Below are 115343 nucleotides of genomic sequence, written 5' to 3' on the forward strand. Positions count from 1 at the left end.
AAAGCCCACACGCATAGCCCGCCTGCAAGGTTGGGGCTTGCCCTAGACCCCAAGCGGTCCGCGTTGCGCCAGCCCTAATGTATGCGGGCAGAATACACGTTGATTGCTGCATTGCCACAGGAATATTGCACTGCAGCATTTGAATCGACTGCCCGCGGATGGCTGGGCCTGGAACTGGCTCAGGGGCGTTATGCGACTGCAGTCGCCCGGCAGCGTAGGGCGCCAGGTAAATCGATTCCAACGCACAGCGTCTTAGGCAGCCCGCTCCAGGCCGACACGCCGAGCGCTGTCGAGAACGTCCATGAACGTAGCGAACTGACGGTCCGGGTTCATTTGCGGTCGCTCTGAAAACTGAGTCGCCGCCGCCGATAGACGCTTGTACTCGGCCTCGTCGCTCCACAGCCGTCTGACGGCCGAGACCCAGTCGGCAAGCGGTGCGTCGTAGTCCAGCACCACGCCGCCGGAGCCGATCGCTTCCGGCAGACCGCCGCGACGTGAGCCGACCACGGGAATGCCGCTGCAATGCGCTTCCGAGGCTACCCTGCCCCAGGCCTCTTCCCATTTGCTGGGTGCAAGCAGGATCTTCGTGCGGCCGTAGACCGTCTTCATGTCACTGGTGCGGCCTTCCAGCTTGACGTTTTGCAATGGAGAAATCGTCGCTTCGATCCGGGCCCGATGATCGTCATCGAGCTTCCAGCTTTCGACGAACAGGAATGGGATCTCAGGACAGGCGGCGGCAATGCGGACTGCAAGGTCGAAGCCTTTTTCCTCATAGGGATTGATGAGCGTGACAAATTCACCGGTCGTCGGTGTGCAGTAGAACGCGGGATTGATGGTCGGCGGAATGACCGTCGAATCGATATCGAATTTTGCCTTGTAGGTGCGCGCCGTGAACTCGGAATTGGCGATATAGAGCGCCGAATGCAGGTCGCGCAGGTCGCCGGCCAGTTCGCGGAATTCGACATTCCTCAGATAGACGACGACGGGCACGCCTTCGGCCTGCAGTGCCCTGCCGATCGGAACCGAGTTGTGGCATTGCACCACGGCAACATCCGGCCTCAGCTTTTCGACCGCAAAGCCGACCGCTTCCCAGGGAAACCATGCCCGCACCACCGGATAGCCCGGGAAAGTGTCGATGACGGCGCGCTGACGAAGGAGCTTCATCTTGGCGCGCGCCCTGAAGCCGAACATGCCATCGCCGAACAGCGCCGCCAGAACGGAAGCATCATGACCGTTCTCGCGCAATTGTTCCACCAGATGGTGGGTGCTCGACTGCACGCCGCCGCTGAATTGCGGCGTGTAGCCGCTGCCGCCTGCAAACAGAACTTTCATGGACCTGGCTCCTTGTTGTGCCGCCCTCCCGTCACGCCGCCATTCTGCCGATCGAGTGATATTCGATGCCATGGCGGGCGATGACCTTGGGGTCATAGAGGTTGCGGCCGTCGAAGATGATCGGTGTGGTCAGTGCATCTCGCAGCGCGTCGAAGGACGGCGCGCGGAAACTCTTCCATTCGGTGGCGATCAGCAGCGCATCGGCGCCGCGCAGTGCCGCCTCCTTGGTGCCGCACAGAAGCAGGTCGTCGCGCAGCCCGTAGATGGCCTGGCATTCCTGCATCGCCTCGGGATCATAGGCTTGCACATTGGCGCCGGCCTTCCACAGCGCTTCCATCAGCGTGCGCGCCGGAGCCTCGCGCATGTCGTCGGTGTCGGGCTTGAAGGCGAGACCCCACAGCGCAAAGGTCCTGCCCTTGAGGTTGCCCTTGAAATAGCGGTCCACCTTGTCGAAGAGAACCGATTTCTGTGCGTTGTTGCGCTCCTCGACCGCGCGCAGCAGCTTGGCATCGAACTGGACGCCTTCGGCGGTCTTGATCAGCGCGCGCACGTCCTTTGGGAAGCAGGAGCCGCCATAACCAAGACCCGGATAGATGAAATGGTAGCCGATGCGCGGATCGCTGCCGATGCCCTTGCGGACCTCCTCGATGTCGGCGCCGAGCTGCTCGGCCAAATTGGCCATCTCGTTCATGAAGCTGATCTTGGTCGCCAGCATGCAATTGGCGGCATATTTGGTGAATTCGGCGCTGCGCACGTCCATCACGATCATCTTCTCGTGGTTGCGGTTGAACGGCGCATAGAGTTCGCGCATCACCGCCTCGGTGTCCTCGCTGCCGGTGCCGACGATGATCCGATCCGGCTTCATGCAGTCGGCGACCGCGGACCCTTCCTTGAGGAATTCCGGGTTGGAAGCGACATCGAAGGTCAGATCCTCGCGGCCTCGCTTCTTCAGCGTTTCGGCGATCCTGGCCTTGACCTTTTCGCAGGTGCCGACCGGCACCGTCGACTTGCCGACGACGATCTTGGATTTGTCCATCTCGCGGCCGATGGTCTCGGCGACGGCCAGCACATATTTGAGGTCGGCCGAGCCGTCCTCGCCGGGCGGCGTGCCGACCGCGATCATCTGAATCTCGCCATGCCTGACGGCAGCGGCGGCATCGGTGGTGAACTTGATTCGGCCGGCGGCGTGGTTCTCCCTGACGAGGCTTTCCAGTCCAGGTTCGAAGATGGGAACCAGGCCCTGATTGAGCCGCTCGACCTTGGCGGCGTCTATGTCGACGCACACCACCTGGTGCCCGACTTCGGCAAGTACCGCCGCCTGTACGAGGCCAACATAGCCAATTCCAAACACCGTCAAATTCATTCGGTTTCGTTCCCATGCAAGGCAGCGGGCCGTTTTCGGCCCGGCCAGTTCAACACGACTTTCCCAACTACTTTACACTGCATGCCAGCGATTCCGGAAATTGACAGGGGTCACCCTGGGCCGTGAATGCGACGCGGTCGATTTGCAGCGAAAGTTTGCGGCCCGGATCCGTGAAAGCGCCCATCCAGCCGGTCATCGTATCGCTGCCCCAGAAGCTGAAGAATATCTTCTGCGCATGGGTCGGCAATTTCGCCGGATCGGTGATGGTGTTGACCAGTTGACCATTCACGTACCAGCGCAAACTGTCCTTGTGCCAGACGAAGGCGTAATCGTTAAAAGCACTCTCGGTGCCACCCGGCACGTCGACCAGCTTCTCGTTCTTGCCCTTGCCCGCAATATAGGCGTTGACCTGCACCTTGGAAGTGTTCTTGGTCAGGACCTCGAAATCGATCTCATCCCAAGGCTGCTTGTCGGATGGACCGATATAGGAGAAGAACGCCGCATTGAGGCCGGAGCCGGTATCAGTCTTCATCCGCGCCTCGTAGGTGCCGTAGCCGAAACGCTGCTTGGTCTGGACCTCGCCGCAGGCAAACTCACGGTTTTTCAGTTGCTGCTTCTCGAAGCCCAGCGACAGCACCCCGTCCGAAAGGCTGACCTGTCGCTTCGACCAGGTGCAATTCTGATGGCTGCCATTGCTCCAGCCGTCGGAAACATACCAGCGAGCACGATCGAAGCTTTTGAAATCGTCGACAAAGGACGGCGATGTCGGAATGTCCTGCGCATAGGAGGGGGTTACCAGGAAACTTCCAAGAGCAGCCAGCAGCAAGGCACTGAGCGAACGCAATCGCCGCCGGCTGGCTTGCGCGGTCCGCTGTGCGAGCGGCGGTGCGCCAAATGCTGTCGTGGACGTAGGTTTCGGATCCGAATTCATATCAAACTCACCTTTGCGCTGCGCGTCCCCAACCCAAAGTCGACGTTCGAACCGCTCCTGAAACGGGCAACCTTGACCTGCTTTTGTGACCCTCCCGAATTGCTTTTCCTGCCTTGCATCAAATCCGTTGAACAGTTCCGAGCCGTCACCATCAACCTCTGCTGGCGCCTGCGGGCCTGGCGACTTTGGCCGCAATTTCCGAGCCGGCATTGTCATCGAAGACCATATGCAGCGAATGACGGAGGTCTTTCATCATGCCGTCCTGGCGCGACAGCGCCGCGATGCGGCGTTCGCAATTCAGGATCGACTGCGTCAGCGCGCTGACTTCCGAAGACCGCTTGTCGGAGGCGGAGCCATTTTCCATCGCTTCGATCAGGAAGGCGGCATTGGTCGCCTTGGTCCGGTAGCGATTCTCAAGCCCGGCTTTCTCGGACTCGATCTCGGCCGCGATCTGCTCGAACAGCTTTGCCAGGCGATCAAGGCGCGAAACGTCGGTCTGCCGGTCGCGGGCCGGATCCCTTGATCTGAAACCGAATATCGAGGCCATGAACTCAGATTCCCGTTATCGCCGGCTTTTGGGCCGGGCTTCTGGCCGATCCCCGCAGCCGGGGCTCAGAAAACTCGTGTCGCATTGTCCTGCTCCAATCAAGGAGACATCAGACCAATCCGATCGGGGGCCAGTTCGGCTGGTCATCCAATTTGCTGCACCGCACCATAGACTGCCATCGTCGGAGCCGACAGGCAACCACCCAATTCGTAAACTCATAAATCCGGCCGAAATGGTTTGCGTGATGAACGTGCCCTCGGTGAATAGATCGCGCCTGATCGGCGCCGCTGTCAACGTTGCTCGCCCATGCTGGTTCCGGCCATCAGAAAACGCAGCGGCGGCACGTGCTTCTGCCTGGACACGAGGCCAACACGGCGAAACAGCGCCTCAAGCTTGTCGGAAGCGACGCCCTGCACGATAGGAACGAGGTTGGATTGGCTTGATAAGGCGTAGGCAGCGGCCGATGCCAGCCCCCGCTCGGCCTTGACGTCGAGGAAATTGCGCAGCCGGTACTTGTCGCGCACGTGCCGCTCATGCCGCCGCAGCACCGCTTTCGAGCCTTCCGGCAGGGTGTCGATCGCCAGCAGCGCCAGGTCCGCATCGGCCAGACGCTTCAGATCCTGCGTCTTGTGGCGGCCGCTCAGCGAATCGGCGCGGACGATGGCGCCGTAGCCGCAGGAGCGAATGACCTTGAACCGCGCCCCACGGGCGACCGCGCGGGCGTAGAGTTCATAGTCCTCGCCCAGCCGCAGGCCCTCGTCGTAGCGCAAGCCATGGCGGTCGAGGAAGGCGCGGCTGATCACCGGCTTCAAAAAGCCCAGTTCACCCCTTTGCACGCGGCGTCTGGAGATGTTGCCTTCGACGAAGCGCTCGAAATCGAGGAATTCCGGATCGGCGGCAAACTGCGGCGCGACGATTTTCGTCGCATCGCCTGTCGCGTCATCCCTGATCAGCATGATGTTGTCTGCCGCGAAATCCCAATCGGCGCCGGCGAACAGGTTGCGAAATCGGCCTTCAAGGAAAAAATCGTCGGCATCAAGAATGCTGATGAACGGCGATTTCGAGCCGGCGATGGCTGCGTTGCGGGCAAAGGAGGGGCCGCGATTGATATCGAGGCGCATCACCTTGAGCCGCCCGCTACCATCGTCTGCGGATCGCGCGACATCAGCGGTGTCGTCGGTGGATGCGTCATCGACGACGACGACCTCCGCCACTTCCGCCTCACGCAACGCGGACGCGATAGCGACAGCGATCGTCGCTGCCGCGTTTCTTGCCGCGATGATCACGCAGACCTCGGATTTCGTCATCGACATGGATTTGCCTCTCGTACAGGTGATATCGCTTTGCCCTCGCCCCGTACTTGCCGTCGCCGCGAGTCATATGCTGTTCGCCGAGGAAGCGGACCAAGGCGTAGGCACGTCGCCGGAGTCGGCGTCCGGCCCGGCGAAAGCAGGCCTGCACACAGGCCACCTCGTCGTCACAGTCGGCGGCGCGCAATCCTTCGTATGAACCATCCGGCAAGGCCACTTTGGCGCACAGTCTCCCAAAGAAAGCGGTTGCGCGACGCGTATGCTGCAGTTGCGAAGCAAGCATCACCAAAAACCTCGATGCCGTAAAGCCCTTCCTTTTGCAGTGCGGAATTCTGCAGCCAGAGCGTTACCGAGATCGCCTGCCCTACGCACAAGGAATCGGCTCAAAAGATCTCGGGGTTTGGGCGTGGCTCACATGGGGTGACGCCGACAAACCTGCAATTGATCGACAGATGATAAACAGCCTTGACCCATAAAAGGCTACCATGCGGCCGTATCGCCGAAGCCAATATCAGCGGCTGAAGAAAAACCGGCAGCCGGTCGTCGAGGATGCCGTCGGGGGGAACAGCCGGAGAGCGAACCCGCCAACGTGGCGTAAGGCTGATAAGCCGCGACTAGTGCAGGCCGCGCCTTGCGCTCAGCTTCTCGCCTTCGGCAACTTCGGGCGCATTCAGTTTTCGCTCAGCGTCACGAGCCATGTCGGCCGGCGTCGGCGGGCTCCTGGCGATCATGGCATAGACGAGCACGAAGTAACCCGCCTGGATGACAACCGCGCAGATGATGACGCGCACCAGTATTGTGCCTATCGATGCGCCGCCCAGCCAGGACCAGCCGGCCACGATAGCCAGAGCGAAAATCATCCCGAGGATGAATTTTGGAAGTGCCATACCCAACAGCCCATAAACCGGCTCGGGTACATATAACGTTTTGCCCCACCCGAGCGCCGTCCCTTGTCATGTGGGCTTGTTAAGGTCGCCCTTAATTTGCAATTCTATTAAGACGAGCAGTAGGCGGCAAGGGCAACTCCGGATATTTTTCATCGGGCTTTTGCGATCGACTCCGCCATGCTGCAACGCACGCAACGAGATTCAAGCCGATCTCCCGCCATCAGCATTTTTCAGTAGAATAGCCAATATTGAGTAGTATTTTAGATGGTTTTGTCCAAGCACCGCCTAGCGCTAAAGCACTAACATGCGCCGCACCTTGGTCGGCAGGTAGGCTTGCCTAAAAACCGCCCTACAAATGTCGGTATTTTTCCGACTATGCCCATTTCTTGTCACAAATGGGCTAAGTACGCCGAAATTTGTGCATGACTAGCTTATTATTTGGTCAATTCATGACGCGACTATTTCAATGCGGTTGGAAATTGTGTGTTGCGCTGCAACATTTTTTTGGTATCTTGCCGCGAACCATTCGTTCAACGCATGGAGTTTATGGCATGAGGGATGTTGCCAAGTCGGCCACAGCGGGCTTTTCGCAGGCTGACATCGATTTTCCGCCGCCGATCGGCGGCCTGCTCAAACGCAGTTTCGACATTACCGGTTCACTGATTGGCTTGATCGCTCTCAGCCCACTGTTCGTCATGATAGCGCTGCTCGTCAAGTTTTCCGACGGCGGCTCGATCTTCTACGGCCACAGGCGAATCGGGCGCGGCGGGCGGATTTTTTCGTGCCTGAAGTTCCGCACCATGGTTCCGGACGGCGACAAGGTGCTGGCGGCCTATCTCGCCACCAACCCGGACGCCAACGCCGAGTGGATCGCGACCCGCAAGCTGAAGAACGACCCGCGCGTCACCCGTGTCGGAGCCGTACTGAGGAAACTCAGCCTGGATGAACTGCCGCAGATCATCAACATCCTGCAGGGCGACATGAGCCTAGTCGGCCCTCGTCCGGTCGTGCGCGACGAGCTGGAAATCTATGGCACGTCAGCGGTCTACTACCTGAAATCTCGCCCGGGCCTGACCGGCCTGTGGCAGGTCAGCGGGCGCAACGATGTGTCCTATGACAGCCGCGTCGCCTTCGACCGCCACTATGTCGAGAACTGGTCGCTGTTCGAGGACGTTCGCATCATCATCAAGACCGTCCCGGCCGTCTGGATGTCGCGCGGCTCTTACTGACCGGCCGGTGGCCAACGCCAGATATTGGCGCCGGCCATTCGACGCAAGCTCATCGGGCGATGGGGCTAAAGCGGATCGGAATGTTCAGTTGAAAAAAGATATGTTCGAAGCCCTTCGCAGCAGCCCGGTTTCCGGCCGCCTGCGGCGGGCGCGTTTGCTGGCCACATGCCTCGCCATGTCGCTCGTCGTCCCCCACATCGCCGTCGCAGGCGACTACCGCCTCGGCTCGCAGGACAAACTCACCATTCGAGTTGCCGAATGGCAGACCGTGGAAGGCACGTTTCGTGACTGGTCGGCGGTGAATGGCGAGTACACGGTCGGTCCATCGGGCACGCTGTCGGTGCCGTTCGTCGGCGAAGTGCCGGCAGCAGGCAAGACCACGTCCGAAATCGCAACGACGATCGGTGAGGCGCTGCAACGCAAGCTCGCTCTGTCGGATAGGCCGGAAGCCTCGGTCGAAATGGCGCAGTTCCGGCCATTCTACATTTCGGGCGAAGTACAGAACCCCGGCAAATTTCCTTATGTGCCCGACCTGACAGTGTTGCAGGCGATCAGCGTCGCCGGTGGCATCAGGCGAAACCCCGACTATGGTCCTCAGCTAGGCAAGGATCTGGTCACAGCCAAGGGTAACTTCGATATCTCTGACGACTTGCGCATTCGGCTAATCGTCAAGCGCGCCCGCATCGACGCGGACATGACCGGCAAGACAAGTTTCGACGTACCGAAGGAGGTCGAGGGCGATCCGAGACTGCCAGCCATCGTCGCCGACGAGATGACGATCCTGACGGCCGACCAAAAAGCGCTAAAGCTGAAACTCGAGGCGCTCGACGAGCTGAAGAGGGTTCTACAGTCCGAGATCGAATCCCTGCAGAAGAAGATCGTCAACCAGCAGCAGCAGGTCGATCTGGCGCAGCAGCAACTCACCAGCATCGGCCCGCTGGCGCAGAAAGGCCTGATCGCCAACGCCCGACTGCTGGATTCGCGCCAAAACGTTGCCGATCTGCAGGGCAAGATCCTGGACTACGAAACGGCCATCCTCACCGCCAAACAGGCGATCAGCAAGGCTACGCAGGATGCCATCGATGCCCAGAATACCTTGAGTTCAAGGCTCGCCACCGACCGGCAGCAGACCGAAGCCGAGCTGAACGAGGCGGCGCTGAAGGCGAATATGCAGAAAGGCCTGATCGCCCAGGCAACCGATCCTGCCACGACGGCGGCCGCCAGTGCTACCAACGAAGAGCCTACCCTGCTCTACACACTGGTGAGAATCGTCGACGGCAAGACCAGCGAAATTGCCGCGAAGGAAGATACGCCGGTGCTGCCTGGCGATGTGATCAAGGTCAAGCTGGCGCCGCTGGCCAGCCAATAGACGCGCCGGCACCGCATACCATCCAGTGTTTCGACCCATTTCAATGGGTTGGGACGTGTCTCAATTCTGAAAATTTGAAATCAGCGTTGGGCGGCTTGATGTTGGCCGAGCCGTGGCAATGCGCATGACCTGGACGGCACTGCCGATTTTACGAGCGCCTGCTTCAACCTGCGAGCCGGTGGGTCATGACGGATCGGCGGCCGCCGGACGGCCGGCATGCCGGGGCCAATCGGCCTCTCCCCTGGCCTCTGCCTGCTGCTGCAGGGCCTGCGCCCGTCGCGTGCGGGTAACGGGCACTCGCGCCAGCTTGAAGAAGCTGAAATACATCAGGAAAGAGCCCATGATGTAGGGATTGAGTATCTCGACCTCGACGAAGGAGCGGATCAGCAGCAGCACCATCACGCCGGCGAGGATCACCGAATCCGCCTGCCATGTCCTGAAGATCACAGCGGCAATGTGGCCGTAGAGCGTGCGCAGCATGATCAGCGATACCAGCGTCGCCCCGACGAAGCCAAGTTCGACGAGGGCTTCGATATAGGTGTTGTGGAAGTGGAACCCGGTGCGTGTGGTGATGTAGAATTCGTTCCACAGCCGCTCGGCTTCGGCGAAACCCTGCACCCAATAGGCGGCATAGCCAACACCGAGAATTGGCGATTTCTGCACGGCATTCCAGCCCTGTTCCCACAGATAGGTCCGCCCGGTCAACGTTGAATCCTTGCCGAAGATGCCGAGGACGAAGTCCATCAGCCCGAGATTCAAGGCGACAAAGGCAACCACGACCAGCAGCCCGGCGCCGATCAGGAAGATCACGCGGCGATAGCGCCGTGACAAAAGTTTGCTCATCGCAAGAAGCGCCACCAGCGCCAGAACCGCCGGGATCGAGGCCATCGAGGTGGCGGAATGCGAGACGATGAGCACATAGGCCGACAGCAGCACGACGGGCGCCGTCAGGATGAGGCTCAGCCGGCCGCGCCTGTAAAAGGCGAGGAAGACGGCGCAGAAATAGATGCCGAGCGAACCGACAAAGCCTATCTGGTTCTTGGAAGCGAAGGCGCCGACAAAGTTGACAGTGCCATCCAGAACGTCCTCGGAATAATTCGCGACCTTCAGCGAATAGATGAGGACGACGAATATCCCGACCAGAGCACCTATGGTCAGCGTGCGCACGCTGACGGTGCGCGCAGCGACATAGGCGCAGGCTATATGGGAAAAATACTGGACGGCCGTTCTCGCCGTGACGCCGGGCGCCTGCGACCAGACGACGGAGGAGCAGACATAGGCCGCAAACAGCAACGGCAGCCAGGCGCTGGACAGTTGGCGCATAAACCGCCGGTAATCGACCAGGATGAGCGGAAGCCAGACCGCATAATAGGCGAGAATCAGCACCTGGCCGAAAATGACGGAGTAGGAAAATGCCCAGATCGACACGGCCACGGCAAAGGCGCCATAGACCGAGTTTTTCTCGGGATCGATCAGCAACGACTTTGGAATCTTCATCTCAGAGTCCCGCCGGCACGACCCACGGCCGGCAAGCCATGAGCCGGCCGGAATTTTCGTAAACATGGGCGTGCAATAAACGGCGTCTCCATTGTGCAGCGCAATATAACCTATCGTGCCCGGCGCTCAATGGCAAATCCGGTCACCTTGTCTTACAGCGAGGCATTTGCGGAGAGGCGCCCGGCAGCACATCGACTTCATACTGCCAAAGATACAGATGGCCCGCGTTGGCGAGATCGACGAGTGCCACTACCTCTGCGGATCGCCTCGGAGGAGTGCTCGTTCACGACGGCCGCCATGTTCGACTTTTCCAGCGGCCGCGCCACCTACTAAGCAGGACGCATCTCAATTCCGCGTGACGGTGCAACGAACGGGTGCGCAGCGGCGTATAATCCCAGACTTCGAATCGACGGAGACGCAACAAAGCTATGCGGGGAAAGCCATGACACGGCGTGACAGTTCGGCAATGACCTGCCGGTGCTATGCCACCGCTTGGCAACTGACGGATGCCGCAGCAATCGGGCGGGAGCTTGCTTCTTTTGCTTAAGGTCGAACCTGCCGTGCTGTCCGACGACGAGCTTCTGGAGCGCTATCAGCGCGCCGCCTTCGATTATTTCATCGAGAACGTGAACCCGGAAAACGGACTGGTCGCCGATACGTCGCGGCCGAATTCGCCGGCCAGCATCGCTGTCGTCGGTTTCGCGCTGTCCTGCTACCCAATCGGCGTCGAGCGCGGCTGGATGGCGCGCGATGTGGCCGTGAAGCTGACGCTTGCGGCGTTGCGCTTCTTCTCGACGAGCCGGCAAGGCAATGGCGACGAGGTCACCGGCCACAAGGGTTTTTACTACCATTTCCTCGACATGCGAACCGGCCTGCGCGTCTGGCGCTGCGAACTGTCGATGGTGGATACGGCATTGCTGATATCAGGCATGCTCGTGGCAGGCGCCTATTTCTCCGACGACGACGGCGACGAAGCCGAAATCCGCCAACTGGCCGAGGCGCTCTACCGGCGCGTCGACTGGCGGTGGGCGCAAGGCTCGAGCCCGACGCTCCGGCAGGGCTGGAAGCCGAAGAGCGGCTTTCTCCACTATGGCTGGGAAGGCTACAACGAAGCGACGATCCTCTACGTGCTGTCGATGGCCTCGCCCGACAACCCGACCTCGGACGACAGCTACGAGGGTTGGACGGCGACCTATCAGTGGGAAAACATCTACGGCTACGACGTGCTCTATGGCGGTCCCCTGTTCATGCACCAGTTCTCGCATGCCTGGATCGACTTCGCCGGCATCCGCGACGCATTCATGCGTGAGAAGAACTCGGACTATTTCGAAAACAGCCGCCGTTCGACGTACCTGCACCGCGACTATGCGCGCCACAATCCCTACGGCTACGGCGGCTACGACGCGAACCTGTGGGGACTTTCGGCGGGCGACGGACCTGGCAGCTTTCGTGCCAGCGTACAGCGACAGCGTCGCCGGTTTTCCGGCTATGCCGCGCGCGGCGCGCCTTTCGGGCCGGACGATGGAACGATCGCCCCATGGTCCTGTCTGGCGTCGCTGCCCTTCGCGCCGGATATCTGCCTGGCGGCCTTGCGCCATCTCAGGGACCGCTACCCCGAGGTGATTGACAATTTCCGGCTGCCGAGCGGCTTCAATCCGACACTGGCCAACCGGCGAAAATTCGGCCGCAACGGCTGGGTGTCGGAAGGCCATTTCGGGTTGGATCAGGGCATCGTGGTGATGATGATCGAGAACCATCGGTCGCGCCTGATCTGGGAACTGATGCGGTCCAACCCGCACATCCGCCGCGGCCTGGGCAGAGCCGGATTCAGCGGGGGTTGGCTATCTAAGCCGGCAAGCCCGGCGTCAGGTGGTGGCGATGTCGCGTGACCGGACCATGGCCACCGCCTTCCCTGTCGATCGCAATGACATCGAGCTGATCAGGGGTGCCCATCCACCGCTGTGGAAGAACCCTGAGCCCAATGGCCCATACAATCTCCTCGTCATCGGCGCCGGGCCGGCCGGCTTGACCGCTGCCAGCGAGGCGGCAAACCTCGGTGCGAAAGTCGCGCTGATCGAGCGCGGGCTGATCGGCGGCACCTGCATCAATGTCGGCTGCATCCCGTCAAAAGCGATCATCCGCACGGCCAGGCTCTATGCCGATATGCGCGATGCCGAAAATCTTGGCGGCGACACGCCGGACCGTCTTCGCATCGACTTTCAGCGGGCAATGACGCGGATGCGGCAGATCCGGCAGCGGATCAGCCGCGCCGATTCGGCTGCGAGCGTGGTTTCCGCAGGCATCGACCTCTACTTCGGCGAAGCACGTTTTTCCGGGCCGGACGAGGTCACGGTTGCCGGGAAGACTCTGCGTTTCAAGAAGGCGCTGGTTGCGACGGGCGCGCGTCCGGCCCTGCCGACGATTCCGGGCCTCACCGAGGCCGGCTATCTCAGCAACGAAACGATGTTCGATCTCACTGAGTGCCCGAAACGGCTTCTGGTCATTGGCGGCGGACCGCTCGGGTGCGAGGCGGCGCAGGCCTTCTGCCTGCTCGGTGCTAGCGTCATCCTGGTGCAGCGGGAGCCGATGTTTCTGCCCGGCGAGGAACGCGACGCCGCCCAGATCCTTTCCGACGCGCTGGCGCGCGAAGGGGTCGAGGTTCGCCTGAATACCGAGGCGGTGGCGGTGCGTTCAGAAGGCGGCAAGAAGCTCGCCGACCTTGTGTGCGACGGCGACACGATGACGGTTTCCGTCGACGAGATCATCACCGGCATCGGCCGTTCGCCCAATGTCGACGGGCTCGACCTGGAGAACGCCGGGGTGGCGTACGACGCCACCGGCATCAAAGTGGACGATTACCTGAGAACCACCAATCCGCGCATCTATGCGGCGGGCGACGTCTGCCTCGCATACAAATTCACCCATACAGCCGAAGCGACGGCGCGGATTGTTGTGGGCAATGCCCTGTTTCTCGGACGCAGGAAACTAAGCGAACTGATTATTCCGTGGTGCACCTACACCGATCCGGAGATCGCCCATGTCGGCCTCTATCCAACGGAGGCGCGCCAGAACGGCATCCCGGTCAAGACCTATACGGTGCTGATGCACGACGTCGCCCGCGCAGTCATGGACGGCGAGGAGGAGGGTTTCGCCAAAATCCACGTCAGGGAGGGGTCCGACCGCATCCTGGGTGCCACGATCGTCGCCAGTCATGCGGGCGAGATGATCAATGCGGTGTCGCTGGCGATCAAGTCGGGCATGGGATTGCACGCGCTGGCCGACGTCATCCACCCTTTCCCGACGCAGGCACAAGGCATAAAAATGGCCGGCGACGCCTATCGGCGGACAAAGCTCACCTCATCCTGGAAACATCTGGCGGGCCGCTGGCTGGCGTGGTCCAGGCGGTGACCACACCGTGCTCCGGCGCAAAGTCCGCAGCGCCCGCTGCTCAATCATCGTGCTGTGCGGGACCTGCTTCGCATACACGCGTCCAGGCACGTCCATGGTGAGGGCCCGAAGCTCTCTTCGATCATTCGTGCAGTTCGCGCGAAATCGGCGGACCGACGGAAAAATCGGAGAATGTGACCTCGAAACCCTCGCGCTGCGGCGAGCAGCACATCATACCAACATCGACCGTCTTCGAGATCGGAAAATAGGCAAGCCGCACCGGCTTCCAGTAGCTGTCGGAAGCATCGAGGTACTGGACGCGGATCGTCTCGGCGTGACGGGTCACTCGGATCCTGACACCGTCGGGACTGGCCGGAATTGTGGCCAGCGACCAGTCGGAGGCATCGTTGGTGACGACGACGGAAAAGTACATCACGCCGTCGCTGTATTCGATACCGGCCTTGATCCAATGCGTTTCACTCAGCCGGACCATCAGTCCGGCCTGATCATAAAGCACCTTGTAGTCGCCTTTGACGGTGACCTCGGCGGTGAAATCGCCCTCGACCTGCCGGTAAAGAAAGTGACCGTTGTCGCGCCAGAAATCGTAGAACGTCTCGCGCCAGAAATCGGTCTCCTTACCGGTTCGCACACGAACGGCATCGCCGTCGATGGAATGGTGCGGCGGCGGATTGAGCCAGGTCAGGTTCTGCACCGTCATCGCTTCGCACCACTCCAATCTCGATGTGCCCAGTCTTGACCGTACGTAGGGGTTGCGGGCCCGATCAGCCTGGCATGATCGGCCAACGGCCGATCAGCCTGGGAACGTATAGGCGGTTTTCACCGTGGTGTAGAATTCCGCCGCGTAGCGGCCTTGTTCGCGCGGGCCGTAGCTCGAGCCCTTGCGGCCGCCGAAGGGAACATGGAAGTCGACACCCGCTGTCGGCAGGTTGACCATCACCATGCCAGCCTCCGAATTTCGCTTGAAGTGGGTGGCATGCTTGAGGCTCGAGGTGCAGATGCCCGATGTCAGCCCGAACGGCGTGTCGTTGGCGACGGAAAGCGCCTCGTCATAGTCCTTGACGCGAATGACGCTGGCGACGGGTCCGAATATCTCCTCGCGCGAACTGCGCATGGCGTTGGTGGCCTGCGTCAGCAGGGCCGGCTGCAGGTAGAAGCCCGGCGTCTTGCGGTCGAGCCGCTCACCGCCGAAGGCAAGCGTGGCGCCCTCCCTGACGCCGATGGCGATGTAGTCCTCGTCCTGCTTCAACTGTGTGGCGTCGACGACCGGACCGATCTGGGTCTGCGCGTCGAGCGCGTCGCCGATAACCAGCTTGCTCATGCGATCCTTGAGGGCGTCGACGAAACGGTCGTGAATGGCATCCGTCACGATCAGCCTGGACGAGGCGGTGCAGCGCTGGCCCGTCGAGAAGAAGGCGCCGTTGAGCGCGCAATCGACGGCAACCGCCAGATCCGCATCGTCGAGCACGACCAGCGGGTTCTTGCCGCCCATTTCGAGCTGGAACTTGCGCATATGCTCGATGCTTGCCGCGGCGACCCGCTTGCCGGTGCCGACCGAGCCGGTGAACGTGATGGCGTTGATATCGGGGCTGTCGAGCATCGCCTGACCGACCACCGAGCCTTTGCCCATGACGAGATTGAGCACGCCCTTCGGCAGGCCGGCGCGGTGCAGGATATCGACGATGGTCCAGGCGCTCTCCGGAACCAGCTCGGCCGGCTTGAAGACGACAGTGTTGCCGTGGCAGAGCGCCGGTGCGATCTTCCAGGCCGGAATGGCGATCGGGAAATTCCATGGCGTGATGATGCCGACCACGCCGACCGCCTCGCGCGTGATCTCGACGCCGACGCCCGGCCGCACGCTCGGCACGACCTCTCCTGAGAGGCGCAATGTCTCGCCGGCAAAGAAATCGAAAATCTGGGCGGCGCGAATGGTCTCGCCGATGCCCTCGGCCAGCGTCTTGCCTTCCTCACGCGCCAGGTTGCGGCCGATCTCGTCCTTGCGTGCCATGATCTCGTCCGCGGCCTTTTTCAGAACCGCGTGGCGCGCCAGCGGACCGGAACGGGACCATGCCGGAAACGCCGCCTTGGCTGCAGCGATCGCCTGCTTGGCCTGCTCGACTCCCGCCGAGGCATAATCGCCGACGACATCGCCGGTATCCGAGGGGTTGATGTTACGGGAACCGGCTTCGCCGACCCATTCGCCATCGATGAGGTTCTGTCGAAACAGCGTCATATCCTGTCTTCCCTGCTGGTTGGCCGCGCGGCGGCATCTGTCTGAATTGGTATTTGCCAGACAATTGCCTTGCGGGAAAGCAAACACTGCGTCACTTGCCGCGACAAAAATCCCCCTCGCTTGCGACGTGGGCGGCGAGAAAGCCCATCGAGCTCAGCTCGGCTGGCGCCGACGAGGAACGCGTCAACGCCATCCACGACATGGAAGAGAGTCAAGGATATCGAGGATTTTGTCGCGCTGTTTCGTGGAGATGAATTCGCGCAAACGTCAACGGCCATCCACTGCACGCAAGGACTGGAGCCGGCTGGTCAGAGGGTGAACGACCACAACAGGCAGGCCAACGTCGCGGCGGCAAAGACGGCGAAAAACAGGCTGCGCAAGAGCACATTGCGGCGCAACTCGTTCATGATGAAGTGACACCCGACGATCGCCGCCGCAAACAGGAACCGCCAGTTCAACAGCGCCCACACGGCGCTGCCCTGGCCGAAGGCCCATCTGGCGGCCAGACAGCCGACGATGGCCGCAAAAAGTGTAATCACGGTCCAGAAGACCGCGTCGGCGGCATGGGTCAGGACGACGCCAGCCGCCCTGATCGGCAGGATCATCATCAGCATTGCGCTGAAGAAATAGACAGCGGCAATCGGGATGAACACGCCGGCATCGGCAATGCCGTCAAGGCGCCTGACGCCGATCGCGCCATAGGGATAGCCGTGCCTGGCTACAGCCAGGCTCAAGGCCATGAGCAAGGCGGTCAGAACGGCGACCAGTGCGAAGGATGTAAGCGCTTTGCTCATGATGTTCCTGTCCCAGACGAATCAGACAGGAACAGGATGTAACGTGCGGTCGTAAACTGCGCGTAAGCGAGGGCGCTGTCCTCGCTTATTTTGATCGTGGCGAAATCTGGTGGCTCCAGACTATTCGGCGGCGATCCTGCCGGCCGAGCGGTTGGCCAGCACGAAGCCTACCTCGTCGACCGCCTGCGCCGCACGCTTCAGGATGGCCTCGGAGTGCAGCACACCGTCGGTGAAATCCTTGTCGGTGGCATAGACGGCGGTAGGCAGGGCAAAGGCCTCGAAGAAGCCGAACAGCGGCCGCAGCTGGTGTTCGACGATCAGGGCATGGCGCTCGCCGCCGCCGGTCGCCGTCAATACGATGGGTTTTCCCCGGAGCGCTGCCGGATCGATCAGGTCGAAGAAGTGCTTGAACAGGCCGGTATAGCTGCCCTTGTAGGTCGGCGACCCGACGACGAGGACGTCGGCTGCGAGGATTTGCTCCAGAATCGCGCGTGCCTGGCCATCGAGATCGCGGGCCCATTTCGCGGGTCCCAGCGACTGACCGAGATCCTCGATATCGTAGGTGCTCGCGGACAGGCCATGGCTGGCGGCGATGTCCCTGGTGACCAGATCGACGAAGGCACGTGTCTTTGACGGCCGGGTGATGTTGCCGGAAAAGCCGACGACTGTTGGATTTGACATGGCAGTGGGCCTCTCTTGGATGGACGTAGTTCTGACGCGACGAGCCGCCCCGCCGCTGGGTAAATCAGCTCCAGGCGTGCAGCGGCGGATTCTCGCCGTTGAGGAAATATTTGCCGAGGATCGAGTACTTCCAGCGCACCGGATCGTGCAGCGTGTGCGTGCGGGCGTTGCGCCAATGCCGGTCGAGATTGTGTTCGGCAAGGGTAGAGCGGGTTCCCGCCAGTTCGAACAGCTTGTTGGTTGCGGCGATGGCGATCTCGGTCGACAGTATCTTGGCTTCAGCAGTGACGATCTGGGCGTGCGCCACCGTCTCGGCGGTCGGTTCGTTCACCGCCCGGTCGATCGCGTGGCCAGCCTTTTCCAGCAGCGCCTGCGCCGCGTGCAGGCGCAGCGTCAGGTCACCGACGGCCTGGATGGTGTAGGGATCGTCCCAGGCATTGTCGACGCCGCTGTCGATCCAGGCGCGGCTTTTGGTCCTGACGAAGTGAACCGTCTCGTCGATCGCCGCCTGGGCGATGCCGGTATCGACCGCCACCTGGATGATCTGGAAGATGGCGCCGTCGGCGGTCGGTCTGTCGTAGCCCTTGTAGCCGGGCACCAGATGCGTCTTCGGCACCTTGACGTTGTCGATGATGACGGTGCCGGAGAGTGTCGTGCGTTGGCCGAAGCTCGACCAGTCGTCGATGACCGTCAGGCCGGACGCACCGCGGTCGGCGATCGCATACCAGGCGCGGCCCTCGTCGTCGAGCGCGACGATCGGCACCAGATGGGCGAGCAGCGCACCGGACGAATAGAATTTCCGGCCGTTGACGACCACATGATCGCCGGCATCGGTGAAGCGGGTCTCGAAATCGGCGGCACGCTTGGAGCCGAACTCGGAAAAGGCGTTGCCGAACCGGGTGCCCTTCAGCGCTTCGGCGAACAGCAGCTTCTGCTGATCCTTGTCGGACACGGTGCGGATGGCGGCGACGACACCGAGATGGTTCTGCGCCACCTGGCCGATCGAGGAGTCCGCCGCCGAGATGATCTCGATCACCTTCGCCAGCGTCGCATAGGATACCTCCGGCCCACCGAATGCCTTGGGCACGTTGATCGACCACAGGCCGCTTTGCGAAAACGCATCGAGTTCGGCAACCGGCCAGATCCGCTCGCGGTCTCGTTTGGAGGAGTCCTTGACGAATTCAGCGGCGAGCGCGCGCGCGACGGCGATCGCCTCAGAGTCGTCCTTGATGATGTGCGCCGGCGCTGTTGGCCGTGCGACTGGCGGCACGGCGGCGGAAGCGTGGTCGGTCTTGACGGTCGAAACGGTCATTTCAATGCTCCTTCGGATTTCGTTTCAGGCAACGGCATGGAGATGGGCTGGCTTGGCGGCAGGCGATGCCTGTTGCCCGGGGGTCGATTGACCGAGATAGAAGGCCCGCACGTCCTCGCGCTGGCGAAGGTCGGCAGCCGTGCCAGAGAGAACGGAGACGCCGTTTTCGAGGACAGTGGCATGGTCGGCATATCTGAGCGCGACCGCCGAGTTCTGCTCGGCGACCAGGATCGACAGGCCGGTCTCGCGATTGAGTTTTCTAAGCGTCTGGAAGATGTCCAGGACGATGAGCGGGGCGAGCCCCATCGACGGTTCATCGAGAACCAGCAGGCGCGGCCGCGACATCAACGCCCGGCCGACGGCGGTCATCTGCTGTTCGCCGCCCGAGGTCAGGCCGGACAATATCCGGCGCTTTTCCCGAAGCCTCGGGAAATAGTCGTAGATCCGCTCGAGGTCTTGATTGATCTCGGCGCGGCGGCCGCTGCGGCCGATGCCGCCTGCAACCAGATTTTCCTCGACGGTGAGGCTCTTGAAGCAGTGGCGACCCTCCAGCACCTGGACCAGGCCGCCACGCACAAGATCGCCCGGCTTGCGGCGCGAGACATCGCTGCCTTCATAGCGGATGGTGCCGGCATTGACCTGGCCGCGCTCGGCAGGCAAAAGGTTGGAAACAGCCTTCAATGTCGTGGTCTTGCCCGCGCCATTGGCGCCAAGCAATGCCAGGATCTGACCGCGCCGCAACTCGAAGCTGACGCCGTGCAGCGCCGTGATGGCGTGATTGTAGGTGGCATGGACCGCGTCCACGGCAAGAATGACGTCATTGTCCGGCATGGGCTCTTATTCCCGTGGTTCGATGAACCGAAATAGGCCGGGGGCTGCGTGTGGAAAGTCGTTCGCAGCGCCCGGCCTTGGCTGATCAGTTGGTGGTCACCGCGTCGGCATCATCGGCGGTACGCAGCTTGATGCCCTTCTCGGCGGCATAGGCCTCGGCAGACTTCTCGATGATCGGCCGCAGCAGCGCCCAGTCCGGCGCGATCCAGTCGGAGACGACGTTCCACTTCTTGCCGTCCCACTGCTGGAAGGTCACGTAGCCTTCGCCTTCATGATTGTCCCAGCTGACGTTGATCGAGTGGAACAAATCCTTGGCGCCGAGCGCCTCGACCTTGGCCGGATCGAGCTTGAGGTGCTCGAAACCCCAGCGGACCTCGTCGCCGGTCAGTGTGCGATGGCCGAACTTCTCCTGCGCGACGCGGATCGCCTCGACATTGAGGATACCGTTGACGATGCCGAGGTTGTGGTAGACCGAGCCGATGCGCGACTTGTCTTCCAGATTGCCCTTGCCGGCGCCGTAGACCGTCTTCACGATCTCCTGCACCACCGGATAGGAGTTGCCGGAAGCCTGGGTGGTGATAGCGGTGTAGCCCTTGGCGGCGTCCCCTGCCGGGATCACGTCCTCTTCCGAATTCGACCACACATTGCCGACGATATGGTCGACGGGATAGCCGACCTTGACCGCCGTCTTCAGCGCCACCGGGTTCATCACGCCCCAGCCGCGCAGGACGACGAAGTCCGGCTTGGCGCGGCGGATGGTCAGCCACTGTGACTGCTGCTCGTTGCCGGGATGCGGCACCTCGATCTGCTGAACGGTGAAGCCGTATTTCTGCGCCAGCAATTCATAGATCGGGATGGTTTCCTTGCCGTAGGGCGAGCCGTGATAGAGCACGACGATCTTCTTGCCCTTCAGCTTGTCGATGCCACCTTCCTTGGAGGCGATGTAGTTCACGATGCCGGATGTTTCGCTGTAAGGATTGAGCAGCAGCGGGAATACATAGGGGAAGACACGCCCGTCGGTGGAGTCGGTGCGGCCATGGTTGACGGTGATCAGCGGCACCTTGTCGCCGGTGATGCGGTCGATCATGGCGTAGGCGATGCCGACCGAAAGCGGATTCCACGCGGCGGCACCAGCATGGCTCTTCTGCCGCTCGTAACATTCGACGCCGCGCTCGACCTCGTACTGGGTCTCGCATTCGTCCCAGGTCAGCTTGACGCCGTTGACGCCGCCATCGCGGATGTTGATGAGATTGAGATAGTCGATGAAGCCGCCGAAGAAGCCGGTGCCGCCGGCCGCATAGGGCCCGACACGATAGCTCTGCAGCGGGAAATATTGCTCGTCGGCGTGCGCGGCGGGCAAGGCCACCGACACGATCATCGCCGCGGACAGCGCCGCCGCCTTGATTGCGCTGAGGAAAGTCATTGTCGAGGTACTCCGGTATGGGCCGCCTTGGGTTCGGCCCCTGGTTCATTTTCGGATGCGTCAGCTCAAGTCGATTGCCAGGCGAACAGGAGCCGTCTTCGGAGCCTGTCCCAAAGGGCCACCAGCCCGTCGGGTTCGAGGATCAGAAACAGGATGATGAGCGCGCCCAGCACGATGCGCTGGCTCATGTCGAGCACGCCCGAATCGAAGAGATCGCCGAGCAAGAAGCCGCCGAGGCGAGACAGAGCGAGTGGAAAGACGACGATGAGGGCGGCGCCGAAGAAGGCGCCACGGATCGAAGCAAGGCCGCCGATGATGATGATGAACAGGATCTGGAACGAGCGGTCGAGATCGAAGCCGTCCGGCTCGACGGTCCGCAGATACGCAAAGGCCCAGATAACGCCGGCGACGCCGATGATGAAGGACGAGATGGCGAACGCCAACAACTTGGTCTTCAGGACCGGGATGCCGATGATGCGGGCGGCTGTTTCATTGTCGCGGATGGCGATGAAATTGCGCCCGGTCTGCGATGAGACCAGCCGATAGGCAAGGAAGGTAAGGATGGCGACAATGGTCAGCGCGAAGAAATAGCGGCCGACGGCGCCGTCGAGCGCAAAGCCTGAAATCGACAGCCTGGGCGCATCAATGACGCCAGATGCCGAATTGTTGGAGAACCAGCTGAACTTGGTCAGTGCCCACTGCACGAAGAACTGCGCGGCAAGGGTCGAAACCGCGAGATAGAAACCCTTTAGCCGCAAGCTCGGCAGACCAAAGACGATGCCGATCGCGGCCGCGACGATGCCGGACAGGAAGATGCTGCCGATCAAAGGCAGGCCTTCGACGCGCAGGTTGAGATTGTAGGCGGCAAAGGCGCCGGCCGCCATGAAAGCAGCACTCCCAAGGGAAACCTGGCCGGCATAGCCGGTGAGGATGTTCAAGCCCACGCCGGCGAGGCTGAGCGCCAGGAACGGCAGCAGGATGGCCTCGAACAGATAGCTCGAGCCGACCAGCGGCACGACGACATAGGCGAAGGCGAGCAACAGCACGGGCACGACCCATTTCGGCAGCACCGGCGCCGACGAGAAATCGCTTGATATCGCGGTCATGGCTCAGATCCTCTCGACAAGCTTCTGACCGAACAGGCCGGAAGGGAGGATCAGCAGGAAGACCAGCGCGACGACATAGGCAAACCAGCTCTCGATGCCGCCGCCGAAATAGTCGCCGATATAGACCTCGGCGAGCTTCTCGCTGGCGCCGATCAAGAGCCCGCCGACGATGGCGCCGAGGATGGAATCGAAGCCGCCGAGCACCAGCACGGGCAGCGCCTTGAGCACCACCAGCGACAGCGAGAACTGCACGCCGAGGCGTGCGCCCCAGAGCAGTCCCGCCACCAGCGCGACGAGGCCGGCGGCGGCCCAGACTGTCGCCCAGATCAAGGGCAGCCTGAGGCCGACCGCGAGTGCGGCGAACTGGTCGTCGGCGACAGCGCGGAAGGAGAGGCCGATGCGGGTGTAGCGGAAGAACAGCGACAGCAGGGCGACCATGCCGGCGGCGACCACGGCGGCGAAGATGTCGAACTGGCTGATCAGCACGCCGCCGATTTCCAGCGGCACGTCCTCGATGCCGAGATCGAGGCCGTGGACCTGCGTGCCCCAGATCAGCTGGGCGGCGCCCTCGATGATGTAGGACAGGCCGAGCGTCGCCATGAACAGGGTGATCGGCGGCTTGTTGGTGAGCGGCCGCAGCACCGTGCGCTCGATGGCGATGCCGATCGCCACCATGATGGCGAAGGTGATCACCAGCGCCAGCGCGAACGGAATGCCGCGCTCGACGAGGCTGACGAAGGTGAGTGCGGCGAACAAGAGCATCGCGCCTTGCGCGAAATTGAGCACGCCCGAGGTCTTGTAGATCAGCACGAAGCCGATCGCGACCAGCGAGTACATGACGCCGGAAAGCAGGCCGCCGAGGAGCACTTCGATGAAGAACTGGTAGTCGAAATCGGCGATCATATGCCCGCCCCGTCCTCATTGTCCGAGGCGACGCCGAGATAGGCATCGATGACGCGCTGGTCGTTTCTGACTTCCTCGGGTGTGGCGTCGGCGATCTTGCGGCCATAGTCGAGAACGGCGATGCGGTCGGACAGTCCCATGACGACGCCGACATCATGCTCGATCAGCACCACGGTGGTGGCGAAGCGGTCGCGCGCGGCGCGGACGAAGGCCGCCATCTCGCTCTTTTCGCTTGCAGTCATGCCGGCCATCGGCTCGTCGAGCAAAAGCAGGCGCGGCTCAGCGACCAGAGCGCGGGCGAGTTCGACCCGCTTCTGCAGCCCGTAAGGCAGCGTACCGGCAAGGCGATCACGAACGGCAGCAAGATCGAGGAATTCGAGGATCTGTTCGGCGCGGCTGAGCGAGTGGCGCTGCTCGGCACGCGAGCGGCCGATGCCCAGCACCTGGCCGGCAAAGTTGGAGCGGACCTTGTAAGCGAGGCCTGAAGCGACATTGTCGAGGACGCTGAGACCCTTGAACAGCGCAAGGTTCTGGAAAGTCCTGGCGACGCCCAGATGCGCCAGCCGCTGCGTCGGGACCTGAGCATAGAAGATGCCGTCGAGCTGAACATGGCCGCGATCCGGCCGGTAGACACCGCTGATGACGTTGATCAGCGAGCTCTTGCCGGCGCCGTTCGGCCCGATGATGGCGCGGATTTCGCCGGGGCGGACCGACAGGTCGATATCGGCCAATGCCACGACGCCGCCAAACGACAGGCCGATGCCCTGCAGTGAGAGCAGCGGCGAGGCTCCGCCGGCAACGGTTCCCGTCGGCTCGGCGCTGTCTTCGGACGGCTGCTGCCACGAGCTTGAGGGTAGGCCGCGCGCAAAGACTTCCGGTGCATAGGCCGAAGCCTCCATCACTCCTAAGGCGTAACTGGGCAGAGGCATTCCAACAGTCCTCGATGTCTTCAGCAGGCGCGCAAGTCTCCGTGGCCGCTCGACGGATCGAGCGTGCCGGGCAACCTTCATTCGTTTGCTGGCTGGAACCAGTCCGGCCAGGCTGTGGGGGCTACTCTGCCGCCAGCGACGCTGCCGCCTCGGCGTTTTCCAGCTCGCGAACGAGCGGGATGACATGCTTGCCGAAATACTCGACCTCTTCCTGGAAGTGCAGGAAGCCGAGCAGGATGAGATCGGCGCCGGCGCGCTTCAGGTCGACGATGCGCTCGGCGACCTGCCTCGGCGTGCCGATCAGGTTCGAACGGAAGCCGTCATTGTACTGGACCAGATCGTCGAAGGAGGATTTCGCCCAATTGCCCTCGCCCTCCGGAGACGCCTTGCCGGCATTCTTGACCTCATGGCCAAAGGCGTTGACCGCCTCGGGATTGGCCTTGGCGATGATCTCGGCAAGCACCGCCTTGGCTTCGTCCTCGGTCTCGCGAACGACGGCAAAGGCGTTGACGCCGACCTTGACGGAATGGTTGTTGGCTCTCGCCTTGGACTGGATATCGTCGACCTGCTTCGCGATCTCGGCCGGCGTGTTGCCGTTGGTGAAGTACCAATCCGAGACGCGCGATGCCATATCGCGCGCGGCACGTGACGATCCGCCCTGGAAGATTTCGGGCAGCGGATGCGGCGGTTTCGGCTTCAGCGAATATTCGTTGAAACGATAGAAATCGCCGCGGAAGGTGAAGCTGTCTTCGGTCCATATTCCGCGCAGCGCACGGATGAATTCCTCCGAGCGGCGATAGCGCTCGTCATGGTCGAGCCAATGCTCGCCGATGGCGTGAAACTCGCCGCGGAACCACCCGGAGACGAGGTTGATCGCCACGCGGCCGTTGGTCAAATAGCTGATGGTGGCGATCTGCTTGGCCGCCAGCGCCGGGTTCCACGGTCCGGGCAGGATCGCTGCGATGACCTTGAGCGTGGTGGTCGCCGCCAGCAGATCATGGCTGAAGGCCACTGATTCATGCTGTTCGTCGGCGCCGTAGCCGGCGGTGAAACGGATCTGGCTGAGCGCGTAGTCGAAGCCGGACTTCTCGGCGATCTGCGCCAGCTTTCGGTTGTACTCGGCCGAATGATTGGTGCGCTGCTCGATCTTGGAAATCACCAGGCCGCCCGAAACATTGGGCACCCAGTAGGCGAATTTGATCGGGTCGGCTCCTGCGTGTGCCATAAACTGTCTCCCATTCAGGCCGTGTCGTTGATCGGTCCGGACCGATGCCGGTCTTCGCCATTATTTATTATGTTTATAGAATATATATACAAAGAAGGATTTTCCGTTTTTGGGGCCCTCATGGGACGGAAATACCAATTTCTGCTCAGCAGGTTGCCGATGTCAGCCCGCGAGCAGCATTGGCACTGACGGCCGGCGGCAGCGCTTCGACCAGCTTTGCAATTTCGGCCGCGACGTTCTGGGCATGGCGGGCGACCTCGGGCAGGCCCATAAGTTCGCCGAAAGTCCCTCGTGCCAGCGGGCCGGCGACGAAGAGTGTCGTGACCGACCTGCCATCCCGGTCGACGGCGCGGCTGTCGAGACCCGTCTCGATGCCAAGCCCGTATCGGTCAGCCTTGATCAGCCCGCCTTCAGTCAGCGAGCGCAATGCCGGGTTCAGTTGTAGCGCCTGCTGATGCGCCGGGCCGGTGGTGTTGATGATGGCATCGAAGCGCGTCGTCTCGATCCGCGTCTGCCCGCGCCGTTGAAAGCTGACAGCCAGGCTGCCGTCCTCATCGTTCGATGCGACAAGCCTGGCAGCGATGGTTTCGAATGTGCCGGCCGCATGGCGGCGGTCGAGCACGGAAGCGACCTGCGGGGCGATCCTGAAGCGATGCACGTCCCAGAACACCCGCAGCTGGCGGACCAGCCTTGCCCGCTCCGGTGGGGCAAGTGCGGCCCACAGCACCGGGCCCTGCAGGCGCAGCTGGTCGAAGACGGACTGCCAGTTGACATTGGCCACATGTGCCGCTGCCAGCGTCGCGCGAATGTTCTTGAGCAGGCCAAGCGCCGTCGTGGCCGGTGCGGACGCAAAGTCGCCGAAGGGTTCGCCCCTGATGTCCGGGTGGCCGCGCGAGCGCAGCCCGCGGCGCGACAGCGCCAGGATGCGGCCGCGATGGCCACGGCGGTCGAGCTCGGCGACCATGTCGGCCGAAGTCAGTCCGGAGCCGACGATCAGCACCTGTGCGTCCGGCGCGATCCCGGCAAGCGCGGCTGGCGCGTACGGATCGGCGATGAAACCCGATGCTTCAGACAGCGAGGCCAGTGCGGTGGGAATTCCAGGCTGCGGATGCGTCGCTGCCAGGACGACGATGTCGGCGGCAACCGATCCGCTGGGCGTGTACACAGTCCAGCCCGTCCCATCCGTCTCACGCGTCACGCGTGTCGCGAGACCCTCGACATGACGGATAACGCCGGAACTGAGATGGGGCGCCAGATGCTCGGCAACATAGCGGCCGAACACGCGCCGGCGCGGATAGGCATCGCCGTTCTTCCAGATGGCGTCCGGGTCGAGTTGCAATTCTCCGCTGCCAGTCAACCAGCGCGCAAAATGCTGCGGATCGTCGGGAGCCATGCTCATTCTGGCGGCCGGAACATTAACCCGATGCGACGGCTCCTCGGTGGAATAGGCAAGACCGCCGCCGAGCACCGGCCGCGGCTCGATCACGGAAGTCGACAGGCGCTCCGGCCAATAGCTTCGCGCCAGCTGCCAAGCTACCGCCGAGCCAGAAAAGCCGCCGCCGATTATGGCGACGTGCAATCGCGGGACCGAAGGCAGCGCGTTCACGAGGCGCTTGCGAGCGACTTCGGCCGGTGATCGCCGGCGATGGTCTCGCCGAACGGGCCGGTGTTGACGGACGAGGCGGCAAGTTTGACCGGATGATCGGTCGGCAATTTCGGCAGCACCAGTTCACCGAAGCGATAGGCTTCTTCGAGATGCGGGTAGCCGGACAGGATGAACGTGTCGATGCCGAGGCGTCGGTATTCGTCGATGCGCTCAGCGATCGTGTCGGGATCGCCGACAAGCGCTGTTCCCGCGCCGCCGCGCACCAGGCCGACACCGGCCCAGAGGTTGGGCGCGATCTCGAGCTTGGCGCGGTTGCCGCCATGCAGCGCGCTCATCCGCGCCTGGCCGACCGAATCCATGCGGGCAAAGACCTTCTGCGCCGAAGCGATCGTCGTGTCGTCGAGCCGGCTGATCAGCCTGTCGGCGGCGGCCCACGCCTCTTCGGTGGTTTCGCGGACGATGACATGCAGGCGAATGCCGAAGGAGAGCTTGCGGCCGGCCTTCTGCGCCAGTTCGCGCACGCCATCCAGCTTGCGCTCGACATCGGCGGGCGGCTCTCCCCATGTCAAATACTTGTCGATTTCCTGCGCCGCCACCGCGGATCCGGCGTCGGACGAGCCACCGAAATAGAGCGGCGGATAGGGCGTCTGCACCGGTGGAAACAGCAGCCTTCCGTCCTCGATGCGGAAATGCTTGCCCTCGTGCTCGACCGTCTCGCCGCTCAGCACCCGCTTGTAGATCTGCAGGAACTCCTGCGTCACCTCATAGCGCTCGGCATGCGACAGGAAGATGCCGTCGCCCTTATTCTCGAGCGGATCGCCGCCGGTGACGACGTTGATCAGCAGGCGCCCGTTGGAAATGCGATCCAGCGTCGCGGTCATGCGCGCGGCGAGCGTCGGCGACTGCAGGCCGGGCCGTACTGCGACAAGGAAACGCAATCGCTCTGTCAGTGGCACCAGCGCCGATGCGATCACCCACGAATCCTCGCATGCCCGGCCGGTCGGCAGCAGCACGCCGTAGTAGCCCAGCGTGTCGGCGGCCTTCGCCACTTGCGTCAGATAGGGCAGATCGACGGCCCTGCCGCCTTCCGTCGTGCCGAGATAACGGCTGTCGCCATGCGTCGGCAGAAACCAGAGCACCTTGATGCGTTCGGGAATATCTTTGGTCATGGCCTGCCTCCCGTGCGCCGACTGGCCTGGTCGGATATGGCTGGCTTGGTAAAGGGGGAGCGCAAAAGAGTGGGCATGGCGTGTCCTGTCCGGAGAAAACCAGATCGCCAGTGCAGATTGCTTATTCTATAAACTCTGTAGAGTTAGTTTATTCCAATTCCGCCGCCGTTAGTGGAATTTCTCTCCATCGCTCGAACCCAAACTATTGGTGCTACGCTTTGATGGACCGTGGGCCGCAGCCTCGCCATTCCGAAACCCGGCTACGGCGGACAGGCGATCGAGCAGCATGAAGCCATTCCCGAGCTGGCAAGCCTTTGAAGAGGCGCGATTATCCCGCAAGGAAACAGCCAGGTTTGCAGAGGGACTGTTTGGTGGAGCCAATCGGGATCGAACCGACGACCTCTTGAATGCCATTCAAGCGCTCTCCCAACTGAGCTATGGCCCCACTTCCGGCAGTCAACCGGCGCCGTTTCCGGCGAAGAGATCCGGCGCGGGTTGGAGACCGCGCCGTTAGTGCAGGCGGCTTCTAACCCCGCCTTTCGTCAATATCAAGCCTTCGAGAGCCGCTTTTTCGCCGCAGGCCACGAAAGCCTGCAAACGCCCACTTTCAAGGCCGATCAGACCTCGTCGTCGTCGTCGTCGCCGACGCCGATCATGTCGGCAACGTCGTCGTCTTCTTCCTCTTCGTCGGCGAGGAAAGTATCGTCTTCGTCTTCGCCGAGATCGACATCATCCTCGTCGTCGCCAAGATCCGGCAGGTCGTCGCCCTTGACGTCCTCGTCGGCCTCTTCGAGCGAGACGACCTCGACGCCCTCTTCTTCCTCGGCATCCACTTCCTTCTCGGCCACTTCCTCTTCCTCCTCGAGGGCGGCAATCTTGCCTTCCTCGAAATAGGAACGCGGATAGGTCTTGCCGGTGTACGGCGAGACGATCGGGTCCTTGTTCAGGTCGTAGAATTTTCGGCCCGTCTCCGGGTCGATACGTTTTGTGCCAAGTTCAGTTTTTGCCACGGCAAGCCTCGTCAATAAAAGAGTGGTCCCCTTAACCACAGTTTGCAGCGCTGTCAAAGCGAAAAGCCGGCGTCACAAAACCATGCATTGGAAGGCCTCGCGTCAGTGACGACCACGGGGGATGACCATTTCGGCCCGCCGTGATACGAGACCGCCGCAACAAATGAAAAGCGCCGGCCCGCCGGCATTCCGTCCAGGGAAATTCCATGTCTCACGCCGCCGCCCCAAAGCCGGCCACCGCCCGCAAATCATCCGCCCTTTCCGGCACGGCTCGCGTGCCGGGCGACAAGTCGATCTCGCACCGCTCCTTCATGTTCGGCGGCCTTGCCTCTGGCGAGACCCGCATCACCGGCCTGCTCGAAGGCGAGGACGTGATGCGCACGGGTGCCGCCATGAAGGCGATGGGCGCGCATATAGAAAAACGCGGCGCGGAGTGGGTGATCCGTGGCACCGGCAACGGCGCGCTGCTGCAGCCGGAAGGCCCGCTCGATTTCGGCAATGCCGGCACCGGCTCGCGGCTGACCATGGGCCTTGTCGGCACCTATGACATGGAAACCACCTTCATCGGCGACGCCTCGCTGTCCGGCCGACCGATGGGCCGGGTGCTCGAACCCTTGCGCCAGATGGGCGTGCAGGTGCTGAAGGCGACGCCCGGCGACCGCATGCCGATCACGCTGCATGGGCCCAAGCACGCCGCACCGATCACTTATCGTGTGCCGATGGCCTCGGCGCAGGTGAAATCGGCGGTGCTGCTCGCCGGGCTGAACACGCCGGGCATCACCACCGTCATCGAACCGGTCATGACGCGCGACCACACTGAAAAGATGCTGAAGGGATTTGGCGCCAATTTGTCGGTCGAGACCGACGAGCGCGGCGTGCGCCACATCTTCATCGAAGGACAGGGCAAGCTGACCGGCCAGACCATCGCCGTGCCGGGCGATCCGTCCTCGGCCGGCTTCCCGCTGGTGGCTGCACTGATCGTGCCGGGATCGGACATAACAATCGAAAACGTGCTGATGAACCCGACCCGCACCGGGCTGCTGCTGACGTTGCAAGAAATGGGCGGCAAGATCGACATCCTGAACCCGCGCAACGCCGGCGGCGAGGATGTGGCCGACCTGCGCGTGCGTTATTCCGAGCTCAAGGGCGTCACCGTGCCGCCCGAGCGGGCGCCGTCGATGATCGACGAGTATCCGGTACTCGCGGTAGCCGCCAGCTTCGCCGAGGGCGAAACGCTGATGCAGGGGCTGGAAGAGCTGCGGGTGAAAGAGTCGGACCGACTGTCGGCCGTCGCCAAAGGACTGATGCTCAACGGCGTCGACTGCACCGAGGGCGAAGCTTCGCTTGCCGTGCGCGGCAAACCGGGCGGCAAGGGCCTCGGCGGACACCCCAACGGCCACGACACGACCGTGCAGACCCATCTCGACCACCGCATCGCCATGAGCTTCCTGGTGATGGGGCTGGCCACGGAAAAGCCGGTTACCATCGACGATCAGGCAATGATCGCGACGAGTTTCCCGGAATTCATGGGGCTGATGAAGGGGTTGGGCGCGGAGATTGGGTGACCATTGATGGGTTGGAGCCAAAGTGGAATGCTGGCGGGACAGCACCCCCCTCTGTCGCGCCTTTCGATCGCAGCGGCCAGCCAATGAGCATCCCCTTCACCATCGCCATTGACGGCCCTGCCGGCGCCGGCAAGGGTACCCTCGCCCGGCGGCTGGCCGACCATTACCGGCTGAACCTGCTCGACACCGGTCTCACCTATCGCGCCGTGGCCTACGCGCTGATCCAGCACGCGCTGCCGCTCGACAATGTCTCGGCGGCTGAAACCGCGGCCCGCCAGGTCGACCTGGCAAAGCTCGATGGGGCGGTGCTGTCGGCGCATGCGGTCGGCGAGGCGGCCTCGAAGGTCGCCGTTTTCCCGACCGTGCGACGTATCCTCGTCGAAAAGCAGCGCGCCTTTGCCAAGACGCCGCCGGGCGCGGTGCTCGATGGGCGCGACATCGGCACCGTCGTCTGCCCCGACGCCGACATCAAACTCTATGTGACGGCGAGCGCCGAGGTGCGCGCGAAGCGCCGGCTGGCCGAGATCGAGAGCATCGGCGGCACCGCCGATTTCGCCGAAATCCTTGCCGATATCGTGCGCCGCGACGAGCGCGACATGGGCCGCGCCGACTCGCCATTGAAGCCGGCGACCGACGCGCACTTGCTTGATACCAGCGAAATGGCTATAGAAGCCGCGTTTCTCGCAGCCAAGGCGATCATCGACGACGTGTTGGCCAAGAGAGACAACGCCTGATCCGGGTTTTTCCCTCGCGTTTCCGTTGTCGGAGGCGAAGAAGACACCCATATCGGGCACGAACCAGCCTGCCAGCATTCTTCATGCGCCGGAATTGCCGCTTAAAGAGCGGCCCAGGGCTTTTGTAGCCCGGAACGCCGGCAGGCTAACGCAACGCTAACCCACGGCGCCCGTCCCGCTTGAGATGCGGGACATTCCAGGAGAAACAATGTCAGCTGCAAATCCCACTCGCGATGATTTCGCGAGCCTGCTCGAAGAATCATTTACCACAGGCCATTCCGGCGAAGGCCAGGTCGTCAAGGGCACGATCACCGCGATCGAAAAGGACATGGCCATCATCGACGTCGGCCTCAAGGTCGAAGGCCGCGTGCCGCTGAAGGAATTCGGCGTCAAGGGCAAGGACACCACCCTCAAGGTCGGTGACACCGTCGAAGTCTATGTCGAGCGCATCGAGAACGCGCTTGGCGAAGCGATGCTTTCGCGTGAGAAGGCCCGCCGCGAAGAGAGCTGGGTCCGTCTCGAAGAGAAGTTCACCAAGGGTGAGCGCGTCGAAGGCGTCATCTTCAACCAGGTCAAGGGCGGCTTCACCGTCGACCTCGACGGCGCCGTGGCCTTCCTGCCGCGCAGCCAGGTCGATATCCGCCCGATCCGCGACGTCTCCCCGCTGATGCACAACCCGCAGCCCTTCGAGATCCTCAAGATGGATCGCCGCCGCGGCAACATCGTGGTGTCGCGCCGTACCGTGCTCGAGGAGAGCCGCGCCGAACAGCGTTCGGAAATCGTGCAGAACCTCGAAGAAGGCCAGGTTGTCGAAGGCGTCGTCAAGAACATCACCGATTACGGTGCGTTCGTCGACCTCGGCGGCATCGACGGCTTGCTGCATGTCACCGACATGGCATGGCGCCGCGTCAACCATCCGACCGAAATCCTCAACATCGGTCAGACGGTCAAGGTGCAGATCATCCGCATCAACCAGGAAACCCACCGTATCTCGCTCGGCATGAAGCAGCTCGAGAGCGATCCGTGGTCCGAGATCGGAACCAAGTTCCCGATCGGCAAGAAGATCAAGGGTACCGTCACCAACATCACCGACTACGGCGCGTTCGTCGAGCTGGAGCCGGGCATCGAGGGTCTCATCCACGTTTCGGAAATGTCGTGGACGAAGAAGAACGTGCATCCCGGCAAGATCCTGTCGACGACGCAGGAAGTCGACGTGGTGGTGCTCGAGGTCGATCCGGCCAAGCGCCGCATCTCGCTCGGCCTCAAGCAGACGCTCGAGAATCCGTGGCAGGCTTTCGCCTCGAGCCATCCGGTCGGCAGCCAGGTCGAGGGCGAGGTCAAGAACAAGACCGAGTTCGGCCTGTTCATCGGCCTCGAAGGCGACGTGGACGGCATGGTGCACCTTTCCGACCTCGACTGGACCCGTCCGGGCGAACAGGTCATCGAAGAGTACAATCGCGGCGATATGGTCAAGGCGCAGGTGCTCGACGTCGATATCGACAAGGAGCGCATCTCGCTCGGCATCAAGCAGCTGGCCAAGGATACGGTCGGCGAGGCGGCGACTTCAGGCGAACTGCGCAAGAACGCGGTCGTCACCTGCGAAGTCATCGGCGTCAAGGATGGCGGTCTGGAAGTGCGGCTGGTCGACAGCGGCATCGAGACCTTCATCAAGCGCTCAGATCTGAGCCGTGATCGCGACGAGCAGCGCCCCGAGCGCTTCACCGTCGGCCAGAAGGTCGACGCCCGCGTCATCGCCTTCGACAAGAAGACCCGCAAGCTGCAGGTCTCGATCAAGGCGCTGGAAATCGCAGAAGAGAAGGAAGCCGTCGCTCAGTACGGCTCGACCGACTCCGGCGCTTCGCTGGGCGACATCCTGGGTGCCGCGCTGAAGAAGCAGGGCAGCTAAGCCTCTTCGCATAGGCTCGAAAACAAAACCCCGCCGGAGCGATCCGGCGGGGTTTTTCTTTGACCAATGTAAAAGGTTGGAAGGTTACGCCCTGCCGTAAAGCGGTACCAGCGCGCCGCTCATCGCCTGATTGGCCGGCGAGGCTAGATAAGCGATGGCTTCGGCGGCGGCTTCGAGGCTGACCCATCTGGTGACATCGGCATCCGGCATATCGGCGCGGTTTGCCGGCGTGTCGAGCGTCGACGGCGCCACGGCGTTGACCAGGATGCCGTTGTGCTTCAGCTCCTCGGCCATCGCCACCGTCATCGCTGCCACCGCCGCCTTGCTGGCGGCGTAAGCGACCGAGCCGGCGCCCTTGCGCGGTTCCAGTGCCGCCCGTGCAGCGATGTTGACGATGCGGCCTGCCGTGCCTGACGCCAGCATCGAGCGCACCGCCGCACGACAGCACAGGAAGGCGGTGCGCGCATTGGTATCCATCATCTCGGCAAAGGAAGCCGACTCGATCTTTTCCACCGGCGCCCCGGTAAAGCCGCCGGCCAGGTGGATCGACCCCCACAGGTCCGGAACCTGGCTGTAGAACGCCTCGACCTTGGCGGAGTCCGAGAGATCGACATTGTGCACCAGCTTGACACGATCATGCGCGGTGAAGGGGAAATGCGATGGCGCGGCGGCATGGGCATTGGGCACATGGCAGATCGCGCCGTCACTCAGCAGTTTGCCGACAACCGCACCGCCGAGCGCGCCGGTTCCACCTGTCACGACGATATGCTTGCCTTCAAGGGTTTCCGTCATCTTGGACCGCTCCTGTCATTTTTTTATCGTTAGGTCGTTTCTTGCGCCGCCGACGCGAAGCGTCGCGCCTTTCGCGCCATCACTCAATTGAAATCTCGACATGGCAGTCGTTGCGTCTTTGCATGCGTCCAGCCACGGGCCAGCTATGGGTCATGCAGCCGCGACGGGAAGCCCGCGCCACCGGTGTTCAGTCAACCGTGATTTCGATGACGCGCGGCAGTCCGGTGGCCCGCGCGCGCTTCAGCGCATCTGCCAGAGCGTCGATATCGGCAAGCCGTTCGGCGCCGATGCCATAGGCCTCAGCCAGCTTGCAGAAATCCGGCGGTGCCGGCGACACGCCCACCGGCTCGACGCCGACATCGAGCATCGAGGTTTCGATCTCGCGATAGCCGCGATTGTTCCACACGATGAAGATCACGGGCGCCCGGGCATCGAGCGCGGCGCCCAGTTCCGGCAGCGTGAACTGGAAGCCGCCGTCACCGGTGAGGCAGACGACCGGCGCCTCGGGCACCGCAAGAGCTGCGCCGATCGCCGCCGGCGGGCCATAGCCGAGTGCGCCGAAACCTGTCGCGGCATTGAACCAGCCGCCTGGCCGATCATGGTCATAATAGAGGTTGGCAGCATAGATCGGCTGCGTCGAATCGCCGACGATGAGTGCGCCAGGCAGCGCGTTGCGGATCGTCTCGACGGCGCGCACCTGCGCCTGCAGCGTCGGATTGAGCTCTGCGAAGGCCGCTTTCCGTGCCGCGGCGGCGCGCAAAGGGCCGCTCTCGCTTGCCGGAACATGGCTGATTTGCGGAAGCAGCGCCTCGATCGCCTCGGCACAATCGGCCTGGATCGAAACCGTCGCTGGGCGGCGGGCAAGCTGGTCCGCGCCGATATCGATGCGGATCAGGTTGACGGGCAGGACGAAGCCGCCATCGCTGTAGCCATCGTAGTCGGTCGGGCCGAATTCGGTTCCGGCGGCAATCACCAGATCGGCTTCGGCCATCAGCGCCCGCACTGCCTTCAGGCTGGGGCTGGCCGGCACGCAAAGCGGATGACCATGCAGCAGGCCGCGCGCGTTGGCGGTCTGGACGACCGGCGCTCCCAGCCGTTCGGCCAGACGCCGCAATGGCGCCTCGGCGCGCTTGGCGCCGCCCCCGGCCAGGATCAGCGGGCGGCGCGCGGCGGTGACGAGTTTGGCAGCGCTGGCAATTGCGGCGGCTTCGGGCGCGGGCGGCGGCGCATTGCTCAGCACGGCGGAGATGCCGTCCGCCGGCTTGACCATGACGTCGGTCGGAATCTCGATGTGCACCGGCCCGGGCCGGGCCGATGAGAACAGCGCGAAGGCCTGCGCCAGCGCACCTGGCAATTCGCTGGCCTGGGTGACGCGATGCGAAAACAGCGCAACCTTTTCCATCATGCCGCGCTGGTCTGGCAGTTCATGCAGGAAGCCGAGGCCCTTGCCCAGGGTCGGCGTGGCGTTAACCCCGGAGATGACCAGCATCGGCACCGAATCGGCACGCGCCTGACCCATGGCGGTGATGGTGTTGGTCAGCCCCGGTCCGGTGATGACGAAGGCAACGCCCGGCCTGCCGCTGGCGCGCGCATAGCCGTCGGCCATGAAGCCGGCGCCCTGTTCATGACGCGGCGTGACATGGCGGATGTTGGAGCGCGCCAGCCCCCGGTAGAGCTCGACTGTGTGCACGCCGGGAATGCCGAAGACCGTGTCGACACCATGGGCTTCGAGCAGCGAAATGAGCGCCTCGCCGACGGTCGGGCCAATGTTGGTCATTGGCGTAGCACCGGCCGCGTCAGGCAGGTCGGGCCGCCTTCGCAGGCGATGCACAGCGCATCCGCCTCGAAGGTGGAGACCACGCAGCCGGCGGCCTGCATGGCAGCCGCTGTCCTGGGAAAACCGGCAACGGCGATGACCTGGCGCGGCGCGGTCGGCAACACGTTGAGGCTGAGCCCGTTGGAGGCGAAGAACTCGCCGGCATCGCCCTCGACCAGCTTGACGCCGCGCGCCCGCAGCATCTGGTAGAAGGCGGCCGGGAGCAAGGGCGCGTAGACCAGCGCCAGATCGTCGGCGAGCGGACTGATCACCGACATCAGATGCAGGCAGGCCTCCTCGCCATGCCAGAGCGGCAGATCGAAGCCGAAGACCGAAATCCCCTTGGGCGAGAGCAGATTAGCGAGTTGCTGGATACCGTCCTGGTTGGTGCGCACGCCACGACCGACGGCCAGCGTGGTCGCATCGACCCAGACGCAGTCGCCGCCTTCCACCTGGCCAGGGCTTTCGAGGCGCCCAAGGATGGGAATGCCCATGCGCTCGTACGCTGCCTCATGCAGGCCGGGCTCGGCCTGGCGCAATGCCTTGCCCATCGAGAGAATAATCGCGCCATGATCGGTCATCAGCGACGGATCGTGGGTGAAGACGGAATCGGCCAGCGCGTCATCGGCATCCGTCAGCCATTCGATCTCGGCGCCGGAAGCCGCGACCATGCCGGACAGCTGCTCATGCTGGGCTGCGGCCTTTTGCGGATCGAAGCCTGGACCATAGTGCCATTCCTGTGCCCTGGCATGACGCATGGCGCTGGCGGCGGACCGCATCAGTACGCGTTTCAGGGGTCCGGCCATGGACTGCGACCCGTATGATTTGCCCACTCAATTCTCCCGAAACGTTCGTTGCCGCCACTAACCACTACGGCAAGCTCCGATCAATAGTCCAAAAACCATGGTTGACGGAGGCAAGCGGAACGGTCCATCCTGAGAATGGGAACTCTGTCAGTGACGGGTAATGGGTAAAAGATACCAGCAGCGACCGATTCTACCGCGCCGCGGAGCGTCGAAGGGATGACGGTTACAAGCGCCGCATCCGCACTGAAATACACGGCGCAGGACGGCGCCGCCGAAGCCATCCATGTCGAGAACCTGCACAAGAGGTTCGGTGAGCTGCATGTGCTGAAGGGCGTGTCGCTGTCGGCGCGTGACGGCGAGGTGATCGCCATTATCGGTGGCTCGGGCTCGGGCAAGTCGACGCTGCTGCGCTGTATCAACTGCCTGGAAAATCCGACCAGCGGTATCATCCGCGTCAATGGCGAAGAGATCAAGCTCAAGGCCGACAGCCACGGCCACACGGTTCCGGCCGATCGCAAGCAGATCGAGCGCATCCGTTCCAAGCTCGGCATGGTGTTCCAGAACTTCAACCTGTGGAGCCACATGACGCTGATCGAGAACGTCATCGAGGTTCCGGTGCACGTGCTTGGCGTCAAGCGCGATGTGGCGATCGCAGAGGCCGAAAAGCTGCTCGCCCGCGTCGGCCTTGCCGAAAAGCGCGACGTCTATCCGGCCTATCTGTCGGGCGGCCAGCAGCAGCGGGCCGCTATCGCCCGGGCGCTGGCCATCAATCCGCGCGTCATGCTTTTCGATGAGCCGACCTCGGCGCTGGACCCTGAGCTGGTCGGCGAAGTTCTGAAGGTGATCGGCGACCTGGCACGCGAGGGCCGCACCATGGTGCTGGTCACCCATGAGATGAAGTTTGCCCGTGAGGTCGCGACGCATGTCGTCTACCTCTACAACGGGCTGGTCGAGGAAGAGGGGCCGCCGGAGCAGATCTTCGGCGCACCGAAATCCGAAAGGCTGAAGCAGTTCATCCGCAACATCGGCTAGGAACAGGCCGGGGCGGGAGAAACCGGGAACCAACAACAAACTGGGAGTCGTGAAATGAAGACCGTTCTGAAGACATTCGCCGCAGCGCTGCTGCTCGGCGTCGCTGCGATGGGGGTGGCCAAGGCCGATCCAGTCAAGATCGGCGTCGCCGCCGAACCCTATCCACCCTTCACCTCGCCCGATGCATCGGGCAAGTGGGTCGGCTGGGAGATCGAGTTCATCGACGCCGTCTGCGCCGAAGAGAAGCTTGACTGCGTCATTACCCCGGTTGCCTGGGACGGCATCATTCCGGCGCTGACGACGAAGAAGATCGACCTCATCGTCAGCTCGATGTCGATCACCAACGAGCGCAAGAAGACGATCGACTTCTCGGACAAATATTATAACACGCCGACGGCGATCATCGGGCCAAAGGACCAGAAATTCGGCGCCACTCCGGACGACCTCAAGGGTAAGGTCATTGGCGTTCAGGTGTCGACCGTGCACGCCGTCTACGCCAAGAAGCACTTCACCGGAGCGGCGGAAATCAAGGAATACCAGACCCAGGACGAAGCCAACAACGATCTTGCGGCCGGCCGCCTCGACGCGGTGCAGGCCGATTCCATCGCGCTTGGCGAATTTCTCAAATCGGACCAGGGCAAGGCCTGCTGCGATCTGAAGGGCATGGTGGCACCGGATGACGAAGTGCTCGGACCGGGCGTCGGCGCCGGCGTGCGCAAGGAAGACACCGAGTTGAAGGACAAGATCAACGCCGGCATCAAGGCGATCCGCGCCAACGGCAAATACGACGAGATCTCGAAGAAGTACTTCGATTTTGACATTTACGGCGGCGGCGGCGCGCAGTCGAACTGACAATCCTCGCATGAGCCGAGGGGCATGGCGCCAGCGCCATGCCCCTCCTGCCCGATCTTTCCCAGGCATGTTTGCCGCCGACGCAGCCGTCGGCGGTTAGAGCCAGCAATCCGGGGGCGACGCTGATCGACGCATTTCTTTCGGCCTCGGCGGCCGGCATCATCGAACTTCTCTCGCCCAATGCGCCGGGCTGGGGCGGGACCCTTTTGGTTGGACTGCTGCATTCGATCGAGATCGCGCTGGGCGCCACATGTCTCGGTCTTTTGATCGGCACCTGCGGCGCCTACGGCAAGCTTTATGGCGGCCCGGTGGTGCGCGATTTGCTTGTGGTCTACACGACCATCGTGCGCGCCGTGCCCGAACTGGTGCTGATCCTGCTGCTCTATTACGCCGGAACCGACCTGATCAACCAGGCGCTGACGGCAATGGGTTATCAGCGCGTCGACATTAGTGGCCTTGCCGCCGGCATCGCCGTGCTCGGCTTTGTCCAGGGCGCCTATTCGACCGAGGTGATACGCGGCGCGATCCTGGCCATTCCGCAAGGGCAAATCGAAGCCGCCCGCGCCTATGGAATGTCTCCCGGCCTCCTCTTGCGGCGCATCACCTTGCCGGCAATGCTGCCCTTCGCCATACCGGGCCTCGCCAATCTCTGGCTGATCGCCACCAAGGACACTGCACTGCTGGCGGTCGTCGGCTTCTACGAGCTGGCGCTGGCAACGCGGCAGGCCGCCGGCGTCACCAAAGCCTATTTCACCTTCTTCTTCGCCGCGGGCGTGCTCTATCTGCTGTTGTCGTTGTTTTCCAACCTCCTCATCGGCCGGGTCGAGGCCTGGTCGCGGCGCGGCATGCCTTCGCTGAAGGAGGCGCGCTGATGGCCAACGAGGCGGCTATCATCAACGTCGTCGCGCGGACGTCGCTGTGGCTGCAGCCGCACCGTATCGTGCTGATCCTGATCGCACTCGGGCTGGTTCTGTCGGCGGCGTTTTTCATGCGCTGGGACTGGCTGCCGCAATATTATGAGATGGGATTGATCGGCATCTGGCGCTCGCTGTGGATCTTGGCCGTCACCTGCATTCTGGGCTTCCTGCTCGCCGTGCCGCTCGGGCTGGCGCAGGCCACCGGCTCCTTCTGGTTCGCCGCGCCCGCCAAGGTGTTCTGCACGGTGATCCGGGGCACGCCGCTGCTGATCCAGCTGTGGCTGCTCTATTACGGCCTGGGCTCGCTGTTTCCACAATATCCGTGGATCCGTGGATCCTGGATGTGGCCGTATCTGCGGCAAGCCTGGCCCTATGGCGTACTGGCGTTGACCTTGTCTTTTGCCGGCTATGAAGGTGAAGTGATGCGCGGTGCCTTTGCCGGCGTGCCCAAGGGGCAACTCGAGGCCGCCCGCGCCTTCGGCATGAGCCGCTGGAAGGCATTCCGGCGCATCTGGTTGCCGCAAGCCATCTACCGGGCGCTGCCGACGCTGACCGGCGAGACCGTGCTGCAATTGAAGTCGACGCCGCTGGTGGCGACGATCAGCGTGATCGACATCTTCGCTGTTTCGTCCAAGGTGCGGCAGGATACCTACCTCACCTACGAACCCTTGCTGCTGCTGGCGCTGATCTACATGACGATCACCGGTATTCTGGTCTTCGCCTTCGGCAGGATCGAAGCCAGGATCCCGAACAAGATCGGCTAGCGAGTTAGCGAATAGCGAATAGTAAGCACTCGATATTTCCGCTATTTCCGCTGCTCCCTACTTGCCATTCGCCCAGGAACTCATTGTGATGCAACTCAGTCTCGATCAGGCAAAAGGACTGTGCCGGATGGCGGCACTCGGCGCCGGCGCCAATGAGGAAGCGGCACAATCGCTAACCGCTTCGATCATATCAGCCGAGTCGGAAGGGGTTTCCTCCGTCGGGTTTTCGCATTTCATCGATTACCTCGAGGCGCTGGAAGCCGGCCGCATCGACGGCAACGCAGACCCGGTGATCACCCGGCCGGCGTTGGCGATCTACCTCTCCGACGCGCGCGGCGGGCTGGCGCATACCGGCTTCGACCGCACCATCGATGACCTCGCCAAGACGGCAAGACTGTTCGGCGTCGCCATCTTCTCGCAGAAGAACGCCTATACATGCGGCGCGCTCGGCTATTTTACTGGCCGGCTGGCAGCACAGGGGCTGGTGTCGTTCGCCGCCACCAACGGCCCGGCCGTGCTCGCCGGCTCCGGCTCGGTGAAGCCGGTCTACTGCACCAATCCGATGTCGTTTGCCGCACCCGCCGCCGACGGCGCGCCGCTGGTCATCGACCAGTCGTCGAGCGCCACCGCTTTCGTCAACATCCGCAAGGCGGCCGAGGACGGCAAGACAATCCCCGAAGGCTGGGCGCTGGACGCCAGCGGCAACCCGACCACCGATCCGGCCGCCGCCATGAAGGGTGCCATGCTTGCCTTCGGCGGCCAGCGCGGCGCCAACATCGCGCTGATGGTCGAAGTACTGGCGGCGGGCCTGTCGGGCGCCAACTGGTCGCTCGACGCGCCATGGTTCGGCGGCGGACCGGACAGTCCCGGCACCGGGCTGTTCGTCCTTGCCATCGAACCCAAGCTGCTCGATCCGGATTTCGAGCAGCGCATGAAGGACCAGCTCGACCGGCTGCGGCGGCGCTTCGGCGTGCACGTGCCCGGTCGTGCCCGCGCTGAGGCCACAGAGAAGGCGCAAGCGCGTGGCATCACCGCGTCCAAGGCCGTGGTGCAGCGCATTTCCGAATTCGCGGCGCGCTATTCTTCCTGAATAACTCATTGGATATCAGATAGTTATCTGGACTCTGCCCGCCAGAGACGCGGCGCGGTGCAATTTTCTTTGCGCCCCGCTGAACCTTTCTGCGCGCTGCCGCGACCCAGCTTTGTCCAGGGCAAGGCGAGCTTGCCAGATCCACACCGGGGGGAGCAGCAAACCGCCAACTGCAGCGCCGACTTAATCGCGGCCTGCAAGAAAGATCGGCGGCACCATGTCGGATGTTCAGGGCTGGGGTGGGCGTGCTTGCTTCACGCCCTCCTGATACCGTCTCAGGTCAGGCCGCTCCGTCGGCCCCTGACTTCGTATGGATGTCACCCGGAAAGCCCCACTTCGGCGGGGTTTTCTGCGTTTTCATCCACTTCTTTGGGCGGCGGCCCTGCTGTTTTCATCCTTCATGGCGGCAACCGCCATTTGGTCGTTGCCTGCATCGGCGAGGCGTTCCGATAAGGCTGGCAGCGACCACGCGTCACCCTTTGCCTTTGGCGCGAAACCGATTATGAAACGGCTTCAGCCAAGCTTGCGAGCGCCGGAGCCAGCCATGACCGAAATCCTGCAGACCCCAAAGCTCGTCGTCGTCTTTGGCGGGTCAGGCTTTGTCGGCCGCCATGTCGTGCGCGCGCTGGCAAAGCGCGGCTATCGCATCCGCGTCGCCTGCCGGCGACCCGATCTCGCCGGCCATCTGCAGCCGCTCGGCAATGTCGGCCAGATCCAGCCGGTGCAGGCCAATGTGCGCGTGCGCTGGTCGGTAGACCGTGCCGTGCAGGGTGCCGACCACGTCGTCAATCTGGTCGCCGTCCTGCATGAGAGCGGCCGGCAGAAATTCCCCGCCGTGCACGAGTTCGGCGCCCGCGCCGTGGCCGAGGCAGCGCGCGCCGTCGGCGCCGGCCTCACCCATATTTCCGCGCTTGGCGCCGACCTGAACTCCGGATCGGACTATGCGCGCACCAAGGCGCTCGGCGAAAAGGCCGTCCTGGAGACGATCAAGGACGCCGTCATTTTCCGGCCATCGATCAATTTCGGGCCTGAGGATGCCTTCTTCAACCGCTTCGCCAACATGGCGCGCTATTCGCCGGTGCTGCCGCTGATCGGAGGCGGCCAGACCAAATTCCAGCCTGTCTATGTCGGCGACGTCGCCGAAGCAGTGGCGCGCTCGGTCGACGGCAAGGTCGATGGCGGTCAGATCTATGAACTCGGCGGCCCCAAGGTACTCACATTCAAGGAATGCATGGAAGAGTTGCTCCAAGTGATCGAACGCAAGCGCATGCTGGTGCCGGTGCCGTGGTGGGTGGCCAACATCCTGGCCTCGATCCTCGGCCTCTTGCCCAATCCGCTGCTGACCAAGGACCAGGTGATACAGCTGCGCGAGCACAACATCGTGTCGGACGCGGCGGTCAAGGCCAACCGGACACTCGCCGGGCTTGGCATCCAGCCGCAATCGATCGCGACGATCGTGCCCAGCTACCTCTGGCGCTACCGCGCCGCCGGCCAGTTCCAGCGCAAGCCCGCGGCATAATTCATTCAGCTTGAAGGTGTGTTGAGATTCAGGTCAGGCCGAGCCGAGAGCGGTGGAATCCGAGAACCGGAACGGAGCGTACTTTTGGTACGTGAGTACCGGAAGCGCAGGAGGCCATCGTTCGCAGGCCGGCATTACCTGAATATCATCACACCTGGCGGGGCGTGACCTGCATCGGCAAGCCACCTTGCGGCTGGGTGGTGAGTTTCTGTACCGGCCACGGTTTCGTCTCCGCGGTGGTGTCGAAGCGGAAGCGTGACAGCATTATCGCCAGCGCGATGATCGCCTCCTGCATGGCGAAGCTGGCGCCGATGCAGACGCGCGGGCCCGCACCGAACGGCAGATACTGGAAGCGGTCGATCTTTTCGCGGTTTCCCGGATGGAAGCGTTCCGGCAGGAAGGCATCCGGCCTGTCCCAAAGCTTCCGGTGGCGGTGGACGACCCACGGCATCACCAGCACAGCGGCGTGCTTCGGGATATAGAGATCCTTCCACATTTCCGGTTCGATCGGCTCGCGGTTGATGGACGGCGCCGGCGGATAAAGCCGGAGCGCCTCGTCGAAGGCAGCGCGCGTCAGCGGCATGGCGTCGAGCCACTTCGTCGGATCGGGCTCGCTCGCCAGTACGCGGTCGATCTCCTGCTCGACCCGGTTGCGCTCCCACGGGGATTCCGCAAGGCAATAGAGCGTCCAGCCAAGCGCGCGCGCCGTAGTCTCGTGGCCGGCGCCGATGAAGGTGATGATGTTGTCCTCGACTTCGGCTCGCGTCAGCCCATCAGGGCCTTCGGCCTTGAGCAGCAGCGTCAGGAAATCCTGCGGCACGGCATCGGGATCGCGCTTGAATCTCTCCTCGCGCATCTTGACCGTATCGGTGACGATCTTGCGGAAATAGGCCATGGTCTTGCGGCCGCGGATGCGGGTCAGGCGTGGCAGCCAGTCGGGCGCGCGCAACAGGTCGAGCGGATCGACGCGGCCCATCGTCTCGAACAGGCGGTCGATCTCGTTGGCGAAACTGCCGGGCCCGCCCGCGATCTCACCGGAGAACAGCGTTTCGGCCAGGATGTCGTAAGTGAGCAGCGTCATGTCATGGGCGATGTCGGACATGCTGCCGCCTTCATATCGCGTGATGAACTCCCTCGTGCGCCGAAGCATCGGCTGGGCAAAGCCGAAGATATGGCGCGGCGTGAACACCGGCGCCATCGCCTTGCGCGACCGCCTCCACACCTCGCCCTCGGCGGTCAGCAAGCCGTCGCGCAGGATCGGCCGCAGGATTTTCTGGCGCACAGTCGCCATCTTGTAATTCTTGGCGTTGTCGACCAGCACGTGGCGGATCAGGCCGGGATCGTTGGCAACAATCAGATGTCCACCAACGCCACTCGCCGAAATCCAGGGCTCGTTGTAGGTATGCTCCCCCCACAGTTCGAGCGGGTTGCGGTAGACGATGCGGATCATCTCCAGCGTCGAGGGCGGCGTCGTGCGAGGCTTCGGCGCCGGGGGAACAAAGGGGGCGGGCTGGACGTCCATGGGCTGCTCCGCTGATACCACAATGTAGTGGCTGGCGACCCGGGCGTCCATGTGACCGGACGGCAGGCGCAAATTGTGCGGCCTGGGATGTGCGGCAGACAGTCCGTTCAGCCGATTGTGACCGCCCTCCTGGCGGTGTCGCCTTGTCCACAGCCATGCTCTGCCATAGGTCACGGTCACCAACAGATACCGCCAGCCTTGGGAGCCAGCCTTGAAGCACCAGTTGAACATCATCATCGGCAGCACGCGGCCAGGCCGCGCCGGACCGGTTTTCGCCGACTGGCTGGAGAGATTCGCGCGCGAACACGGGAAATTCGAGCCGGTGCTGACCGACATCGCGGTGTTCAATCTGCCGGTGCTGGACGAGCCGCACCATCCAAGGCTTGGCAAATACCAGAACGACCATACCAAGGCTTGGTCGAAAGCCATCGATGCCGCCGATGCCTTTGTCTTCGTCGCGCCGGAATACAATTATTTCGTGGCGCCGGCGATCGTCAACGCGATCGACTATCTGCTGCGCGAATGGACATACAAGCCCGCCGGCATTTTCAGCTATGGCGGCGTGTCCGGCGGCCTGCGCGCGGCGCAGGCGCTGAAGCCACTGCTGACCTCGGTGGGCGTCATGCCGATCCCGGAAGGTGTCGCGCTGCCGATGTATCAGAAACTGCTCGACGAAAAAGGCGCTTTCAACGCCAGCGAGCAGGTGCAGGGCGGCGCCAAGACCATGCTCGACGAGCTGCTGCGCTGGAGCGAGGCTTTGAAGCCGATGCGGGCTGCCTGACGCGCCGGCCTTGCGCCAAAAGCCCGGCTTGCTCATGCCATAAAGAGATGGAATGTTCGCGCAGATGAACGAGCCGGGGGGCAGTTCGCCTTGCGTTTGCTGTTTGCCTTGCTGCTGATGCTCACGACCACCGCCGCGGCAGTGGCGGAGCGGCGCGTGGCGCTGGTCATCGCCATCGATAACTACCGGCTGGTCCGGCCGCTCGCCAATCCGGTCCATGACGGCGAGGCAATGGAGGCGGCGCTGAAGAAGCTCGGCTTCGAGGTCGTTCTCGAAACCAATCGCGATCTGCGGCGCATGCGCCGCGCGCTCGACGATTTTCGCCAGGATGCCAGAGGCGCCGACGTTGCGCTGGCCTATTTCTCCGGCCACGGCGTCGAGATATCAGGCGACAACCGGTTGCTTCCGGTCGATGCCGACGTGTCCTCGCTCGATGCTCTGGAGAAGACCAGCCTACCACTGGAGGAGGTGCGCGACGCCGTGGCCGCCACAGCCAAGGTTGGCTTGATCATGCTCGACGCCTGCCGCAGCGATCCGTTTTCGGGCACGGTGAGCGAAGGTCGAGGCGTGACATCGCTGGCAAAGGACGTCGCGGAGAAAGTTAGGCCGGGGCTCGGCCGAATTGGCCGCGCCGAAAACATCCTGTTCGCCTTTTCGGCAGCGCCAGGTGAGACGGCGGCCGACGGGACCGGCGAGAACTCGCCGTTCACGACAGCGCTGACCAAATATCTCGGCACTGACGGGCTCGAGATCCGCTCGGTGCTGACGCTGGTGCAGCAGGAGGTCTATGACTTGTCGCGCGGCAAGCAGCTGCCCTATGTCGAGAGCGGCCTGCCGAAGCTGTTCTTTGCCGCAGCGGCCAAGGAACAACTGCCGGAGCGCGAGCGCCTGCTGCTCGCCATGGCCGACGTGACGCCTCAGATGCGCGGCGAGGTCGAGCAGATCGCCAGCGATGCCGACATGCCGCTGGCGCCGCTCTATGGCGCGCTGATCAGCTCCGACGCCAGCCACCTCTCGGCGGACAGCCTGAACGCCAGGCTGCATGAGGCGGCCGACGCCTTCGTCAAGGTGCGCAGCGAAATGAGGACGCTCGCCTCCGATGATCCGCAAGTGACGGAACTGCGCCGGCAGGCCGAGGAGCAGCTATCGCTCGGCGCTTTCGACGGCGCGCGCGCCATCCTCGCCAAGGCCGCCGATATCGACAATGTCTCGCGCAACGCCTTGAGGGCCAATTTCGTCGGCCGCACGCTGTCCGAGGCGGCGACGCGTTTCCTGTCCGGCGGTGCGGCACGAGCCGATCTCGACTATGCCACGGCCATCAAGGACTACGAATCAGTGCTGGCCCTTTACGGCGAGGCCGGGCAAACCTCGCTGGCGCTGGACGATGCCGACCGCCAGATCCGGACGCTGGACGACCTCGGCAAGCTCTATATGCTCGTTGGCAACACCGATGCCGCAGGCCGCGCCTTTACGGCGCTTGTATCCAATCTCGAGCTGCGTTCGGCCCATGAAAGCGATCCGAGCGTCAAGCGCGATTTTGCCGTCAGCCACATCAAGCTCGGCAACATCAGGCTGGTGCAGGGCGACCTGCCGGAAGCGCTTGAGAACTATCAGGCCGCCAGAACCATGCTCCGGGAATTGACCGCGGCCGAGCCCGATCGTCTGCCATGGTTCGGCGACTTCGCCACGGCCGACGACAAGATCGGCGATGTGCTGGTGACGCAAGGCGACCTGGCCGGGGCCGCGCAGATCTACCAGGAAAGCCTGTCGATCAAGAAGCAGCTTGCCGACAACGAACCGGAGCGCGCCGAGTTGCAGCGCGACCTGACCATCAGCTATGACGAGATCGGCGCGCTGGCGCGCACCGCCGGCCAGTTGGACAATGCGCAGGCGGCCTATGAGCAAAGCCTGGATATCCGGCTGGCGCTGGCCGACAAGAAGCCACAGGATCCAGAGCGGCAGCGCGATGTCTCTGTCAGCCATACGACGATCGGCGACCTCAAGCGCGAGCGCAGCGATGCGGTTGGCGCGCTCGCGGCCTATCGGGCCAGCCAGTCGATCGTCGAGCGGCTGGTGGACCGCGACCCGGACAACAGCGAGCTGAAGCGCGACCTCTCGGTCGGCTATGCCAAGATCGGCAATGCGCTGAGCGACCAGGAGAAATGGCCGGATGCGCTGTCGGCCTACAGGCAAGCTCTCGAACTGGCCCGCGTGCTGGCGGCCGGCGACCCAAACAACACGGATTGGCAGCGCGACCTCTCCGTCAGCCTCGAAAAGGTCGCAGGCATTCTGGCGATCCAAGGCGACCGGGCGGGTGCGCTCAAGGCCTACACCGACAGTTTCGTCATCGCCGACCGGCTGGCCAAGCTTGATCCGGCCAATGCCGACTGGCAGCGCGACCTGTCGATCACGCTGTCGGAGATCGGCATGCTCAAGGCCAAGCAACGCGACATCAAGGGTGCACGGCAAGCCTTCCAGGACAGTCTCGACATTCGCCAGCAGCTTGCCCAGTCCGACCCGAACAACGCCACCTGGCAGCGTGATCTGGTGGTTGCCTATGTCGACTACGCCCAGGTCGCGAAAAGCCCCAAGGCCGTGCTTGCGCGGGCGCTCGACATGACGCTGGAACTTGATCGGACCGGGCGGCTGGCGCCGCGCTACAAGTTCATGATCAAGTTTCTCAGGGACCGGCTGGCCAAAGCCAGATAAGGCCTGGCGAGAGCGCGTCATGGACAGCCGGCTCATTCCCGGGGAAATGCCTGCAAACCTTGGAAAAACCGCCTTTAGCGCCTATATCTAGTGCATATCAGAGGCGCGATTCGGGGCCAATTTTCCGCGCCGTGCGAGCGGCATCCAGACAACAGGTTTTCATGAGCGATCAGATCGACAACATCAGCGGCGCTGAAGCCGAATACGGCGCCGATTCCATCAAGGTTTTGAAGGGGTTGGATGCTGTCCGCAAACGCCCCGGCATGTATATCGGCGACACCGACGACGGTTCCGGCCTGCATCACATGGTCTATGAGGTGGTCGACAACGCGATCGATGAGGCGCTGGCCGGTCATGCCGACCTCGTCACCGTGACGCTGAACCCCGACGGTTCGGTCACCGTGATCGACAATGGGCGCGGCATTCCGACCGATATCCACACCGGAGAAGGCATTTCGGCGGCTGAAGTGATCATGACGCAGCTGCATGCCGGCGGCAAGTTCGACCAGAACTCCTACAAGGTCTCGGGCGGCCTGCATGGCGTCGGCGTCTCGGTGGTCAATGCGCTTTCGGCCTGGTTGAAACTGAAAATCCGCCGTAACGGCCAGATCTTCGAGATGAGCTTCACGCATGGCAATGCCGACGCGCCGCTGAAGGCGACGGGCAGCTATGAGCAGGACAAGCAGCCGGGCACCTATGAAGGGCGCAGCGGCAGCGAGATCACCTTCTTCCCGTCGACCGAGACCTTCACCATGGTCGAATTCGACTTCGGGACGCTGGAACACCGGCTGCGTGAGCTTGCTTTCCTCAATTCCGGCGTGCGCATCGTCCTGAGCGACGCCCGTCACGCCGACGTCGTGCGCCATGAACTGCACTATGATGGCGGACTGGAAGAATTCGTCAAATATCTCGACCGGGTCAAGAAGCCGCTGATCGACAAGCCGATCGCTATCAAGGCTGAGCGCGACGGGATAACCGTCGAAGTGGCGATGTGGTGGAACGACAGCTACCACGAGAACGTGCTGGCCTTCACCAACAACATCCCGCAGCGCGATGGCGGCACACATCTAGCCGGCTTTCGCGGCGCGCTGACGCGCCAGATCACCGGCTATGGCGACTCCTCGGGCCTAACGAAGAAGGAAAAGGTCTCGCTGATCGGTGACGATTGCCGCGAAGGCTTGACGGCGGTGCTGTCGGTCAAGGTTCCAGATCCGAAATTCTCCTCGCAAACCAAGGACAAGCTGGTCTCGTCGGAAGTCCGGCCCGTTGTCGAAGGACTGGTCAACGAAGCGCTTGGCACCTGGCTGGAGGAGCACCCGGCAGAGGGCAAGGTGGTCGTCGACAAGGTGATTCAGGCAGCGGCGGCGCGTGAAGCGGCACGCAAAGCGCGTGACATCACCCGCAAGAGTTCGCTCGGCGTTACCTCGCTTCCCGGCAAGCTGGCCGATTGCCAGGAACGCGACCCGGCAAAATCCGAAATCTTCATCGTCGAGGGCGATTCCGCCGGCGGCTCGGCCAAGGGTGGGCGTTCGCGCCAGAACCAGGCGATCCTGCCCTTGCGCGGCAAGATCCTCAATGTCGAGCGGGCGCGCTTCGACCGCATGCTCGGCTCCGACATGATCGGCACGCTGATCACCGCGCTCGGCACCTCGATCGGCAAGGATGAGTTCAACGCCGACAAACTGCGCTATCACAAGATCATCCTGATGACCGACGCCGACGTCGACGGCGCCCATATCCGCACCTTGCTGCTCACCTTCTTCTTCCGCCAGATGCCGGAATTGATCGAGCGCGGCCATCTCTACATCGCCCAGCCGCCGCTCTACAAAGTGACGCGCGGCAAGAGCTCTCAATACATCAAGGACGAAGGCGCCTTCGAGGAGTTCCTGATCGGTTCAGGACTGGAAGAAGCGTCGCTTACGCTCGGCTCCGGCGAAGTGCGCGCCGGGCAGGACCTGCGCGGCGCCATCGATGATGCGCTGGCCGTGCGCCAGCTGATCAACGGCCTGCATACACGCTATAACAGGGGCGTGGTCGAACAGGCGGCGATCGCCGGGGGGCTCAACCCGGACGTCTTCACCGATCTTGGCCGCGCCAATGCCATGGCGGAGCGGATTGCAAAACGCCTCGACATCATCGCCGAGGACACCGAGCGCGGCTGGACCGGCCGCATGTCGACCTCGAATGAAGGTGTCGGCGGCTATGTGTTCGAGCGCACGGTGCGCAGCGTCAAGGAATACGCGCATCTCGATCTGGCGCTGATCAACTCGGCCGATGCACGCCAGCTCGACCGCTACGCTCAGCGCCTCAGCGAGGTCTATGGGTCGCCGCCGGTGCTGCGCCGCAAGGATGTCTCCGAAACCATCTCGGGGCCGCTGGCGCTGCTCAATGCCGTCTTTGCGACCGGCCGCAAGGGCCTGACCATGCAACGCTACAAGGGTCTCGGCGAAATGAACGCCGAACAGCTCTGGGAGACCACGCTCGATCCGAACGTGCGCTCGCTGCTGCAGGTCAAGGTCAATGACGCGACCGATGCGGACAGCCTGTTCTCGCGGCTGATGGGCGATGAAGTCGAACCGAGGCGCGAATTCATCCAGGACAACGCGCTGTCGGTCGCCAACCTGGACATTTGAGCCAGACCCACCACCATTATTCTTACGCCGGCGGTGGCTTACTCGGCTCCAGTTTGCGGCCGAGGTCGACAGCATCGCGCAGCACGGCAAGGTGCGAGCGCGGCCGAGCGCCGGCCTCGACGCCGGTCGCCGTCAACGACCAGTACAGTGTGTGGGTGAAGATGCGGCCGAGGGAACCGCGCAGCTCGACCTGGATATTCTCCACGCCGGGGCCGAACTTTTCAGCCATCGGTCCCGAAATCGGGTCGCCCGTCAACCAGCCATTGCCCCCGTCGAAGATGTTGGTCCAGCGCGTCGCGGCAAACACCGCGCCGTGATGCACCGCTCGCCGCGGTTTGCCTGACGGGCTGCGTCCCTCCTGATAAAGCACGGTGCCACCGGCCGCTGGCCCTTCGGCAATCGGCGGGCATGCCGAGAACAGTCGCTCGGCCATGCCGCGCCTGAATTCGGCGAGATTGTTCGTCACCAGAAACTCGCTGTGGGTCAGCGGACTGCCGAGTGTGATGAAATCGCTGATCTTCCATGGCAGCGGATGGTCGGCATCCGCAGTTCGCAGTTGCCGGTAGAGCTCCCACTGATCACGTCGGAAGCCGGCGAGGTCGTCCAGCTTGCTGGGCCATGCGGAGCCATCGGCAACAAGGGTCGCCTTGTCGATGGCACGGATCGCTTTCAGTTTGGCCCTGTCGCGGATGGCCTCCAGTTCTCGGGGCCTGAAATCGGCCCACAATATCTGCAGGAGATCATAGGCGATCATCGATCCAAGGCTGTGCGAAACCAGCACGATCCGGTCGTAGGCATCGTCCATCATCAGACGTTTCAGCAGCCGCAGGCCGCGATCGCGGATCAGCGCTCGCTTCTCGACGGTCGCCGCTTCCGCACGCATATAGGCCGCAACATCGCCGAAATAGGGAATGCCGAACCGGTCCACCAACCAGATGATCAGCGAAGCCAGGATGGTGACGAGCAGGCCGGCGGCCAAGGAGATATGCTGCTGCCAAACCGACGTCGCGAGCGCGAGCGCCGCGCACAGGGCGACGATGACGGCAAGAAGCGTGACGATGTAGAGCTGGCGGGCGTCGGGAGGAATATCGGTCGGCCTGCGCCACAGCAGATTTGTCACCCAGGCGGCGAGCCGCCCCCGCGTCGTGCCCTGGGTGATGTCGGCCCAGTAAAGCTCGTAGAAATCGGTGCGACGGCCATCTACATCATAAGGCGTGGTGATGCGGCGAAGTTCGTATGAATTTGTCCGGCTGTCGGGTGTGATCCAGCTCTGGTTGATCTTCGCGCCGGCGGGGTCGGCCGGATCGGCGACTCGGGCATAAAACGGCGCGCGGGCGGGGTCATGGCTCCAGACAGCCTGGACAAAGCCGCGCAGCGTGTCCATCGGCCGCTGTTCGCCCATGCCATGCACGATCACCACCGCCTGGCCAAGCTTGCGCGGCGCTTTCCCAGTGGGCGGCGATGCTATTGGGTCGGGCACCAACGTCTCCGTTGACGACAATCCCGTCAGCGGGACAGGAATTCGTTATCGTAGCCCCGAACAGCCGACACGCCAAGAAAAAGCCCGGCAAGAGGCCGGGCGCTTCCTGGCGCGTCTCAGTGCCGATCGCTCATCAGTGATCCATCGCCTTGACGATTTCTTCGGTCATCTTCTTGGCGTCGCCAAGCAGCATCATGGTGCCGTCCTTGTAGAACAGCGTGTTGTCGATGCCGGCATAGCCGGAGCCGAGCGAGCGCTTGACGAACAGGCAGGTGCGGGCCTTGTCGACGTCGAGGATCGGCATGCCGTAGATCGGCGACGACTTGTCGTCGCGGGCGGACGGGTTGGTGACGTCGTTGGCGCCGATGACATAGGCGACATCGGCCTGCGCGAATTCGGAGTTGATGTCCTCCAGTTCGAACACTTCGTCGTAAGGCACGTTGGCTTCGGCGAGCAGCACGTTCATGTGGCCGGGCATGCGGCCCGCGACCGGATGGATGGCGTACTTCACGTCGACGCCGTTAGCCTTGAGCTTGTCGGCCATTTCGCGCAGCGCGTGCTGGGCCTGGGCGACCGCCATGCCGTAGCCGGGCACGATGATGACTTTCTGCGCGTTCATCATCAGGTAGGCGGCGTCGTCTGCCGAGCCCTGCTTGACGGTGCGCTCGATGCCGTCGTCGGCTTGAGCTGCCGTCTCACCGCCGAAGCCGCCGAGGATGACCGAGATAAAGCTTCGGTTCATGCCCTTGCACATGATGTAGGACAGGATCGCGCCGGACGAGCCGACCAGCGCGCCGGTGATGATCAGTGCCAGATTGCCGAGCGTGAAGCCGAGTGCGCCCGCCGCCCAACCCGAATACGAATTGAGCATCGACACGACGACCGGCATGTCGGCGCCGCCGATCGGGATGATGAGCAGGATGCCGAGCACCAGCGACGCCGCCACAATCAGCCAGAACACCAACTTGGACTCGCTCGCAACCAGCAGCACGATCAGCACGATCAGCGCGATGCCAAGGGCTGCGTTGATGAAGTGGCGGCCGCCGATCATGATCGGCTTGCCGGACATGCGGCCATCGAGCTTCAAGAACGCGATGACCGAGCCGGTGAAGGTGATGGCGCCGATGGCGACGCCGAGGCTCATCTCGATCAGCGCCTGGGCGTGGATGTCGGCGACCGTGCCGATGCCAAAACTTTCCGGCGCATAGATGGCCGCGGCCGCCACCATGACGGCGGCAAGGCCGACGAGCGAATGGAAGGCGGCGACCAGCTGCGGCATCGAGGTCATGGCGATGCGCCGCGCGGTGACGGCGCCGACGCCGCCGCCAATGGCAAGGCCAAGCACGATCAGGCCGAAGCGTCCGGCGGAGGGCAGCGCCAGCGCCAATGTGGTGCAAAGAGCGATGCCCATGCCGATCATGCCGTAGAGGTTGCCCTGGCGGCTGGTGGTCGGGTGCGACAGCCCGCGCAGCGCCATGATGAACAGGACACCTGAAACAAGGTAGAGGAAGGACGCGAAGTTGGCGTTCATGGCGCTCTACTTGTCCTTCTTCTTGTACATGGCCAGCATGCGCTGGGTGACGAGGAAGCCGCCGAAGATGTTGACCGAGACCAGCATCAAGGCGACGAAGCCGAAGCCCGCGGCGATGCCGGAGGCCGCGATGCCGACGGCCAACAATGCGCCAACGACGATGACCGAGGAGATGGCGTTGGTGACGGCCATCAGCGGCGTGTGCAAAGCGGGGGTGACCGACCAGACGACATAATAGCCGACGAAGATCGCCAGCACGAAGATGGCGAAACGGAAAACGAAGGGATCGATGGCACCGCCGGATAAAGCGTGCGCGGCACCACCCGCCGCCTCGGCGCCGCCGGGCGCGGCCGCCATATTCTGCACCGCCAGCCGAACGGCGGCGGAGGCCTGGTCGAGCTGGTCGAGGGCTTTCTGCAGGGTCTGATCCATCACGCAATGCCTTTCGACTTCGACGAGGGCGACCTGGCTGCGGCTGCCTTCTTGGGAGCGGCCTTCTTCGGCTTGGCCGAAGCATCGGCGACCATGGTCTTGGCCGGGATTGCAGCCGGCTCGACACGCGGCTGCCGGTCGGCCTTTATGAAAGCAGGATGCACGATCTTGCCGCCGTCGGTCAGCATCGTCGCCTTGACCAGGTCGTCATCGCGATTGATGGCAAGCGTCTTCGTCGTCTTGTCGACCAGCGTCTCGAGGAAGGCGAACAGGTTCCTGGCGTAAAGCAGCGATGCCGACGCCGCGACACGGCCAGGCACATTGAGATGGCCGACGATCTTGACGTTGTTGGCCGTGGTGACGACCTTGCCGGCTTCGGCCCCCTCGACGTTGCCGCCCCGCTCGACGGCCAGGTCGACGAGCACCGAACCCGGCTTCATCGAGGCGACCATGGCGGCGGACACCAGCTTCGGTGCCGGCCGGCCCGGGATCAGCGCCGTGGTGATGACGATATCCTGTTTGGCGATATGTTCGGCGGTCAATGCCGCCTGTTTGGCCTGGTATTCCCTGGACATTTCCTTGGCGTAGCCGCCTGCCGTCTCGGCGGCCTTGAACTCGTCGTCCTCGACCGCCAGGAATTTCGCGCCGAGCGAGGCGACCTGTTCCTTGGCGGCGGGGCGAACGTCGGTGGCAGTGACGACCGCACCAAGCCGGCGCGCGGTGGCGATCGCCTGCAGGCCGGCAACGCCGACGCCCATGATGAAGACCTTTGCCGCGGGCACCGTGCCTGCCGCAGTCATCATCATCGGCAATGCCCGGTCATATTCCGAAGCGCCGTCGATCACCGCCTGATAGCCGGCGAGGTTGGCCTGCGACGACAGAACGTCCATCGACTGCGCCCGGGTGATGCGCGGCATGAATTCCATCGAGAATGCGGTCACGCCGGCCTTGGCAAGGGCTGCCACGGCGGCATCGTTGCCATAGGGATCCATGATGGCGATGACCGCAGTGCCTAGCTTGTAGCTCTTCAGCTCGAGATCCGTCGGCCGGCGCACTTTCAGCACCACATCGGCCTTGGCGATATCGGAAGCCTTGCCGATAGCGGCACCGGCCTTGGCGAATTCCTCGTCGGGGATGCGCGATCTCGTGCCTGCACCGGTTTCGACGACGATTTCGAAGCCCAGCGCCGCCAGCCGCTTCACCGTATCGGGTGAAGCCGCGACGCGCGGCTCGTTCGCGTCGAGCTCACGAGGGATGAAAACAGTCTGTCCCACCGCATGATCCTTTCGGCCGGAAGCTCGTTCCCGCAAGACGCCGGCCGGCCTCGCGGCGGCGCCGTGGACAAAAAGTCGGAAATCTATCGGAGAATAAGGGCGCCGACGGCCATAATCAGCGCGAACAGGATGGTAGCAGAGAAGAAGCCGCCCGCGAAAAAGCCGAAAGCCATCGCCAAGAGCAGGGCTCCGCAGAAAAGCGATCCGTATTTGGCCAGCCTGAGGAAGCCCGCATAAGTGCGATCATGCTCGGCATAGTCCATCTTCGCGCCCAGTTCGACAGGACCGGTCGGCGAGTGATCAGCCATAGGAATACCCCTTCGAAGACATCTTTCAGGCACATAGCGAAAAGCCGGGCCGAGAGCAATGGCGCTATTGCCGCATCGCAGCCAACAACTGCCTCAAGGGAAAATTGAAGCCGGCTGCCGACGCGACGCCGCGCTCGACACTGGGTCCGGCCGCCTGATGTGGAAAGATACTTCGAAAGCGTCGAGGCGGGGCGCTTGCGCTGCCTCAACCGGCAAGATGCGGGAAAAGCCCGAGCAGTCCGACGACGATCAGATAGAGCGCGACAATATAGTTCAACAGCCTTGGCATGACGAGGATCAGCACGCCGGCGATCAGCGAGATGAGCGGGGTGAGCGCTAGCGTGGAAATGGTCATGTTGGGTTCCTTCTGGCAAATCCGTCGAAATGGAGACGCGGAGCGTCAACGCGCCGCCTTCATCAGAACGCCTGTCTGGCCGGAAAGCTCCGGACGCTCCGCAAAAATCGGAAGCCTCAGGCGGCGTCGCGATAATATTTCGCTGTTGGAACAATCGACAGGGGTGTCAGTCGGTTGATGGCCGGATTGGCAAACATCAGCCGCTGTTCCATCGGCGTCGACCTGAAGAATGGGAACCGTTCGAGCGTCAGTCGCATATTCTCGCCGGCGGGGATTTCGAACAATGCGATCTTGGTAAGAACGCCCGGAAATACTTTTCCCTCGGTCCTCTGCACGGCATTGAAGTAACGGGAATAAAAATTGGAATGCTCGATCTTGACCGGCGTAAGCACCGAGTTCTGGCCAAAATAGCGCGAGGCCACCATGGCTAGCCTGAGGGTCAGGAAAGGCAGCACTCCGGGCGCCGGCGCACCGTCAGGATCGGTTGCGAAGCGGGTTCCGTCGATGAAGGTTTCTCCGCGGGCAAGTCGCTCGATCAGTATTTCCGGATAGGCATCGACGGAGGGCGAATTCGGGTGCTCGCTGGAAATGTAATGGAAGCGGATCGTGCTGACCAATTCGCCATAGCAATAGACACCGAACCGGTAGGAATTGGGCAGATTGTCCCAGCGATCCTCGAACATCCCGCTGGCGATTGGGCCGCACATGCCTGAGCGCAGATAGGATTTATAGCGAAGCCGGTAAATCGCCTCCAAATCCTCACCCCCGGTGATGAGGCGATAATCGACATGCTCCAGCAGTTGCATAATCGATCGATTCAGCACCGAATCCCCGGCTGCGCTGACCGCGCCGGACGTATTGCTTGCAGCCCTTGCAGCATCCATCATCTGTCCTCGAAATTCCGCCTACGGACAAGCTATTCGAGTAAGAATGAGACACAAGCTGAAATTTAGATGTTGTTGATTTACCTTCTGTTAACCTTAACAGCTGAGCCGCCCACTTGAGAATGTATTTGATGAGGAACGCGCGTCGAGAAAGATGTGGATCGTTGCCTCCAGACATCGCACCTCCAGCAACACAGGGGCGTGAGCTCAGCCAACGCTTGAGCTGTCGGTCACGGCGCTAACTGGCTGTCCGTTTGCCGGTGAGGCGCAGGTCAGCGGCGAAAGGCCAAGTGACATTCGACATCGTCTCGATACCCGACGCACTGAGCGCGGCACCGAACAGGAAGCCCTGAACGAGATCGGGTTTGACCTGCAAGGCCAAGATCTTGAGCTGCTCGAAGGTCTCTACGCCTTCGACAGTCACGGAAAGCCCCAGCGGCCGCGACAGGTTGACGATGCCCTTGAGTAGTTCCAACGAACGCGGGTTCTGGGTGACGTCCATCAGGAATGAGCGGTCGATCTTGATCTTGTCGAGCGGCAGCTTGTGCAGATAGCTCAGGCTCGAATAGCCGGTGCCGAAATCGTCGAGAGCGATGCGCACGCCAATCTGCTTCAATTCCTCGATGTACTGGCGTGTCAGAGATTTGTCATCGAGCAGCGCCGTTTCGGTGACCTCGATTTCCAGCCGGCCAGCGGCGAGGCCAGAGCTCGCCAGCGCATCGCGAACCTTCTGGATGACATCGCGGCTGCGGAAATCCTTGGCGGACAGATTGACCGAGACGCTGGTCTGGTCGGGCCATTTGGCGCATTCGGTACAGGCTGCCTGCAGCACGAAGGTGCTGATCTCGGAAATGATTCCCATTTCCTCGGCCAGCGGAATGAAGATGCTGGGCGAGATCGGCCCGAGATCGGAATGGTCCCAGCGGCAGAGCGCCTCGCAACCGGCGATGCGCATCGTGTTCATCGCCACGATCGGCTGGTAGACTACCCGCAATTCCTTGTTTTCCACCGCGCTGCGCAGATCCGCCTTCATCAGCTGACGGTTGCGGAACGCTGCGTCCATTGCCGCCTCGAATAGCCGCCAGCCGTTCTTGCCGAGTTCCTTGGCCTTGTAGAGCGCCAGGTCAGCCTTGACGATCATGGCGTCGACATCGGTATCCTTCACCCGCGACAGCACCGCGCCGCCGCTGGCCTGGATGCGCAGGCCGTGACCGGCAACGTCCACCTCCCCCTGCAGTCCGGCGAAAATCTCGTCGAGCTGGCTTGTCAGATGGCTCTCATCCTCGACTCGGTCGAAGAAGACCATGAATTCGTCGCCGCCGAAACGGCTGACCGTGATGCCTTGCCCGGCAATGGCTGCAAGCCGCTCGGCAACGGCGTAGATCAACCCGTCGCCGATCGGATGTCCAAGCGTGTCGTTGACGCTTTTGAAGTCGTCGAGGTCGAGCACCGCCAGCCCGCAGAAACGGTCGCGGTCGCCGGACGCCATGGCCTCGCCGATCAACTCGTGGAAATAGGCACGGTTGGGCAGGCCGGTAAGATTGTCGTAACGCGCCATGAAGCGGATCTTGTCTTCCGCCTCGACGCGCCCCGTCACGTCCTCGAAGGTGATGACGCCCAGCTCCTGGCTGCCTTCGCGTGCCGAAAATTCATAGTGCTGGCCGTTGGCGAGGGAAACAAGCACCTTGCGGTCGCGGCCCTCGCGCAAGGCGCGCGTCAACTGGGCCTCGATGTAGCGGCAATCGTTCGGTGCCAACATGCCCGCGGCGACGCCACGCATCAAAAGACCGTGGATGGATCGCCCAAGCAGCGCATCCCCGGACTTGAGCGACATCAGATGGGCAGCTTCGGCATTGGCTACCGCCACGCGGCCGTCGGGGCCGAGCATGACCAGGCCATGTGACATGGTGTTGAGGGCGCGATCGAACCTGTGCGCGAGCTTCTTCGCTTCCTTGTGACCGATGACCGCCGAGAAAAGCACGTTGCGGACGTGGTCGGCGCTGTTGATCGTGATGAACGTCAAGGGGATGATCATCAGCCCCAGAACGACCGAGGGGATATCCATGCGCAGCAAGAGTGCAAGTGCTGCCGGACCAATGAAGGTCACGGAAAAAATCCGCACCATGAGCGGAGATCCGTAGTTCCGGCCAACAACCGTCACCAGGGTTGCGATGGCCAGCGACGTCGCGGCCAGTTCGGCAAAGGGATCAGGATACACATAGATCGATATGAAGCACAGCGCGCCCAGGCCGAGGCCCTGCAGGCTGCCCTTGAGGATATAGTTGCGCTCCCACTGCTGCGCCTCTTGGACATTGGCTATTACGCCGCCCGCCTTTTGGAAGTCGCGAATGCCGAAATAGCGGAAAAGGCTGATGGACAGCAGACTAAAAGAAAAAGCCAGGAACAATGAATCGTGCGTGCGCAAGTAGATCATGAATCCGAGGATCCAGTAGCACACGCCGCCAATCACCAGCATGTGAGCGTTGTCGAACAACGACCGCACAAACTGGATATAAACATCCGCCGGGATGTTTTCGGTCTTTGTTCTGCCCATATCGTCGGCCCAACGCTAGGCCTCGTCATCCCACATCCGCCTTAAGAAAGGCTTAGAACAGAGGCTTTGGCTCGGTTGCCGCAAGGAGCGCAAAAGCAGGACAGACCGGGAAATCGAGCTTCAGGTAAACAAGGCCTTCACTCGGCGGCTCGAAGTGCCGCCCCCGCCGGTGCGTTTGCGAGGCGCTGGAGCAACCGCGAGCGCTCGCCGGCCGCCTGTTTGGCACTGGCTTGCCGGACATGGCCATAGCCGCGAATGAGAGCCGGCACCGAGGCCAGCGCAACCGCCGCGTCGACCCGGGCTGGCGCCAGCGCTCCGGCGATTAGCTCCAGATCCGCCTCGTACTGTGCCAGAAGCTGTCGCTCCATGCGCCGCTCGGCGGTGTAGCCGAACAGGTCGAAGACCGTGCCGCGCAGGCCTTTCATCGCTGCCAGCAGCCGAAAACCCTTCATCATCCAGGGGCCGAAACTCGATTTCCTGGGTTTGCCGTCATTGCCGCGGCGGCCCATGATCGGCGGCGCGAGATGGAATTCAAGTTTGTCGTAGCTCTGGAATTGCTTGCCCAATTCGGCGGCAAACGAGCCATCGGTGTAGAGCCGCGCCACCTCGTACTCATCCTTGATCGCCATCAGCTTGAACAGGTTCCTGGCTGCGGGTTCCGACACCGCGGTCGAACCGGGCACCGCCTTCGCTTCGGCGGCTCGCAACCGGGCCAGTCTTTCGGCATAACGCCTGCCATAAGCGCCGTTCTGATAGGCGGTCAGGAATGCGACACGGCGGGCAATGATGTCGTCCAGCGTCTCGGCGACGTCCGCAGCCTGGCCGGTCTTTCCAGGGACGGTTGGGCCCAGCTGGGCGACGAGGCCGCGCACGAATTCCGGCTGATGGGCGGCACGACGGCCCCAGCGAAAGGCGGCTATGTTCATCGCCACTGCCTCGCCATTGAGCTCGATCGCCTTCTCGACCGCCTCGGCGGAGAGCGGCAAGCCGCCATGCTGGAAGGCAAAGCCGAGCATGAACATGTTGGCGCCGAGTGAATTGCCGAAAAGTGCCGTGGCGGTGCGGGTGGCGTCGAAGAAATGCGCCTTGTCGTCTCCGGCAGCAGTGCGGATCGCTTTCTTCAGGCGCTCTATCGGCAGCGAGAAATCGGCCGAACGGGCAAATTCGCCGGGCATGATCTCGGCGGTGTTGGCGAGGAAGATGGTGTGGCCCTCGCGCACCGCGGTCAGCACCTTCTTGGCGCCCGACACGACGAGATCGCAGCCGAGCACGAGATCGGCCTTGCCGGCCGAAACACGGATGGCGTGGATGTCGTCCGGGGTGCGGGCGATGCGGACATGGGTGAACACCGAACCGCCCTTCTGGGCAAGGCCGGCCATGTCGATCATGCCGCAACCCTTGTCCTCGAGATGCGCGGCCATGCCAAGCACAGCACCGATGGTGACGACGCCGGTGCCGCCGACACCGTCGATGATTGCCGCCCAGCCCTGTTCGCCAAGCGCGAATTCGGCGGGCGTCGGCACGCCGTCGAGCGGGTTAGCCTTGCCGGCAAGGCCTTCGGCCTTGCGGATCTTGGCTCCGTGCACGGTGACGAAGGATGGGCAGAAGCCATTGACGCAGGAGAAATCCTTGTTGCAGCTGGACTGGTCGATCCTGCGCTTGCGGCCGAATTCGGTCTCGACCGGCTGGATCGAGACACAGTTCGATTGCACGCCGCAATCGCCGCAGCCTTCGCAGACCAGCTCGTTGATGAAGACCCGCTTGTCGGGATCTGGGAATGTGCCGCGCTTGCGGCGGCGGCGCTTTTCGGCGGCGCAGGTTTGGTCGTACAGCAAGACCGATACGCCCTTAACGTCCCGCAGTTCGCGCTGGACGAGATCGAGATCGTCGCGGTGATGGATGGTGGCGCCGGCCGGGAATTCGGCCTTGCCGGCATATTTGTCGGGTTCATCGGTGACGATGGCGATGCGGTCGACGCCTTCGGCCCGCACCTGCCTGGCGATCATATCGACGGTCAGACCACCTTCGTGCGGTTGGCCGCCGGTCATCGCGACGGCGTCGTTGTAGAGGATCTTGTAGGTGATGTTGGCGTCGCTCGACAGTGCAAAGCGGATCGCCAGCGTGCCTGAATGATTGTAGGTGCCATCGCCGAGATTCTGGAAGATATGGCCGCGCTTGGAGAACGGCGCCTGGCCGACCCATTGCGCGCCCTCGCCGCCCATCGCCGTGAAGCCGAGGGTATTGCGGTCCATCCACAACGCCATGAAGTGGCAACCGATACCGGCAGCGGCGATCGAGCCGTCCGGCACCTTGGTCGAGGAGTTGTGCGGGCAACCGGAACAGAAGAAGGGTGTGCGCGAACCGATGTCGGTGGCGTCGGCGAGCATTGCCTGGAACTGCCGCAGCTTTGCCACCCGCGCCGAAATCTCCTCGGACGGGCCGATGGTCCTGACAATCCTCTCGCCAAGCGCGATGGCGATCTCGTTGGGGTCGAGCGCGCCCTTGGCAGGGAACAGCCAGTCGCCGCGCTCGTCCTTCTTGCCGACAATGACGGGCTGCGTTGCGGTGCCGTAGAGGCTCTCGCGCAGCTGTACCTCGATCAGCGAGCGTTTCTCCTCGACGACGACGATGGTGTCGAGGCCGCGGGCGAAATCGGCGATGTGATGCAGATCGAGCGGCCAGGGGCAGCCGACCTTGAACAGCCGCACGCCGATGCGGTTGGCGGCCGCCTCGTCGATGCCGATGTCCTCCAGCGCCTGGCGAACATCTAGATAGCTCTTGCCCAGCGTGATGATGCCGATCTTCGGGTTGCGGCCGCCCGAATAGACAATGCGGTTCAGCCCATTGGCAAGGATGAAGGCCGAAGCCGCGGCACGCTTGTGCTCATGCAACCGTTGCTCCTGGCCGAGCATATCGATCTCGTGGCGGATGTTGAGACCGCCAGGCGGCATGTCGAAATCCGGCACCACGATGTTCAGCCGCCCGAGCGAGGCATCGACCGAGGCCGTCGATTCGATGTTGTCCTTGACGCATTTGATCGCCGCCCAGGTGCCGGCAAAGCGCGACATGGCAAAGCCGTAGAGCCCATAATCGATGATCTCCTGGACGCCGGCCGGGTTGAGGATTGGCACCATCGTGTCGACGAACAGGAATTCGGTGGCATGGGCGTTGGTCGAGGATTCGGCCATGTGGTCGTCGCCCATCAGGGCGAGCACGCCGCCATGCTTGGACGAGCCGGCGAGATTGGCGTGGCGGAACACATCGCCTGATCGATCGACGCCCGGCCCCTTGCCATACCAGACCGAAAAGACGCCGTCATGGGTGCCCTCGCCCAGCAGCTCCGTCTGCTGCGCGCCCCAGCAAGCCGTGGCGGCCAGCTCCTCGTTGAGGCCAGGCTGGAAGACGATATCGGCCTGGGCGAGCTGTTTCTTGGCCTTCCACAGCTGCATGTCGAGGCCGCCGAGCGGAGAGCCGCGATAGCCGGAGACAAAGCCGGCCGTATTCAGGCCGGCGCGGCGGTCACGCTCGCGCTGCATCAGAAGCATGCGGATGACCGCCTGCGCGCCGGACAGGAAGATGCGCTCCTTTGCCAGGTCGAACTTATCGTCGAGCGCGACGTCATGCAGCGTCATCAGGAATTTCCTCTGCGGAGGCCGCGCGGGGGCAGGCGGCCAGCGTCGGGATCGGATGACGCATCCTTTCTCCCCTTGCAAGGCAGGTCAAACAAAATCGCAGGTGCCAGGCAACGCACAACGAGCAGTCGGCAATCATCGCTGCGGGCATTGCGCGGCACTGCAGCCGGGCTGGCAGTGGCGGGTCAGGTGCCCTTCGAGCAATCCGGCTTCGGCTCGCCCGGCAGCTTGCCGTCGGGATGGCCGACGAGATCGGGATTGGCCGTATAGAGCTGGTCGATCACCAGCGGCCTGTCGGGCAGGATCGACTGATCTTCCGTCGACATCAACGTGGTGTCGATCTCCTGCAGGACCGCACCGTCGGCCCCCTTGATGCTGATGGCAATCGCATAGGGCTTGTTCTTGACGACGCAGGTCAGAGCCGGGCTTTCCAGTGTCACCTTGTCGAGCTTCGGCCAGACCTTCTGCTCGACCACCAATGGCGCGCCGCCGGCCGGGTCTTGGAAGCTGGCGACCGCCACCTGGCCTTCTCCCATCGGCTTCAGCGGCCGTAGCGTCACCACATAGGTCGCCCTGGCGAGGCGGTAGTTGAAGACGAATATCTTGCCGGAAATCTCGAACAGCTTGCCGTCATCGTTGCCGGTGTCGCGGCAGGCGCCGAGCGCAACGGCGGCGATGAGTGCCGCACCGACGACGACCGAACGGGAAAAACCTTTAAGCATTCTTGACCTCATTTTCCGCCATGCGGCGGCGACGATAGTGACGACTTGCCTTCTGGCGGTTGCCGCACACCGCCATGTCGCACCAAAGGCGGCTGGAATTGCGGCTTCTGTCGACGAACAGCCAGGTGCAGTTGGGACAGATTCTGAGCCTTGCGGTGGTGTCGTCGCGCAGCAGCGAGAGCGCCGAAACCGCCAGCGCCGTCTCGAAGGCGATCGGCGTCACCGGATCGCCGAACGGCCTTCCCGGCGCACCGATCTCGGTCCGGCTACCGGCCAGGCCATCGGAGCAGGCTGTGAGGAAGCCCGGCAAATCGGAGGTTGCAATCGAACCCTTCGACACCGCCCCACGAAACAGCCGGTCAGTCGCCTCGCGGATCGACAGCACGACGGGCGCAATCGTCTCTGGTGACGGCGCTGCCAGCGGCCTGCCGCCAAGCTCGGCGGCGCGAAAGCGGCTCGCCGCATCGGCGAAGCGGGCAATCTCGGCCGGATCATCGAAGCGGTCGAAAGACCTCTGCGGATCGCCGCGCCGCACGACGGTGTTCGCCGTGTCGAGCGCAAGCAGGCCGCCAGTGAAGCGGTGCGGTGTCCAGGATACCGTCATGCCAGAAATCTAACCGATAAATCGCGTTTGACAAGTTAGTTTCAGCGATGCAAACCTTACGTCGGGGTGCGGTCTCCGCAGCCTTTTGAGCATGTCGTCGTCACAAAGCCACTTCGCACTTTTGGGCGACATGCTCCGAGGATTTCGCATGCTCTATTTCTTCCAGCAGGTGCTGAACGGGCTGCATTCGGGCGCGCTCTACGCGCTGCTCGCCTTCGGCTATGTGCTGACCAACGGCATCCTGCACCGCACCAACCTCGCCTATGGCGCGCTGTTCGCCTTTTGCGGCCAGACGATGATCCTCACCGCGGCCTTCGGCTATCAGGTGCTGTGGCTGACGCTGCTCGCGGCGGTGGCGCTCGGCGTCGTCGCGGCTTTCCTCTATGCCGCACTGCTCAGCCACGTGCTGTCCCGCAGCGTCTTCGAACCCTTGGCCGACCGTACACCCAACGCGATCGTGGTAACGACGCTCGGCATCCTGTTGCTGTTGTCCGAGGCGAGCCGCATCGCGGCCGACACGCACGATTTGTGGCTGCCGCCGATGCTGGCACAGCCTGTCGTTTTCGCGCACGGCGCGACCTTCAAGGCGACGCTGACGCTTATCCAGCTCATCGACTGCGCGGTGGCGCTGGCGACAATCGCCCTGGCCAGCTGGACGTTTGCCCGTTCGGGCTTCGGCCGGCGATGGCGCGCCGTTTCCGATGATCCCAAGGCAGCCGCGATGTGCGGCGTCGACGTGCGCGCGGTGTTACGGCATGCTGTGCTGTTCGGCGGTTTCTGCGCCGCGCTGGCCGGCATCATGGCCGGCCTCTATTACGGGAATGTCAGCTTCGGCTCCGGCCTCGTCTACGGGCTGAAGATCCTGTTCGTGACGGCGGTCGGCGGCTATCTCTCGCCGCCGCGGGCGGCGCTGGGCGCGGCCGCTTTCGGCATGGCCGAATCGCTGTGGACCGGCTATTTCCCGCTCGAATGGCGCGATGCGTGGATGTACCTGTTCCTGGTCGCGATCCTGGTGCTGATCGGCGCCGGCCGCGACACCGGCAAGATTGCCTGAACCGCATCAGACTTTGGTTGCATGACGCGGGGCAGAGAGCCGGTATCCGCCCAACTCTCCCGTGCAATGATATCTTGCCGCCGCTATCCTTGTTGACCCGTCAGTCCACGCACGGCATACCGTTGGACCACGTGGCGTGACGGACAATAAGGGGGAGCCGGCACGCCTCCGACATACAGGGAGGAATGCATGGCAGGGCTTCTCGCTCTATCCAGGACCATCGATCGTGCGAATGAGTTCATTGGCAAATGGGTGTCGTGGCTGATCCTGCTGGCGATCCTGGTGAGCGCCGCCAACGCCATCATCCGCAAGATGTTCGACATATCCTCGAACGCCTGGCTCGAGCTGCAGTGGTATCTGTTCGGCGCCGCCTTCATGCTGGCCGCCGCCTATACGCTGAAGCAGAACGAACATATCCGCATCGACATCGTCTACGGCCTGTTTTCACGCCGCGTGCAGCACTGGATCGACCTGCTTGGCCATCTGCTTTTCCTGATGCCGTTCGTGACGCTGATGGTGGTCTATTTCGTTCCCTATGTGTCGCTGTCGTTTCGCAGCGGCGAAATGTCCAACAATTCCGGCGGGCTCATCATCTGGCCGGCCAAGGCCATCCTGCTCATCGGCTTTTTCCTGCTCGCGCTGCAGGGCGTCTCCGAGATCATCAAGAAGATCGCCATCATGCGCGGCGACATGGACGATCCCAACCCGTTCATATCTGTGCATGAGCAGGCCGAACTCGAAGCCAAGGCACTGGCCGACGAGGTGCGCTCGTGATGGAGTTCATCGCCCAGAACATGGCGCCGATCATGTTCGCTTCGCTGATCATCTTCCTGCTGATCGGCTATCCAGTCGCCTTTTCGCTAGCCGCCAACGGCTTGATGTTCTTCTTCATCGGCGTGCTCCTCTCGCCCTATTCCGGTGGATCGATCAACCTCGCCTGGCCGCTTCTGCACGCACTGCCGGATAATTTCTACGGCAGCCGGGTGATGTCGAACGACACGCTGCTGGCCATTCCGTTCTTCACCTTCATGGGCATCGTGCTTGAACGATCGGGCATGGCCGAAGATCTGCTCGACACGATCGGCCAGCTGTTCGGGCCAATCCGCGGCGGCCTCGCCTATGCGGTGATCTTCGTCGGCGCCCTTTTGGCGGCGACCACCGGCGTGGTGGCCGCGTCCGTCATCGCCATGGGCCTGATCTCGCTGCCGATCATGCTGCGTTACGGCTATGACCGGCGCGTGGCGGCCGGCGTCATCGCAGCGTCTGGCACGCTCGCCCAGATCATCCCGCCGTCGCTCGTGCTGATCGTCCTCGCCGACCAGCTCGGCCGTTCGGTCGGCGACATGTATGCAGGCGCGCTGATCCCGGGCCTCGTGCTCACCGGGCTCTATATGTCCTACATCCTGATCATGTCCTTCATCCGGCCGAATTCGATGCCGGCGCTGCCGCTCGAGGCCCGTAAGCTCGGCCATGGCGTGATGTCCTTGCTGGTGGCGCTGGCGGTCACATCAGCGGTTTCCTACGCGGCGTATCGCTATCTGGCGCCGACGCATGGCGACAATGCCGACATTCTCGGCGCCACCGCCGGAGTGCTCTTTATCTACATTGTGGCCATTGCCGACAAAGGCCTGAACTTCAACATGATGTCGAGGCTCGCGCAGCAGGTGATCATCGTGCTGATCCCGCCGCTGGCGCTGATCTTCCTGGTGCTGGGCACCATCTTCCTCGGCATCGCCACCCCGACCGAGGGTGGCGCCATGGGCTCGGTCGGCGCCTTGATCATGGCGGCGGCAAAAGGCAGGCTGTCGCTGGACGTGGTCAAGCAGGCGCTGACCTCGACGACGCGGCTGTCGTCCTTCGTGCTGTTCATCCTGATCGGCGCGCGGGTGTTCTCGCTGACCTTCTACGGCGTCAACGGCCACATCTGGGTCGAACACCTACTGATCTCGCTGCCGGGCGGCGAGGTCGGCTTCCTGATCGGCGTCAACCTGCTCGTCTTCTTCCTCGCCTTCTTCCTCGACTTTTTCGAACTCGCCTTCATCATCGTGCCGCTGCTGGCGCCGGCCGCCGACAAGCTCGGCATCGACCTGATCTGGTTTGGCGTGCTTCTGGGCGTCAACATGCAGACCAGCTTCATGCACCCGCCCTTCGGCTTCGCGCTGTTCTACTTGCGTTCGGTGGCCGCCCGCGTGCCCTATCTCGACCGCCTCACCGGTAAACAGATCGCACCCGTGACCACCGGACAGATCTATTGGGGCGCGGTGCCGTTCGTCTGTATCCAGGTGATCATGATCGGACTGACCATCGCCTTCCCGCAGATGGTGATGCACTACAAGGGAACGACCGTCGATCCGGGCACGATCGATTACAAAGTGCCGGAGGCACCCGGCCTGTCGCCACTCGGCACACCATCTGCCGGCGGCACGGCACCAGCCGCTCCCGCCGCGCCCGATGATCTGTCGCAGCCGCCGAGCTTCGGCGAACCGGCGCCGGCCCAACCGGCGGCACCGCAGCCGGATCTGTCGCAGCCGCCAAGCTTCAACTGAACCTGGCATGGGCAAGATCATGAAGGCGGTTCGGCTGGAAGCGGTGGGCAGCATCGCGCTGCGCGAAGTCGACAAACCCGATATCGGGCCGGACGAGCTTCTGGTGCGTGTCGAAGCCTGTGGTGTTTGCGGCACAGACCGGCATCTGTTTCACGGCGAATTTCCGTGCACGCCGCCGGTGACGCCCGGCCATGAGTTCTCCGGCATCGTCGAGGCGATCGGAGCATCCGTATCCGGCTTTGCCATTGGCGATCGTGTCACCGGCGACCCCAACATCGCCTGCGGGCGTTGCGCGCATTGTCATGCCGGGCGGGTCAACCTCTGCAGCAATCTGCAAGCCATCGGCATCCATCGCGACGGCGGCTTTGCCGAATATCTTGCCTTGCCGCAGAAGCAGGCTTTTGTCCTGCCTGTGGGCCTGGATCCAATGCATGGTGCATTCTGCGAGCCGCTCGGTTGTTGTCTGCATGGCGTGGACCTTGCCGGGATCCGGCCGGGCAGCTCGGTGGTCGTGCTGGGCGGCGGCGTGATCGGCCTGCTCACCGTGCAACTGGCAAGACTGGCCGGGGCCACCACCGTCATTCTGTCGACCAGGCAAGCCTCGCGGCGCGTGCTCGCCGAGGAAATCGGCGCCACTGCGACGATCGATCCGACCGCCGCCGATGTCATCGAAGCCATCGCCGGACCAGCCGGTCTGGTGCCGGGCGGAGCCGACGTGGTGTTCGAATGCGCAGGCGTGCGAGAGACCGTGGAGCAGTCAATGCGCATGGCCCGCGCCGGTGGCACGGTCGTCATCGTCGGCGTGACACCGCAAGGCATGAAAGCGGAGTTCGAGCCCTTCGACCTGTTGTTCCGGGAACTGAAGGTGCTCGGTTCCTTCCTCAATCCTCACACCCATCGCCGCGCCGCCGAACTCATTGCATCGGGTGTAATCGAGATCGACAGGCTGATCTCCAGGCAGGTGCCGCTCGAAGACGCGGCAGCGGTGATCGCCAATCCACCGGCGCCCGGCGAGGTCAAGGTGCTGGTGGTGCCCAGCCGGGTCTGAGTGGCTACCGCAGATTGTTATACGAGCGTTTGCGCCGCCCCTCATCGCCCTGCCAGGCACTTCTCCTCGTATAGTGATGGGGAGAAGGTGCCGGCAGGCGGATGAGGGGCGGCGCAAACTTCAATCCTTTGCCGCGCAAGCCCGAGGTCTCTCAGATGGGGCTACAGCTTGCCGTTGCGCTGCTGAACCATCATGAAGGTGTCGTAATTGTATTCGGCCACCTGCGCCCAGAGATAGTGCTCTTTGCGGAAGCCCTTGATCGATTCCCAGATCTTCTTGAACGGGGCGTTGGAGGCTTCCATTTCGGCATAGACCTCGTTGGCTTTTTCGAAACAGGCCGCCATGATCTCCTGGCTGAACGGGCGCAGTTTCGCGCCGCCGGCCACCAGCCGCTTCACCGCCGCAGGGTTCAAATAATCGTATTTCTGCAGCATGTTGGCGTCGGCGGCCTGTGCCGCAGTGCGCAGAAGCGACTTGTAAGTCGGCGAAAGCTCGTCGTATTTCGCCTTGTTGAACATCAGATGGACGGTCGGGCCGCCTTCCCACCAGCCGGGATAGTAGTAATAGGGCGCGACCTTGTAGAAGCCGAGCTTCTCGTCGTCATAGGGCCCAACCCATTCGGCGGCGTCGATGGTGCCTTTTTCCAGCGCAGGATAGATATCGCCGCCGGCGATCTGCTGCGGCACGACGCCGAGCCTCTGCACCACCTTGCCGGCAAAACCGCCGATGCGCATCTTGAGGCCGGAAAGGTCGGCCACCGTTTTGATTTCCTTGCGGAACCAGCCGCCCATCTGCACGCCGGTGTTGCCGCCCGGCAGGCCGAAAAGGCCCTGCGTGGCGAGAAACTCGTTGAACAGGTCGATGCCGCCGCCATGGTAATGCCAGGCATTCATTCCGCGTGCGTTGAGCGAGAAGGGAACCGCCGCACCGAGTGCCCATGTCGGGTCCTTGCCCCAGTAATAATATGCCACCGTGTGGCAGGCTTCGACCGTGCCGGCGGTGGTGGCGTCGGCGGCCTGGAGGCCCGGCACCAGTTCGCCGGCGGCGAAGACCTGGACCTGGAAATTGCCGTCGGTGGCTTCCGACAGCATCTTCGAGAACACCTCGGCGCCGCCATAGATGGTGTCGAGGGACTTCGGGAAGGACGACGCCAGCCGCCACGTCACCTTGGGATTGGACTGAGCTATTGCGGGCGCCGCCAGAGTGGCCGCCGCCGCCGCGGCGCCGACGCCTGTGACACCAGCCTTGCGAATGAATGAACGACGATCCATGCAGTTCCTCCCTTTTGGATGACCGACGTTCGGGGATATCCTCGATTTCCGTGTCGGTTCGTTCGAGACAATACACGGGCAAGAAGTCGAGTCCAGCACGGCGGCCCGATTTGACGGCGAAGCCCAGCCGCCCTGCAACTATAGTCTAACGGGCCGTTTCCTGGCCTATGTGACACGTTGAAACTTGGCATGGAAAAATCCCCAGGGATCGCCTATTTTGGAGGCAGGAATCCCTTGCTCAGATGGAACACAGAGCCAAAATGCATCAGCCGCTCGTCGCCATATCAACCGACGTCCGTCAGTTCGACAACTACACCTGGCATGCCGTCCCGCAGCAATATCTGGAAGCGGCGATCACCGGCGCCGGCGTGTTCCCGGTGCTTGTGCCGTCGTTTGGTGACCGGCTCGACTTCGACGAACTTCTGTCGTCGGTCGATGGCGTGATGGTCACCGGCTCGAAATCCAATGTGCATCCTTCGCTTTATGGCGGCGACGCCAGCGAAGCCAACGGGCCCTATGACCCGGCGCGCGACGCCACGACGCTGCCGCTGATTCGCCGGGCGATCGAGCGCGGCGTGCCGCTGCTCGCGATCTGCCGCGGCATCCAGGAATTGAATGTGGCGCTCGGCGGCACGCTCGGCACCGAGATCCAGGAGCGCGAGGGTTCGCTCGACCACCGCGCCCCGGTGAGCGACAATCAGGACGAACGCTTCGGTATCCGGCAGACGGTGACGATCAAGCCCGGAAGCTGCCTGGCCGGTGTGTTCGGCGAGGGCGACATCATGGTCAATTCCGTACACCGCCAGGCGGTCGACCGGCTCGGCTCGAAGCTGCAGATCGAGGCCGTCGCCAACGACGGCACGGTCGAAGCGGTGTCGGTCAGGGATGCTCGCGCCTTCGCCGTCGGCGTCCAATGGCACCCTGAATATTGGGTCAAGTCGGACAGCAACTCGGCGAAAATATTCCGCGCCTTCGGCGATGCTGTTCGCCTGCACGCCGCGGCGAAAGCCGGAGCGCGCGCTGCGGCAGAATAATCAGTCGCCAGATTTAGAGTCACTGGTGGCCGCCAGCGACAGCAGCGGCAGCGCCGGGGCGTAGGATTCGTAGCCATTGCCGTCGGCAGCCGCGAATGTGACGATCGGATCGACACCGTTGGCGCTGAAGGCGACCGTGCCGTCGTCTTGCTCTCGCCAGAACTTCGCCTGCTCTATGCCCGGCAAGAGTTTGCGGCAGATCGGGGCGACGGCAAGCAGGGACAAGCCATCCGAGATTTCGGTCCCGCGACTGACCGCACACGCCGCCTCGTCGCCATTGGCGACCAACCTGTAGCTGTTGAACGGCACGACTTCGTCGGCGGCACTTTCACTGCTGCCACCGTGAAACAGCTGAATGCCGCCAAACAGGGCTGCGGCAGCGATCAATGCGGAAAGCGCTTTCATCGTTCTTCATCCACGCGCACGGACAGGATAAAGAATGATTCCTGAGGGTTAAGCCGACGTTAATAAACGCGGCAACCGCAGCTCAGCCACGAGCCCTGATTCCGACCGTCTCCGGCACCGGCGTCAGCGGGCGGCGCTCGGTGAACCAGGACACCAGATTGTCTACGCACAGGTCGGCCATGGCACGGCGGGTGTGATCCGAGGCCGAGCCGACATGCGGCAACAGCGAGGTGTTTGGCGCGTCGAGCAACGCCTTGGGCACGTTCGGTTCGTCGGCAAAGACATCGAGGCCGGCAGCGGCGATGATGCCGTTGGCGAGTGCTGCCGCAAGCGCGGGCTCATCGACCGTGCTGCCGCGGCCGATGTTGACGAAGACCCCGCTGGGGCCAAGCGCCGACAGGATTTCGGCATTGACCGCCTTCTCCGTCGAGGCTCCGCCAGGCGCTACCGAAATCAGTGTGTCGACGGATTCGGCAAGGCCTTTCAGCGTCGGATGGTACTGGTAGGAAAGCCCTTCGACGCGACGCCGATTGTGGTAGGAGACCGGCAGGCCGAAAGCTTCGAGCCGCCGGGCGATAGCTTGTCCGATGCGGCCCATGCCGAAAATACCCACACGGCGCCCGCGCAAGGTCAGCCGGCTCAGCGGATAGTTGCCGTTGCGCACCCAACTGCCATCGCGCAGCCAGGTTTCGGCTCGCGGCAGGTCGCGGACAGTGTTGATCAGCAGCCCGATGGCAGTGTCGGCAACTTCCTCGGTCAGCACGTCGGGCGTGTTGGTGACCATGACGTTCTTCGCCGCCGCATGGCCGACATCGACCGAATCATAGCCGACGCCGAAGGAAGCGATGAGTTCGAGATTGGGCAGTGCATCCATCATCGCCGCGTTGATGCCGGCGAACGAAGCGATGCCACGCACGTTGCTGCGCATCTCGTCGGTGACCAGGGACGGATCGGCACGTTCGATTGTGACACGCCTGAATGTGCGGTCGATGCGGTCGACCGCATGATCGTTGAAATCGCCCGGCACCAGGATGGTGACGGTTTGCAGTTGTTCGGCCTTGGTCATCCACGCTCCACCGGCTTGCCGGTCGACTGACGTACATGCAGTTCCGGCTTGATCAATTCCTGCGAGGGCCGCACCATCTGCCCGTTGAGCTTGTCGAGCAGGGCGCTGGCGGCACGGCGGCCCACCTCGCGCTGCCCATTCCAGACGGTGGTGAGTGCCGGCGTCGCAATCGCCGCCTCTTCGAGATCGTCATAGCCGGTGACGGAAATGTCCAGGCCAGGCACGAGGCCGGCTCGCGCGATGCCGTTCATGAGCCCGATGGCGACAAGGTCGTTCCAGCAGCAGGCCGCCGTCGGTCTATCCTTCAGCGCCAGGAATTGCCCGGCGGCCTCGAAACCGGCCTGCTTGGTGCGCGGGCCGGCGATGCGCCAGGACGGCCTGACTTCAAGCCCGGCCGCCTCCATGGCGTTGACATAGCCCTGGTAGCGATCGCGGCCGGTCGAGGTCTGGTCGGTGCCGCCGATCATGGCGATGCGCTTGTGTCCGAGCGAGATCAGATGGTTGGTGGCGAGCCCGGTGCCATAAGCATCGTCGCCGCGGAAGACCGGCACGTCGGCGCCCTCGACGGTGCGCGCGATCAGCACCGCCGGCAGACCGTTCTCCTCGGCCATCACGATATCGGAAGCGGGTGTGCCGATGGCCGGCGACATGATGACGCCGTCGGCACCTAGCTGCAAAAGCGTGTCGATGAAAGTGCGCTGCTTTTCGAGCTGATCGTAATGGTTGGACAGGATGAAGGTCTGCCGGCTGCGGTCAAGCTCGCTTTCGATCGAGCGCAGTATCTCGGCGAAGAACGGGTTCATGATGTCGTGGACGACGACACCGACAATACCCGAACGCGAGGTGCGCAAGCTGGCGGCGCGGCGGTTGTAGATATAGCCGATGGCGCGGGCGTGTTCCTTGATGCGGTCGCGGGTGGTCCCGGCAACCAGAGGGCTGTCGCGCAGCGCCAGCGAGACCGTGGCCGTGGACACGCCGAGCGCATCCGCGATCGTCGAAAGCTTGATTTTTTGTGCCAGCGACTTGCGCTCCCCGACCGACCTGAGTTCTTGATCTAAACAGTTTAAAGGCGGCGTTATGCCACCGATCGAGGGCAAATCAAAGTTTTTTTGCCAGCGCTTCCGCCTCGACATCCGAGGCCGCGCGGCTCTGCAGCCGAAGCCGGTGCTCGCGGTGGACGATGTAGAGGCCGCTGGCGACGATGATGGCGGCGCCGACCAACGTCCAGCGGTCGGGAAACTGCTTGAAGACGATCCAGCCGGAAATGATCATCCACACCATCTGCGAATAAGGATAGGGCGCCAACGCCGTGGTCGTCGCCAGCCGGTAGGCCTGGACCAGCAGCCAGTGGCCGACGCCGCCGAACACGCCGAGCATGAGCAGCACGAACCAGTGCCAGCCGTCATGCGGCAGGGAAAACGAAAACGGCAGCAAGGGCAACAGCAGCAGCGCCGGTGCCAGCGCCGAGAACAGGATCAGGCTCTCCGGCGTCTCGGTCGCCGACATGCGGCGCGTCATGATGACGTAGAAGCAGTTCGACAGCGTCGAGCCGAGCGCGAAGAGATGCCCGATGCCGAAAATCCCGACGCCCGGCCGGGTGATGATGAGAACACCGGCAAAGGCCGCCAGGATTGCCAGCCAGCGGCGCCAGCCCGCCCATTCGCCGAGCAGCGGACCGGCCAGAGCCGTGATCACCATCGGCCCGAAAAAATAGATCGAGGTGGTCTCGGCCAGTTGCAGGGACCGTAGCGCCAGGACGTTGAAGATGGTCGAGCCGAACAAGAACAGGCCGCGCAGGACATGCGCCGGCAGATTGTCCGGGCGAAAGCGCGCCGGCTCGCGCCAGCCGCGAAGCAGCGTGCCGACCAGCACCACATGCACGGCAAAGCGCACCCAAGCAACGATCAGCACCGAAACGCCGGCAAGGACGAGGTACTTGCTGCTGGTGTCGAGGAAGGTGAAACAGACATAGGTGGAAAGCATGCACAGGATCGCCACCGGTGGCGTCGCGCTTTCTAGATGTCTTTGGGGAGCACTCAATTGCAGGCCGGATCGGAAGCTGGACTGGAGCTCTCCTTTGCGGGAATTGCCGGCTCCCGGCAAGCCAATTGTCGGCGTCGCGACACGAAAGCCGGCTGGCACAACAAGAGCCGCCGGCAGGCGTAGTGTCTGAAGGGCTACGGATGCATGCGGGCGCCCTTGGTGATCTTGTCGACCAGCTTCTTGTCGGCGCGAAGCGCTATGCCGACCACCTTGGCGTCTTCAGGCGCGAATTCGGCGAAGACGGCGCGGTTGGCCGCGTCAAAGCCGGTCGAAAACATCTCCTCGACATAGAGCGAGGTCGTCACGCCGCGCTCCAGTGTGCGCATGTGTATCGTGCCAAGCGTTGCCTGGTCGGCGGACAGCACGATGACCGGCTGGATCGACAGCGGGTTGTAGAGATTGCCGGCGCGATCGCAATAGGGCTCGCCGATGATGTCGGGAAACTGGGCGGCGATGCCGCTGGTCAGGAAGGCGGTGACGTTGAGTTTCTGCCAAACCGGCAAATCCTGCCTGAGCACGATTGCAAATTTCGTATCGAACATGAGAGATAGACCATTCGAGGTTGCGCCCCGGTTTTGGGACTGAAGGAACGATGTCGCACGATCTAGACAGCCAGGCCTTTAGAGGTCTTGGACGTTTGTGCGTCGATGCGGCGGAAAACTGCATTATCTCCGCCCCCGACCCCGCCGGCATGGAGCGGATCGAGGCGCGCTTCCACGGCAATGCCTTCGACCTGCATCGCCACGATACCTATGCGATCGGCGTGACGCTGCACGGGGTGCAGACGTTCCGCTATCTCGGCGCGACGCGCCACAGCCTGCCCGGCCAGATCATCGTGCTGCATCCCGACGAGTTGCATGACGGCGGCGCCGGTACGGAGGCCGGCCTGCGCTACCGGATGCTCTATTTGGAGCCGTCTTTGATGCTGGAGTGCCTTGGCGGCGCGTCGCTGCCGTTTGTCAGGGATGGCGTGGTGACGGACGCGGCCTTCTGCGCCACGCTGCTTTCGGCGCTGGGCCCGATGGAGCGGGAACTCGACGAGTTGTTCGTCGACGACTTCCTCGCGCAGTTGATGCAAAGCCTGACGCGGCATGCCGGCCAGCCGGCAAAGCCGATGGCCAGGACGGCGTGGCGGGCGGCTGCACTGGCTCGCGACTATCTCACGGAAAACCTGACCCGCCCAGTGCGTTCCGGCGAGTTGGAAGCGGTAACGGGGCTCGACCGCTATGCCCTGTCACGGCATTTCCGAGCCGCCTTCTCGACCAGCCCGCATCGTTTCCTGGTGATGCGCCGGCTCCAGCGCGCGCGGAGGATGATCGCCGCCGGCGAGCCATTGGCGCAAATCGCCATCGACGCCGGCTTCAGCGACCAAAGCCATTTCATCAGGCAATTCAAGAAGGCGTTCGGCATGACGCCGGGACGCTGGTCGTCGCTTATCCAAGGCTCTGCAGCGGCGGCTTGAGCGCCTGCCGCCCAGACTAACGCACAATCAGTCGTCCGACTCGGCGTCGTCGTCGATCAAAGCCAGTTCTTCGTTCGAGAGGTTGGCCTCGATGCGGGCGAGCAGCTTGAACAGCGTCTTCTGGTCCTTCTTGTCGAGGCCTTTCAGCGCCTGCTTTTCCGTCTTCTTCACCGACTTCTCGATGGCGTGAATGATCTCGCGCCCGGTATCGGTGAGGAAGATATGCGCCTGGCGGGCATCGGCCTCGGAGGCGCGTTTATCCAGGAAACCTTGGGCCTGCAAGCGGTTGATGGTCTTCGTGATGGTCGGCGGCCGTACGCCGAGACGCCCTGCAAGATTGCCGGGCGTCTGGCCATCCTCGCGGTCGAGCGCCAGCATGATCTGGTCCTGGCCGGCATAAAAGCCGTGCGCTAGAAGCCGTGCCGCCAGCGCAGTTCTTGCAAGCCTTGCCGCCGAATGCAGCCGGCTCATTGTCGCAGTCTTGTCCGCCTTGGCCATGGTCATCCCTCTTCGGCCGTACCGGGTGCGGGCAGCATAGAGGCAGCCGGCCGGTTGGCAATGACGATCAAAAAGATTTCCGGCGCTTCAAACATCTTTGCCGGCAAGCATTGTGGTGTCCGAGGTGGCTAATGCCAGATGTTTATTTCAGTTAGATGACAAACGAGTTTTCGCGGCCGGAGTTTTCGTCGCGGGCACGGCGCGTGAGCGAATGGCGCTCAGCCAGGCTTCACCGCGACGATCATCAGCGCCTGGTAGGCATCCTCCACCTCGCGCAGTGCCGCCTGCGACAGCGGTCCGGCCTGCCTGGCGATGCCGTCACTGGCGTTCGAGGTGTCGCGCTTGCCGGGCCGGTCATTGTAGGGCGCGACCGTGGTGAATATCTGCTCGCTGAGACTGTCGGGGAAAAACAACTGGCCGGTCATTACCGAACTGTCGTCGGGGAAGACCTTGAAATGGATATGGGTGGTGCGGCCGCGATACCAGCCGGGATAGATGGTGGCGAAAGAAACGATGCCGCTTGCATCGGTCTTCTGCCAGCCGCGCAGGAAGGTCTGGCCCGACGTGTCGACGTCCCTGCCGTCACCTTGCCCCGGATAGCCGGAATAGGCACCTTGCGCGTCGCAATGCCAGATGTCGACACGTGCGCCGGCAAGCGGCCGGCAGGCCGCGTCGACGACCTGCAACCGGACATCAAGGGCTATGCCCTTCTTGCCTTCGGTGACATCGGCACGTTCGAGTTTCGGGTCGAAATAGAACGGTCCCTCGGTCACTTCAGGTGTAATGGCGCAGACACCGGCGCCGGTCTCGAAGAGGGCCAGTCCGGCATAGGGCGAGGCCTGGGTAACCGAAGATTGGGCGGCCATTGCCGCGGCCGGTAGGAAGACACCACCGCCAGCGGTAACCGCGATCAAGCCGAGCGCCTTGCGCCTGTTCAATGAGACGGAGGATGGCTTGCCGGACATATCGTGCCTCTCGAATTGGCCTCCCCCTTCCTGATCTAGGCAGTCATAGCGGCTCTCGCCAATGGAAATTCGGTAATGTCGGCAGGCCGGTTTGGCCTATCGGTTTGCCTCGTGCAAAAGGCCGGCACACATCCTATATGGAGCCGACAATCTCATTTCGATGGCCGGACTTTGCGGCCCAGATAGTTCGAGGCAACCCATGAGCGACGCACAGACGCAGATTCCCGTAACCGTTCTCACCGGCTATCTCGGCGCCGGCAAGACGACGCTGCTCAATCGCATCCTGTCGGAGAACCACGGCAAGCGCTACGCCGTCATCGTCAACGAGTTCGGCGAAATCGGCATCGACAACGACCTGATCGTGGAATCCGACGAGGAGATCTACGAGATGAACAATGGCTGCGTCTGCTGCACGGTGCGCGGCGATCTGATTCGCGTCGTCGAGGGCCTGATGCGCCGGCCCGGCCGTTTCGACGCCATCGTCGTCGAAACCACCGGGCTTGCCGATCCGGTGCCGGTGGCGCAGACGTTCTTCATGGACGACGACGTGCGTTCCAAGACCAGGCTCGACGCGGTGGTGGCGCTAGTCGACGCAAAGCATCTGCCGCTGCGGCTCAAGGATTCCAGGGAAGCCGAGGACCAGATCGCCTTCGCCGACGTCGTCGTGCTCAACAAGACCGATCTCGTCACCCCCGAAGAGCTTGCCAAGGTCGAGGCGACGATCCGCGCCATCAATCCGGCGGCGAAGATCCACCGCACGGCGCGAGCCAGCGTCGACCTATCCGAAGTGCTCGACCGCGGCGCCTTCGACCTGTCCAGGGCGCTGGAAAACGATCCGCATTTCCTCGAGGCGCATGATGACCACGATCATCATGACCACGACCATGATCATCACGACCATGATCATCACGCGCATGCTTCCGACATCCATGACGTGACCGTGCAGTCAGTTTCGCTGCGCGGCGGCGAGATGGACCCGAAGAAATTCTTCCCATGGATCGAGAAGATCACCCAGATGGAAGGCCCCAACATCCTGCGGCTGAAGGGCATTATTGCGCTCAAGGGCGACGATGAACGCTATGTCATCCAGGGTGTGCACATGATCATCGAGGGCGACCACCAGCGTGCCTGGAAGGATGGCGAAAAGCATGAGAGCCGGCTTGTTTTCATCGGCCGCGAACTCGACGCCGAGCGGCTGAAGAAGAGTTTTGACGCCTGCCAGGCGGCCTGACCGTTACCAATGGCGCGTTTGCTCGATCTGGCCGATGATTTCCTGATCATCGGCGACATCATTCAACTTTCCGATAATTACGATGTCGGCCCCGGCTCTGGGACCGTCGATCTTATGGTGTTCGATCCTCAGGAGGATGAGGCCGGGCTTGGACTCATGGTGACGTCCGGCTACAAGGCGGGTCTGGTCTTCGCAGTGCTGCCGGAGGAAAGCCGGTTCGAGAAAAAACCTGGACTTTCGAAAGCCTGGTTGATCGAAAACTGGGACAAATGGTTCGTGTTCACCTATCAAGGCGGCCCGGTTCCGATCGAGGAAACCGTGATCCTGCGCTGGAACGAACGAATGACCGTTGAGACTTGCCATGCCGACCGTCGCCCCGCTTGATCTCGATGGACATTGCGTCGCCGCCGTCTTTCTCGGCGACGTGCCGCATTTCGCGATGGCCGACGGCGCCGTCCATCGGCTCGACCTTGGCCACAAGACGGTACAGGCCAATGACGGGCTGCTTGCCGCCTTCCATGATGTGGCCAACGACCGGCTGATCACCGGCGGCGAGGACGGCAAGGTGTTTGCCGTGAAGGCGGGCGGCGAGGCCACCGAACTGACCAATGCCGGAAAGAAATGGATCACCAGCGTTGCTGCTGGGCCGCAAGGCGCCATCGCCTATGCGACGGGCAAGACCGCCTTCGTGCGCTTTGCCGACGGCAAGACCCGGGAATTCGTCCATCCGCGCTCGGTCGAGGGACTGGCCTTTTCGCCCAAGGGCATGCGTTTCGGCGTTGCTCGCTACAATGGCGCGACGCTGCATTTCCCGGCCGCCGAGGGAAAGCCGGTGGAGCTCGAATGGGCCGGCGCCCACACCGGCATCACCTTCTCGCCCGATGGCGCGTTCCTGGTCACCACCATGCAGGAAAATGCATTGCATGGCTGGAAGCTCGCCGACGGCAAGCACATGCGCATGAGCGGTTATCCCGGCAAGGTCAAAAGCCTGTCGTGGAGCGTGAAGGGCAAGTGGCTGGCGAGTTCCGGCGCGCCGGCGGCGATCATCTGGCCATTTTCAAGCAAGGATGGTCCCATGGGCAAGGCCCCGCTGGAGCTCGGCACGCGCGGCAACGCCATGGTGACATCAGTCGCCTGCCACCCGAGCCAGGACGTCGTCGCCGTCGGCTATGATGACGGCATGGTGATGGCGGTGCGCTTTGCAGACGCCAAGGAAGTGCTGTTGCGTCGACCGGGCAAGGGCGCCATCACCTCGATGATGTGGGACAGGGAAGAGCGCCGCGTTGCCTTCGGCAGTGCCGCAGGCGACTGCGGCGTCATCGACATCACGGCGTAGTTTCGGATTTACTCAGCCCCGCACGACACCTTGCCCGTCAACTCAACAGTCTTGCCGTCCTTGTCCGTGTCAGCGGATTTGTCATAGACGGCGAGCGTGTACTGACCGTCATAGACGCCCTCGTCGCTGGTCTTGGTCAGGATCGTCAGCTCGACATAGTTGTAGGTGTCTGCGAGCTGATGCTCGCGGTAGATGTTCAGCCGCAATTCCTTGCCGTCCAGCCAGTACTGGGTCAGATTGGAATCCTCGAACACGGTCTTGCGCAGGTCATCGCCGACCGGCCTCGTCTTGATTTCGAGATCGCCGCGAAAGTTGAAGGTCGGGTCGCCCATGCCTCTGGTGACGCCGGCACCGACGTCGAATGCCACAGCATCATCGTCAACGTTGCACCAGATGCCACCTGAGGCGAAGGCCGCGCTGGCCGATAACAACAGCGTTGCCACACCGATGATCGTCCGCATTTCTGTCCCCCATGGCCGCTTGTATTGGCGCTGACTTCGTCAACGGGGTCAAGCGGTGCCCATGCCGGCTGAGCCAATGCAGGACAGATGCGCGGCCAATTGCGTTTGCGGACACGGATTGGCTAAGAGTGGCGGACCAGAGGGAGTTTCATGCACACGTCAAAGACGTCCATCGGCGGCATCAGCCGCGACCGCATTGCCGAATTGCGCGAGACCGAAGGCGCGGCCTTCCGCAAGGCCCGGCCAAAGTCGCAAGCCAAGGCCGGCAATGGCCTGCCCGGCTTCTTCGGCGGCGTGCCGATGCACTGGATGAATGACTGGCCGACGCCGTTTCCGATCCTGGTCGACAGCGCCAAGGGCGCGACCATCACCGACATCGACGGTATCAGGCTCGACGATTTCTGCCTTGGCGACACCGGCTCGATGTTCGGCCATTCGCCGCCGCCGGTGGCGCGCGCCATCCGCCGCCAGGCTGGGCGCGGCCTGACCTATATGCTGCCTTCGGAAGACGCGATCGCCATCGGGCCGTTGCTACAACAGCGTTTCGGCCTGCCGTTCTGGCAGATCGCGACGACGGCGACCGACGCCAACCGCTTTGCATTGCGCGTCGCCCGCGCCGTCACTGGCCGGAAGAAAATCCTGGTCTTCAACGGCTGCTATCATGGCTCGGTCGACGAGACGATGGTACGGCTGGTCGATGGTTTCCCGGTCAACCGGCCGGGGCTTGCGGGCGAATTCCGCGACCTGACCCGCACCGCCAAGGTCATCGAGTTCAACGATGTTTCAGCACTCGAAGCCGCGCTCAAGGACAAGGATGTCGCCTGCGTCATCGCCGAACCGGTGCTGACCAATTCCTGCATGGTGCTGGCCGCTGCCGGTTTCCACAATGCGCTGCGCAGACTGACGCGCGAGGCCGGCACGCTGCTCTTGATCGACGAGACGCATACGATCTCGTCCGGCCCGGGCGGCTACACCAGGAAATACGGGCTGGAGCCCGACTTCTTCGTTCTGGGCAAGCCGATTGCCGGCGGCGTGCCGGCCAGCGTGTGGGGCATGAGCGACGACATCGCCTCGCGCTACGCCGATTACAACAGGACCAAGGAGCCGGGCTATTCCGGCATGGGCACGACGCTCTCGGCCAACCCGCTGCAATTCGCGGCGATGCGCGCCACGCTCGAAGAGGTGATGACGCAGGAAAATTACGACCGGATGGATCATCTGGCGCGGCGGCTGGATGCCGGGCTGACCGGCGTGATCGACCGCTACCGCCTGCCCTGGCATGTTTCCCGCGTCGGCGCGCGCGTCGAGTTCATCTGCGCGCCCGGCCCCTTGAGGAATGGCGCCGAGGCGGAGACAGCGCATGCGCCGGAACTGGAGGCAGCAATCCATGTCGCGCTGGTCAATCGCGGCGTGCTGATCGCACCCTTCCACAACATGATGCTGATCTCGCCGGCGACGTCAGGGGCCCAGGTCAGCCGGCTGATCGCCGCCTTCGGCACGGTTGCGGCAAAGCTTGCGGCATGAGACAAGCGGCGATGGACCACCCCAATGCCATGATGACCTCACCTTCGGGCTCGACGCCCACCGAGGCGCAAGCCTTTCTCGATGCCCATCCCGAGATCGAAGCCTTCGATATCGTGCTGACCGATGCCAATGGCGTCGGCCGCGGCAAGATCGTGCGCCGGCATGAGCTGAAAAGCATCTTCGAGGGCGGCCGCCATATGCCGATCTCGATCCTCGGCCTCGACATCACCGGCGAGGATGTGCACGAGACCGGGCTGATCTGGACGACAGGCGACGGCGATCTCAGGGCATGGCCGATTCCCGGCACGCTGGTGCCGCTCTACGGCACGAATCCGCCACGCGGCCAGTTGCTGATGGCCATGTACCAGCTCGACGGCCAGCCGATGTCATCGGATCCGCGCCTCGCGCTGGCACGGCAGGTCGACATATTGGCAGCCAAGGGTCTTTATCCGGCCGGTGCCTTCGAACTCGAATTTTTTCTTCTTGCCAATGAGCGCGATGCCGACGGCAAGGTGCAGCCGGCGCGCGCCGTGCTCGACGGTCGTGTCTCGGGCAAGACCGAGGTCTATTCCGTCGATCACCTGCATGGCATGGAGCCGCTGTTTTCCGACATCTATGCCGCCGCCAGGGCGCAAGGCATCCCGGCCGAGACGGTGATTTCCGAATATGCGCCGGGCCAATACGAACTGACGCTGAACTACCGCAAGGACGTGATGCGAGCAGCCGACGACCTCGTCATGCTGAAGCGGCTGGTCCGCGCGCAGGCGCGCCGCCACGGCGTCACCGCCTGTTTCATGGCCAAGCCGATCGAGAAATATGCCGGCTCGGGCATGCATTTTCATGTCTCGCTGCAGGACAGAGGGGGCCGAAACGTCTTTGCCGAAGCCGGCGGCGAGAGCTGGTCGCTGCCGCTGCTACAGGGGCTCGGTGGCTTGATCCAGACGATGGCGGAATCGATGCTGGTGTTTGCGCCGCACGCCAATTCCTGGCGGCGTTTCGTCTCGCAATCCTATGCACCGGTGGCGCCGACATGGGGTGTGAACAACCGCTCGGTGGCGCTGCGCGTGCCGGCGGGCGACGCCAAGAACCGGCGCATCGAGCACAGGCCGTCCGGCGTCGACGCCAACCCCTATTTGATAGCCGCGACCGTGCTGGCAGCTATAGTCAAGGGGCTCGACGAAGGTCTCGACCCCGGCCCCGAAACCACTGGCAACGGCTATGAGGCGGCAGTCACGCGCACGACCATGCCGGTCGATTGGCGCGCCGCAATCGAAGCGGCCAGGGCATCCAGCTTCCTGAAGGGCGCGCTCGGCGAGGACCTGCACCGGACCTTCGTGGCGATCAAGCAGTCGGAATATCTGCGCGTGGCGCGCACGGTCAGCGAACTGGATTACCATCTCTATCTGCACGAGGTGTAAGGAAAGGAACCATCGCCGATCTCGTTCATTTTAATATCGAAATAGACGAGGCAGGACGATGGCGACCACGGGCCTTCCGCATGAAGCGAAGATCCCTGCCCGGCGTGTTTCTATTGCACGTGCGGAGCCAATAGCGGACGAAGCCAAAGCCAGCTCGATCACGAACCTGCGCGAGGCCGCAGAGGGCTGCCGTCGCTGCCCGCTTTGGCGTCATGCGACGCAGACCGTGTTCGGCGAAGGCCCGGACGATGCCAAGGTGATCTTCGTCGGCGAACAGCCTGGTGATCAGGAGGATCTCGCCGGAAAGCCTTTCGTCGGGCCTGCAGGCAGGGTGTTCGACGCCATCCTTGATGACGCCGGGGTTGACCGTCAGAAAGTTTACGTCACCAACGCGGTCAAGCACTTCAAATTCGAACCGCGCGGCAAGCGGCGCATCCATTCCAAGCCGAATGCCGGCGAGATTCAGGCCTGCCGCTGGTGGCTCGACCAGGAGTTCGAGCTGATCAAGCCAAACATCGCCGTGGCACTCGGCGCGACAGCGGCGACGTCGCTGCTGGGCAAGCCGATTCCGGTGATGAAGATGCGCGGCCAGGTGGTCGAACGCGAGGACGGTTTGCGCGTCTTTGTCACTATTCATCCCTCCCTCATCCTGCGCATTCGTGAGCCTGCGGACAAGCAAGCCGAACGAGGCCGGTTCCTGGACGATATGAGAAAGGTGAAGCGGCTGATGGCCGCCTGAGATCACCTGGTGCTGGGATTATCCGACGAGGATTGCCCTGAGATCGTTGACATTCGTACCGGTCGGGCCCGGCACGAAAAGATCGCCAACCGCGTTGAAGGCCGTCCAGGCATTGTTGCCGGCCAGCATAGCCTTGGCATCGACCCCGGCTGCCCGCATGCGCGACACCGTCGAACCGTCGGCAAAGGCGCCGGCATTGTCTTCCGAACCGTCGACACCGTCGGTGTCGGCGGCCAGTGCATGAATGCCTTCGACGCCGCTGATGCCGATGGCGAACGCGAGCAGGAATTCCGAATTGCGGCCGCCCTTGCCCTTGGCACGAAGTGTCACCGTTGTTTCGCCACCCGACAGGATCAGCACTGGCTTTGGAAATGGGCGGTTGCGGGTCGCCACTTCGCGGGCGATCGCTGCGTGGACGCCGCCGACCTCGCGCGCTTCGCCTTCGATCGAGTCGGAGAGGATGACGGCCTCGACGCCTTGCCGTTTCGCTTCCGCGGCCGCTGCCTCGAGCGATACGCCGGCAGAGGCGATCAGATGTACCTCGTTGCGCGAAAAACGTTCATCCTCAGGACTTGGCGCATCGGCGGCCGGCGAATTGATATGCGCCATCACCGAGGCCGGCAGTTTCATGCCATAGGCTGATATCGATGCCAGAGCGTCTGCGCGGCTGCCTTTATCCGGAACCGTCGGGCCGGAGGCGACCAGCGCCGGGTCGTCGCCGGGAATATCGGAAACGACCAGCGACACCACCTTGGCCGGATACGCCGCGGCGGCCAGCCTGCCACCCTTGATGGCCGAAAGGTGCTTGCGGATGGTGTTCATCGCTGCGATTGGCGCGCCGGAGGCGAGCAGCGCCTCGTTGACGGCGATCTCGTCGGCCAGCGTCAGGGTGGCGGCCGGCGACGGCAGGAGCGCCGAGCCGCCGCCCGAAATCAGCGCCACGACCAGGTCGTCCACCGTCAACCCCTGGACCTTGGCGAGCAGGCGGCGCGAGGCTTCAAGCCCGGCTGCATCCGGCACCGGATGCGCGGCCTCGATGATCTCGATACGCTCGCATTTCGCGCCGTAGCCGTAGCGGGTGACGACCAGCCCTTCGATCGGACCGTCCCACATTTTCTCGAACGCCGCCGCCATCTGGGCCGAGCCTTTTCCCGCGCCAATGACGATGGTGCGGCCCTTAGGCCTGGCCGGCAAATGATCCCGGATGGTTCGTTCCGGATCGGCGGCGGCGACGGCCGCGTTGAAGATCGAGATAAGGAACGATTTGGGGTCGAGCACGGTCATTCGGCTTCCCGAGGCAATGCCAGCCCGCGCTTGTCGACGCCCAAATGATCGCACAGCGCATCGACCACGACGCCGTGATCCTGGCGCTCAGGCAGTCCGGAGACGGCGATCACACCGATGACGCCGGCGCCCTTGACGGTCACCGGAAAACCACCGCCGGCCAGCACATAGTCCGAAATGTCGAGGCCCTCACCGATCTTGAAGGTGCGGTCGGGGCGCTGCTGTTCCAGCACCATGCGGTAGGTGCTTTTCAGGAATCGCCTGACGACATTGATCTTGCGACGCGCCCAATCGGGATTGGACGCGTTCGAGCCGGGCATCGCGGCATAGAACAGCGGCCGATCGAAGGTCCTTATCTCGACGATAACAGGCAGGTTCTCGGCCAAAGCCCGTTTGCGGATGGCCGAGCCGATCTTGAACGCAACGGCCTCGTCGAAGACGGAGAAGACAAGGGTCTCTTCCTGTCTCTTGATCAGAGCGATGTCGTCAGCAACGGCCATTTTCTCTCTCCGAAAATCGTCACACGTCGTTTGTACGACAAGCTCCGCCCGGTCAAGCGCGCGTCGCGGCAGCCCCCTCATCCGGCCGCTTCGCGGCCACCTTCTCCCCGAGGGGAGAAGAGACGAGCACGGGCCTCGGCTTCCTCCTCTCCCCTCGGGGAGAGGTCGGATTGCCCCGAATTGCCCTTTGCAATTCGGTTGGCAATCCGGGTGAGGGGGTCTTACCCCGCGATCATGTCGCTCTTGGCGGGCCGCCCAGCGACATAAACCTCGCGGACAGCGCGGTCGTCGCCTAGCGTCTGCAGCAGGAACAATTCCTGCGCCAACGTCTCGACCGTTTCCATCCTGAGCCGCATTGCCGGTGTCGCCCTGGCATCCAGCACGACGATGTCGGCGTCGGTGCCTGCGTCCAGCGTGCCGATCCTTTCCGCCACCGACAGCGCCTCGGCATTGCCGCGCGTCAGCTGCCAGAAGGACTGGAACGGGTTCAGCTTCTCGCCGTTCAGTGCGATCACCTTGTAGCCCTCGTCCATGGTGCGCAGCATGGAATAGTTGGTGCCCCCGCCGACATCGGTGGCGGCGGCGATACGGATCGGCCTGTCGCGGCGGCGAAAGCGCTGATAGTCGAACAGGCCGGAACCAAGGAACAGGTTCGAGGTCGGACAGAACACCGCCACCGAACCCGAGGCCGAAAGCGCGTCCGCCTCGCGCTCCGACAAATGGATGCAATGGCCGAACAGGCTTTTTTTCCCCAACAGCCCATAGTGCTCGTAGACGTCGGTGTAGTCGCGCGACCACGGATAGAGTTCTTTCGTGAAGGCGATCTCGGCATGATTTTCCGACAGATGCGTCTGCATGTGCAGGTCGGGGTATTCCCGGCACAGCGCGCCGGCCATCTCCATCTGCTCCGGCGACGAGGTGATGGCGAAGCGCGGCGTGATGGCATAAAGCTGCCGTCCCTTGCCGTGCCACTCGGCGATCAGCGCCTTTGTGTCGTCGTAGCCGGATTGCGGAGTGTCGAGCACGCCGTCTGGCGCATTGCGGTCCATCATAACCTTGCCGGCTATGTTGAGCATGTTGCGGTCATGCGACTCTGCAAAGAAGGCTTCGGCAGAAGCCTTATGCACCGAGCAGTAGGCGGCGACCGTCGTGGTGCCGTGGCGCACCACCTCGTCGAGGAATAGCCGCGCTATGCGCCGGCCGTGCTGGGCGTTGGAGAACTTCGTTTCTTCCGGAAAAGTGTAGGTGTTCAGCCAGTCGAGCAGTTCTGCGCCATAGGAAGCGATGATCTGCATCTGCGGAAAATGCGCATGCGCGTCGATGAAGCCCGGCAGCAGCAGATGCGGCCGATGATCTATTTTTTTCACCGCTTCGCCAGCCTGCTTTTCAACTTCGGCATAGGCACCGGTGGCAACGATCCTGCCGTCGCGGATCAGCAGACCGCCATCCTCCTCGTAGCGCCAGGCGGAGTGGTCGTCGATGGTTTGCGGCCAGCGCTCGAAGGACAGCGTGCGGCCACGCAGAAGTGTCGAAATCATGCTATTTCCCTGCGCCTTCGAACCAGGCCACCAGCAGCGCGCGTTCCTTGTCGGTGATCTGGCTAACGTTGGCGGGCGGCATGGCGTGGCTGCGGCCGGCCTGAAGATAGATCTCACGGGCGTGGTTGGCGATATCCGCATCGTTATCCAGCATCACGCCCTTCGGCGCATGATAGATGCCCTCGTAGGCCGGCTCCGCCGCATGGCACATCGAGCAGCGGCCGAGCACGGTGTCGCGCACGGCCGGGAAATGCACCGAAGCGACATAGACCTGCGCGGCGGCCGATTGCCTGGGTTCGCCGGTCAGCACCTTCGGCACGGTCGACAGCCAGATGATGATGATGAACAGGACAAGTGCTGCCATCCAGGTCCAGGTCGGGTTGCCCTTGCGGGCATGGACGCTGTTGAAATAGTGCCGGATCAGCACGCCGATGATGAACACCAGCGAGGCGATGACCCAGTTGAACTCAGTGCCGAACGCCAGGGGATAGTGGTTCGACAGCATCAGGAACAGCACCGGCAGCGTCAGATAATTGTTGTGGAGCGAACGCTGCTTGGCGATCTTGCCGTATTTAGGGTCGGGCTTGCGGCCTGCGATGAGGTCGGCGACGACGATCTTCTGGTTGGGGATGATGACCATGAAGACATTGGCCGACATGATCGTCGCGGTGATGGCGCCCAGATGCAGGAAGGCGGCGCGGCCGGTGAACAAATGCGTCAGCCCCCAGGCGATGAACACCAGCACGCAGTAGAGCACCAGCATCAGGCCGGTGTCGCTCTTGCCAAGCGGCGAGCGGCACAGGAGATCATAGACCACCCAGCCGACGCCGATGGTTGCCAGCGACAGCAGGATACCGACCGGCACTGACATCGGCAGCACGTTGGGATCGATCAGGAACAGATCAGCTCCGGCATAATAGACGACGCACAGCATGGCGAAACCGGACAGCCAGGTGGCGTAGGATTCCCATTTGAACCAGGTCAGGTGCTCGGGCATCTCGGCCGGCGCCACAAGGTATTTCTGGATGTGGTAGAAGCCGCCGCCATGCACCTGCCATTCCTCGCCGAAGGCACCGGCAGGCATGCCCGGCCGCTGGCGCAGGCCGAGATCGAGCGCGACGAAGTAGAACGACGAGCCGATCCAGGCGATGCCGGTGATGACATGCAGCCAGCGCACGGCGAAGCTCAGCCAGTCCCAGAAAATCGCGAAATCCATCATTGAAGTCGTCCCTGCCGATTGGGTGACTTTACGGGCTGGAGCGCAAACGGAAAGGGGCGAGGTGCACGATGACTTTCAAAAAAAAATGGAAAATACTAGGCTTATCGCTGCAAACCGGCGAAAGTGCTCCGCATGGCCTATCTCGACAACATCGCCGTCTTCGTCCGCGTCGTCGAACTCGGCAATCTGTCGGCCGCCGGGCGCGACATGCGCATTTCGCCGGCGGTGGCCTCCAACCGCATCAAGGAGTTGGAGAAACATCTTGGCGTGCGGCTTTTCAACCGCACCACGCGGCAATTGATGCCGACCGAACACGGCACGGTTTTTTATTCAGGTGCCAAGCAGGTGCTGGAGGCGATCACCGAGGCCGAAGCGGCTGTCTCGGCCCTTTCCGGCCAGCCCCGCGGTACCATCCGTGTCACGGCACCTTTGGGTCTCGGCCGCCGGCTGGTGGCTTCGGGCATACCCGATTTCCACGACAAATACCCTGATATCGAGGTGCGGCTCAGGCTTTCGGACCACAATGTCGACATCATGAAGGAGGGCATCGACGTCGCCTTCCGGCTCGGCATCATCGAGGATTCCAGCCTCAGAATGCGTGGCATCATGGAATGCGAGCGCGTGCTGGTGGCGGCGCCGAAATACCTAGAGGCGCGCGGCGAACCGTTGGAGCCACAGGAGCTGATCGGCAAGAAACACGACTGCCTGATGCTGCGCTACTCCGGCGCGCGCGAATATGTGTGGACGCTGCAGACACCCGCAGGCCCGCAGAAATTCGAAGTGCACGGCCCCTACGACACCGACGATGGCGACGTGTTGACCAGCTGGGCGCTGTCGGGGCGTGGCATTATCAACAAGCCGCGCTTCGAGGTCGAGCCGTTTATCCGCGACCAGCGCCTGAAAGTGATCCTGAGCAACACGCCGCCGACGCCGGTGCAGTTCGCCGCCGTTTATCCGCACAAGAAGCTGCAGGATCCAAAAGTGCGGCTCCTGCTCGACTTCATGGCCGAGCGCTGCCAGCGGCTGATCAACGATCTGCTGGCCGGCAAGTAATGTCCTCGTGGCCCATCCGGGGCAGTTGCCCTGGGCGAAAGCCAGCCTAGGTTGGTAGCCGGATGGCTGCACGCTATCGCTGATAGCCAAATGGACAGCAGAATGCATCTCGCCGTTTCGCTCAACATCGCTTCCACCGCAGGGCAGACCGGCCCGACATTCAGTGAGATAGCCGGCTTCGTGCGAAAGGCCGAGGCGGCAGTATCGACATGGTCGTTATCTCCGACTCATTGGCGAGCGGCGAGCCGTCCAGCAGTCCCTTCGAAGCGACGACGCTCATCGCCGCACTGGCGACAGTGACGAGCAGGATCGGCCTCGTTGCCGCAGCCTCGACAATTGCCCACCAGCCCTACAATCTGGCGCGCCGTTTTGCCTCGCTCGACATCATCAGCCATGGCCGAGCCGGCTGGAACGCGACCATGACGCAAGCGCCACGCGAGGCCGCCAATTTCAGCCGGCCCGAAGGCTTTTCCGGCGACGATCTTCGCCGTCGCACGCAGGAATATATCGGCATCGTTCAGGGCCTGTGGCAGGGCTGGGATGCGGACGCACTGCTGTTCGACCAAAGCGGAGGCCGCTTTCACGACCCCGAAAAGATGCACTTTCTCGACCACCAGGGCGAGTTCTTCTCCGTGCGCGGACCGCTGAACGTCGCGCGGTCGCCGCAGGACACGCCGGTGCTTGTCTTGTCGGATCTGTCGGAGCCCGATCTGGATATTGTCGCTCGCGCCGCCGATGTGATCCTGCTGGGCGACGGACCGATCGAGAGTGCGAAAGCACACTATGACGAACTGAGGTGCCGTGTTGCCGCCTGCGGACGCGACCCGGATGCCGTGAAGGCGCTGAGGAACGTCGCGTCTATCGCCGATAGTAAGCCGGCTGCCGTCATCGACAGATTGGAAGAAGAATTCCGCGCAACAAGCTGCGACGGGTTCAACATCCAGATGCCGGCACAGCTTTCCGCGCTCGACGATTTCTTCGATCTGGTCTTGCCGGCTTTGCGACGGCGCGGCCTTTTTCGACAGAGCTATCGCGGCGCAACCTTGCGCTCGCATCTGGGGCTTGCCGGCGGAGGTGACCAATGACCGCTCGCCAAATGAAGCTAGGCGCCTTCCTGTGGGCGACAGGGCACCACATCGCCGCCTGGCGCCACCCCAAGGCGCACGTGACCGCCGGAATCGACATCGACCATTACATCCAGCTGGCACGTACGGCGGAGGCGGCGAAACTCGACATGGTGTTCTGCGAGGACGCTGCCGGCCTGCGCGAAGCAAATATCGACATCGCCAGCCAAACGTCGCGCTCGATCGGTTTCGAGCCGATCAGCCTGCTGTCGGCGCTAGCCGCCCAGACCAGCCGCATCGGCCTCGTCTCGACCGCGTCGACCAGCTACAACGAGCCATACGGGCTGGCGAGGGCCTTTCTGTCGCTCGACCATCTAAGTGGCGGCCGGGCCGGCTGGAACCTGGTCACCTCGGCCAGTCCCATCGAAGCAGCCAATTTCGGTTCGACGGGCCTCAAGCCCCATGCCGACCGCTACGAACGGGCGCGTGAGTTCGCCGAAGTGGTCGCCGGGCTTTGGCATGGCAAGCTCGATGAAGCTTCCAGTCATGCCGGCCAAAGCTTCTCGGTGCGGGATCCGCTCGACCTGCCGCGTTCGCCGCAAGGCGCGCCTGTCATGGTCCAGGCCGGCGCCTCTGATGTCGGCCGCGACCTCGCCGCCCGCACCGCAGACGTGGTGTTCACCGCCGCGCAGACCTTCGAGGAAGCGAAGGCCTTTTATGACGATCTCAAGGGGCGCATGGCGGCCTATGAGCGTGAGCCGGGCGACATCAAGATCATGCCCGCCGTAGCGCCAGTGGTGGCGGAGACCGATGCAGAGGCCCAGGAGAAATACGCAGAATTGCAGGAGCTGATCCCCGACGATGTCGGCGTGGCGCTGCTCTCCAGCTATCTCAGCATCTCCGATCTGTGGCGCTATCCGATCGACGGGCCGCTACCGCAGCTGCCCGAGAGCGAGGGGATGAAGAGCCGGCAAGCACTGGTGATCGAGCAGTCTCGCCGCGACAACCTTTCCATCCGCCAGCTTGCCCGCCATTTCGCCGGCGCCCGCGGCCATTGGCGCATCGTCGGCACAGCCGCCCAAATCGCCGACGAGTTGCAGGCACGGTTCGAGGGCGGTGCGGCCGATGGCTTCAACGTCATGCCCTCGTATTTCCCCGGAGAGCTCGATGCCTTTGCGACGCTGGTCGTGCCGGAACTGCAGCGGCGCGGCCTGTTCCGCACCGACTATGAGGGTCGCACACTGCGCGACCATCTGGGGCTGAAGCGACCTGCATGAAATGCGTGGAGGCGCAAGCTTAGCCGGCAATCACCTTGTCGTGCGAAACCTGATAGCTGACATTGGATGATGAGGCGTGCATGACCAGCGCCGTCATGATCTCGGCCGCCGCAAGCGCCGCGATGACTTGCGGCCGCTTGTCCTTGACGGCGTCGCCGCCGATCGGCGAAATGAGGCGGGCAAATTCCGCCTCGCTGCCATCCGCCGATTTCAGGAACCAGTTCTTGAACGTCGCTTTCTTGGTCTTCGACCCGATCATGCCGACATAGGCGGCGTCGCCGCGTTTCAGCGCTTCAGCCACGATCAGGAAATCCAGTGCATGGTCGTGGGTGAGGATGGCGAAGGCGGCCCCCGCAGGAGCATCGCGCACCATAGCTTCCGGTATCGGCGTCAGCCGGGTCTCGACGGTTTCGGGCATGCCTTCCAGCGCCTCGGCCCGCGTCTCGATGACGACGCCATGCACGGGAAGAAGTGCGATCGTCGACGCCAGCGCCTGGCCGACATGGCCGCCGCCGAAGATATAGACATGCGGCAGATGCGCTTCTTCTGCCTCCGCAGCCGCAACCAGCTCGGCGGCGAGCGCCGCATCGACCAGCCGGATCAGCACTTCGACGCGCCCACCGCAGCATTGGCCGATTTCAGGGCCTAGCGGAACGTCGAGGGTGGCGCGAATATCCCTCCTCCTTGAGGGGAGGGTGGCGGCGAAGCCGTCGGGTGGGGTCGCCGCGGCAGTGCTCGACGTTTTAGGTCGCGCGCTGCCTCTGCCGACCCCCTCTGGCCGCTTCGCGGCTGGCCCTTCGCCATGGCTCCGGGCGTTCGTCACTGAAAAGGCCAAATCATTGGCTTTTTCTCGGCCTTCGGCCGAACACTTCTCACCGCCGTCGAGGGGGGAGAAAAGCATCTGCCTGGCTTTGTCGATGGCCATGTATTCGAGCTGACCGCCGCCGATCGTGCCCAGGATTGCCGATTGCGAGACGAGCATGAGCGCGCCCTTCTCGCGTGGCGTCGACCCTTTCGTGCCGGCGACCTCGACCAAAGCGATGCGGCCTTGACCAGCAAGGAAGTCTTTGAGGCTTTGCACTTTCGAATTCATCATTCGTGTTCCCGTGCGGGAAACATAGGGTCTTTCGGCCTGAATTGCACGCATTGCCGACCCTGGCGCCAGAATCAGGCCTTCGCCTCGGTCTTCAGCCGCTCGATCGCCATCAGAACCCGCTCCGGGGTCGCCGGCGCGTCGAGGCGCGGACAGATCCTGTTGTCGGCGACGCTCGCCACCGCATCCGACAGGGCGTGCAGCACCGACATGCCGAGCGGGAACGGCGGCTCGCCGACCGCCTTGGAGCGGTGGATGGTCGGCTCACCCGCTTCCGGCCAGTCGGCCAGGGTGACGTTGAAAATCTTCGGCCGATCGGAGGCGAGCGGAATCTTGTAGGTCGACGGCGCATGGGTGCGCAGCCGGCCTCTGTCGTCCCACCACAGTTCCTCGGTCGTCAGCCAGCCCATGCCCTGGATGAAACCGCCCTCGATCTGGCCAAGATCGATGGCGCGGTTCAACGAACGGCCGGTCTCGTGCAGGATATCGGTGCGCTCGACCATGTATTCGCCGGTGAGCGTGTCGACCGAGACTTCCGAGCACGATGCGCCGTAAGCGAAGTAGTAAAAGGGGCGGCCTTCGCCTTTGTCGCGGTTCCAGTGGATTTTCGGCGTCTTGTAGAATCCCGCCGCCGAAAGCTGGATGCGGGCCATGTAGGCCTGCTTGACGAGGTCGGCGAAGGCGATCTCCTGGTTGCCGACGCGCACCCGGTTGGGCAGGAACAGCACCTGGTCGCGCGGCACCTGATATTTCTCGGCGGCGAAATCGGTCAGCCTGTCCTTGATCTGGCGAGCGCCATTCCGCGCCGCCATGCCGTTGAGGTCGGAACCGGACGACGCCGCCGTGGCCGAGGTGTTCGGCACCTTGCCGGTCGTCGTCGCGGTGATCTTTACCTGGTCGAGGTCGATCTGGAACTCTTCAGCCACCACTTGCGCCACTTTGACGTAGAGGCCCTGCCCCATCTCGGTGCCGCCATGGTTCAGATGCACCGAACCGTCGGTGTAGACATGCACCAGCGCGCCAGCCTGATTGTAGTGGGTGGCAGTGAAGGAAATGCCGAACTTGACCGGCGTCAACGCCAGGCCGCGTTTGATAAAGCGGCTATTGGCGTTGAAGGCCGATATTTCGCGCCGCCGCCGCGCATAGCTGGCGCTCTCCTCCAGTTCGGCGACGATGCGCTGGATGATGTTGTCCTCAACCGTCTGGTGGTAGGGTGTGACGTTGCGGTCTGATGTGCCGTAGAAATTCTTCTTGCGGATTTCGAGCGGGTCCTTGCCGACGGCAAAGGCCACCTCGTCGATGACGCGCTCGGCGCCAACCATGCCTTGCGGGCCGCCGAAACCACGGAAGGCAGTGTTCGACACGGTGTTGGTGTAGAGCGGCGCCGACTGCGCATGCACCGCCGGCCAGAAATAGGTGTTGTCGCAGTGGAACAGCGCGCGATCGGTCACCGGGCCGGAAAGGTCCGACGAAAAGCCGCAGCGCGCCGCGAACATGAAATCGACACCGAGGATGTTGCCCTCATTGTCGAAGCCGACCTCATAGTCGACCAGGAAATCGTGACGCTTGCCGGTGGCGATCATGTCGTCGTCGCGGTCGGGCCGGATCTTCACGGCGCGATGGTGCTTCTTCGCGGCTATCGCGGCCAATGCCGCAAACTGGTTGCCTTGCGTCTCCTTGCCGCCGAAGCCGCCGCCCATGCGGCGGATTTCCACCGTGACGGCGTTGCTCGGCACACCGAGCGCGTGGCTGACCATGTGCTGGATTTCGCTCGGATGCTGGGTCGAAGAATAGATGGTGACGTCCTGGTCCTCGCCGGGAATGGCCATCGCAATGTGGCCTTCGAGATAGAAATGCTCCTGGCCGCCGATGCGCATCTGCCCTTTGAGCCGGCGCGGCGCCTTTTCGATCGCTTTAGCGGCATCGCCGCGCTTCAGGGTCAGCGGCGGCGTGACGAGCTTGTCCTTCTTCGGATCGAGCGCGCCGATGTCGGTGACGAAAGGCAGCTCCTTGTATTCGACCTTGGCCAACCTGGTGGCGCGGCGCGCCTGCTCGCGCGTTTCGGCGATGACGCAGAAGATCGGTTGGCCGTAGAATTGCACCTTGCCATCGGCCAGCACCGGCTCGTCGTGGCGGCCGGTCGGCGAAATGTCGTTTTCGCCCGGCACATCCTTGGCCGTCAGCACGTCGACAACGCCGGGCGCCGTACGCACCGCCGAGAGATCCATGCTGGTGATGGTGGCATGTGTTGCGGCCGAAAGCCCGAGGCAGCCATGCAGCGTGCCGGCTGGTTCCGGCATGTCGTCAATGTAGACGGCGGTGCCGCTGACATGCTTGTGCGCGGAATCATGGCGCTGATCGGTGGCGACGCCACCGGCGATCTTTTCAGCCCTAGGGTTGGGCGCTGCGTGCTTGTTCATCATGCCGCCTCGTGCCTCGAAACCTGGACCGGCGCCTTGGTGCCGCTCGTCTCTGCAAGGAAGCGCAACAGCAGGTTCTTCGCCGCCAGCGCCCGGTATTCTGCGCTCGCCCGCATGTCGGTCAGCGGCGTGAAATCCTCGGCATATCCGGCCATCGCCACTTCCACCGTCTGTTCGGTCCACGGCTTGCCAAGCAGTGCTTTTTCCACAGAAGACGCACGCTTCGGCGTCGCCGCCATGCCGCCATAGGCGATGCGCACATCCGCGACCGTGCCATCCCCGGCCAGCGTCAGGAAGAAAGCGCCGAGGGCTGCCGTGATGTCCTCGTCGCGGCGCTTGGTGATCTTGTGGACGGCGAATTTTGTGCCCTTGGCAGGAACCGGCACATGCACGGCCTCGACGAACTCGCCCGGCTGCCGGTCCTGCTTGCCATAGGAAATGAAGAAGGCTTCCAGCGGGATCGTGCGCCGCTTGTTGCCCTTGCGCAGCGTCAGCCGCGCGCCGAGAGCGATCAAGGGCGGTGGTGTGTCGCCGATCGGCGAGCCGTTGGCGATGTTGCCGCCGATAGTGCCCATGTTGCGCACCTGATCGCCACCGATGCGATCGAACAGCGGCCCCAGCGCCGGGATGCGTCTGGCGAGCGTCGAGAATGCTTCGGTGTAGGTGACGCCGGCGCCGATCGAAATGACGCCATTATCTTCCGAGATTGTGCAAAGCCCGTCGAGATTGCCAATGAAAATGGCCGGCGAAATTTCTCGCATGTGCTTGGTCACCCACAGGCCGACATCGGTCGAGCCGGCAACAATGGTGGCGCCGGGCTCCTCGTCCAGCACAGCGGCGAAATCGTCGACATTGGCCGGCACGACAAGCCGTGCCTTGCCGGCGCCGATCTCGACCCTCGCACCGTCATGCATGGCCTCGAGCCTTGCGGTGATCGCCTTGCGCTCGGCAGCCAGCGGGTCCTTCGCCACCTTGCCGTAGCTGGAGATGGCATGTGCCGCGCGCATGATCGCCTCGTAGCCGGTGCAACGGCAGAGGTTGCCCTGCAACGCCTTTTCGATTGCCGCGTTCGACGGATCTGATGATCTCATCCACAGGCCATAGAGCGACATGACGAAACCCGGCGTGCAGAAGCCGCATTGCGAACCGTGGAAATCGACCATCGCCTGCTGCACCGGGTGCAACTGCCCGGGTGACCCACGCAAATGCTCGACGGTCACGACATGGGTGCCGTCCAGCGAGCCGAGGAAGCGTATGCAGGCATTGACGGTTTCGTAGACCAATCCGCCAGCGGATAGTTTACCGACCAGCACAGTGCAGGCCCCACAATCGCCTTCGGCGCAGCCTTCCTTGGTGCCGCGCAGCGAGCGGTCGAGCCGCAGCCAGTCGAGCAAGATCGCATCGGGCGCCACCGTCGAAAGCACGACATCCCTGCCATTGAGGATGAAGCGTATTTCGTTTCGGATATTGACCATGCCTCAGCTCCCTCTGTAGGTCGAATAACCATAGGGCGAGACGAGCAGCGGTACATGGTAGTGCACCGGCTCGGCCATGCCGAAGCGGATCGGGATCACATCGAGAAAGGCGGGCTTCGGCAGACTCAGCCCCTGCTGGCGCAAATAGTCGCCCGCGGCGAAGACCAGTTCGTATTCGCCGGTGCGGAACTCCGCGCCGGCGAGCAGCGCCTTATCGCAACGGCCGTCGACATTGGTGGTGACAGTCTTCAAATGTGTCCGTGTGTCGCCATGGAGATGGTAGAGCGCGATCGACAGTCCCGCCGCCGGCTTGCCGGTCGCCGTGTCGAGGACATGGGTCGTCAGACGCCCGCCATCGGCTTTCGACGTTTCTGCCATTGGCCGCCTCCCATTTTCGGTACGAGCGAATTTGGCCCGGTACGATCGAGTATCAACAGTGAATTGTGCGCCAATTAAAGGCGATGCATAAGTCCCGGTCGAGCGGAGTGCGACAAAAACACTTTCAAAAATTTTCGGGGGAATGCCCAGGCAACCCTTTCGATATTCTCACCACACTTCGGGCCATGCCCGGCAGGAGGGACGATGCGATACACCAGAGACATGCGCGGCTATGGAGCCAATCCGCCGGATCCGAAATGGCCTGATGGTGCGCATGTCGCCGTGCAGTTCGTCGTCAACTACGAAGAGGGTGGCGAGAACTGCGTGCTGCATGGCGACAAGGCGTCGGAAGCCTTTCTGTCGGAAATCGTCGGCGCGGCGCCCTGGGTGGGCCAGCGTCACTGGAACATGGAATCAATCTACGAATATGGCGCTCGCGCCGGCTTCTGGCGGCTGCTCCGACTGTTCACGGAGGCTGAGGTACCGATCACCTGCTACGGGGTCGCCACCGCGCTCGCCCGTTCGCCCGACCAGGTCACGGCCATGCAGGAAGCCGGCTGGGAAATCGCCTCGCACGGACTGAAATGGATCGACTACCGCGACCATAGCGCCGAAGATGAGCGTCGCGACCTCGAAGCAGCGATCCGCCTGCACTATGAGGTGACCGGGCAGCGACCGACTGGCTGGTACACGGGCCGCACATCGGTCAACACGGTGCGGATTGTGGCGGAAGAGGGTGGCTTCGACTACGTGTCGGACACCTATGACGACGAATTGCCCTACTGGTTCGAGCACGCAGGCGGCACGCAGCTCATCATCCCCTATACGCTCGACGCCAACGATATGCGCTTCGCGACGCCGCAAGGATTCAATTCGGGCGACCAGTTCTTTGCCTATCTCAAGGACAGTTTCGACACGCTTTACGCCGAGGGCAAGGCCGGCCGGCCGCGCATGATGAACATCGGCCTGCATTGCCGCCTCGTCGGCCGTCCGGGTCGCATCGCGGCTCTGAAGCGCTTCGTCGACTATGTCAAATCGCATGACAAGGTCTGGCTGGCGCGACGCATCGATATCGCCAGGCACTGGCAGGAGAACCATCCCTACAAGCCGGCGGCACTCAGGCCATCCAAGATGGAATTCGAGACTTTCGTCCATACCTTCGGTGGCGTGTTCGAGCATTCGCCCTGGATCGCAGAACGAGCCCATGAACTGGAACTAGGCCCGGCGCATGACACCGCCGGTGGCCTGCACAATGCGCTCTGCCGCATCTTCCGTGCCGCCAGCGAGACCGAGCGGCTTTCGGTGCTCAATGCCCACCCCGACCTTGCCGGCAAGCTGGCCAAGGCCAAACGGCTGACGGCGGAATCGACCAGGGAACAGGCCTCGGCTGGGCTAGACGCGCTGACCGACAAGGAACGCGAGCTGTTCTCCAAATTGAACGCCGCCTACGTCACCACCTTCGGCTTCCCCTTCATCATCGCGGTGAAGGGCAAGACCAAGGAGGAAATCCTCGCCGAATTCGAGACGCGCATCGGCAACAGTCGCGGCGTCGAATTCGAGACTGCCTGCAAACAGGTCGAGCGCATCGCGCTGCTCCGCCTCAAGGACATGCTTCCGCAATAGGTTTGAACCCATGGATACGATCAGGATGCCCGAGCGAACCTATTACGCACCGCATGGCGGCCACCCCGGCCAGAGCGAACTGCTGACCGGCCGCGCCGTCTTCACCGACGCCTATGCCGTCATCCCCAGGGGCGTGATGCAGGACATCGTCACCAGCGCTCTGCCGTTCTGGGACAAGACCCGCGTCTGGATCTTGTCGCGACCGCTGTCCGGTTTTGCCGAGACGTTCTCGCAGTACATTGTCGAGGTCGCGCCCGGCGGTGGCAGCGACCGGCCGGAACCCGATGCCGGCGCCGAAGGTGCCCTGTTCGTGGTCGAGGGCGAATTGACGGTTCTGCTTGCCGGCAAGAAGCACGTGTTGCAGCCCGGTGGATTTGCCTTCCTGCCGCCGGCCAGCGGCTGGACGGTTCGCAACGAAAGCAAGGCCGATGTCCGCTTCCATTGGATTCGCAAGGCCTACGAGGTGGTCGACGGTCTCGATGCTCCCGAAGCCTTCTTCACCAATGAGCAGGAGATCGCGCCAACGCCGATGGCCGGCACCGAAGGCCGCTGGGCGACGACACGTTTCGTCGATCCGGCCGATCTGCGCCACGACATGCACATGACCATCGTGATGCTGGAGCCCGGCGCGGTCATTCCCTTCGCCGAGACCCATGTCATGGAGCACGGTCTCTATGTGCTGGAAGGCAAGGCGGTCTATCGCCTCAATCAGGATTGGGTCGAGGTCGAGGCCGGCGACTATATGTGGCTGCGCGCCTTCTGCCCGCAGGCCTGCTATGCCGGCGGTCCGGGCAGATTCCGCTATCTGCTCTACAAGGACGTCAACCGCCATGCCAAGCTCGGCGGGGCTGATATTGGCGGTCGCGCGCGGTGACCCGTATCGTCGCGCAGCCGCTGACCCGCGAGAACTTTGCCCCTTTTGGCGACGTCATCGACATGGGCGGCGACAACCATTACCCGATCAATGGCGGCAGGGCCGAGCGCTACCACGATCTCGCTACCGCCGAGGCGACCGGGCCGAACGCCCGCGTGCTGATCTCGATGGTGCGCGGCACGCCCTATGAATTGCCTCTGAAGCTGACGATGGTCGAGCGCCACCCGTTCGGCAGCCAGGCGTTCATTCCGTTGTCGCCACGCCCGTTCCTGATCGTTGTCTGCCATGATGGAGATGAGGGACCGGAAGAGCCTCATGCCTTTATCACTGCCCCCGGACAAGGGATCAATTACCGGCGCAATCTCTGGCATGGCGTGCTGACGCCGCTCGGCGAGCCGCAGGATTTCCTGATCGTCGACCGGGGTGGCGACGGCCCCAACCTCGAGGAATTCCATTTCTCGCACGCCTACGAGATCCATCTCCCTTGATTTTTGTGCATGTCGCTACCCCAAAACCGGGGGCACTATTGGGCGACGTGCAGCAGGAGACCCCGTAATGACCGATATTTCGCTGATCGACCGCCTGCTCGACGTCATCGAGCACGACATCGTGCCGAAGACGGCCGAAGGTGTCGCCCATGGCAACAAGCTGTTCGGCGCGGCGATCCTGAGGAAAGATGACCGTTCGCTGGTGCTGGCCGAGACCAACAACGAGATCGAGAACCCGCTCTGGCATGGCGAGGTGCACTGCCTGAAATGCTTCTACGAAATGCCGAAGGCGGAGCGCGTCGATACGAAAGACGCCATCTTCATCGCCACGCACGAGCCATGCTCGCTGTGCCTTTCGGCGATTACCTGGACCGGTTTCGACAATTTCTACTACCTCTTTTCACACGAGGATTCGCGCGACAGCTTCGCCATCCCGCATGATTTGAAGATCCTGAAAGAGGTCTTCACCCTCGATCCCGGCGGCTACAATGCAGAGAACGCCTACTGGAAGAGTTTTTCGATCCGTCGACTGGTGCGATCGCTGCCCGAGGTCGAGCGCCAGCGACTGGAGGCGCGCATTGGCAATATCTCGGCCCGTTATGACGAGTTGTCCGGCGCCTACCAGGCGAGCAAGGATGAGAACGACATTCCGCTGAATTGACGCGGATGCCTAGCCAACTTTCGCTTTCTTCAGCACTTCATTTATCCTGGCTTGCCAACCCTTGCCGGTGGCCTTGAATTTTCTGACGACATCCTGATCCAGGCGAATGGACACAACTTGCTTCGGCTTCTCCACGGTCGGCCGGCCACGAGAACGCCTTATACTCTCGAAAAGTTCTGGAAACACTTCCGCGAAAGGCTTGGCTTGCGCCACCTCTTCGTCGGTCGCCTCCGCATCATCGGGATCAGCGGCAATTTGTCTTTGAATTTCCGCTTCCTCCTCATTGGTAAGCGGTCGAACATGCGATTTAGGATTGCTCATATACTGACCTTTCCTTTCGGCTGGCACGACGCATCGAGATTACCGAAATCGCTTCGGAACCAAGCGGCTTAAAGATCACGGCGAGAATGATCTCTCCGAATTCGCCAATCGCCTTGAGTCGGCCGGCCTTGGCCGGGAGGACGGTTGAAGTCGCAAAAAACTCGATATCGAGTTCGGCAAAGTCCAGACCTCGGCTTTCGAGGTTCGTCACGCGCTTTGGCTCATCCCAAACGATCTTCAGTCGAGATTGTCCTCAATGCATCAAGCCTAAGCGAATAAACGTAATACATAAATTAGTGAGATAACGCAAGATGGACAGTCGAACGGTCCCGTCAAACGTCGTGTCGGCGACACAGGCCGTCGCCCGTTTGACTTCGTGACGTACGCGTTTCATGCGTCACTGACATCCTGGAGAGCTCGCATGAAAACCGTCACCGATTTTCCCCGCAAGGTCGTCGAATTTCCGGACATGGCCATCGTCATGCCGGATGGCTGCCGGCTGTCGGCGCGGGTCTGGATGCCGGAAGATGCCGATGATGACCCGGTGCCGGCGATCCTTGAGCATCTGCCCTACCGCAAGCGCGACGGCACCATCTTCCGCGATCAGCTGACGCATCCGTATTTCGCCGGCCACGGCTATGCCTCGATCCGCGTCGACATGCGTGGCAATGGCGATTCCGAAGGGCTGATGGACGACGAGTATTCCGAGCAGGAATTGCAGGATGCCTGCGACGTCATCGCCTGGGCTGCAAGCCAACCCTGGTGCAACGGCAATGTCGGCATGATGGGCATTTCCTGGGGCGGCTTCAACTGCCTGCAGGTCGCGGCCAAGCAGCCGCCGGCACTGAAGGCGGTGATCAGCCTGTGCTCGACCGTCGATCGCTATGCCGACGACATCCATTACAAGGGCGGCTGCCTTTTGATCGAGAATTTCGGCTGGGCTTCGACCATGCTCTCCTACTCATCACGGCCGCCAGATCCGCTGCTGGCCGGCGACAACAGGTGGCGGGATCTGTGGCTGACCCGGCTGGAGAACCAGCCCTTCCTGGCGCCGCTGTGGCTGAGACACCAGCACCGCGACGCCTACTGGAAGCGCGGCTCGATCTGCGAGGACTTTTCCACCGTCAAGGCCGCGGTGCTGTCGATCGGCGGCTGGCATGACGGCTACCGCAACACGGTTTCGCATCTGGCCAGCAACATCGAAGCGCCGGTCAAGGGCATCATCGGGCCGTGGATCCACAAATACCCGCATTACGCCGGGCCCAAGCCCGCCATCGGCTTCCTGCAGGAGACGTTGCGCTGGTGGGACCGCTGGCTGAAGGATATCGACACAGGCATCGAGGCCGACCCCGCCTACCGCGCCTATGTCATGGACAGCGTCCGTCCGGCACGCTGGCATCCCGAGCGGCCGGGCCGCTGGGTTGCCGAACAGCAATGGCCATCGGCCAACATCGAGACGCAATCGATCGAGCTTATCGCCGAGGGCGGCAACCCCGCGATCGTCGCCTCGCCGCAAAGCTGCGGCCTGGCTGGCGGCGAGTATTTTCCGTTCACCTTCGGCCCGGAACTGCCAGGCGACCAGCGCGCCGATGATGCGCTGTCGGTGTGCTTCGACCAGCCCGAACTCGGTGAAGCAATCGACATCGTCGGAGCGCCCGAAGTCGAGATGCGACTATCCTCCGATCGTCCGCAGGCCAACATCGCGGTGCGGCTTTGCGACGTGCATTCCGACGGTGCCTCCGAGCTGATCTCTTATGGCGTACTCAATCTGGCGCATCGCAATTCGCACGAATTCCCGGAAGCGCTGGTGCCGGGTGAAACGGTGTCGGCGCGCGTCGTGCTCGATCAATGCGCCTACCGCGTGCCCGCCGGCCACCGCCTGCGTGTTGCCGTTTCGAACGCCTATTGGCCGATGATCTGGCCGTCGCCGGAGCCTGTCCAACTCTCCCTGTCGACCGCGACGCTGTCCCTGCCGTTGCGGCCGCTGGCGACGGGCGACGAAGTGACGTTCGCCGAGCCGGAAGGCGCCTCTCCCTGGGAGACAGAAACGATCCGCGCCACCAATTCCGAGCGCCACGTCGATCGCGACGAGAAGACCGGAATTGTTACCCTTTCCATCGTTGATGATTTCGGCGAGGTGCGCGATCTCGATCACGGCCTTGCCAATGGCAGCATCGCCCGCGAGACCTGGACGATCCATCCCGACGATCCGCTGTCGGCCTCGGGGAAAACGCATTGGACGCAGACCCTGTCGCGAAATGAATGGTCCGTGCGCACCGAAACGTCTGCCGAAATGCGATCGGACGCGCAAAACTTCATCGTCAACGCCAGAATCGAGGCCTATGAGGGCGAAAAGCTCGTTTTCGAGCGCAATTTCGATGAGAAGATACCGCGCGCGCTTGTTTGAACGCCGATTTCGTTGATCCAATTGCGACGCACGATTTACGCCACGGCATGTCGCATTCGGTCTTGCTTACTGCTTTCCCTTGCGGTCATTATTCTCCTCACAAGAAACAAGAAAAACGACCGCAGAGTCGAACCAACAGAGTGAGGAACTCAAAATGTCGAACGAACTGGAATATCTTAGCCGGCGCGTCGCGTCGGGCAAACTCAGCCGTCGTGATTTTCTCGGCCGGGCGGCAGCGCTTGGCGTCACCGCCCCCTTCGCCAACTCGCTGCTTTCAAGTGCGGCGCGCGCGGCGGGCCCGGTCAAGGGTGGCACGCTGAAGGCAGGCTTGGTCGGCGGCGAATCCACCAACAGCCTCGATCCGGCGCTGATGATGACGCAGGTGCCGTTCGCCTTCGGCAAGTGCTGGGGCGAAATGATCGTCGAGCTGTCGCCGGAAGGCAAGCTCGAGAACCGTATCGCCGAGGAGATCGGCTCCTCGGACGACGCCAAGGTGTGGACGCTGAAGATCCGCGACGGCGTCGAGTTCCACAATGGCAAGACGGTGACCGCCGAGGACGTCGCGGCCACGCTGGAGCGCCATTCGGACGAGAAGTCGAAATCCGGTGCGCTCGGCTACATGAAGGGCATCGAGACCATCAAGGCCAGCGGCAAGGAAGTGGTGCTGACGCTGAAGGAGGCCAACGCCGACCTGCCCTACCTGCTCAGCGACTATCACCTGATCGTCCAGCCGAACGGCGGCAAGGATAAGCCCGATGCCGGTATTTCGGCCGGCCCATACGTGGTCAAGACCAACGAGCCTGGCGTGCGCCATGGCGGCGAGCGCTTTGCCAACTATTGGCAAGGCGACAAGATGGGCCATGCCGACCAGATAGAAGTCATCGTTATCAACGATGCGACGGCGCGCACCGCGGCCCTGCAGGGCGGCCAGGTCAACATGATCAACCGCGTCGAGCCGAAGATCGTCGACCTGATCAAGCGTCTGCCGGGCGTCACCATCCGCAATCACGCCGGTCCCGGCCACTACGTGTTCATCATGCATTGCAACACGGCGCCGTTCGACAACAACGATCTGCGCATGGCGCTGAAGCTGGCGATAGACCGCGAGGAGATGCTGAACAAAGTGCTGCGCGGCTACGGCTCGCTGGGCAACGACTTCCCAATCAATTCATCCTATCCGCTGTTCACCGAGATCGAGCAGCGCAAGTACGACCCCGACAAGGCCAAGTTCCATTACAAGAAGTCGGGCCATGACGGCACCGTGTTGCTGAGGACCTCCGACGTCGCCTTCCCGGGCGCCGTCGACGCTTCCCAGCTCTTCCAGCAGAGCGCGGCCAAGGCCGGCATCAAGATCGAGCTCAAGCGCGAACCCGGTGACGGCTATTGGAACGAGGTTTGGAACAAGCAGCCCTTCTGCGCTTCCTATTGGGGCGGCCGCTCGACGCAGGACCAGATGTATTCTACCGCCTATCTGTCGACCGCCGACTGGAACGACACGCGTTTCCTGCGCCCCGATTTCGACAAGCTGGTGCTCGCGGCTCGCGCCGAGCTCGATGAGGCCAAGCGCAAGCAGATGTACCACGATATGGCTGTCATGGTGCGCGACGAAGGCGGCCTGATCTTGCCGATGTTCAACCAGTTCATCGACGCGACCGGAGCCAAGGTCGATGGCTGGATCGACGATCCGCATCAGGAACTGATGAACGGTTACGCTTTGGCGAAGTGCTGGCTGCAGGCCTGAGCCCGGCTTTGCGGATATGTCTTCACCCATCCTGAAACTGATTGCCCAGCGCGTTGCGCTGGGCATTCTCCTCTTGTTGGCCGTTTCGGTCCTGATCTTCGCCGGCACACAGATTCTGCCCGGCGATGTCGCGCAAGCCATTCTCGGGCAGTCGGCGACGCCGGAGTCGCTAGCCAATCTGCGTGAGCAGCTCGGGCTGAACGAGCCGGCCTATATCAGGTATTTCCACTGGCTCGGCGGAGTGGTGACGGGCGACCTGGGTACGGCCATGTCGAGCGGCCAAGACATCGCGACATCTATCAAGGGCCGGCTTTGGAACACGCTGTTCCTAGCCTTCTGGGCGGCGATTGTCGCCGTACCGCTGGCGATCATCCTCGGCCTTATCGCGGTCCGCTACCGCAATGGCTGGGTCGACAAGCTGATCTCCGGATTGGCGCTCGCCTCGACCTCCTTCCCTGAATTCTTCATCGGCTATGTGCTCGTCTACTTCTTCGCGGTGAAGTGGCAGATCTTCCCCGGCATCTCGACTGTCTATGACGGCATGCCCTTCGGGGAACGGATGCAAGCGATCACGCTGCCGGCGACGGCGTTGACGCTGGTCGTGCTCGCCCACATGATGCGTATGACGCGCGCGGCGATCCTCAACGTCATGCAGTCGGCCTATGTCGAAACGGCGGAACTGAAGGGCCTGTCAGCGTTCAACGTTATCCGCAAGCACGCCTTCCCGAATGCCATCGCCCCGATCATCAACGTCGTCATGCTCAACCTCGCCTACCTCATTGTCGGCGTCGTCGTTGTCGAGGTGATCTTCGTTTATCCGGGCATGGGGCAGTATCTCGTCGACCACGTCACCAAACGCGACGTTCCGGTGGTGCAGGCGGTCGGCCTGATCTTCGCCGCCGTCTACATAAGCCTGAACATCATTGCGGACATAGCGGCGATCGTCGCCAATCCGCGTCTCCGACATCCGAAATAGGGGGCGGGCATGCTCGATATCAAACGCATCCCCATTCCCGCGCTGGTCGGCATAATACTGACCGCACTGTTTGTTCTGGCGGCTATCTTCGCGCCCTGGATCTCACCGCATGACAATGGCGAGATCGTCGGCGATGTCTGGGAGCCTATGTCGGCGGCGCATTGGCTGGGCACCGACAATCTCGGCCGCGACCTGCTGTCGCGAATGATCTACGGCGCCCGCATCACGCTGTTCATCGCAGTGCTGGCCACCGCGCTGTCGTTCTCGCTCGGCGCCATCCTTGGCTTCTCGGCGGCGGTGTTCGGTGGCTGGTTCGATACGCTGCTGTCGCGCCTTGTCGATCTCTTGATGTCGATCCCGACGCTGATCATGGGCCTTGTCGTGCTATCCGTGCTGCCGACCAACCTGGTGACACTGATCCTGGTCATGGGCGTTCTCGACTCGACCCGCGTCTATCGCCTGTCGCGCGCGGTCGCCGTCGACATCAACGTCATGGACTATGTCGAGGCGGCGAAGCTGCGCGGCGAAGGCAGCGCCTGGATCATCTTCCGCGAGATCCTGCCCAACGCACTCTCGCCGCTGGTTTCGGAACTCGGCCTGCGCTTCATCTATGCGGTGCTGTTCCTGTCGACGCTGTCCTTCCTCGGCCTTGGCGTGCAACCGCCTGATGCAGACTGGGGCGGCATGGTCAAGGAAAACAAGGACGGCATCGTCTTCGGCATCGGGGCAGCCCTGATCCCGGCGGCAGCGATCGCCATGCTGGCGATTTCGGTCAACCTGGTTGCGGACTGGGTGCTCAACCGGACGACAAGCCTGAAGGGAGGACGCGGGTGATGGCAGAGAGCAAAGCGAAACCCGGCGTGCTGCTCGACATCCGCAATCTGCGCATCGAGGCGACCGTCTTCCCGCCCGGCGAACCGCCCAAGAACATCGTGCTGGTGCACGATGTCTCGTTGACGCTCGAAAAGGGCAAGGTGCTTGGCCTGATCGGCGAATCCGGCGCCGGCAAGTCGACCATCGGCCTGTCGTCGATGGGCTATGGGCGCGGTGGTGTGCGCATCACCGGCGGCGAGGTCATCCTGAACGGCCGCGACATCCTCAAGGGCGGCAAGGACGGTTTTCGCAAGCTGCGCGGCCGCGAGGTCTGCTATGTCGCGCAGTCGGCGGCGGCCGCCTTCAACCCGGCGCATAGGCTGATGGACCAGGTGGTGGAAGCCACGCTGCTGCACGGCACGGCGACGCGCGCCGAGGCCGAAAAGCGCGCCGTCGCGCTGTTCAGGAAGCTCAGCTTGCCGAACCCCGAAACCATCGGCGAACGCTTTCCCCACCAGGTCTCGGGCGGCCAGCTGCAGCGCGTGATGACGGCGATGGCGCTCTGCTCCGAGCCGGATCTGATCGTCTTCGACGAGCCGACCACGGCGCTCGACGTGACGACGCAGATCGACGTGCTGGCGGCGATCAAGGATGCCATTCGCGACACGCATGTGGCGGCACTCTACATCACCCACGACCTTGCCGTCGTCGCCCAGGTCTCCGACGAGATCATGGTGCTGCGCCATGGCCGACTGGTCGAATGGGGCGGCACGAGGCAGATTATCAAGGAGCCGCGCCAGGAGTACACCAACGCGCTGGTGTCGGTGCATGAGATCGAACACGCCGAACAGAAGCCCGGCACGACGCCGTTCCTGTCGGTGAAGAACGTCACCGCCGCCTATGGCCGCAGCCACATTAAGGTGCTGAAGAACGTCTCGGTCGACATCTATCCGGGCCAGACGCTAGCCGTCGTCGGCGAATCCGGCTCCGGCAAGTCGACGCTGGCGCGCGCCATCACCGGGCTCTTGCCGCCCGAAGAAGGGACCGTCACCTTCGACGGGCGGCCGTTGGCGAACCGGCTGGCCGACCGGCCGAAGGAGGACCTGCGGCAGTTACAGATGATCTATCAGATGGCCGACGTGGCGATGAACCCGCGTCAGACCGTCGGCACCATCATCGGCCGGCCGCTCGAATTCTATTTCGGCATACGCGGCCGCGAGCGCGACAGACGCGTCGCCGAACTGCTCGACAAGATCGAGATGGGCAAAGGCTTCTCCGACCGTTATCCGGCCGAGCTTTCCGGCGGCCAGAAACAGCGCGTCTGCATCGCCCGCTCACTTGCCGCCAAGCCCAAGCTGATCATCTGCGACGAGGTGACCTCGGCACTCGATCCGCTGGTGGCACACGGCATCCTTGAACTGCTGCTCGAGCTGCAGAAGGAGGAGAACGTCGCCTATCTCTTCATCACTCATGACCTGGCCACGGTGAAGTCGATCGCCGATTCGATCGCGGTGATGTACCGCGGCGAGGTGGTGCGCTACGGCCCGAAGAGCAAGGTGCTGGCCCCGCCTTTCGACGCCTATACCGACCTGCTGCTTTCCTCGGTTCCCGAGATGGAGATCGGTTGGTTGGAAAAGGCGATCAAGGGACGGCGCATGGCCAGTGCGGGGAACTAGGGAATTCGTGGCATAAGCCGCGAAACCACCCTTCAACGACAAAGCCTTCCGGAGTCGCCCATGGCGCTCGCGACAAAACTGTTGCTGATCATCCTCGATGGCGTTCCCTACAGGAACTGGCGCCGGTTGATGGGCAATCTCGAAGGCTGGGTGCAATCGGGCGAGGCGCGGGTCTGGAAGATGCGTTCCGTGCTGCCGTCGACCTCGGCCTGCTGCTATGCCTCGATCCATACCGGGGTTCCACCGCAGGTGCACGGCATCCTGTCCAACGAGAACCGGTTCCGAGTCGCGCAGCCCGACATTTTCTCCGAAGTCAGCAAGGCCGGCGGCAAGACCGGCGCCGTGACGCATTCCTACTGGTCGGAATTCTTCCGCGCCTACCCGTTCGACCTGGTCGAGGACATGGAATTCGACGAGCCGGGCGGGCCGATCACGCATGGCCGCTTCCACACCATGACCGGCTACAATGGCCGCAACCAGATGACGCCGAGCGACATCGACCTGTTCGCGACGCTGACCATGCTGACCAAACGCCACGGCATCGACTACGGCATCCTGCACACCTGCACGCTGGACTCGATGGGGCACCGCTTCGGCCATGACTGCCACGAGATGGACCATGCCGTCTATGCGATGGACGGCATGCTGGCCGCCTTCCTGCCGCGCTGGATCGAAGCCGGCTACGAGGTCATGGTCACCGCCGATCACGGCCAGACCGACCGCGGCCATCATGGTGGCCATGGCGACGAGATGCAGGATTTCGCGCTGTATTATTTCGGAGCCGGCAAGGGGCCGCAGGCCGAGACGCTGCTCGACCAGCTGCAGCTGGCGCCGACAATCCTAAGCCGTCTCGGCGTGCCGGTTCCGGCGACGATGAAGGCGAAATCGTTTTTGGGGTGATGTGGACGCGACGTTGGCGCCCCCCTCCCGCCTGCCGGCATTCGTCGTTCCAAAAGCCAAGCAATTGGCTTTTCGTCCGCTGCGCGGACCACGTCTCACCTCCCCGGTAAATGACGGGCAGAAGGGATGCTCTGGCAACCGCCTCGCTCTTCGGCTAGCCTCCGAAATTCCTTGGCGGAGGATGAACCTTTTTGGATCGATCAGCGACAGAGCAGACAGGAGCCAGGCGGCTCGACCGGCCATGACGGCATCGACGGAGACCGATCGCGCGCTTGTCGACCGGGTCGCGAAGGGCGACCGTGCCGCCGTGCGGCTCCTGTTCATGCGTCACCACGCGCGGGTGTACCGCTTCGTGGCGCGCCAGACGGGATCGGAAATGATGGCCGACGATATCGCCAATGAAGTGTTCCTCGAGCTATGGCGCCAAGCGCCAGGTTTCGAGGGACGCTCCGAAGTCTCGACATGGCTGCTCGGCATAGCCCGTTTCAAGGCGCTGTCCTTGCTGCGCAAGAAGAAGGAAGCCTGGATCGACGACGAGGCCGCCGCCGCGGTGCCCGACAGTGCCGACACGCCGGAAGTCGTCACCATGAAGGAAGACAAGGCTGCCGCCTTGCGGCGCTTCGTCGACGCCTTGCCGGAAGAGCATCGCGTTGTGATCGATCTTGCCTATTATCACGGACAGTCGGTGAGCGAGATCGGCGAGGTGCTCGACATTCCAGTCGCGACCGTCAAGACCCGCATGTTTTACGCCCGCAAGAAACTCGGTGAGGCCCTCAAGGCCGCCGGTTACGACAGGGGGTGGCCATGAGCGCCGCTGAAAAAATGTCGCGCCGCGACGAAATGGAAATGCTGCTGCCGTTCTACCTGAACGGCTCGCTGGAGGGCTCGGACCTGGAAGCCGTCGAGGAATGGCTGGCCAGCGACCCGGCGGCACTTGCCGCCCTTGGCGAGGCGGAAGCCGAATTCTCCGGCACTGCGGCTGCCAATGAAGCGATCCGCCCGCCGGCCGATGCGCTAAGCCGCTTCGCCAGGGCGCTCGATGCCGAGGCCGGACCGGCGCGAGCGCCCGCAGGATCGTCCTGGCTGGCGCAGGCCTGGGGCCGCTTCATGGCGGTGCCGGTCGGCGTCGCCTGGGCCGCGGCCGCGGTTCTGCTGGCCCTGGTCATGGTGCAGTCGTTCGTCGAGCCCGGCGGCAAGGGCAGTGATTTCGAGATAGCCGGCGCGCAAGACGATCTGGCGAAAATGCCGTTCGCCCTGGTCAAGTTCAAGCCGGATGCGAAGATGTCGGATATTTCCGGCTTTCTCGGCGGCAACGGGCTGAAGATCATCGGCGGACCGACCGCCGACGGCGTCTTCCGGCTTGGCATTCCCGCGACGACCGCTGCCGATTACACAAGGCAAATCGGCCTTATTGTCGCTCAGCCTTTCACGGAGACTTTGATCGAGGGAAGGAAGCCGGTTGATGGCGGCTGAGGCGGTCATTCGATTTGCGGCCATGCTTGCGGCGGCGATGACAATCGCCGCCGTGCCTGCGTCGGCGCAGACCAGCGCGAAGCCCGACCGGACGAAAATCGACTGCCGCGACGGGGCCAATGCGGCAGGAGCCGACTGCGCCAAGGGTGACGCGAAGGGCGGGACGGATACAGCGCAGGCCGGCGCGGTGTTCTTGCCGGCCCTGATCGTCGACCTGTTCCCCAACCCGGTGGTGCCCCCGGCACCGATGCCGCGGCCGGCTTCGGCGACACCTCCCGCCGGTAATCAGGCCGGCCCTCCGCCTGGCGGCCCTATCGTCTCTCCGACCGATCTCGTCGCCGTTCAGCCGCCGCGCGCGGTGGTCGGCGATTTCGTGCCGGACGAGGTGCTGGTGACGGTCGACGGCGATGCCGGGGCCGTGCAGCAGATCGCCGCTTCCTTCGGCCTCCAGGTGCGCTCGCAGCGCCAGTCGCGGCTGCTTGGCACCACGCTGGTGCGTTTTGGGATTCCCGACGGACGGCCCGTCGGCGTCGTGCTGGCGCAACTGGCCGCCGACGGCCGCACCCAGCGGCGCGAGCCTAACCATGTTTATTCGCTGCAGCAGGCAGCCGCCAGCATCGTCAACTATGCCTTCGAGCACATAGCGCTCGATTCCAAGCAGGCCAGCGGCGAAAACGTCCGCATCGCGGTGATCGACACCGGCATCGACGACACCAATCCGGCGCTGGCTGGCGTCATTGCCGAACAGTTCGACGCCATGCCGGGCGTGCCGATCGAAATGCGCGATCACGGCACGTCGATCGATGGCCTGATCGCTGGCGTCGGCGCGCTGGAGGGCATGGCGCCTGGCGCCAGGATCTACCACGCCCGTGCCTTCGAGGGCGGCAAGTCGACCATGGACGTCATCCTGGCGGCGCTCGACTGGGCGGCGGACCAGGACGTGCGTATCATCAACATGAGCTTCGTCGGGCCGAAGAACGATCTGCTCGGCGTTGCCTGCCGCAATGCCCGCGCGCTCGGCATGGTGCTGGTCGCCGCCGCCGGCAATAACGGGCCGAAGGCGCCCTATGGCTATCCGGCCGCTTTCGACGGCGTCATCGCCGTGACCGCCACCGACGCCAAGGACGGGCTGATGCCGCAGGCCAATCGCGGCGCGTACGTCTTCATCTCGGCGCCCGGCGTCGAGATGGTGGCGCCGAGCGGCGCCGGCTCGGATGTGGTCACCGGCACCTCGTTCGCGGCGGCGATCGTCAGCGGCGCCATCGCCAATCTCATCCACGCCGCGCCCGATCGCTCGGCCGACGACATCGAGAAGGCGCTCGGGGCTACGGCAAGAGATCTCGGCCCCAAGGGGCGCGACAATGATTTCGGCTACGGGCTGCTGGACATCAAGGCGGCGGGGGCAAAGGAATAGGTCTAACGCTTAAAAGCTTCTGCTTTTATGCATGTCGAAACTCAATCAGATGGTTGCCCCAATGGCTGAGATGGGTGGAAAGCCGAAGGTCTGCTTTTCGGCGTTTCCACAGGAAAGCAGTCTCGGGCGCCAGCGTGGGTCGATAAACCGCTCTTGCCACGTCGTGATGAGATCAGGCGGCCGGCAAGCCTGGGTCGATGCCGGTCATGGCGATCGAGACGTCCCAGAGTCGCTTCCCGAGCGCGGGATCTTCGGCATGCGGCGCGCGCTTTGCTTCGCCGGCTGCACCGCGGGTTCCGCCAAAGCCGGTGGGACCGTAATAGCCTCCCGGCTTCACCTTGCCGGTCGCGGCCAGAAGCGCCGGCCAGGCGCCCTTGTCGGCGCTGTTGAGCAACAGGCCGACGATCGGGCCCGCGAACTGGACAATCCCCATGTGACGGCCAAGACTTGTGCTGGCGATGCCAGGGTGAACGCCGATTGCCGCGACGGGCGACTTCAAGGCGCGCAGGCGACGATCCAGTTCGAAGAAGAACAGCGCGTTCGCCAGTTTGCTGGCGCCGTAGCGTTCGTTCTTGATGTAGCTCTTGTCGGCATTGAGGTCGTCCCAGTCGATCTTGGCCTTCAGATGCGCGACGCTCGAGGTTACGACCACCCGCGCTCCCGGCGTCTCCGCCAGCTTAGGCAGGAGCAGCGAGGTGAGCGCGAACACGCCGAGATGATTGACGCCGAACTGCGATTCGAACCCCTGCTTCGTGCGCGTCAGCGGCGGGTTCATGATCCCGGCATTGTTGATGAGCGCATCGATCCGTGGCTCCTTCGCGGCGATCTCGGCTGCGGTGCGAACGCTGTCCAGGTCACCGAGGTCGAGCGGCAACCAGACGAGATCGGCGTTGGGCGTGATCCGCTTGATCCGTGCGATGGCATCCTGCGCCCGGGTCTGCTCGCGGCAGCCAAGCAGGACGCGCGCGCCCCTGGCGGCAAGCACCCGCACGATTTCGAACCCGACGCCCGCGTTGGCGCCTGTAACGATGAAGCTCTTTCCCGTCTGCTTGGGGACGTCGGCTTCGGTGAAACCCTTGCTATTAGACATTTTCGTTCCTTGTAGGTGAGTAATTACATACTCATTTATGGGTTAAAATTCAGGCGGCAGACCCCTTCCAGAACAGGTCGAACCCGGCCTGCCGGATGGCGTCACTTTCCCAAGGTTTGGCCGTGACCGCGTTGATGCTGATGTCTGCCAGATCGAAAAGAATGGTATCGATGTAGAAGGCGATCCTGTCAGGCGCCGCATGGCCGGCGAGACACTCCTCCACCATCGTCCGCGCATCCCGCTGCATGGCGTGGCACCGGTTCCGGCTTTCCGCTGTGACGCGATCCGACACCTTCAACTGGCGAAGGGCCTTGCGCGCTGTGGCGTGAGCCAGCCCCCAGTCAATCAGACGGTTCCAAACCGCGAATAGCAGGTCTTTGGCGGAGGCGTCCGCCGGATATGGCGCCAGCATCGTCTCTGTGAGGTCGGCCTCGATCTCGAGAAAGAGCTGGTTGAGCAGATCGTCCTTGGTTGGAAAGTAGGTGAACAGCGTCCCCTCGGAAACGCCAGCAGCCTTTGCGATCTTGGCCGTGGACGCGCCCGTGCCAAGGTGCGCGACGAACTCGGCCGCTGCATCCAGCAGCGCCTGTCGCTTTTCTTCACTGAGGGGACGCGCCATATTTCTGTCCAACGATATTGAGTAAGTGGATACTCAATTATATAGGGGACGACGTGAGATTGGTCAAGGGATGCAATCTTAAAGCCATCTGAAAATTTCGAAGTACCGATGCCAGACTAGAAATATTGAAACGGCGGATGATCAATTAGGTAGCTTTGGTACTTCGCGAAGGTCGCAGGCAATGGCTTGCCTTCCTCGAGCGGTCAGAGCTCATCGGCAGCTTTTGCGAAAGCATCAAATTCGACCGAACGACCGGAGTGGGGCGAACTCGGTCGCGCGGAGTGTGCGTTTCGACCTCTAGCCAGGCGCGCCGGCGACCGATCCCCTGACCACCAGGTCGACGGGCCAGACTTCGCCGCGGGCGCCCTCTTCCAGCCCCGAAATCCGGGCTGCCAGCCGCTCGGCGACGCGGGCGCCAGCGAGACGAATGGATGAACGCGTCGTCGACAGCGGCACCGAAAAATTCTCCGGCCGCAGCCAGGGGAAGACGTCGTCATGGGCGATCAGTGACACGTCGCCCGGAATGCCCAAGCCGAGGTCGCGCACCGCACGCACGACG

At 62.9% G+C, this 115343-nt stretch carries 102 protein-coding genes, 1 tRNA gene and 1 pseudogene (2 of these 104 cut by a window edge); 44 read left to right on the forward strand and 60 right to left on the reverse strand.

Translation table 11 applies throughout. The features are described 5' to 3' along the window. The 7 genes from NKJ90_RS05715 to NKJ90_RS05745 all read right to left on the reverse strand — a co-directional run. A protein-coding gene (locus NKJ90_RS05715; RefSeq protein ID WP_023761505.1) for a glycosyltransferase crosses the window boundary here: on the reverse strand, positions 1-15 show its beginning. It extends 1236 nt beyond the left edge of the window; 15 of the gene's 1251 nt are visible here — the first part of the coding sequence; its start codon is at positions 13-15; its stop codon lies off the left edge, out of view. A gap of 237 nt (positions 16-252) precedes the next feature. Then, the gene (locus NKJ90_RS05720; protein WP_023761504.1) at positions 253-1332 is read right to left on the reverse strand and encodes a glycosyltransferase; all 1080 of its coding nucleotides are present in this window, start codon (positions 1330-1332) and stop codon (positions 253-255) included. 31 nt (positions 1333-1363) lie between these two features. Next, entirely contained in the window at positions 1364-2695 is a 1332-nt protein-coding gene (locus NKJ90_RS05725) for a UDP-glucose dehydrogenase family protein (RefSeq protein WP_023761503.1), read from the reverse strand. 67 nt (positions 2696-2762) lie between these two features. Beyond that, positions 2763-3626, reverse strand: coding sequence for an endo-1,3-1,4-beta-glycanase ExoK (exoK, locus tag NKJ90_RS05730; RefSeq protein WP_023761502.1), 864 nt, complete (start codon positions 3624-3626; stop codon positions 2763-2765). Positions 3627-3777: 151 nt separating this feature from the next. Further along, positions 3778-4173, reverse strand: a complete 396-nt coding sequence (locus NKJ90_RS05735; RefSeq protein WP_023761501.1) for a hypothetical protein — start codon at positions 4171-4173, stop codon at positions 3778-3780. 290 nt (positions 4174-4463) lie between these two features. Beyond that, a complete protein-coding gene (locus NKJ90_RS05740; protein WP_023761500.1) occupies positions 4464-5486 on the reverse strand; it encodes a glycosyltransferase in 1023 nt (340 codons plus the stop codon). Positions 5487-6097: 611 nt separating this feature from the next. Next, positions 6098-6370, reverse strand: a complete 273-nt coding sequence (locus NKJ90_RS05745) for an exopolysaccharide production repressor protein (protein WP_023761498.1) — start codon at positions 6368-6370, stop codon at positions 6098-6100. Between the two features lie 551 nt (positions 6371-6921). Between NKJ90_RS05745 and NKJ90_RS05750 the strand changes: the two genes are divergently transcribed. Next, entirely contained in the window at positions 6922-7599 is a 678-nt protein-coding gene (locus NKJ90_RS05750) for a sugar transferase (protein ID WP_023761497.1), read from the forward strand. Positions 7600-7699: 100 nt separating this feature from the next. Continuing rightward, positions 7700-8968: a polysaccharide biosynthesis/export family protein gene (locus tag NKJ90_RS05755; RefSeq protein ID WP_031260783.1), complete on the forward strand. Its 1269-nt coding sequence runs from the start codon at positions 7700-7702 to the stop codon at positions 8966-8968. Between the two features lie 183 nt (positions 8969-9151). Here NKJ90_RS05755 and NKJ90_RS05760 read toward each other — a convergent pair whose 3' ends face one another. Then, complete coding sequence (locus NKJ90_RS05760) at positions 9152-10465, reverse strand: O-antigen ligase family protein (RefSeq protein WP_023761495.1); 1314 nt, start codon at positions 10463-10465, stop codon at positions 9152-9154. Positions 10466-11004: 539 nt separating this feature from the next. On the opposite strand from NKJ90_RS05760, the gene NKJ90_RS05765 reads away from it, so the two are divergent. Both NKJ90_RS05765 and NKJ90_RS05770 read left to right on the forward strand, forming a co-directional pair. After that, complete coding sequence (locus tag NKJ90_RS05765) at positions 11005-12354, forward strand: glucoamylase family protein (protein WP_023761494.1); 1350 nt, start codon at positions 11005-11007, stop codon at positions 12352-12354. Continuing rightward, positions 12344-13873 carry a mercuric reductase gene (locus NKJ90_RS05770; RefSeq protein ID WP_023761493.1) on the forward strand — a complete coding sequence of 510 codons (1530 nt, stop codon included), beginning with the start codon at positions 12344-12346 and terminating at the stop codon, positions 13871-13873. Before NKJ90_RS05765 ends, NKJ90_RS05770 begins: the two co-directional genes overlap by 11 nt. Positions 13874-13994: 121 nt before the next feature. On the opposite strand, the gene NKJ90_RS05775 is transcribed toward NKJ90_RS05770, so the two are convergent. From NKJ90_RS05775 to NKJ90_RS05845, 15 genes are all read right to left on the reverse strand, one after another. Next, entirely contained in the window at positions 13995-14570 is a 576-nt protein-coding gene (locus NKJ90_RS05775) for a DUF1349 domain-containing protein (protein ID WP_023761492.1), read from the reverse strand. A gap of 93 nt (positions 14571-14663) precedes the next feature. Then, positions 14664-16103: an aldehyde dehydrogenase family protein gene (locus tag NKJ90_RS05780; protein ID WP_023761491.1), complete on the reverse strand. Its 1440-nt coding sequence runs from the start codon at positions 16101-16103 to the stop codon at positions 14664-14666. 308 nt (positions 16104-16411) lie between these two features. Then, positions 16412-16897: a hypothetical protein gene (locus tag NKJ90_RS05785; protein ID WP_023761490.1), complete on the reverse strand. Its 486-nt coding sequence runs from the start codon at positions 16895-16897 to the stop codon at positions 16412-16414. Between the two features lie 120 nt (positions 16898-17017). Continuing rightward, on the reverse strand, positions 17018-17578 hold the full coding sequence (gene msuE / locus NKJ90_RS05790; protein WP_023761489.1) for an FMN reductase: 561 nt from the start codon (positions 17576-17578) through the stop codon (positions 17018-17020). A gap of 64 nt (positions 17579-17642) precedes the next feature. Beyond that, the gene (locus NKJ90_RS05795; protein WP_023761488.1) at positions 17643-18890 is read right to left on the reverse strand and encodes an SfnB family sulfur acquisition oxidoreductase; all 1248 of its coding nucleotides are present in this window, start codon (positions 18888-18890) and stop codon (positions 17643-17645) included. Positions 18891-18914: 24 nt separating this feature from the next. Continuing rightward, positions 18915-19721 carry an ABC transporter ATP-binding protein gene (locus tag NKJ90_RS05800; protein ID WP_023761487.1) on the reverse strand — a complete coding sequence of 269 codons (807 nt, stop codon included), beginning with the start codon at positions 19719-19721 and terminating at the stop codon, positions 18915-18917. An 85-nt stretch (positions 19722-19806) separates the two neighbouring features. Continuing rightward, positions 19807-21144: an ABC transporter substrate-binding protein gene (locus NKJ90_RS05805; RefSeq protein ID WP_352485787.1), complete on the reverse strand. Its 1338-nt coding sequence runs from the start codon at positions 21142-21144 to the stop codon at positions 19807-19809. A 65-nt stretch (positions 21145-21209) separates the two neighbouring features. Then, entirely contained in the window at positions 21210-22250 is a 1041-nt protein-coding gene (locus NKJ90_RS05810; RefSeq protein ID WP_352485788.1) for a branched-chain amino acid ABC transporter permease, read from the reverse strand. A gap of 3 nt (positions 22251-22253) precedes the next feature. Further along, on the reverse strand, positions 22254-23153 hold the full coding sequence (locus tag NKJ90_RS05815; RefSeq protein WP_352485789.1) for a branched-chain amino acid ABC transporter permease: 900 nt from the start codon (positions 23151-23153) through the stop codon (positions 22254-22256). Next, entirely contained in the window at positions 23150-24082 is a 933-nt protein-coding gene (locus NKJ90_RS05820) for an ABC transporter ATP-binding protein (protein ID WP_023761485.1), read from the reverse strand. The genes NKJ90_RS05815 and NKJ90_RS05820 overlap by 4 nt, the downstream gene beginning before the upstream one ends. Before the next feature lie 121 nt (positions 24083-24203). Beyond that, entirely contained in the window at positions 24204-25307 is a 1104-nt protein-coding gene (gene sfnG / locus NKJ90_RS05825) for a dimethylsulfone monooxygenase SfnG (RefSeq protein WP_023761484.1), read from the reverse strand. Positions 25308-25452: 145 nt separating this feature from the next. Continuing rightward, the gene (locus tag NKJ90_RS05830; RefSeq protein ID WP_023761483.1) at positions 25453-26913 is read right to left on the reverse strand and encodes an FAD/NAD(P)-binding protein; all 1461 of its coding nucleotides are present in this window, start codon (positions 26911-26913) and stop codon (positions 25453-25455) included. After that, a complete protein-coding gene (gene ssuD / locus NKJ90_RS05835) occupies positions 26910-28082 on the reverse strand; it encodes an FMNH2-dependent alkanesulfonate monooxygenase (RefSeq protein ID WP_023761482.1) in 1173 nt (390 codons plus the stop codon). Before ssuD ends, NKJ90_RS05830 begins: the two co-directional genes overlap by 4 nt. Before the next feature lie 369 nt (positions 28083-28451). Next, positions 28452-28527: transfer RNA gene (locus tag NKJ90_RS05840), tRNA-Ala, on the reverse strand. A 172-nt stretch (positions 28528-28699) separates the two neighbouring features. Next, entirely contained in the window at positions 28700-29092 is a 393-nt protein-coding gene (locus NKJ90_RS05845; protein ID WP_352485791.1) for a TIGR02300 family protein, read from the reverse strand. Positions 29093-29298: 206 nt separating this feature from the next. On the opposite strand from NKJ90_RS05845, the gene aroA reads away from it, so the two are divergent. The 3 genes from aroA to rpsA all read left to right on the forward strand — a co-directional run bounded on the left by aroA (position 29299) and on the right by rpsA (position 33297). Continuing rightward, a complete protein-coding gene (gene aroA, locus NKJ90_RS05850; RefSeq protein ID WP_023761479.1) occupies positions 29299-30657 on the forward strand; it encodes a 3-phosphoshikimate 1-carboxyvinyltransferase in 1359 nt (452 codons plus the stop codon). Between the two features lie 83 nt (positions 30658-30740). Further along, entirely contained in the window at positions 30741-31391 is a 651-nt protein-coding gene (gene cmk, locus NKJ90_RS05855; RefSeq protein ID WP_352485793.1) for a (d)CMP kinase, read from the forward strand. Between the two features lie 208 nt (positions 31392-31599). Further along, positions 31600-33297 (forward strand): 30S ribosomal protein S1, encoded by a 1698-nt coding sequence (gene rpsA / locus NKJ90_RS05860; protein WP_013528183.1) that lies wholly within the window; start codon positions 31600-31602, stop codon positions 33295-33297. An 84-nt stretch (positions 33298-33381) separates the two neighbouring features. Here the strand turns inward: rpsA and NKJ90_RS05865 are convergent, their stop codons facing one another. From NKJ90_RS05865 to NKJ90_RS05875, 3 genes are all read right to left on the reverse strand, one after another. Continuing rightward, a complete protein-coding gene (locus tag NKJ90_RS05865; RefSeq protein ID WP_023761477.1) occupies positions 33382-34089 on the reverse strand; it encodes an SDR family NAD(P)-dependent oxidoreductase in 708 nt (235 codons plus the stop codon). Between the two features lie 187 nt (positions 34090-34276). Then, positions 34277-35866, reverse strand: coding sequence for a 5-guanidino-2-oxopentanoate decarboxylase (locus NKJ90_RS05870; protein ID WP_352485795.1), 1590 nt, complete (start codon positions 35864-35866; stop codon positions 34277-34279). Further along, on the reverse strand, positions 35863-36711 hold the full coding sequence (locus NKJ90_RS05875) for a dimethylarginine dimethylaminohydrolase family protein (RefSeq protein ID WP_031260780.1): 849 nt from the start codon (positions 36709-36711) through the stop codon (positions 35863-35865). The genes NKJ90_RS05870 and NKJ90_RS05875 overlap by 4 nt, the downstream gene beginning before the upstream one ends. Positions 36712-36927: 216 nt before the next feature. Here NKJ90_RS05875 and NKJ90_RS05880 point away from each other — a divergent pair, with 216 nt between their 5' ends. The 6 genes from NKJ90_RS05880 to NKJ90_RS05905 all read left to right on the forward strand — a co-directional run bounded on the left by NKJ90_RS05880 (position 36928) and on the right by NKJ90_RS05905 (position 42885). Further along, the gene (locus tag NKJ90_RS05880) at positions 36928-37743 is read left to right on the forward strand and encodes an ABC transporter ATP-binding protein (RefSeq protein ID WP_023761474.1); all 816 of its coding nucleotides are present in this window, start codon (positions 36928-36930) and stop codon (positions 37741-37743) included. Positions 37744-37797: 54 nt separating this feature from the next. Continuing rightward, the gene (locus NKJ90_RS05885) at positions 37798-38595 is read left to right on the forward strand and encodes a transporter substrate-binding domain-containing protein (protein ID WP_023761473.1); all 798 of its coding nucleotides are present in this window, start codon (positions 37798-37800) and stop codon (positions 38593-38595) included. Between the two features lie 206 nt (positions 38596-38801). After that, the gene (locus NKJ90_RS05890) at positions 38802-39467 is read left to right on the forward strand and encodes an ABC transporter permease (protein ID WP_031260778.1); all 666 of its coding nucleotides are present in this window, start codon (positions 38802-38804) and stop codon (positions 39465-39467) included. After that, on the forward strand, positions 39467-40276 hold the full coding sequence (locus NKJ90_RS05895) for an ABC transporter permease (protein WP_023761471.1): 810 nt from the start codon (positions 39467-39469) through the stop codon (positions 40274-40276). Before NKJ90_RS05890 ends, NKJ90_RS05895 begins: the two co-directional genes overlap by 1 nt. An 88-nt stretch (positions 40277-40364) precedes the next feature. Beyond that, positions 40365-41366: an Ldh family oxidoreductase gene (locus NKJ90_RS05900; protein WP_023761470.1), complete on the forward strand. Its 1002-nt coding sequence runs from the start codon at positions 40365-40367 to the stop codon at positions 41364-41366. A gap of 544 nt (positions 41367-41910) precedes the next feature. Beyond that, positions 41911-42885, forward strand: a complete 975-nt coding sequence (locus NKJ90_RS05905) for a complex I NDUFA9 subunit family protein (protein WP_023761469.1) — start codon at positions 41911-41913, stop codon at positions 42883-42885. A 148-nt stretch (positions 42886-43033) separates the two neighbouring features. Here NKJ90_RS05905 and NKJ90_RS05910 read toward each other — a convergent pair whose 3' ends face one another. Further along, a complete protein-coding gene (locus NKJ90_RS05910; RefSeq protein ID WP_023761468.1) occupies positions 43034-44407 on the reverse strand; it encodes a cytochrome P450 in 1374 nt (457 codons plus the stop codon). 211 nt (positions 44408-44618) lie between these two features. On the opposite strand from NKJ90_RS05910, the gene NKJ90_RS05915 reads away from it, so the two are divergent. The 3 genes from NKJ90_RS05915 to gyrB all read left to right on the forward strand — a co-directional run bounded on the left by NKJ90_RS05915 (position 44619) and on the right by gyrB (position 50530). Continuing rightward, the gene (locus NKJ90_RS05915) at positions 44619-45188 is read left to right on the forward strand and encodes an NADPH-dependent FMN reductase (RefSeq protein WP_023761467.1); all 570 of its coding nucleotides are present in this window, start codon (positions 44619-44621) and stop codon (positions 45186-45188) included. 90 nt (positions 45189-45278) lie between these two features. Then, positions 45279-47897, forward strand: coding sequence for a caspase family protein (locus NKJ90_RS05920; protein WP_352485799.1), 2619 nt, complete (start codon positions 45279-45281; stop codon positions 47895-47897). A gap of 161 nt (positions 47898-48058) precedes the next feature. Next, positions 48059-50530: a DNA topoisomerase (ATP-hydrolyzing) subunit B gene (gene gyrB / locus NKJ90_RS05925; protein ID WP_023761465.1), complete on the forward strand. Its 2472-nt coding sequence runs from the start codon at positions 48059-48061 to the stop codon at positions 50528-50530. Between the two features lie 22 nt (positions 50531-50552). Here the strand turns inward: gyrB and NKJ90_RS05930 are convergent, their stop codons facing one another. From NKJ90_RS05930 to NKJ90_RS05980, 11 genes are all read right to left on the reverse strand, one after another. Continuing rightward, the gene (locus NKJ90_RS05930; RefSeq protein ID WP_031260776.1) at positions 50553-52010 is read right to left on the reverse strand and encodes a hypothetical protein; all 1458 of its coding nucleotides are present in this window, start codon (positions 52008-52010) and stop codon (positions 50553-50555) included. Between the two features lie 133 nt (positions 52011-52143). Continuing rightward, on the reverse strand, positions 52144-53541 hold the full coding sequence (locus NKJ90_RS05935; RefSeq protein ID WP_352485801.1) for an NAD(P)(+) transhydrogenase (Re/Si-specific) subunit beta: 1398 nt from the start codon (positions 53539-53541) through the stop codon (positions 52144-52146). Between the two features lie 6 nt (positions 53542-53547). Further along, a complete protein-coding gene (locus NKJ90_RS05940) occupies positions 53548-53973 on the reverse strand; it encodes a proton-translocating transhydrogenase family protein (RefSeq protein WP_032907925.1) in 426 nt (141 codons plus the stop codon). Next, positions 53973-55247, reverse strand: a complete 1275-nt coding sequence (locus NKJ90_RS05945; RefSeq protein WP_023761461.1) for a Re/Si-specific NAD(P)(+) transhydrogenase subunit alpha — start codon at positions 55245-55247, stop codon at positions 53973-53975. Before NKJ90_RS05945 ends, NKJ90_RS05940 begins: the two co-directional genes overlap by 1 nt. A gap of 83 nt (positions 55248-55330) precedes the next feature. Then, the gene (locus NKJ90_RS05950; protein ID WP_023761460.1) at positions 55331-55555 is read right to left on the reverse strand and encodes an aa3-type cytochrome c oxidase subunit IV; all 225 of its coding nucleotides are present in this window, start codon (positions 55553-55555) and stop codon (positions 55331-55333) included. A 205-nt stretch (positions 55556-55760) separates the two neighbouring features. Next, on the reverse strand, positions 55761-55910 hold the full coding sequence (locus NKJ90_RS05955) for a DUF3096 domain-containing protein (protein ID WP_013528205.1): 150 nt from the start codon (positions 55908-55910) through the stop codon (positions 55761-55763). A 116-nt stretch (positions 55911-56026) separates the two neighbouring features. Then, positions 56027-56734: an N-acyl amino acid synthase FeeM domain-containing protein gene (locus tag NKJ90_RS05960; RefSeq protein ID WP_352485803.1), complete on the reverse strand. Its 708-nt coding sequence runs from the start codon at positions 56732-56734 to the stop codon at positions 56027-56029. A gap of 298 nt (positions 56735-57032) precedes the next feature. Next, on the reverse strand, positions 57033-59348 hold the full coding sequence (locus NKJ90_RS05965; RefSeq protein ID WP_352485804.1) for a putative bifunctional diguanylate cyclase/phosphodiesterase: 2316 nt from the start codon (positions 59346-59348) through the stop codon (positions 57033-57035). Between the two features lie 137 nt (positions 59349-59485). Continuing rightward, complete coding sequence (locus tag NKJ90_RS05970; protein WP_023761457.1) at positions 59486-62980, reverse strand: indolepyruvate ferredoxin oxidoreductase family protein; 3495 nt, start codon at positions 62978-62980, stop codon at positions 59486-59488. 185 nt (positions 62981-63165) lie between these two features. After that, entirely contained in the window at positions 63166-63702 is a 537-nt protein-coding gene (locus tag NKJ90_RS05975) for a hypothetical protein (protein WP_023761456.1), read from the reverse strand. After that, a complete protein-coding gene (locus NKJ90_RS05980; protein ID WP_023761455.1) occupies positions 63695-64306 on the reverse strand; it encodes a CGNR zinc finger domain-containing protein in 612 nt (203 codons plus the stop codon). The genes NKJ90_RS05975 and NKJ90_RS05980 overlap by 8 nt, the downstream gene beginning before the upstream one ends. A gap of 148 nt (positions 64307-64454) precedes the next feature. Between NKJ90_RS05980 and NKJ90_RS05985 the strand changes: the two genes are divergently transcribed. The 4 genes from NKJ90_RS05985 to NKJ90_RS06000 all read left to right on the forward strand — a co-directional run bounded on the left by NKJ90_RS05985 (position 64455) and on the right by NKJ90_RS06000 (position 68954). Further along, entirely contained in the window at positions 64455-65360 is a 906-nt protein-coding gene (locus NKJ90_RS05985) for a branched-chain amino acid ABC transporter permease (RefSeq protein WP_023761454.1), read from the forward strand. 189 nt (positions 65361-65549) lie between these two features. Beyond that, positions 65550-66134 carry a TRAP transporter small permease subunit gene (locus NKJ90_RS05990; RefSeq protein ID WP_023761453.1) on the forward strand — a complete coding sequence of 195 codons (585 nt, stop codon included), beginning with the start codon at positions 65550-65552 and terminating at the stop codon, positions 66132-66134. Beyond that, positions 66134-67906 carry a TRAP transporter large permease gene (locus NKJ90_RS05995; protein WP_352485807.1) on the forward strand — a complete coding sequence of 591 codons (1773 nt, stop codon included), beginning with the start codon at positions 66134-66136 and terminating at the stop codon, positions 67904-67906. Before NKJ90_RS05990 ends, NKJ90_RS05995 begins: the two co-directional genes overlap by 1 nt. Before the next feature lie 19 nt (positions 67907-67925). Further along, positions 67926-68954: a zinc-dependent alcohol dehydrogenase family protein gene (locus tag NKJ90_RS06000; RefSeq protein ID WP_023761452.1), complete on the forward strand. Its 1029-nt coding sequence runs from the start codon at positions 67926-67928 to the stop codon at positions 68952-68954. Between the two features lie 161 nt (positions 68955-69115). Here the strand turns inward: NKJ90_RS06000 and NKJ90_RS06005 are convergent, their stop codons facing one another. Further along, positions 69116-70225: a TRAP transporter substrate-binding protein gene (locus NKJ90_RS06005; protein WP_023761451.1), complete on the reverse strand. Its 1110-nt coding sequence runs from the start codon at positions 70223-70225 to the stop codon at positions 69116-69118. A gap of 260 nt (positions 70226-70485) precedes the next feature. On the opposite strand from NKJ90_RS06005, the gene NKJ90_RS06010 reads away from it, so the two are divergent. Further along, positions 70486-71259: a gamma-glutamyl-gamma-aminobutyrate hydrolase family protein gene (locus NKJ90_RS06010; protein WP_023761450.1), complete on the forward strand. Its 774-nt coding sequence runs from the start codon at positions 70486-70488 to the stop codon at positions 71257-71259. On the opposite strand, the gene NKJ90_RS06015 is transcribed toward NKJ90_RS06010, so the two are convergent. From NKJ90_RS06015 to NKJ90_RS06035, 5 genes are all read right to left on the reverse strand, one after another. Then, a complete protein-coding gene (locus tag NKJ90_RS06015) occupies positions 71260-71664 on the reverse strand; it encodes a hypothetical protein (RefSeq protein WP_023761449.1) in 405 nt (134 codons plus the stop codon). 82 nt (positions 71665-71746) lie between these two features. Beyond that, complete coding sequence (locus NKJ90_RS06020) at positions 71747-72730, reverse strand: 2-hydroxyacid dehydrogenase (protein WP_023761448.1); 984 nt, start codon at positions 72728-72730, stop codon at positions 71747-71749. Further along, complete coding sequence (locus tag NKJ90_RS06025) at positions 72727-73749, reverse strand: LacI family DNA-binding transcriptional regulator (RefSeq protein ID WP_023761447.1); 1023 nt, start codon at positions 73747-73749, stop codon at positions 72727-72729. Before NKJ90_RS06025 ends, NKJ90_RS06020 begins: the two co-directional genes overlap by 4 nt. A 79-nt stretch (positions 73750-73828) precedes the next feature. Beyond that, positions 73829-74713 carry a DMT family transporter gene (locus NKJ90_RS06030; RefSeq protein ID WP_032907923.1) on the reverse strand — a complete coding sequence of 295 codons (885 nt, stop codon included), beginning with the start codon at positions 74711-74713 and terminating at the stop codon, positions 73829-73831. 194 nt (positions 74714-74907) lie between these two features. Continuing rightward, positions 74908-75315, reverse strand: a complete 408-nt coding sequence (locus tag NKJ90_RS06035) for a DUF2000 family protein (protein WP_023761445.1) — start codon at positions 75313-75315, stop codon at positions 74908-74910. 50 nt (positions 75316-75365) lie between these two features. Here NKJ90_RS06035 and NKJ90_RS06040 point away from each other — a divergent pair, with 50 nt between their 5' ends. Further along, the gene (locus NKJ90_RS06040; protein WP_023761444.1) at positions 75366-76235 is read left to right on the forward strand and encodes an AraC family transcriptional regulator; all 870 of its coding nucleotides are present in this window, start codon (positions 75366-75368) and stop codon (positions 76233-76235) included. Between the two features lie 27 nt (positions 76236-76262). Here the strand turns inward: NKJ90_RS06040 and NKJ90_RS06045 are convergent, their stop codons facing one another. Then, the gene (locus NKJ90_RS06045; RefSeq protein WP_023761443.1) at positions 76263-76733 is read right to left on the reverse strand and encodes a MarR family winged helix-turn-helix transcriptional regulator; all 471 of its coding nucleotides are present in this window, start codon (positions 76731-76733) and stop codon (positions 76263-76265) included. 218 nt (positions 76734-76951) lie between these two features. Further along, positions 76952-77698 (reverse strand): intradiol ring-cleavage dioxygenase, encoded by a 747-nt coding sequence (locus NKJ90_RS06050; protein ID WP_023761441.1) that lies wholly within the window; start codon positions 77696-77698, stop codon positions 76952-76954. Positions 77699-77897: 199 nt separating this feature from the next. Here NKJ90_RS06050 and NKJ90_RS06055 point away from each other — a divergent pair, with 199 nt between their 5' ends. The 3 genes from NKJ90_RS06055 to NKJ90_RS06065 are packed head-to-tail and all read left to right on the forward strand — an operon-like array spanning position 77898 to position 80265. After that, positions 77898-78929 (forward strand): CobW family GTP-binding protein, encoded by a 1032-nt coding sequence (locus NKJ90_RS06055; RefSeq protein WP_023761440.1) that lies wholly within the window; start codon positions 77898-77900, stop codon positions 78927-78929. Positions 78930-78938: 9 nt separating this feature from the next. Continuing rightward, the gene (gene imm45, locus NKJ90_RS06060; RefSeq protein WP_023761439.1) at positions 78939-79313 is read left to right on the forward strand and encodes an Imm45 family immunity protein; all 375 of its coding nucleotides are present in this window, start codon (positions 78939-78941) and stop codon (positions 79311-79313) included. Next, on the forward strand, positions 79291-80265 hold the full coding sequence (locus NKJ90_RS06065; RefSeq protein ID WP_023761438.1) for a WD40 repeat domain-containing protein: 975 nt from the start codon (positions 79291-79293) through the stop codon (positions 80263-80265). The genes imm45 and NKJ90_RS06065 overlap by 23 nt, the downstream gene beginning before the upstream one ends. Positions 80266-80273: 8 nt before the next feature. Here the strand turns inward: NKJ90_RS06065 and NKJ90_RS06070 are convergent, their stop codons facing one another. Then, positions 80274-80726 (reverse strand): hypothetical protein, encoded by a 453-nt coding sequence (locus NKJ90_RS06070; RefSeq protein WP_023761437.1) that lies wholly within the window; start codon positions 80724-80726, stop codon positions 80274-80276. Between the two features lie 150 nt (positions 80727-80876). Here NKJ90_RS06070 and NKJ90_RS06075 point away from each other — a divergent pair, with 150 nt between their 5' ends. Genes NKJ90_RS06075 through NKJ90_RS06085 form a run of 3 tightly spaced genes read left to right on the forward strand, consistent with a single transcriptional unit; the run spans position 80877 to position 84407 of the window. Continuing rightward, a complete protein-coding gene (locus tag NKJ90_RS06075) occupies positions 80877-82250 on the forward strand; it encodes an aspartate aminotransferase family protein (protein WP_023761436.1) in 1374 nt (457 codons plus the stop codon). A gap of 32 nt (positions 82251-82282) precedes the next feature. Next, entirely contained in the window at positions 82283-83668 is a 1386-nt protein-coding gene (locus tag NKJ90_RS06080) for a glutamine synthetase family protein (protein WP_031260769.1), read from the forward strand. Between the two features lie 58 nt (positions 83669-83726). Continuing rightward, positions 83727-84407 (forward strand): UdgX family uracil-DNA binding protein, encoded by a 681-nt coding sequence (locus NKJ90_RS06085; RefSeq protein ID WP_023761434.1) that lies wholly within the window; start codon positions 83727-83729, stop codon positions 84405-84407. An 18-nt stretch (positions 84408-84425) separates the two neighbouring features. On the opposite strand, the gene NKJ90_RS06090 is transcribed toward NKJ90_RS06085, so the two are convergent. The 4 genes from NKJ90_RS06090 to NKJ90_RS06105 form a co-directional block, all read right to left on the reverse strand. Beyond that, complete coding sequence (locus tag NKJ90_RS06090) at positions 84426-85691, reverse strand: glycerate kinase type-2 family protein (protein ID WP_023761433.1); 1266 nt, start codon at positions 85689-85691, stop codon at positions 84426-84428. Next, positions 85688-86191: a heme-degrading domain-containing protein gene (locus NKJ90_RS06095; RefSeq protein WP_023761432.1), complete on the reverse strand. Its 504-nt coding sequence runs from the start codon at positions 86189-86191 to the stop codon at positions 85688-85690. Before NKJ90_RS06095 ends, NKJ90_RS06090 begins: the two co-directional genes overlap by 4 nt. 221 nt (positions 86192-86412) lie before the next feature. Next, positions 86413-87729, reverse strand: a complete 1317-nt coding sequence (guaD, locus tag NKJ90_RS06100; protein WP_352485810.1) for a guanine deaminase — start codon at positions 87727-87729, stop codon at positions 86413-86415. Position 87730: 1 nt separating this feature from the next. Beyond that, positions 87731-88948 (reverse strand): urate hydroxylase PuuD, encoded by a 1218-nt coding sequence (locus NKJ90_RS06105; RefSeq protein ID WP_023761431.1) that lies wholly within the window; start codon positions 88946-88948, stop codon positions 87731-87733. A gap of 132 nt (positions 88949-89080) precedes the next feature. Here NKJ90_RS06105 and NKJ90_RS06110 point away from each other — a divergent pair, with 132 nt between their 5' ends. The 3 genes and pseudogenes from NKJ90_RS06110 to NKJ90_RS06120 all read left to right on the forward strand — a co-directional run bounded on the left by NKJ90_RS06110 (position 89081) and on the right by NKJ90_RS06120 (position 92342). Then, the gene (locus tag NKJ90_RS06110) at positions 89081-90001 is read left to right on the forward strand and encodes a LysR family transcriptional regulator (protein ID WP_023761430.1); all 921 of its coding nucleotides are present in this window, start codon (positions 89081-89083) and stop codon (positions 89999-90001) included. A gap of 102 nt (positions 90002-90103) precedes the next feature. Next, a pseudogene (locus NKJ90_RS06115) lies at positions 90104-91086 on the forward strand (LLM class flavin-dependent oxidoreductase). Further along, positions 91083-92342 carry an LLM class flavin-dependent oxidoreductase gene (locus NKJ90_RS06120; protein ID WP_023761429.1) on the forward strand — a complete coding sequence of 420 codons (1260 nt, stop codon included), beginning with the start codon at positions 91083-91085 and terminating at the stop codon, positions 92340-92342. The pseudogene NKJ90_RS06115 and the gene NKJ90_RS06120 overlap by 4 nt, the downstream one beginning before the upstream one ends. A 19-nt stretch (positions 92343-92361) precedes the next feature. Here the strand turns inward: NKJ90_RS06120 and xdhC are convergent, their stop codons facing one another. The 4 genes from xdhC to uraH form a co-directional block, all read right to left on the reverse strand. After that, positions 92362-93435, reverse strand: coding sequence for a xanthine dehydrogenase accessory protein XdhC (gene xdhC, locus NKJ90_RS06125; RefSeq protein WP_023761428.1), 1074 nt, complete (start codon positions 93433-93435; stop codon positions 92362-92364). 74 nt (positions 93436-93509) lie between these two features. Next, entirely contained in the window at positions 93510-95855 is a 2346-nt protein-coding gene (gene xdhB, locus NKJ90_RS06130; protein WP_023761427.1) for a xanthine dehydrogenase molybdopterin binding subunit, read from the reverse strand. Next, positions 95855-97330 (reverse strand): xanthine dehydrogenase small subunit, encoded by a 1476-nt coding sequence (gene xdhA, locus NKJ90_RS06135; RefSeq protein ID WP_023761426.1) that lies wholly within the window; start codon positions 97328-97330, stop codon positions 95855-95857. Before xdhA ends, xdhB begins: the two co-directional genes overlap by 1 nt. Positions 97331-97333: 3 nt before the next feature. Beyond that, positions 97334-97708, reverse strand: a complete 375-nt coding sequence (gene uraH, locus NKJ90_RS06140) for a hydroxyisourate hydrolase (RefSeq protein ID WP_023761425.1) — start codon at positions 97706-97708, stop codon at positions 97334-97336. Positions 97709-97912: 204 nt separating this feature from the next. Between uraH and puuE the strand changes: the two genes are divergently transcribed. The 4 genes from puuE to NKJ90_RS06160 all read left to right on the forward strand — a co-directional run bounded on the left by puuE (position 97913) and on the right by NKJ90_RS06160 (position 101354). Continuing rightward, on the forward strand, positions 97913-99331 hold the full coding sequence (puuE, locus tag NKJ90_RS06145; protein WP_023761424.1) for an allantoinase PuuE: 1419 nt from the start codon (positions 97913-97915) through the stop codon (positions 99329-99331). A 10-nt stretch (positions 99332-99341) separates the two neighbouring features. Continuing rightward, entirely contained in the window at positions 99342-100205 is an 864-nt protein-coding gene (locus tag NKJ90_RS06150; RefSeq protein ID WP_023761423.1) for a bifunctional allantoicase/(S)-ureidoglycine aminohydrolase, read from the forward strand. Next, on the forward strand, positions 100202-100693 hold the full coding sequence (locus NKJ90_RS06155; protein ID WP_023761422.1) for an ureidoglycolate lyase: 492 nt from the start codon (positions 100202-100204) through the stop codon (positions 100691-100693). The genes NKJ90_RS06150 and NKJ90_RS06155 overlap by 4 nt, the downstream gene beginning before the upstream one ends. Before the next feature lie 67 nt (positions 100694-100760). Further along, complete coding sequence (locus tag NKJ90_RS06160; RefSeq protein ID WP_023761421.1) at positions 100761-101354, forward strand: nucleoside deaminase; 594 nt, start codon at positions 100761-100763, stop codon at positions 101352-101354. 9 nt (positions 101355-101363) lie between these two features. Here the strand turns inward: NKJ90_RS06160 and NKJ90_RS06165 are convergent, their stop codons facing one another. Both NKJ90_RS06165 and NKJ90_RS06170 read right to left on the reverse strand, forming a co-directional pair. Further along, complete coding sequence (locus NKJ90_RS06165; protein WP_023761420.1) at positions 101364-101675, reverse strand: BrnA antitoxin family protein; 312 nt, start codon at positions 101673-101675, stop codon at positions 101364-101366. Continuing rightward, positions 101662-101916, reverse strand: coding sequence for a BrnT family toxin (locus NKJ90_RS06170; RefSeq protein ID WP_023761419.1), 255 nt, complete (start codon positions 101914-101916; stop codon positions 101662-101664). Before NKJ90_RS06170 ends, NKJ90_RS06165 begins: the two co-directional genes overlap by 14 nt. A gap of 180 nt (positions 101917-102096) precedes the next feature. On the opposite strand from NKJ90_RS06170, the gene NKJ90_RS06175 reads away from it, so the two are divergent. From NKJ90_RS06175 to NKJ90_RS06215, 9 genes are all read left to right on the forward strand, one after another. Then, on the forward strand, positions 102097-104082 hold the full coding sequence (locus NKJ90_RS06175) for a CocE/NonD family hydrolase (protein WP_023761418.1): 1986 nt from the start codon (positions 102097-102099) through the stop codon (positions 104080-104082). Positions 104083-104236: 154 nt separating this feature from the next. Next, on the forward strand, positions 104237-105823 hold the full coding sequence (locus tag NKJ90_RS06180) for an ABC transporter substrate-binding protein (RefSeq protein WP_023761417.1): 1587 nt from the start codon (positions 104237-104239) through the stop codon (positions 105821-105823). Between the two features lie 16 nt (positions 105824-105839). Beyond that, on the forward strand, positions 105840-106799 hold the full coding sequence (locus tag NKJ90_RS06185) for an ABC transporter permease (protein ID WP_023761416.1): 960 nt from the start codon (positions 105840-105842) through the stop codon (positions 106797-106799). A 9-nt stretch (positions 106800-106808) separates the two neighbouring features. Continuing rightward, a complete protein-coding gene (locus tag NKJ90_RS06190; RefSeq protein ID WP_023761415.1) occupies positions 106809-107633 on the forward strand; it encodes an ABC transporter permease in 825 nt (274 codons plus the stop codon). Further along, entirely contained in the window at positions 107633-109288 is a 1656-nt protein-coding gene (locus tag NKJ90_RS06195) for an ABC transporter ATP-binding protein (protein WP_023761414.1), read from the forward strand. The genes NKJ90_RS06190 and NKJ90_RS06195 overlap by 1 nt, the downstream gene beginning before the upstream one ends. Positions 109289-109348: 60 nt before the next feature. Continuing rightward, positions 109349-110188, forward strand: a complete 840-nt coding sequence (locus NKJ90_RS06200) for an alkaline phosphatase family protein (RefSeq protein ID WP_023761413.1) — start codon at positions 109349-109351, stop codon at positions 110186-110188. A 241-nt stretch (positions 110189-110429) separates the two neighbouring features. Then, entirely contained in the window at positions 110430-110996 is a 567-nt protein-coding gene (locus NKJ90_RS06205; protein ID WP_023761412.1) for a sigma-70 family RNA polymerase sigma factor, read from the forward strand. Continuing rightward, complete coding sequence (locus tag NKJ90_RS06210; protein ID WP_352485814.1) at positions 110993-111661, forward strand: anti-sigma factor; 669 nt, start codon at positions 110993-110995, stop codon at positions 111659-111661. Before NKJ90_RS06205 ends, NKJ90_RS06210 begins: the two co-directional genes overlap by 4 nt. Continuing rightward, positions 111651-113075 (forward strand): S8 family serine peptidase, encoded by a 1425-nt coding sequence (locus NKJ90_RS06215; protein WP_023761202.1) that lies wholly within the window; start codon positions 111651-111653, stop codon positions 113073-113075. The genes NKJ90_RS06210 and NKJ90_RS06215 overlap by 11 nt, the downstream gene beginning before the upstream one ends. A 172-nt stretch (positions 113076-113247) precedes the next feature. Here NKJ90_RS06215 and NKJ90_RS06220 read toward each other — a convergent pair whose 3' ends face one another. The 3 genes from NKJ90_RS06220 to NKJ90_RS06230 all read right to left on the reverse strand — a co-directional run. Continuing rightward, positions 113248-114165, reverse strand: a complete 918-nt coding sequence (locus tag NKJ90_RS06220; protein ID WP_023761201.1) for an oxidoreductase — start codon at positions 114163-114165, stop codon at positions 113248-113250. Between the two features lie 49 nt (positions 114166-114214). Further along, on the reverse strand, positions 114215-114784 hold the full coding sequence (locus tag NKJ90_RS06225) for a TetR/AcrR family transcriptional regulator (protein ID WP_023761200.1): 570 nt from the start codon (positions 114782-114784) through the stop codon (positions 114215-114217). 297 nt (positions 114785-115081) lie between these two features. Then, positions 115082-115343 carry the final stretch of a LacI family DNA-binding transcriptional regulator gene (locus NKJ90_RS06230; RefSeq protein WP_352485816.1) on the reverse strand. It continues 761 nt past the right edge of the window, so only the last 262 of its 1023 coding nucleotides appear in the window; its start codon lies beyond the right edge, outside the window; it ends in the stop codon at positions 115082-115084.

Origin of the sequence: Mesorhizobium sp. M0051 (assembly GCF_040323235.1) — a bacterium.
Lineage (GTDB): Bacteria > Pseudomonadota > Alphaproteobacteria > Rhizobiales > Rhizobiaceae > Mesorhizobium.

Bases quoted from the DNA above. Each gene is read 5' to 3' on its own strand.
- NKJ90_RS05720 (WP_023761504.1), bottom strand. From the start codon at position 1,332: ATGAAAGTTCTGTTTGCAGGCGGCAGCGGCTACACGCCGCAATTCAGC.
- NKJ90_RS05725 (WP_023761503.1), bottom strand. From the start codon at position 2,695: ATGAATTTGACGGTGTTTGGAATTGGCTATGTTGGCCTCGTACAGGCG.
- exoK (WP_023761502.1), bottom strand. From the start codon at position 3,626: ATGAATTCGGATCCGAAACCTACGTCCACGACAGCATTTGGCGCACCG.
- NKJ90_RS05735 (WP_023761501.1), bottom strand. From the start codon at position 4,173: ATGGCCTCGATATTCGGTTTCAGATCAAGGGATCCGGCCCGCGACCGG.
- NKJ90_RS05740 (WP_023761500.1), bottom strand. From the start codon at position 5,486: ATGTCGATGACGAAATCCGAGGTCTGCGTGATCATCGCGGCAAGAAAC.
- NKJ90_RS05745 (WP_023761498.1), bottom strand. From the start codon at position 6,370: ATGGCACTTCCAAAATTCATCCTCGGGATGATTTTCGCTCTGGCTATC.
- NKJ90_RS05750 (WP_023761497.1), top strand. From the start codon at position 6,922: ATGAGGGATGTTGCCAAGTCGGCCACAGCGGGCTTTTCGCAGGCTGAC.
- NKJ90_RS05755 (WP_031260783.1), top strand. From the start codon at position 7,700: ATGTTCGAAGCCCTTCGCAGCAGCCCGGTTTCCGGCCGCCTGCGGCGG.
- NKJ90_RS05760 (WP_023761495.1), bottom strand. From the start codon at position 10,465: ATGAAGATTCCAAAGTCGTTGCTGATCGATCCCGAGAAAAACTCGGTC.
- NKJ90_RS05770 (WP_023761493.1), top strand. From the start codon at position 12,344: ATGTCGCGTGACCGGACCATGGCCACCGCCTTCCCTGTCGATCGCAAT.
- NKJ90_RS05775 (WP_023761492.1), bottom strand. From the start codon at position 14,570: ATGACGGTGCAGAACCTGACCTGGCTCAATCCGCCGCCGCACCATTCC.
- NKJ90_RS05780 (WP_023761491.1), bottom strand. From the start codon at position 16,103: ATGACGCTGTTTCGACAGAACCTCATCGATGGCGAATGGGTCGGCGAA.
- NKJ90_RS05785 (WP_023761490.1), bottom strand. From the start codon at position 16,897: ATGAGCAAAGCGCTTACATCCTTCGCACTGGTCGCCGTTCTGACCGCC.
- msuE (WP_023761489.1), bottom strand. From the start codon at position 17,578: ATGTCAAATCCAACAGTCGTCGGCTTTTCCGGCAACATCACCCGGCCG.
- NKJ90_RS05795 (WP_023761488.1), bottom strand. From the start codon at position 18,890: ATGACCGTTTCGACCGTCAAGACCGACCACGCTTCCGCCGCCGTGCCG.
- NKJ90_RS05800 (WP_023761487.1), bottom strand. From the start codon at position 19,721: ATGCCGGACAATGACGTCATTCTTGCCGTGGACGCGGTCCATGCCACC.
- NKJ90_RS05805 (WP_352485787.1), bottom strand. From the start codon at position 21,144: ATGACTTTCCTCAGCGCAATCAAGGCGGCGGCGCTGTCCGCGGCGATG.
- NKJ90_RS05810 (WP_352485788.1), bottom strand. From the start codon at position 22,250: ATGACCGCGATATCAAGCGATTTCTCGTCGGCGCCGGTGCTGCCGAAA.
- NKJ90_RS05815 (WP_352485789.1), bottom strand. From the start codon at position 23,153: ATGATCGCCGATTTCGACTACCAGTTCTTCATCGAAGTGCTCCTCGGC.
- NKJ90_RS05820 (WP_023761485.1), bottom strand. From the start codon at position 24,082: ATGCCTCTGCCCAGTTACGCCTTAGGAGTGATGGAGGCTTCGGCCTAT.
- sfnG (WP_023761484.1), bottom strand. From the start codon at position 25,307: ATGGCACACGCAGGAGCCGACCCGATCAAATTCGCCTACTGGGTGCCC.
- ssuD (WP_023761482.1), bottom strand. From the start codon at position 28,082: ATGACCAAAGATATTCCCGAACGCATCAAGGTGCTCTGGTTTCTGCCG.
- aroA (WP_023761479.1), top strand. From the start codon at position 29,299: ATGTCTCACGCCGCCGCCCCAAAGCCGGCCACCGCCCGCAAATCATCC.
- cmk (WP_352485793.1), top strand. From the start codon at position 30,741: ATGAGCATCCCCTTCACCATCGCCATTGACGGCCCTGCCGGCGCCGGC.
- rpsA (WP_013528183.1), top strand. From the start codon at position 31,600: ATGTCAGCTGCAAATCCCACTCGCGATGATTTCGCGAGCCTGCTCGAA.
- NKJ90_RS05865 (WP_023761477.1), bottom strand. From the start codon at position 34,089: ATGACGGAAACCCTTGAAGGCAAGCATATCGTCGTGACAGGTGGAACC.
- NKJ90_RS05870 (WP_352485795.1), bottom strand. From the start codon at position 35,866: ATGACCAACATTGGCCCGACCGTCGGCGAGGCGCTCATTTCGCTGCTC.
- NKJ90_RS05875 (WP_031260780.1), bottom strand. From the start codon at position 36,711: ATGGCCGGACCCCTGAAACGCGTACTGATGCGGTCCGCCGCCAGCGCC.
- NKJ90_RS05880 (WP_023761474.1), top strand. From the start codon at position 36,928: ATGACGGTTACAAGCGCCGCATCCGCACTGAAATACACGGCGCAGGAC.
- NKJ90_RS05885 (WP_023761473.1), top strand. From the start codon at position 37,798: ATGAAGACCGTTCTGAAGACATTCGCCGCAGCGCTGCTGCTCGGCGTC.
- NKJ90_RS05895 (WP_023761471.1), top strand. From the start codon at position 39,467: ATGGCCAACGAGGCGGCTATCATCAACGTCGTCGCGCGGACGTCGCTG.
- NKJ90_RS05900 (WP_023761470.1), top strand. From the start codon at position 40,365: ATGCAACTCAGTCTCGATCAGGCAAAAGGACTGTGCCGGATGGCGGCA.
- NKJ90_RS05905 (WP_023761469.1), top strand. From the start codon at position 41,911: ATGACCGAAATCCTGCAGACCCCAAAGCTCGTCGTCGTCTTTGGCGGG.
- NKJ90_RS05910 (WP_023761468.1), bottom strand. From the start codon at position 44,407: ATGGACGTCCAGCCCGCCCCCTTTGTTCCCCCGGCGCCGAAGCCTCGC.
- gyrB (WP_023761465.1), top strand. From the start codon at position 48,059: ATGAGCGATCAGATCGACAACATCAGCGGCGCTGAAGCCGAATACGGC.
- NKJ90_RS05935 (WP_352485801.1), bottom strand. From the start codon at position 53,541: ATGAACGCCAACTTCGCGTCCTTCCTCTACCTTGTTTCAGGTGTCCTG.
- NKJ90_RS05940 (WP_032907925.1), bottom strand. From the start codon at position 53,973: ATGGATCAGACCCTGCAGAAAGCCCTCGACCAGCTCGACCAGGCCTCC.
- NKJ90_RS05950 (WP_023761460.1), bottom strand. From the start codon at position 55,555: ATGGCTGATCACTCGCCGACCGGTCCTGTCGAACTGGGCGCGAAGATG.
- NKJ90_RS05955 (WP_013528205.1), bottom strand. From the start codon at position 55,910: ATGACCATTTCCACGCTAGCGCTCACCCCGCTCATCTCGCTGATCGCC.
- NKJ90_RS05965 (WP_352485804.1), bottom strand. From the start codon at position 59,348: ATGGGCAGAACAAAGACCGAAAACATCCCGGCGGATGTTTATATCCAG.
- NKJ90_RS05970 (WP_023761457.1), bottom strand. From the start codon at position 62,980: ATGACGCTGCATGACGTCGCGCTCGACGATAAGTTCGACCTGGCAAAG.
- NKJ90_RS05975 (WP_023761456.1), bottom strand. From the start codon at position 63,702: ATGCTTAAAGGTTTTTCCCGTTCGGTCGTCGTCGGTGCGGCACTCATC.
- NKJ90_RS05980 (WP_023761455.1), bottom strand. From the start codon at position 64,306: ATGACGGTATCCTGGACACCGCACCGCTTCACTGGCGGCCTGCTTGCG.
- NKJ90_RS05985 (WP_023761454.1), top strand. From the start codon at position 64,455: ATGCTCTATTTCTTCCAGCAGGTGCTGAACGGGCTGCATTCGGGCGCG.
- NKJ90_RS05990 (WP_023761453.1), top strand. From the start codon at position 65,550: ATGGCAGGGCTTCTCGCTCTATCCAGGACCATCGATCGTGCGAATGAG.
- NKJ90_RS05995 (WP_352485807.1), top strand. From the start codon at position 66,134: ATGGAGTTCATCGCCCAGAACATGGCGCCGATCATGTTCGCTTCGCTG.
- NKJ90_RS06000 (WP_023761452.1), top strand. From the start codon at position 67,926: ATGAAGGCGGTTCGGCTGGAAGCGGTGGGCAGCATCGCGCTGCGCGAA.
- NKJ90_RS06005 (WP_023761451.1), bottom strand. From the start codon at position 70,225: ATGGATCGTCGTTCATTCATTCGCAAGGCTGGTGTCACAGGCGTCGGC.
- NKJ90_RS06010 (WP_023761450.1), top strand. From the start codon at position 70,486: ATGCATCAGCCGCTCGTCGCCATATCAACCGACGTCCGTCAGTTCGAC.
- NKJ90_RS06015 (WP_023761449.1), bottom strand. From the start codon at position 71,664: ATGAAAGCGCTTTCCGCATTGATCGCTGCCGCAGCCCTGTTTGGCGGC.
- NKJ90_RS06020 (WP_023761448.1), bottom strand. From the start codon at position 72,730: ATGACCAAGGCCGAACAACTGCAAACCGTCACCATCCTGGTGCCGGGC.
- NKJ90_RS06030 (WP_032907923.1), bottom strand. From the start codon at position 74,713: ATGCTTTCCACCTATGTCTGTTTCACCTTCCTCGACACCAGCAGCAAG.
- NKJ90_RS06035 (WP_023761445.1), bottom strand. From the start codon at position 75,315: ATGTTCGATACGAAATTTGCAATCGTGCTCAGGCAGGATTTGCCGGTT.
- NKJ90_RS06040 (WP_023761444.1), top strand. From the start codon at position 75,366: ATGTCGCACGATCTAGACAGCCAGGCCTTTAGAGGTCTTGGACGTTTG.
- NKJ90_RS06045 (WP_023761443.1), bottom strand. From the start codon at position 76,733: ATGGCCAAGGCGGACAAGACTGCGACAATGAGCCGGCTGCATTCGGCG.
- NKJ90_RS06050 (WP_023761441.1), bottom strand. From the start codon at position 77,698: ATGTCCGGCAAGCCATCCTCCGTCTCATTGAACAGGCGCAAGGCGCTC.
- NKJ90_RS06055 (WP_023761440.1), top strand. From the start codon at position 77,898: ATGAGCGACGCACAGACGCAGATTCCCGTAACCGTTCTCACCGGCTAT.
- imm45 (WP_023761439.1), top strand. From the start codon at position 78,939: ATGGCGCGTTTGCTCGATCTGGCCGATGATTTCCTGATCATCGGCGAC.
- NKJ90_RS06065 (WP_023761438.1), top strand. From the start codon at position 79,291: ATGCCGACCGTCGCCCCGCTTGATCTCGATGGACATTGCGTCGCCGCC.
- NKJ90_RS06070 (WP_023761437.1), bottom strand. From the start codon at position 80,726: ATGCGGACGATCATCGGTGTGGCAACGCTGTTGTTATCGGCCAGCGCG.
- NKJ90_RS06075 (WP_023761436.1), top strand. From the start codon at position 80,877: ATGCACACGTCAAAGACGTCCATCGGCGGCATCAGCCGCGACCGCATT.
- NKJ90_RS06080 (WP_031260769.1), top strand. From the start codon at position 82,283: ATGACCTCACCTTCGGGCTCGACGCCCACCGAGGCGCAAGCCTTTCTC.
- NKJ90_RS06085 (WP_023761434.1), top strand. From the start codon at position 83,727: ATGGCGACCACGGGCCTTCCGCATGAAGCGAAGATCCCTGCCCGGCGT.
- NKJ90_RS06090 (WP_023761433.1), bottom strand. From the start codon at position 85,691: ATGACCGTGCTCGACCCCAAATCGTTCCTTATCTCGATCTTCAACGCG.
- NKJ90_RS06095 (WP_023761432.1), bottom strand. From the start codon at position 86,191: ATGGCCGTTGCTGACGACATCGCTCTGATCAAGAGACAGGAAGAGACC.
- guaD (WP_352485810.1), bottom strand. From the start codon at position 87,729: ATGATTTCGACACTTCTGCGTGGCCGCACGCTGTCCTTCGAGCGCTGG.
- NKJ90_RS06105 (WP_023761431.1), bottom strand. From the start codon at position 88,948: ATGATGGATTTCGCGATTTTCTGGGACTGGCTGAGCTTCGCCGTGCGC.
- NKJ90_RS06110 (WP_023761430.1), top strand. From the start codon at position 89,081: ATGGCCTATCTCGACAACATCGCCGTCTTCGTCCGCGTCGTCGAACTC.
- NKJ90_RS06120 (WP_023761429.1), top strand. From the start codon at position 91,083: ATGACCGCTCGCCAAATGAAGCTAGGCGCCTTCCTGTGGGCGACAGGG.
- xdhC (WP_023761428.1), bottom strand. From the start codon at position 93,435: ATGAATTCGAAAGTGCAAAGCCTCAAAGACTTCCTTGCTGGTCAAGGC.
- xdhB (WP_023761427.1), bottom strand. From the start codon at position 95,855: ATGAACAAGCACGCAGCGCCCAACCCTAGGGCTGAAAAGATCGCCGGT.
- xdhA (WP_023761426.1), bottom strand. From the start codon at position 97,330: ATGGTCAATATCCGAAACGAAATACGCTTCATCCTCAATGGCAGGGAT.
- uraH (WP_023761425.1), bottom strand. From the start codon at position 97,708: ATGGCAGAAACGTCGAAAGCCGATGGCGGGCGTCTGACGACCCATGTC.
- puuE (WP_023761424.1), top strand. From the start codon at position 97,913: ATGCGATACACCAGAGACATGCGCGGCTATGGAGCCAATCCGCCGGAT.
- NKJ90_RS06150 (WP_023761423.1), top strand. From the start codon at position 99,342: ATGGATACGATCAGGATGCCCGAGCGAACCTATTACGCACCGCATGGC.
- NKJ90_RS06160 (WP_023761421.1), top strand. From the start codon at position 100,761: ATGACCGATATTTCGCTGATCGACCGCCTGCTCGACGTCATCGAGCAC.
- NKJ90_RS06165 (WP_023761420.1), bottom strand. From the start codon at position 101,675: ATGAGCAATCCTAAATCGCATGTTCGACCGCTTACCAATGAGGAGGAA.
- NKJ90_RS06175 (WP_023761418.1), top strand. From the start codon at position 102,097: ATGAAAACCGTCACCGATTTTCCCCGCAAGGTCGTCGAATTTCCGGAC.
- NKJ90_RS06180 (WP_023761417.1), top strand. From the start codon at position 104,237: ATGTCGAACGAACTGGAATATCTTAGCCGGCGCGTCGCGTCGGGCAAA.
- NKJ90_RS06185 (WP_023761416.1), top strand. From the start codon at position 105,840: ATGTCTTCACCCATCCTGAAACTGATTGCCCAGCGCGTTGCGCTGGGC.
- NKJ90_RS06190 (WP_023761415.1), top strand. From the start codon at position 106,809: ATGCTCGATATCAAACGCATCCCCATTCCCGCGCTGGTCGGCATAATA.
- NKJ90_RS06195 (WP_023761414.1), top strand. From the start codon at position 107,633: ATGGCAGAGAGCAAAGCGAAACCCGGCGTGCTGCTCGACATCCGCAAT.
- NKJ90_RS06200 (WP_023761413.1), top strand. From the start codon at position 109,349: ATGGCGCTCGCGACAAAACTGTTGCTGATCATCCTCGATGGCGTTCCC.
- NKJ90_RS06205 (WP_023761412.1), top strand. From the start codon at position 110,430: ATGACGGCATCGACGGAGACCGATCGCGCGCTTGTCGACCGGGTCGCG.
- NKJ90_RS06210 (WP_352485814.1), top strand. From the start codon at position 110,993: ATGAGCGCCGCTGAAAAAATGTCGCGCCGCGACGAAATGGAAATGCTG.
- NKJ90_RS06215 (WP_023761202.1), top strand. From the start codon at position 111,651: ATGGCGGCTGAGGCGGTCATTCGATTTGCGGCCATGCTTGCGGCGGCG.
- NKJ90_RS06220 (WP_023761201.1), bottom strand. From the start codon at position 114,165: ATGTCTAATAGCAAGGGTTTCACCGAAGCCGACGTCCCCAAGCAGACG.
- NKJ90_RS06225 (WP_023761200.1), bottom strand. From the start codon at position 114,784: ATGGCGCGTCCCCTCAGTGAAGAAAAGCGACAGGCGCTGCTGGATGCA.